This is a genomic window from Streptomyces sp. SJL17-4 (assembly GCF_036826855.1).
GTDB lineage: Bacteria > Actinomycetota > Actinomycetes > Streptomycetales > Streptomycetaceae > Streptomyces.
In genome coordinates this window covers 7,429,753-7,541,779 of the sequence record NZ_CP104578.1, presented here as the reverse complement: position 1 = coordinate 7,541,779, position 112,027 = coordinate 7,429,753, and the positions used below count along the sequence as shown (strand labels likewise).

At 72.9% G+C, this 112,027-nt stretch carries 109 protein-coding genes and 4 pseudogenes (1 of these 113 cut by a window edge); 56 read left to right on the top strand and 57 right to left on the bottom strand.

What is annotated here, in order from left to right:
- Positions 1–236: the start of an ATP-binding cassette domain-containing protein gene (locus N5875_RS34040; protein ID WP_318206416.1), read on the bottom strand. 751 nt of this gene lie to the left of the window's left edge; the window shows 236 of its 987 coding nt (coding positions 1–236); it begins with the start codon at positions 234–236; its stop codon lies beyond the left edge, outside the window.
- Positions 237–501: 265 nt separating this feature from the next.
- On the opposite strand from N5875_RS34040, the gene N5875_RS34035 reads away from it, so the two are divergent.
- Entirely contained in the window at positions 502–1,173 is a 672-nt protein-coding gene (locus N5875_RS34035) for a response regulator transcription factor (RefSeq protein ID WP_338499344.1), read from the top strand.
- A 27-nt stretch (positions 1,174–1,200) separates the two neighbouring features.
- Here N5875_RS34035 and N5875_RS34030 read toward each other — a convergent pair whose 3' ends face one another.
- Positions 1,201–2,157 (bottom strand): WYL domain-containing protein, encoded by a 957-nt coding sequence (locus N5875_RS34030; RefSeq protein ID WP_338498080.1) that lies wholly within the window; start codon positions 2,155–2,157, stop codon positions 1,201–1,203.
- Positions 2,158–2,219: 62 nt separating this feature from the next.
- On the opposite strand from N5875_RS34030, the gene N5875_RS34025 reads away from it, so the two are divergent.
- The 3 genes from N5875_RS34025 to N5875_RS34015 all read left to right on the top strand — a co-directional run bounded on the left by N5875_RS34025 (position 2,220) and on the right by N5875_RS34015 (position 4,729).
- Entirely contained in the window at positions 2,220–2,834 is a 615-nt protein-coding gene (locus N5875_RS34025) for a TIGR03086 family metal-binding protein (RefSeq protein WP_318206418.1), read from the top strand.
- A gap of 271 nt (positions 2,835–3,105) precedes the next feature.
- Positions 3,106–3,993, top strand: a complete 888-nt coding sequence (locus N5875_RS34020; RefSeq protein WP_338498078.1) for a PhzF family phenazine biosynthesis isomerase — start codon at positions 3,106–3,108, stop codon at positions 3,991–3,993.
- 208 nt (positions 3,994–4,201) lie between these two features.
- The gene (locus tag N5875_RS34015) at positions 4,202–4,729 is read left to right on the top strand and encodes a 2'-5' RNA ligase family protein (protein ID WP_318206420.1); all 528 of its coding nucleotides are present in this window, start codon (positions 4,202–4,204) and stop codon (positions 4,727–4,729) included.
- 78 nt (positions 4,730–4,807) lie between these two features.
- Here N5875_RS34015 and N5875_RS34010 read toward each other — a convergent pair whose 3' ends face one another.
- Positions 4,808–5,248: a hypothetical protein gene (locus N5875_RS34010; protein WP_030213065.1), complete on the bottom strand. Its 441-nt coding sequence runs from the start codon at positions 5,246–5,248 to the stop codon at positions 4,808–4,810.
- A 48-nt stretch (positions 5,249–5,296) separates the two neighbouring features.
- Positions 5,297–6,087 (bottom strand): annotated as a pseudogene (locus tag N5875_RS34005) (transposase); the annotation flags it as partial.
- A 178-nt stretch (positions 6,088–6,265) separates the two neighbouring features.
- Here N5875_RS34005 and N5875_RS34000 point away from each other — a divergent pair.
- Both N5875_RS34000 and N5875_RS33995 read left to right on the top strand, forming a co-directional pair.
- Positions 6,266–6,433: pseudogene (locus N5875_RS34000) on the top strand (pirin family protein); the annotation flags it as partial.
- 310 nt (positions 6,434–6,743) lie between these two features.
- Positions 6,744–8,111: an MFS transporter gene (locus tag N5875_RS33995; protein ID WP_318206421.1), complete on the top strand. Its 1,368-nt coding sequence runs from the start codon at positions 6,744–6,746 to the stop codon at positions 8,109–8,111.
- A gap of 88 nt (positions 8,112–8,199) precedes the next feature.
- Here the strand turns inward: N5875_RS33995 and N5875_RS33990 are convergent, their stop codons facing one another.
- The 6 genes from N5875_RS33990 to N5875_RS33965 form a co-directional block, all read right to left on the bottom strand.
- Positions 8,200–10,092, bottom strand: coding sequence for a GAF domain-containing protein (locus N5875_RS33990; RefSeq protein WP_318206422.1), 1,893 nt, complete (start codon positions 10,090–10,092; stop codon positions 8,200–8,202).
- Between the two features lie 77 nt (positions 10,093–10,169).
- The gene (locus N5875_RS33985; protein ID WP_338498070.1) at positions 10,170–11,012 is read right to left on the bottom strand and encodes a 3-hydroxybutyrate dehydrogenase; all 843 of its coding nucleotides are present in this window, start codon (positions 11,010–11,012) and stop codon (positions 10,170–10,172) included.
- A gap of 55 nt (positions 11,013–11,067) precedes the next feature.
- Positions 11,068–11,550, bottom strand: a complete 483-nt coding sequence (locus tag N5875_RS33980) for an NUDIX domain-containing protein (protein ID WP_318206424.1) — start codon at positions 11,548–11,550, stop codon at positions 11,068–11,070.
- A gap of 52 nt (positions 11,551–11,602) precedes the next feature.
- On the bottom strand, positions 11,603–13,507 hold the full coding sequence (gene lnt / locus N5875_RS33975) for an apolipoprotein N-acyltransferase (RefSeq protein WP_338499343.1): 1,905 nt from the start codon (positions 13,505–13,507) through the stop codon (positions 11,603–11,605).
- A 159-nt stretch (positions 13,508–13,666) separates the two neighbouring features.
- Complete coding sequence (locus N5875_RS33970; protein WP_338498068.1) at positions 13,667–14,239, bottom strand: hypothetical protein; 573 nt, start codon at positions 14,237–14,239, stop codon at positions 13,667–13,669.
- Between the two features lie 131 nt (positions 14,240–14,370).
- On the bottom strand, positions 14,371–15,162 hold the full coding sequence (locus N5875_RS33965; protein WP_338498066.1) for an aspartate/glutamate racemase family protein: 792 nt from the start codon (positions 15,160–15,162) through the stop codon (positions 14,371–14,373).
- Between the two features lie 58 nt (positions 15,163–15,220).
- Here N5875_RS33965 and N5875_RS33960 point away from each other — a divergent pair, with 58 nt between their 5' ends.
- From N5875_RS33960 to N5875_RS33940, 5 genes are all read left to right on the top strand, one after another.
- Positions 15,221–16,453 carry a glycosyltransferase gene (locus N5875_RS33960; protein WP_338498064.1) on the top strand — a complete coding sequence of 411 codons (1,233 nt, stop codon included), beginning with the start codon at positions 15,221–15,223 and terminating at the stop codon, positions 16,451–16,453.
- A 347-nt stretch (positions 16,454–16,800) separates the two neighbouring features.
- Positions 16,801–17,307 carry a DUF6643 family protein gene (locus tag N5875_RS33955; protein ID WP_318206428.1) on the top strand — a complete coding sequence of 169 codons (507 nt, stop codon included), beginning with the start codon at positions 16,801–16,803 and terminating at the stop codon, positions 17,305–17,307.
- Positions 17,308–17,362: 55 nt separating this feature from the next.
- The gene (locus tag N5875_RS33950; RefSeq protein WP_338498062.1) at positions 17,363–18,187 is read left to right on the top strand and encodes an MOSC N-terminal beta barrel domain-containing protein; all 825 of its coding nucleotides are present in this window, start codon (positions 17,363–17,365) and stop codon (positions 18,185–18,187) included.
- A gap of 110 nt (positions 18,188–18,297) precedes the next feature.
- Entirely contained in the window at positions 18,298–18,906 is a 609-nt protein-coding gene (locus N5875_RS33945; RefSeq protein WP_338498059.1) for a hypothetical protein, read from the top strand.
- A 235-nt stretch (positions 18,907–19,141) separates the two neighbouring features.
- A complete protein-coding gene (locus tag N5875_RS33940; protein ID WP_338498056.1) occupies positions 19,142–21,547 on the top strand; it encodes a right-handed parallel beta-helix repeat-containing protein in 2,406 nt (801 codons plus the stop codon).
- On the opposite strand, the gene N5875_RS33935 is transcribed toward N5875_RS33940, so the two are convergent.
- Complete coding sequence (locus N5875_RS33935; RefSeq protein ID WP_338498054.1) at positions 21,517–24,030, bottom strand: hypothetical protein; 2,514 nt, start codon at positions 24,028–24,030, stop codon at positions 21,517–21,519. The genes N5875_RS33940 and N5875_RS33935 overlap by 31 nt on opposite strands.
- A 134-nt stretch (positions 24,031–24,164) precedes the next feature.
- Between N5875_RS33935 and N5875_RS33930 the strand changes: the two genes are divergently transcribed.
- From N5875_RS33930 to N5875_RS33920, 3 genes are all read left to right on the top strand, one after another.
- Positions 24,165–24,992, top strand: a complete 828-nt coding sequence (locus N5875_RS33930) for a DeoR/GlpR family DNA-binding transcription regulator (RefSeq protein WP_338498052.1) — start codon at positions 24,165–24,167, stop codon at positions 24,990–24,992.
- Between the two features lie 22 nt (positions 24,993–25,014).
- Positions 25,015–25,461 (top strand): SRPBCC family protein, encoded by a 447-nt coding sequence (locus tag N5875_RS33925; RefSeq protein WP_338498051.1) that lies wholly within the window; start codon positions 25,015–25,017, stop codon positions 25,459–25,461.
- Between the two features lie 183 nt (positions 25,462–25,644).
- The gene (locus N5875_RS33920; RefSeq protein WP_338498049.1) at positions 25,645–26,145 is read left to right on the top strand and encodes an SRPBCC family protein; all 501 of its coding nucleotides are present in this window, start codon (positions 25,645–25,647) and stop codon (positions 26,143–26,145) included.
- Here the strand turns inward: N5875_RS33920 and N5875_RS33915 are convergent.
- The gene (locus tag N5875_RS33915) at positions 26,105–27,247 is read right to left on the bottom strand and encodes a PLP-dependent cysteine synthase family protein (RefSeq protein WP_318206436.1); all 1,143 of its coding nucleotides are present in this window, start codon (positions 27,245–27,247) and stop codon (positions 26,105–26,107) included. The two genes, N5875_RS33920 and N5875_RS33915, sit on opposite strands and share 41 nt — an antisense overlap.
- Positions 27,248–27,433: 186 nt before the next feature.
- Here N5875_RS33915 and N5875_RS33910 point away from each other — a divergent pair, with 186 nt between their 5' ends.
- A complete protein-coding gene (locus N5875_RS33910) occupies positions 27,434–27,760 on the top strand; it encodes a hypothetical protein (RefSeq protein ID WP_338498046.1) in 327 nt (108 codons plus the stop codon).
- A gap of 229 nt (positions 27,761–27,989) precedes the next feature.
- On the top strand, positions 27,990–28,634 hold the full coding sequence (locus N5875_RS33905; protein WP_318206438.1) for an ATP-binding protein: 645 nt from the start codon (positions 27,990–27,992) through the stop codon (positions 28,632–28,634).
- Between the two features lie 42 nt (positions 28,635–28,676).
- On the opposite strand, the gene N5875_RS33900 is transcribed toward N5875_RS33905, so the two are convergent.
- Genes N5875_RS33900 through N5875_RS33890 form a run of 3 tightly spaced genes read right to left on the bottom strand, consistent with a single transcriptional unit; the run spans position 28,677 to position 32,433 of the window.
- Positions 28,677–31,244 (bottom strand): ABC transporter permease, encoded by a 2,568-nt coding sequence (locus N5875_RS33900; protein ID WP_338498044.1) that lies wholly within the window; start codon positions 31,242–31,244, stop codon positions 28,677–28,679.
- A complete protein-coding gene (locus N5875_RS33895; protein WP_338498043.1) occupies positions 31,241–32,137 on the bottom strand; it encodes an ABC transporter ATP-binding protein in 897 nt (298 codons plus the stop codon). Before N5875_RS33895 ends, N5875_RS33900 begins: the two co-directional genes overlap by 4 nt.
- Positions 32,134–32,433 carry an SHOCT domain-containing protein gene (locus tag N5875_RS33890; RefSeq protein ID WP_338498041.1) on the bottom strand — a complete coding sequence of 100 codons (300 nt, stop codon included), beginning with the start codon at positions 32,431–32,433 and terminating at the stop codon, positions 32,134–32,136. The genes N5875_RS33895 and N5875_RS33890 overlap by 4 nt, the downstream gene beginning before the upstream one ends.
- A 200-nt stretch (positions 32,434–32,633) precedes the next feature.
- On the opposite strand from N5875_RS33890, the gene N5875_RS33885 reads away from it, so the two are divergent.
- Positions 32,634–33,218: a TetR/AcrR family transcriptional regulator gene (locus N5875_RS33885; RefSeq protein ID WP_338498040.1), complete on the top strand. Its 585-nt coding sequence runs from the start codon at positions 32,634–32,636 to the stop codon at positions 33,216–33,218.
- A gap of 40 nt (positions 33,219–33,258) precedes the next feature.
- Positions 33,259–33,861: a DUF4865 family protein gene (locus N5875_RS33880; protein WP_338498039.1), complete on the top strand. Its 603-nt coding sequence runs from the start codon at positions 33,259–33,261 to the stop codon at positions 33,859–33,861.
- Between the two features lie 115 nt (positions 33,862–33,976).
- Here N5875_RS33880 and N5875_RS33875 read toward each other — a convergent pair whose 3' ends face one another.
- Positions 33,977–34,747, bottom strand: coding sequence for a methyltransferase (locus tag N5875_RS33875; protein ID WP_338498037.1), 771 nt, complete (start codon positions 34,745–34,747; stop codon positions 33,977–33,979).
- Between the two features lie 70 nt (positions 34,748–34,817).
- Positions 34,818–35,126, bottom strand: a pseudogene (locus tag N5875_RS33870) (SUMF1/EgtB/PvdO family nonheme iron enzyme); the annotation flags it as partial.
- Positions 35,127–35,143: 17 nt separating this feature from the next.
- On the opposite strand from N5875_RS33870, the gene N5875_RS33865 reads away from it, so the two are divergent.
- Complete coding sequence (locus N5875_RS33865) at positions 35,144–35,617, top strand: SRPBCC family protein (RefSeq protein ID WP_318206445.1); 474 nt, start codon at positions 35,144–35,146, stop codon at positions 35,615–35,617.
- A gap of 24 nt (positions 35,618–35,641) precedes the next feature.
- Here the strand turns inward: N5875_RS33865 and N5875_RS33860 are convergent, their stop codons facing one another.
- The gene (locus N5875_RS33860; RefSeq protein WP_318206446.1) at positions 35,642–36,868 is read right to left on the bottom strand and encodes an ROK family protein; all 1,227 of its coding nucleotides are present in this window, start codon (positions 36,866–36,868) and stop codon (positions 35,642–35,644) included.
- A gap of 149 nt (positions 36,869–37,017) precedes the next feature.
- A complete protein-coding gene (locus N5875_RS33855; RefSeq protein ID WP_318206447.1) occupies positions 37,018–37,251 on the bottom strand; it encodes a hypothetical protein in 234 nt (77 codons plus the stop codon).
- A gap of 332 nt (positions 37,252–37,583) precedes the next feature.
- Between N5875_RS33855 and N5875_RS33850 the strand changes: the two genes are divergently transcribed.
- The gene (locus N5875_RS33850) at positions 37,584–38,813 is read left to right on the top strand and encodes an MFS transporter (RefSeq protein ID WP_338498033.1); all 1,230 of its coding nucleotides are present in this window, start codon (positions 37,584–37,586) and stop codon (positions 38,811–38,813) included.
- A 59-nt stretch (positions 38,814–38,872) separates the two neighbouring features.
- On the top strand, positions 38,873–39,646 hold the full coding sequence (locus N5875_RS33845; protein WP_338499342.1) for a maleylpyruvate isomerase family mycothiol-dependent enzyme: 774 nt from the start codon (positions 38,873–38,875) through the stop codon (positions 39,644–39,646).
- Positions 39,647–39,697: 51 nt separating this feature from the next.
- Here N5875_RS33845 and N5875_RS33840 read toward each other — a convergent pair whose 3' ends face one another.
- From N5875_RS33840 to N5875_RS33830, 3 genes are all read right to left on the bottom strand, one after another.
- The gene (locus N5875_RS33840; RefSeq protein WP_318206449.1) at positions 39,698–40,363 is read right to left on the bottom strand and encodes a response regulator transcription factor; all 666 of its coding nucleotides are present in this window, start codon (positions 40,361–40,363) and stop codon (positions 39,698–39,700) included.
- Entirely contained in the window at positions 40,360–41,733 is a 1,374-nt protein-coding gene (locus N5875_RS33835; protein WP_338498030.1) for a sensor histidine kinase, read from the bottom strand. The genes N5875_RS33840 and N5875_RS33835 overlap by 4 nt, the downstream gene beginning before the upstream one ends.
- Before the next feature lie 127 nt (positions 41,734–41,860).
- Positions 41,861–42,556: a TetR/AcrR family transcriptional regulator gene (locus N5875_RS33830; protein WP_338498028.1), complete on the bottom strand. Its 696-nt coding sequence runs from the start codon at positions 42,554–42,556 to the stop codon at positions 41,861–41,863.
- Between the two features lie 133 nt (positions 42,557–42,689).
- Between N5875_RS33830 and N5875_RS33825 the strand changes: the two genes are divergently transcribed.
- Complete coding sequence (locus tag N5875_RS33825; protein WP_338498025.1) at positions 42,690–43,199, top strand: nitroreductase/quinone reductase family protein; 510 nt, start codon at positions 42,690–42,692, stop codon at positions 43,197–43,199.
- 58 nt (positions 43,200–43,257) lie between these two features.
- On the opposite strand, the gene N5875_RS33820 is transcribed toward N5875_RS33825, so the two are convergent.
- Positions 43,258–44,661 (bottom strand): geranylgeranyl reductase family protein, encoded by a 1,404-nt coding sequence (locus N5875_RS33820; protein WP_338499341.1) that lies wholly within the window; start codon positions 44,659–44,661, stop codon positions 43,258–43,260.
- A 363-nt stretch (positions 44,662–45,024) separates the two neighbouring features.
- Here N5875_RS33820 and N5875_RS33815 point away from each other — a divergent pair, with 363 nt between their 5' ends.
- Together N5875_RS33815 and N5875_RS33810 are read left to right on the top strand one after the other, a co-directional pair.
- Positions 45,025–46,389 (top strand): dipeptidase, encoded by a 1,365-nt coding sequence (locus N5875_RS33815; RefSeq protein ID WP_338498023.1) that lies wholly within the window; start codon positions 45,025–45,027, stop codon positions 46,387–46,389.
- Between the two features lie 94 nt (positions 46,390–46,483).
- The gene (locus N5875_RS33810; protein ID WP_318207337.1) at positions 46,484–47,176 is read left to right on the top strand and encodes an MBL fold metallo-hydrolase; all 693 of its coding nucleotides are present in this window, start codon (positions 46,484–46,486) and stop codon (positions 47,174–47,176) included.
- 76 nt (positions 47,177–47,252) lie between these two features.
- On the opposite strand, the gene N5875_RS33805 is transcribed toward N5875_RS33810, so the two are convergent.
- Positions 47,253–48,287, bottom strand: a complete 1,035-nt coding sequence (locus N5875_RS33805; RefSeq protein WP_318206454.1) for an NUDIX domain-containing protein — start codon at positions 48,285–48,287, stop codon at positions 47,253–47,255.
- Positions 48,288–48,442: 155 nt separating this feature from the next.
- Here N5875_RS33805 and N5875_RS33800 point away from each other — a divergent pair, with 155 nt between their 5' ends.
- The gene (locus N5875_RS33800) at positions 48,443–48,625 is read left to right on the top strand and encodes a hypothetical protein (protein WP_318206455.1); all 183 of its coding nucleotides are present in this window, start codon (positions 48,443–48,445) and stop codon (positions 48,623–48,625) included.
- Positions 48,626–48,655: 30 nt separating this feature from the next.
- Here the strand turns inward: N5875_RS33800 and N5875_RS33795 are convergent, their stop codons facing one another.
- On the bottom strand, positions 48,656–49,603 hold the full coding sequence (locus tag N5875_RS33795; RefSeq protein WP_338498019.1) for an ROK family protein: 948 nt from the start codon (positions 49,601–49,603) through the stop codon (positions 48,656–48,658).
- A 193-nt stretch (positions 49,604–49,796) separates the two neighbouring features.
- Between N5875_RS33795 and N5875_RS33790 the strand changes: the two genes are divergently transcribed.
- Complete coding sequence (locus N5875_RS33790) at positions 49,797–50,831, top strand: LacI family DNA-binding transcriptional regulator (RefSeq protein WP_318206457.1); 1,035 nt, start codon at positions 49,797–49,799, stop codon at positions 50,829–50,831.
- A 180-nt stretch (positions 50,832–51,011) separates the two neighbouring features.
- Here N5875_RS33790 and N5875_RS33785 read toward each other — a convergent pair whose 3' ends face one another.
- The 5 genes from N5875_RS33785 to N5875_RS33765 form a co-directional block, all read right to left on the bottom strand.
- Complete coding sequence (locus N5875_RS33785; protein ID WP_338498017.1) at positions 51,012–52,301, bottom strand: aldolase/citrate lyase family protein; 1,290 nt, start codon at positions 52,299–52,301, stop codon at positions 51,012–51,014.
- Between the two features lie 171 nt (positions 52,302–52,472).
- Complete coding sequence (locus tag N5875_RS33780; RefSeq protein WP_318206459.1) at positions 52,473–53,435, bottom strand: electron transfer flavoprotein subunit alpha/FixB family protein; 963 nt, start codon at positions 53,433–53,435, stop codon at positions 52,473–52,475.
- Between the two features lie 86 nt (positions 53,436–53,521).
- Positions 53,522–54,316, bottom strand: coding sequence for an electron transfer flavoprotein subunit beta/FixA family protein (locus N5875_RS33775; protein WP_318206460.1), 795 nt, complete (start codon positions 54,314–54,316; stop codon positions 53,522–53,524).
- A gap of 199 nt (positions 54,317–54,515) precedes the next feature.
- On the bottom strand, positions 54,516–55,046 hold the full coding sequence (locus N5875_RS33770; protein WP_318206461.1) for a flavin reductase family protein: 531 nt from the start codon (positions 55,044–55,046) through the stop codon (positions 54,516–54,518).
- A gap of 197 nt (positions 55,047–55,243) precedes the next feature.
- Complete coding sequence (locus tag N5875_RS33765; RefSeq protein WP_318207338.1) at positions 55,244–55,543, bottom strand: thioredoxin family protein; 300 nt, start codon at positions 55,541–55,543, stop codon at positions 55,244–55,246.
- 309 nt (positions 55,544–55,852) lie between these two features.
- On the opposite strand from N5875_RS33765, the gene N5875_RS33760 reads away from it, so the two are divergent.
- A complete protein-coding gene (locus N5875_RS33760; protein ID WP_318206462.1) occupies positions 55,853–56,575 on the top strand; it encodes a lysophospholipid acyltransferase family protein in 723 nt (240 codons plus the stop codon).
- A gap of 36 nt (positions 56,576–56,611) precedes the next feature.
- On the opposite strand, the gene N5875_RS33755 is transcribed toward N5875_RS33760, so the two are convergent.
- From N5875_RS33755 to N5875_RS33730, 6 genes are all read right to left on the bottom strand, one after another.
- Positions 56,612–57,304 carry a phenylalanine--tRNA ligase beta subunit-related protein gene (locus tag N5875_RS33755; RefSeq protein ID WP_318206463.1) on the bottom strand — a complete coding sequence of 231 codons (693 nt, stop codon included), beginning with the start codon at positions 57,302–57,304 and terminating at the stop codon, positions 56,612–56,614.
- A gap of 26 nt (positions 57,305–57,330) precedes the next feature.
- Entirely contained in the window at positions 57,331–57,930 is a 600-nt protein-coding gene (locus N5875_RS33750; protein WP_318207339.1) for a transglutaminase family protein, read from the bottom strand.
- A gap of 78 nt (positions 57,931–58,008) precedes the next feature.
- Positions 58,009–59,094 (bottom strand): low specificity L-threonine aldolase, encoded by a 1,086-nt coding sequence (locus N5875_RS33745; protein WP_318207340.1) that lies wholly within the window; start codon positions 59,092–59,094, stop codon positions 58,009–58,011.
- Positions 59,091–59,852: an SDR family oxidoreductase gene (locus N5875_RS33740; protein WP_318206464.1), complete on the bottom strand. Its 762-nt coding sequence runs from the start codon at positions 59,850–59,852 to the stop codon at positions 59,091–59,093. Before N5875_RS33740 ends, N5875_RS33745 begins: the two co-directional genes overlap by 4 nt.
- A gap of 35 nt (positions 59,853–59,887) precedes the next feature.
- Complete coding sequence (locus N5875_RS33735) at positions 59,888–61,303, bottom strand: DUF6421 family protein (protein ID WP_338498012.1); 1,416 nt, start codon at positions 61,301–61,303, stop codon at positions 59,888–59,890.
- A 157-nt stretch (positions 61,304–61,460) separates the two neighbouring features.
- Positions 61,461–62,018: a GNAT family N-acetyltransferase gene (locus tag N5875_RS33730; RefSeq protein ID WP_318206466.1), complete on the bottom strand. Its 558-nt coding sequence runs from the start codon at positions 62,016–62,018 to the stop codon at positions 61,461–61,463.
- 170 nt (positions 62,019–62,188) lie between these two features.
- Here N5875_RS33730 and N5875_RS33725 point away from each other — a divergent pair, with 170 nt between their 5' ends.
- The 4 genes from N5875_RS33725 to N5875_RS33710 all read left to right on the top strand — a co-directional run bounded on the left by N5875_RS33725 (position 62,189) and on the right by N5875_RS33710 (position 65,471).
- Positions 62,189–62,815 (top strand): DUF5134 domain-containing protein, encoded by a 627-nt coding sequence (locus N5875_RS33725; protein ID WP_318206467.1) that lies wholly within the window; start codon positions 62,189–62,191, stop codon positions 62,813–62,815.
- Between the two features lie 119 nt (positions 62,816–62,934).
- Entirely contained in the window at positions 62,935–63,876 is a 942-nt protein-coding gene (locus N5875_RS33720) for a M56 family metallopeptidase (protein WP_318206468.1), read from the top strand.
- A gap of 89 nt (positions 63,877–63,965) precedes the next feature.
- On the top strand, positions 63,966–64,649 hold the full coding sequence (locus N5875_RS33715; protein WP_318206469.1) for a phosphatase PAP2 family protein: 684 nt from the start codon (positions 63,966–63,968) through the stop codon (positions 64,647–64,649).
- A gap of 129 nt (positions 64,650–64,778) precedes the next feature.
- The gene (locus N5875_RS33710) at positions 64,779–65,471 is read left to right on the top strand and encodes a helix-turn-helix domain-containing protein (protein WP_318206470.1); all 693 of its coding nucleotides are present in this window, start codon (positions 64,779–64,781) and stop codon (positions 65,469–65,471) included.
- Here N5875_RS33710 and N5875_RS33705 read toward each other — a convergent pair.
- Entirely contained in the window at positions 65,450–66,985 is a 1,536-nt protein-coding gene (locus N5875_RS33705; RefSeq protein ID WP_318206471.1) for a hypothetical protein, read from the bottom strand. The two genes, N5875_RS33710 and N5875_RS33705, sit on opposite strands and share 22 nt — an antisense overlap.
- Positions 66,986–67,161: 176 nt before the next feature.
- Here N5875_RS33705 and N5875_RS33700 point away from each other — a divergent pair, with 176 nt between their 5' ends.
- The gene (locus N5875_RS33700) at positions 67,162–67,809 is read left to right on the top strand and encodes a DUF305 domain-containing protein (RefSeq protein ID WP_338498007.1); all 648 of its coding nucleotides are present in this window, start codon (positions 67,162–67,164) and stop codon (positions 67,807–67,809) included.
- 69 nt (positions 67,810–67,878) lie between these two features.
- Here N5875_RS33700 and N5875_RS33695 read toward each other — a convergent pair whose 3' ends face one another.
- Positions 67,879–68,232, bottom strand: coding sequence for a helix-turn-helix domain-containing protein (locus N5875_RS33695; protein ID WP_318206473.1), 354 nt, complete (start codon positions 68,230–68,232; stop codon positions 67,879–67,881).
- A 124-nt stretch (positions 68,233–68,356) separates the two neighbouring features.
- Here N5875_RS33695 and N5875_RS33690 point away from each other — a divergent pair, with 124 nt between their 5' ends.
- Together N5875_RS33690 and N5875_RS33685 are read left to right on the top strand one after the other, a co-directional pair.
- The gene (locus N5875_RS33690; protein WP_318206474.1) at positions 68,357–69,442 is read left to right on the top strand and encodes an NADH:flavin oxidoreductase/NADH oxidase; all 1,086 of its coding nucleotides are present in this window, start codon (positions 68,357–68,359) and stop codon (positions 69,440–69,442) included.
- A 145-nt stretch (positions 69,443–69,587) separates the two neighbouring features.
- A complete protein-coding gene (locus N5875_RS33685; protein ID WP_338498005.1) occupies positions 69,588–70,670 on the top strand; it encodes an exo-alpha-sialidase in 1,083 nt (360 codons plus the stop codon).
- A 58-nt stretch (positions 70,671–70,728) separates the two neighbouring features.
- Here the strand turns inward: N5875_RS33685 and N5875_RS33680 are convergent, their stop codons facing one another.
- Positions 70,729–71,406, bottom strand: a complete 678-nt coding sequence (locus N5875_RS33680; protein ID WP_318206476.1) for a uracil-DNA glycosylase — start codon at positions 71,404–71,406, stop codon at positions 70,729–70,731.
- 128 nt (positions 71,407–71,534) lie between these two features.
- Between N5875_RS33680 and N5875_RS33675 the strand changes: the two genes are divergently transcribed.
- Both N5875_RS33675 and N5875_RS33670 read left to right on the top strand, forming a co-directional pair.
- Entirely contained in the window at positions 71,535–72,536 is a 1,002-nt protein-coding gene (locus N5875_RS33675) for a BadF/BadG/BcrA/BcrD ATPase family protein (RefSeq protein ID WP_338498003.1), read from the top strand.
- Between the two features lie 150 nt (positions 72,537–72,686).
- Entirely contained in the window at positions 72,687–73,610 is a 924-nt protein-coding gene (locus N5875_RS33670; protein ID WP_318206478.1) for a hypothetical protein, read from the top strand.
- A 104-nt stretch (positions 73,611–73,714) separates the two neighbouring features.
- On the opposite strand, the gene N5875_RS33665 is transcribed toward N5875_RS33670, so the two are convergent.
- Positions 73,715–74,770: a lactonase family protein gene (locus N5875_RS33665; protein ID WP_338498000.1), complete on the bottom strand. Its 1,056-nt coding sequence runs from the start codon at positions 74,768–74,770 to the stop codon at positions 73,715–73,717.
- Positions 74,771–74,884: 114 nt separating this feature from the next.
- A complete protein-coding gene (locus N5875_RS33660) occupies positions 74,885–76,390 on the bottom strand; it encodes an FUSC family protein (protein ID WP_338499340.1) in 1,506 nt (501 codons plus the stop codon).
- A 348-nt stretch (positions 76,391–76,738) separates the two neighbouring features.
- Here N5875_RS33660 and N5875_RS33655 point away from each other — a divergent pair, with 348 nt between their 5' ends.
- From N5875_RS33655 to N5875_RS33645, 3 genes are all read left to right on the top strand, one after another.
- Positions 76,739–77,323: a hypothetical protein gene (locus N5875_RS33655; RefSeq protein ID WP_318206480.1), complete on the top strand. Its 585-nt coding sequence runs from the start codon at positions 76,739–76,741 to the stop codon at positions 77,321–77,323.
- Between the two features lie 178 nt (positions 77,324–77,501).
- Positions 77,502–78,710, top strand: a complete 1,209-nt coding sequence (locus N5875_RS33650) for a glycosyltransferase (protein ID WP_338499339.1) — start codon at positions 77,502–77,504, stop codon at positions 78,708–78,710.
- 52 nt (positions 78,711–78,762) lie between these two features.
- Positions 78,763–79,356, top strand: a complete 594-nt coding sequence (locus N5875_RS33645; RefSeq protein ID WP_318206482.1) for a DinB family protein — start codon at positions 78,763–78,765, stop codon at positions 79,354–79,356.
- 8 nt (positions 79,357–79,364) lie between these two features.
- Here N5875_RS33645 and N5875_RS33640 read toward each other — a convergent pair whose 3' ends face one another.
- From N5875_RS33640 to N5875_RS33630, 3 genes are all read right to left on the bottom strand, one after another.
- Positions 79,365–79,736 (bottom strand): hypothetical protein, encoded by a 372-nt coding sequence (locus tag N5875_RS33640; RefSeq protein WP_338497998.1) that lies wholly within the window; start codon positions 79,734–79,736, stop codon positions 79,365–79,367.
- Positions 79,737–79,773: 37 nt separating this feature from the next.
- The gene (locus N5875_RS33635) at positions 79,774–80,739 is read right to left on the bottom strand and encodes a hypothetical protein (protein WP_338497996.1); all 966 of its coding nucleotides are present in this window, start codon (positions 80,737–80,739) and stop codon (positions 79,774–79,776) included.
- 99 nt (positions 80,740–80,838) lie between these two features.
- Positions 80,839–82,251, bottom strand: coding sequence for an FAD-dependent oxidoreductase (locus N5875_RS33630; RefSeq protein ID WP_338497993.1), 1,413 nt, complete (start codon positions 82,249–82,251; stop codon positions 80,839–80,841).
- Between the two features lie 249 nt (positions 82,252–82,500).
- Here N5875_RS33630 and N5875_RS33625 point away from each other — a divergent pair, with 249 nt between their 5' ends.
- On the top strand, positions 82,501–82,980 hold the full coding sequence (locus tag N5875_RS33625) for an Lrp/AsnC family transcriptional regulator (RefSeq protein ID WP_318206486.1): 480 nt from the start codon (positions 82,501–82,503) through the stop codon (positions 82,978–82,980).
- An 81-nt stretch (positions 82,981–83,061) separates the two neighbouring features.
- Complete coding sequence (locus tag N5875_RS33620; protein WP_318206487.1) at positions 83,062–83,457, top strand: helix-turn-helix transcriptional regulator; 396 nt, start codon at positions 83,062–83,064, stop codon at positions 83,455–83,457.
- An 83-nt stretch (positions 83,458–83,540) separates the two neighbouring features.
- Here the strand turns inward: N5875_RS33620 and N5875_RS33615 are convergent, their stop codons facing one another.
- Positions 83,541–85,601 carry a SpoIIE family protein phosphatase gene (locus N5875_RS33615; protein WP_338497988.1) on the bottom strand — a complete coding sequence of 687 codons (2,061 nt, stop codon included), beginning with the start codon at positions 85,599–85,601 and terminating at the stop codon, positions 83,541–83,543.
- Between the two features lie 142 nt (positions 85,602–85,743).
- On the bottom strand, positions 85,744–86,193 hold the full coding sequence (locus N5875_RS33610; RefSeq protein WP_338499338.1) for a DUF2000 domain-containing protein: 450 nt from the start codon (positions 86,191–86,193) through the stop codon (positions 85,744–85,746).
- An 88-nt stretch (positions 86,194–86,281) separates the two neighbouring features.
- On the opposite strand from N5875_RS33610, the gene N5875_RS33605 reads away from it, so the two are divergent.
- From N5875_RS33605 to N5875_RS33575, 7 genes are all read left to right on the top strand, one after another.
- Complete coding sequence (locus tag N5875_RS33605; RefSeq protein ID WP_338497987.1) at positions 86,282–87,097, top strand: AraC family transcriptional regulator; 816 nt, start codon at positions 86,282–86,284, stop codon at positions 87,095–87,097.
- 305 nt (positions 87,098–87,402) lie between these two features.
- Positions 87,403–89,070, top strand: a complete 1,668-nt coding sequence (locus N5875_RS33600; protein WP_338497985.1) for an FAD-dependent monooxygenase — start codon at positions 87,403–87,405, stop codon at positions 89,068–89,070.
- Positions 89,071–89,092: 22 nt separating this feature from the next.
- Positions 89,093–90,610: an NAD(P)/FAD-dependent oxidoreductase gene (locus tag N5875_RS33595; protein WP_338497982.1), complete on the top strand. Its 1,518-nt coding sequence runs from the start codon at positions 89,093–89,095 to the stop codon at positions 90,608–90,610.
- Positions 90,607–93,831: a ferritin-like domain-containing protein gene (locus N5875_RS33590; protein ID WP_338497979.1), complete on the top strand. Its 3,225-nt coding sequence runs from the start codon at positions 90,607–90,609 to the stop codon at positions 93,829–93,831. Before N5875_RS33595 ends, N5875_RS33590 begins: the two co-directional genes overlap by 4 nt.
- A 3-nt stretch (positions 93,832–93,834) precedes the next feature.
- A complete protein-coding gene (locus tag N5875_RS33585; RefSeq protein WP_338497976.1) occupies positions 93,835–95,499 on the top strand; it encodes an FAD-dependent monooxygenase in 1,665 nt (554 codons plus the stop codon).
- Entirely contained in the window at positions 95,496–96,752 is a 1,257-nt protein-coding gene (locus N5875_RS33580; protein ID WP_338497975.1) for a cytochrome P450, read from the top strand. The genes N5875_RS33585 and N5875_RS33580 overlap by 4 nt, the downstream gene beginning before the upstream one ends.
- Positions 96,753–96,830: 78 nt before the next feature.
- Positions 96,831–97,385, top strand: coding sequence for a carboxymuconolactone decarboxylase family protein (locus N5875_RS33575; protein ID WP_318206495.1), 555 nt, complete (start codon positions 96,831–96,833; stop codon positions 97,383–97,385).
- 148 nt (positions 97,386–97,533) lie between these two features.
- Here N5875_RS33575 and N5875_RS33570 read toward each other — a convergent pair whose 3' ends face one another.
- Entirely contained in the window at positions 97,534–97,917 is a 384-nt protein-coding gene (locus tag N5875_RS33570) for a VOC family protein (RefSeq protein WP_318206496.1), read from the bottom strand.
- Between the two features lie 125 nt (positions 97,918–98,042).
- On the opposite strand from N5875_RS33570, the gene N5875_RS33565 reads away from it, so the two are divergent.
- Positions 98,043–98,348 (top strand): hypothetical protein, encoded by a 306-nt coding sequence (locus N5875_RS33565; RefSeq protein ID WP_318206497.1) that lies wholly within the window; start codon positions 98,043–98,045, stop codon positions 98,346–98,348.
- Positions 98,349–98,460: 112 nt separating this feature from the next.
- A complete protein-coding gene (locus N5875_RS33560; RefSeq protein WP_318206498.1) occupies positions 98,461–99,312 on the top strand; it encodes an MBL fold metallo-hydrolase in 852 nt (283 codons plus the stop codon).
- Here N5875_RS33560 and N5875_RS33555 read toward each other — a convergent pair.
- The 4 genes from N5875_RS33555 to N5875_RS33540 form a co-directional block, all read right to left on the bottom strand.
- Positions 99,230–99,661: a metalloregulator ArsR/SmtB family transcription factor gene (locus N5875_RS33555; protein WP_318206499.1), complete on the bottom strand. Its 432-nt coding sequence runs from the start codon at positions 99,659–99,661 to the stop codon at positions 99,230–99,232. The genes N5875_RS33560 and N5875_RS33555 overlap by 83 nt on opposite strands.
- A 218-nt stretch (positions 99,662–99,879) precedes the next feature.
- A complete protein-coding gene (locus N5875_RS33550; RefSeq protein WP_318206500.1) occupies positions 99,880–100,266 on the bottom strand; it encodes an anti-sigma factor antagonist in 387 nt (128 codons plus the stop codon).
- Between the two features lie 28 nt (positions 100,267–100,294).
- Positions 100,295–100,651 carry a metalloregulator ArsR/SmtB family transcription factor gene (locus tag N5875_RS33545; RefSeq protein ID WP_318206501.1) on the bottom strand — a complete coding sequence of 119 codons (357 nt, stop codon included), beginning with the start codon at positions 100,649–100,651 and terminating at the stop codon, positions 100,295–100,297.
- A 203-nt stretch (positions 100,652–100,854) separates the two neighbouring features.
- Positions 100,855–101,505, bottom strand: coding sequence for an isochorismatase family protein (locus tag N5875_RS33540; RefSeq protein WP_318206502.1), 651 nt, complete (start codon positions 101,503–101,505; stop codon positions 100,855–100,857).
- A gap of 201 nt (positions 101,506–101,706) precedes the next feature.
- Between N5875_RS33540 and N5875_RS33535 the strand changes: the two genes are divergently transcribed.
- From N5875_RS33535 to N5875_RS33525, 3 genes are all read left to right on the top strand, one after another.
- Positions 101,707–102,411 carry a VanZ family protein gene (locus tag N5875_RS33535; RefSeq protein ID WP_338497970.1) on the top strand — a complete coding sequence of 235 codons (705 nt, stop codon included), beginning with the start codon at positions 101,707–101,709 and terminating at the stop codon, positions 102,409–102,411.
- A gap of 80 nt (positions 102,412–102,491) precedes the next feature.
- A complete protein-coding gene (locus tag N5875_RS33530) occupies positions 102,492–103,187 on the top strand; it encodes a response regulator transcription factor (protein WP_318206504.1) in 696 nt (231 codons plus the stop codon).
- A complete protein-coding gene (locus N5875_RS33525; RefSeq protein WP_338497968.1) occupies positions 103,180–104,262 on the top strand; it encodes a HAMP domain-containing sensor histidine kinase in 1,083 nt (360 codons plus the stop codon). The genes N5875_RS33530 and N5875_RS33525 overlap by 8 nt, the downstream gene beginning before the upstream one ends.
- An 814-nt stretch (positions 104,263–105,076) precedes the next feature.
- Here the strand turns inward: N5875_RS33525 and N5875_RS33520 are convergent.
- From N5875_RS33520 to N5875_RS33510, 3 genes and pseudogenes are all read right to left on the bottom strand, one after another.
- Complete coding sequence (locus tag N5875_RS33520) at positions 105,077–105,532, bottom strand: STAS domain-containing protein (RefSeq protein WP_338497966.1); 456 nt, start codon at positions 105,530–105,532, stop codon at positions 105,077–105,079.
- Positions 105,533–105,708: 176 nt separating this feature from the next.
- Positions 105,709–105,843, bottom strand: a complete 135-nt coding sequence (locus tag N5875_RS33515; protein ID WP_338499337.1) for a 2Fe-2S iron-sulfur cluster binding domain-containing protein — start codon at positions 105,841–105,843, stop codon at positions 105,709–105,711.
- 155 nt (positions 105,844–105,998) lie between these two features.
- Positions 105,999–106,055: pseudogene (locus tag N5875_RS33510) on the bottom strand (hypothetical protein); the annotation flags it as partial.
- A 262-nt stretch (positions 106,056–106,317) separates the two neighbouring features.
- Here N5875_RS33510 and N5875_RS33505 point away from each other — a divergent pair.
- Positions 106,318–106,941, top strand: a complete 624-nt coding sequence (locus N5875_RS33505) for a GNAT family N-acetyltransferase (RefSeq protein WP_338497964.1) — start codon at positions 106,318–106,320, stop codon at positions 106,939–106,941.
- Complete coding sequence (locus N5875_RS33500; protein ID WP_338497962.1) at positions 106,938–107,918, top strand: PaaX family transcriptional regulator C-terminal domain-containing protein; 981 nt, start codon at positions 106,938–106,940, stop codon at positions 107,916–107,918. The genes N5875_RS33505 and N5875_RS33500 overlap by 4 nt, the downstream gene beginning before the upstream one ends.
- Here the strand turns inward: N5875_RS33500 and N5875_RS33495 are convergent.
- On the bottom strand, positions 107,902–109,146 hold the full coding sequence (locus N5875_RS33495) for a sialidase family protein (RefSeq protein ID WP_338499336.1): 1,245 nt from the start codon (positions 109,144–109,146) through the stop codon (positions 107,902–107,904). The genes N5875_RS33500 and N5875_RS33495 overlap by 17 nt on opposite strands.
- Before the next feature lie 257 nt (positions 109,147–109,403).
- Between N5875_RS33495 and N5875_RS33490 the strand changes: the two genes are divergently transcribed.
- The gene (locus tag N5875_RS33490; RefSeq protein WP_318206510.1) at positions 109,404–109,781 is read left to right on the top strand and encodes a hypothetical protein; all 378 of its coding nucleotides are present in this window, start codon (positions 109,404–109,406) and stop codon (positions 109,779–109,781) included.
- A gap of 83 nt (positions 109,782–109,864) precedes the next feature.
- Here N5875_RS33490 and N5875_RS33485 read toward each other — a convergent pair whose 3' ends face one another.
- Positions 109,865–111,277: an aminopeptidase P family protein gene (locus tag N5875_RS33485; RefSeq protein WP_318206511.1), complete on the bottom strand. Its 1,413-nt coding sequence runs from the start codon at positions 111,275–111,277 to the stop codon at positions 109,865–109,867.
- 127 nt (positions 111,278–111,404) lie between these two features.
- Positions 111,405–111,983 carry a hypothetical protein gene (locus N5875_RS33480; RefSeq protein WP_338497958.1) on the bottom strand — a complete coding sequence of 193 codons (579 nt, stop codon included), beginning with the start codon at positions 111,981–111,983 and terminating at the stop codon, positions 111,405–111,407.
- Positions 111,984–112,027: the final 44 nt, after the last annotated feature.

The window sequence follows — 112,027 nt, the reverse complement described above, 5'->3', positions numbered from 1 at the left end:
AGCATCGCCCCGACCGCGCACAGTGGCCGGCGCAGGGCCGCGTAGGGCCGGCCGGCGATCAGGGCCCGCCCGCGCGTGGGGTGGTCCAGGCCCAGGATCATGCGCATCGTGGTGGACTTCCCGGCCCCGTTGGGACCGAGGAACCCGGTCACGAGGCCGGCCCGGACGTCGAGTGTGAGATCGTCCACGGCGTGGGTGGCGCCGTAGCGTTTGGTGAGTCCTCGGAGGGTGATCACGGAGTTCCTTCGCTGTCGGTGGCCGAGCGCGGGAGTCGACGGCGGGCACGCACCGACCGACCCGCGGTGGGCCTCGCCCCAGGCAGCGGTCGCGCCGCGTTCCCGTACGGAAGCGACGCTAGAAGGACCCGCCGTCCGGGCCCATCGGTCGAAGGTCAGCAGCCTCTTGCCTTCCGTCAGGGGTGTGGCCCGCCCTGGGGCGGGTCCGTGGAGCTCGCCGTTCGCACGGCGGTGCGCCGGCCGTAGGCTCAAGCGCGTGGACGAGATGACAACCGACAGCCGACCGGTCCGGGTCCTGGTGGCCGACGACGAGGCGATGGTCCGGGCCGGGGTGCGGGCCATCCTGGCCCGCGACCCGCACGTCGACGTGGTCGCCGAGGCAGGCGACGGGGACGAGGCCATCGCCCTCGCCCGCCGGCACCGGCCGGACGTCGTCCTGTTGGACATCCAGATGCCCGGCATGGACGGGCTGACGGCGGTGACGCGGCTCCACCGCGAGCTGCCGGGTGTCGGTGTGATCATGCTGACGACGTTCGGTCAGGACGAGTACGTCACCCGTGCCCTGGAGGAGGGCGCCGACGGCTTCCTGCTGAAGGCTGACGACCCGCGAGAACTCCTCAACGGCGTAAGAGCAGTGGGAGCCGGCGGAGCGTACCTGTCCCCACGGGTCGCGGGCCGCGTCATCGCAGGGCTGCGCGCACACCGCGCGGCCCATCCCCACCGGCCACTGGACCGGCTCACCCAACGGGAGCGCGACGTGCTGGCCGGACTCGGGGCCGGGCTGTCGAACGCGGAGATCGCGAACCGCCTGCACCTGGTCGAGGGGACGGTGAAGGCACATGTCAGCGCTGTGCTCGGGAAGTTGGGTGCGCGAAACCGCGTGGAGGCGGCCATCTCCGCGTACCAGGCCGGCCTGGTCCCGGCGCGCTCCCGCTGACCATAGGGTCAGCGCGCTCCCTCTTGCTCAGAAAGAGCCCTGCGGTCCGTACACACCGGCCAGCTCAACCGCCAGACGTGCGAGTCGCTCCCTTGCCTCCGGCGGGTCCAGCACCTCGATGCGTGCCCCCAGCCCGGCCAGCTGTGTCGCGATGACCTCCGGCGTCGGCCCGTCGACCCGTATCTCCGTCCACCCGTCGGGGAACGTCGGACCGAGGTGCAGGCGCCCGTCGAACAGTCGCTCCAGGATCGCCATGGCACCCGGCTCGGCCCGGGCCCGAACCGTTGCCGCGTACAGCCGCTCCTCAAAGCGCGCGGCGAACGAACGCCAGGCCGTCGGAAGGTCGAAGCCGGGCGGCCGTACGACGGGCTCGCCGGTTGCCTCGGCCGAGGCGACCCGGCTGAGCCGGAAGGTTCGCAAGCCCCGCTCCGTCCCGGCGACGAGGTAGTCGTGACCGGCCTTCGCGACGAGCCCGAGCGGATGGACGGTTCGCACGCCGACCGGCTTGCCGGGCCCGGCGTACCCGAGACGCACCTGGATCCCGTCCACCACGGCCCGCCGGAGCGCGTCGAGGTGCGGCCCGGTGGCCGTGGCGTCGGCGCGCGACCAGGCCGTGCCGTCGGCAAGGCCGGCCCGCGACGCGGCCTCGGCGCCCGAACGCAGGGGGGCGGGCAGCGCACGTACCAACTTGCGCAGTGCCGTGCGCAGTTCGGGCGTGGTGGCCGCAGGGCCCGCGAGCAGGAACAGTGCCCGGATCTCCTCGGCGGTCAGCCCGGTGAGGTCCGTACGGGCGCCGCCGACCAGCGACCAGCCGCCGCCGCGGCCCCGCTGCGAGTAGACGGGGATCCCCGCGGTGGACAGGGCCTCCAGGTCGCGGCGTGCGGTCCGTGGCGACACTTCGAGTTCGGCGGCGACCTCGGCCACGGTCACACGGGTGCGCGTTTGGAGGAACAGCAAAGTTGCCACCAGGCGATCGGCTCTCATGCCGGCCATTCTCTTCCGGAAAGTGGCCAGGAGATGACCTGTTCGGCTTCCAGGATGAGGTCATGACGCACACGGAGAACACCCCACGGTCCACTGTCGCCCCTGACGCCACCGACGACCCTCGCCAGGGCCTGCTGAAGGCGATCGCGCTGGCCGGACGTACCGTCATCGCAGTCCGGCCCGAGCAGTTCGACGGGCCCACGCCCTGCACCGAATTCACCGTCCGGATGCTGGCCGGGCACCTCGTCGCCGTCCTCCGCCGGATCGCCCTCGCCGGGCGCGGCGGCGACGTGATGAGTCTCCCCGCGGTCGCCGACGACCTCGCGGACACCGAATGGCAAGAGACGTGGGACGCCGCGGTGCGTGAGGTCGAGGCGGCGTGGGCGGATCCCGAGATCCTGGGCCGGACACTGACGCTGCCGTTCGGTCGCGTTCCGGGTGCTGCCGCCGCAGCCGTCTGGACCTCGGAATTCACCGTGCACACCTGGGACATGGCCACCGCGACCGGCCAACTCCCGGAGTGGGACCCCGAGCTCGTGGCGATCTCGTACGACGCCATGAGGCGCGGGCTGCCCACCGGGCCGCGTGATGGTACGCCGTTCGGGGCCGCGGTGGACGTCGACGCGGACGCGCCGGCCATCGACCGCCTCGTGGCGTGGTGCGGACGCAAGCCGTAATCAGCATCCGTAAGAGGGAGGGCGGCCCCGTGGCTGGGGTCGCCCTCCCCGCACGTCCGGGCCGGACTGCGCCACCGCCCGGCGGCCGACGGCGACGCTGCGCTCCTTCTCTCGGACCACGAAGGCCCCGCCGCTGTTGAGCGGCGGGGCAAGTGGAGCTACTGACGACCCTGTCGGTGGTGCACCCCAATAGGTCGTGTCCGGACACGGAGCTCCGAGACGGGCCCCGCATCCGAGGAACCGCCTCGGGTCTCGGTGCCGTTCTCCCAGCATGAACTCCGTACGGGAAACCCCCGACGTCCTGCGTTACACCGCCTTCTCCGACGATCCCGAGGGAGGCAATCCCGCCGGAATCGTTCTCGATGCCACGGGCCTCAGCGGCGAGGAGATGCTGGCGATCGCCGCCGAAGTCGGCTACAGCGAGAGCGCGTTCCTGACGGCGCCGCCCGAGGGGGCGGACTCCGGCGCGTCGGAGTCCGGGCGCGCGTACACGATCCGCTACTTCAGCCCCAAGGCGGAGGTGCCCTTCTGCGGTCACGCCACCGTCGCGACGGCCGTGGCCCTCGGCGAGCGCGTCGGCCCCGGCGACCTGGTGTTCACCACGCAGGCCGGGACCGTGCCGGTCACCGTGACGCGCGAGGGCGGGGTGCTGCGGGCCACGCTCACGAGCGTCGAGCCGCACATCGAGGAGATCGCGGCCGATGACCTGGCAGAGGCACTCGCCGCGCTCGACTGGCCGGCCGACGACCTCGATCCCGCCCTGCCTCCCCGCATCGCCTTCGCGGGCGCCCGCCATCTGGTCATCGCCGCCGCGAGCCGAGAGCGCCTGGCCCGCCTGGCGTACGACTTCGCCCGGCTGGAGGCCCTGATGCACCGGCTCGACCTGACGACGCTGCAGCTGGTCTGGCGCGCCTCTGCGGACGTCTTCCACGTCCGCGCCCCGTTCCCGGTGGGCGGTGTGGTCGAGGACCCGGCGACCGGGGCGGCGGCCGCCGCCTTCGGCGCGTACGCCCGTGAGCTCGGACTCGTGCCCGAGGCGACGGTTCTCACCCTCCACCAGGGGGAGGACATGGGACGCCCCGGCGTCCTGACGGTGGAACTGCGGGCGGGCGACCGGCGGATCAGGGTCGGCGGCGCAGGGACCCGCATCCCGGCCTGATCCCATCGCTACCGGTCCACGGCTCGTTCCACGCGCAGCAGCCGCCAGGGACGAGGCGCTCCGCATGTGAACGGTCCAGAGGCACGAAGGGCCGCCGGACGAAGCCGAGAGGGAGGGATCCGTGGGGAGTGGGGAGTGGGACGGGTGACAGCGCCCTCGCCCCCAGTGCAAGGGGCGCAGTGGCGGTCTGGCCTGCGATGATGAGGGCGTGCCAGAGCCAGGGACCACGGCCGTCGTCATTGCCTTGCCCGATGCCGCCCCGCTCCTCGATGCGGCGTGGCGTATCGACCCTGCGCTCGTGCGTCGTGGGGTGCCGGCGCACGTCTCGCTCCTCTATCCGTTCGTGCCGGAGTCGGCGCTGACAGATCAGGACGAGCAGGGCGTGCGTTCCCTGGCCGCGAGTTTTCCGGCCGCTGATCTGCGCTTGGAGGAGGTCGTGACGGCGTCCGGCTTCGTCGCCGTCACCGTTCCGGGACTCCAACCGATCGTCGATGCGTTCCGCGGCCAGTGGCCCGGGTTGCGCCCGTACAGGGGCCGCTTCGGGGCGCGGCCCGCCGCCCATGTCACGGTCGCTATGGGTGCGGACGACCCGGCAGCTGCAGCCCGTGTCCGCGCTGCGATCGACAGCCTGCTGCCGCTGGACACCCGTGCGGCGGCGGTCCAGCTGGTGGGGCTGACGGAGGAAGGCTGGCAGCCGCGCTTCACCGTGCCGCTCGGCGTCCCGGTCGGGCCGTAGATACCGCCCAACCCGGCCGACGCCGGGGCAGGCGCCGCGTCCGCTGCCCCGGCAAGATCCGCTGAGGGTGATCCCCGATCAGCGGCGGCCGGTGGCCAGGACGACGAGGAACTGGCCGCCGCCCGCCTGGATGTCGGCGGTCACCGGCAGTCCGGGTAGCAGGCGGGAGAACCGGTCCACCAACCAGTCCGCCGCCTCTTGGGCGTCCTTCCTGGTCGGACAACGGCCCACCGTCTCGCGGCCTCCCTTGCGCTCCAGCCTGTCGGCGACGGCCATCAGCGGCGCGGGTTCGACTACGTACAGGCGCTCCGGCCAGGCGATGACGACCTTGACCGCACCCTTGCGGCTGTTGCACCCGCGGTGTGCGAGGCGCTCGGCGACTTTGGCCTTCCGGTCGGCGGTCCGGCTGTCGACACTGGGCCCCCGCTGGTCGTTCACCGACTCGTCGGGGTCGACCGGCTCGTCACACACCCAGCACCGCCAGCCGTCGCGCTCGGCCACATCATCAAGAAGACTCATCCAAGCAAACTAGCCTGCCCGGCCGCCACCCGCGCACCAGGGCCCCGGCAATGGAAGCCAGATCTGGTTCTGTGCGGTGTCGTGCAGGGGCAGGTTGCGCAGGCCGGTGGCCCGCGTCGCCCGGATGCGGTCCTCGGCCCGGAAGCGCTGGCCGTACTGCAGCTCCAGTGCCACCATCGGCATGTCGGTGGAGTTGGTGGCGAAGCAGGTCATCCGTAGCCGGTCGGCGTCGGTGATCCGCAACTGGGCACCGGGGTGGGGCCGTTCCTTCCGCACGATCAGCCGCGTTCCCTCCGGCCGCACTTGAGGCAGTCGTCGGCGATCTCGGCGCCCCAGGCCTCGTCCCGGATCTCGCCACCGGGCTCGACCGCTGCCGTCCAGGCCGGGGCCGGGACCTGGAGTACGGCCTGGTGAATCTGCTCGGTGATGGTCATGCCGACCGAGTACGACAGCCACCGACCCCGCTTCGCGAGCCAGGCGACGCACGTGCGTTCCGCCTCCAGAGTCGGTACGAATCAGCGTCCGGCGTCCGCGACGGTATCTCTTCGGCAGTTGAGCCAGGGCGAGTGGGGCCGTGGTGATGTGATCCGCGGTGTTGCTGCCCGCGTTGCCCGGCCTGAGCAGCCCGGCCACCGGATCACCGCTGCCGCCGCTTCCGTGATCGACGAACCCATCAGCGGATGGTTTCCGAAGGTCTTCTTCCAGGTCGCGGTGGCGTCCTGCTCATCGGAGTGGGCCAGCACGAGTACTCCGTCCAGGTCCACGGTCACCTGCCCGGCGGCGTCCGGGGCCGGGTTCTTGGCCATGTTCCAGACGCGCTCGCGGGCTTCGGCCCGCGCGGGCGTCAAGACCGAGGATCAGGACGGGTCTTTCTGTGTGCCCGCGTAGGCGAAGGGAGGCGGGCTTATGCGGGCGCCGCCCGAAGGGTGTGGGGCCATCACGGCCAGCGAGAGGAGTCCGTGACAGCCTCCCTTCTTGGGCAATGCGGCCTGGTGTGTGTCGGCGGGATGGATGTCTGTGTTGTGGTGGAACTTCGTGGGCCGCACGGACGAGGAGATCCGCGAGGCGCGCGAGGCCTGGACGACGGGCGACCGCTTCGGCGAGGTGAAGGGCTACGACGGCGACCCGCTACCCGCCCCGGAGGTCCCGACGACCCACCTGAAGGCCCGAGGTCGAATGCGCTGACCTGGGGTTCTATCTGGAACGCCGCGCTGGCGTCGGGATCAACACGGGTGCTGACATGGGATTTCAGTCAGCACGAAACCAGCACGGGAGTCAGCACCGTGGCGTCAAATCCGGCCCGATCAGCGCAACGCGGACAGGCATTCGTTCGGCCGGTTCCCGGGGCTCGGCGAGGCCACGGAGCAGGGCCATGGCGGCCGGGCGCATGCGACGGCGCGGAACTATGGTGTCCCACCACATACGCCCCTGACCTGCGGCTTCCTACGGTATGGCGACACGAAAACGTCCCCGTACCTGCCTGGAAGTGGTGCACATGGCCGCCGCAACACCCTCCCCGACGCCACCCGGTTCCCTCAAGCGGATCGTCGCCGCCAGTCTCATCGGCACCACCATCGAGTGGTACGACTTCTTCCTGTACGGGTCCGCCGCCGCGCTCGTGTTCAACAAGCTGTTCTTTCCCGAGTCCGATCCGCTCGTCGGGACCCTGCTGTCCTTCCTGACGTATGCGGTCGGGTTCGCCGCCCGGCCCCTCGGGGCGCTGGTGTTCGGGCACTACGGCGACCGGCTCGGGCGGAAGAAGCTGCTGGTGCTCAGCCTGCTGCTGATGGGTGGGGCCACCTTCGCCATCGGGTTGCTGCCCACCCACGCGACCGTCGGCTCCGTCGCCCCGGTGCTGCTGACCGTGCTGCGGCTGGTGCAGGGATTCGCGCTCGGTGGTGAGTGGGGCGGGGCCGTCCTGCTGGTGTCCGAGCACGGGGACGCCAAGCGGCGCGGGTTCTGGGCCTCGTGGCCGCAGACCGGCGCGCCGGCCGGTCAGCTGCTCGCGACCGGTGTGCTGTCCGCGCTGACCGCGCTGCTCTCCGACGCCGCCTTCGCCTCGTGGGGCTGGCGCATCCCCTTCCTGCTCTCCGGTGTGCTCGTGATCGTCGGCCTCTGGATCCGGCTCTCCGTCGACGAGTCGCCCGTCTTCAAGGCGGCCCTTGCCGCCGCCGAGGAGCGCAAGGCCGTCGCCGGTCAGGTGGAGAAGATGCCGCTGGTCGCGGTCCTCCGGCACCACTGGCGGGACGTGCTGATCGCGATGGGTGCCCGGATGGCGGAGAACATCTCCTACTACGTGATCACCGCGTTCATCCTGGTCTACGCGACCACCGAGGTCGGGCTCTCCAAGCAGACCGCGCTGAACGCCGTTCTCATCGGCTCCGCCGTCCACTTCGCGGTGATCCCGCTCTGGGGCGCGCTCTCCGACCGCCTCGGCCGCCGTCCCGTGTACCTGATCGGCGCGATCGGTGTCGGCGCGTGGATGTTCCCGTTCTTCACGCTCATCGACCGGGGCACCTTCGGCTCCCTGCTGCTCGCCGTGACCGTCGGCCTGGTCCTGCACGGGGCGATGTACGCGCCGCAGGCCGCCTTCTTCTCCGAGATGTTCGCGACCCGGATGCGGTACTCCGGTGCCTCCATCGGCGCCCAGTTCTCCTCCGTGGCCGCCGGCGCGCCCGCCCCGCTCATCGCGACCGCCCTCCTCGCCGACTACGGCGACTCGACTCCGATCGCCCTGTACGTGATCGCCGCCGCGCTGCTCACCGTGGTCGCCATCGCCTGCGCCAAGGAGACCCGCGACCGTGACCTCGGGGAGATCGAGGAGCGGACCGCCGCCGATGCCAAGGTCGGCGCCGACGCCTGAGTCCCGTTCCAGGAGCCGATCCAGGCCGCCCGTGAACGGCCCGGTGCCCCGCTCGTGACGAGCGGGGCACCGGGCCGTTCTCACGTGCTCACGTAGTCGCGACCGCGTCCGCGAGCGCGTGCAGGCGCAGCGCCAGCTGGATCTCCAGTGCGCGGGCCGGGGACTGCCAGTCCGGGCCGAGGAGGCGGCCCACCCGTTCCAGGCGCTGGGCCACCGTGTTGACGTGGACGTGGAGTTCGTCCTTGGTCCGGGCCGGGCTCATGCCGCTCGCGAAGTAGGCGTCCATGGTGCGGATCAGATCCGTGCCCCGGCGCCGGTCGTACGCGACGACCTGGCCCACCGTCCGGTCGACGAAGCCGTCGATGTCCCGGCTGTCGGCGAGCAGCAGGCCGAGGAAGCCGAGGTCCTCGGCCGCGGCGCCCTGGCCCGAGCGGTGCAGGAGCCGAAGCGCGTCGAGGCAGCGGCGGGCCTCCTCGTACGCGACGCCCACCTGGTCCGGATGGTCCAGGGGCGCCCGTACGGGAGCGGAGGCGCCGACGGTGACCGGCTCGCGCAGGGTGCCGCCGAGGCTGCGCGCGGTCTGCCGTGCGAGGTCGGCGGCGCTCTCGCCGGGGCCGAGAGGAAGCAGCAGGACCGTTCCGCCGTCGCGGGCCGAGGCGAGTCCTTGGCGGGTGGCGGCCAGGTGGGTGGCCGCCGACCAGAGGCGCTGGCGGTCGGCGCTCTCGCGGCCGCCGGCATCCGGATCGGCCGTGCCGCCGGCCCGGTCGATCCGCGCGGCGAGCACCACGTGCGGGGCTTCGCTGTCGGTACGGAGCCGGGCGGCGCGCTCCCGGAGCAGCCGCCGGTCGCGGTCGGGGGCGTCGAGCAGGTCGTCGAGGAGTTCGCCGCGTACGCGCTGCTCCGCCTCACCCGCCGAGCGTCGGGCGAGCAGGAGGAGGGAGGTGACGAGCGCCGCGCGCTCCAGGGTGCGCTGGTCGACCGGGTCGAGGTCCGGCTGACCGTGCAGCACGAGGGCGCCCAGGGTCTCGCCGCCGGCGGAGACGGCGGCGACCCAGTCATCGCCCTCGCGGACGGCGTGGCCCCCGGCCCGGCGGGCGGTTCCGGCGCCCTCCTCGGTGAACTCGACGGTGCCGCCGAGGACCTCGGAGACGGCGTGGGCCACGTCATGGACGCCGCCGCCGTGCAGGACGAGCTCGGAGAGCCGGTCGTGGACCTCCGAGGCGCGCTCGATGACGCCGCTGTGCTCACGGATGATGTCGTTGGCGCGCTCCAGCTCGGCGAGGGCCGAGCGGGTCTCCGCGAGGAGGTTGGCCGTGTCGATGGCGACGGCCGCGTGCGCGGCGAAGGAGCCGAGCAGCGCGACCTGTTCGCGTTCGAAGACCCTGGCCCGTCGATCGGCGGCGAAGAGGACGCCGATGACCTGGCTGCCGAGGCTGAGCGGGACGCCCAGGATGGCGACGAGGCCCTCGTCCCGTACGGCCGTGTCGATGGTCCGGGTGTGCTGGAAGCGCGCGTCGTCGAAGTAGTCGTCGGTGACGTACGGGCGGGCCGTCTGGGCGACGAGGCCGCCGAGCCCTTCTCCCATGCCCAGTCTGAGCTGCTGGAAGCGGGCGGAGACCGAGCCCTCGGTGACCCGCATGTACGTGTCTCCGGCGGCCGGGTCGTTGAGGCTCAGATAGGCGCACTCGGTGCCGAGGAGCGAGCGGGCGCGCTGGACGATGGCGCGCAGCACGGCGTCGAGGTCGCGCAGTCCCGCGAGGTCGTGGGCGGTGGCGAAGAGCGCGGACAGCTCCGCCTCGCGGCGCCGCCGTCCCTCGAGCTCGGCCCGGACCCGCAGGGCGAGCTGCTTGGCCTCTTCGAGTTCGGCCAGCGCCTCGGGGCCCGCGCCGCTCGCACGGGCGAGCAGCACGGGCCGGTCGTAGGCCTCCGTCGCGGCTCCCCTGGCGAGGAGTTCGAGATAGGAGACGGATTCGTGGGACATGGACACAGGGATACCTGCCGAACGTGTGGTCGCACCACCCCTGTGGACAACCTTCCCGGGAGCGACAGGGGTGTCTGTCAGTGGGCGGTCCAGCCGCCGTCGAGCGTGAGGGACGTGCCGGTGATGAACGAGGCCTGGGGAGCGCAGAGGTAGAGCACGGCCTCGGCGACCTCGTCCGGCTCGATGAGCCGCTTGAGCGCCGAGTCCTTCAGCAGGACCTCGGAGAGGACCCGCTGCGGGGGGATCCCGTGGGCGGCGGCCTGGTCGGCGATCTGCCGTTCGACGAGCGGGGTGCGCACATAGCCGGGGTTGACGCAGTTGGAGGTGACCCCGTGCGGGGCGCCTTCGAGGGCGGCGGTCTTGGAGAGGCCCTCCAGACCGTGTTTGGCGGCCACATACGCGGACTTGAACGCGGAGGCCCGCAGCCCGTGGACGGAGGAGATGTTGACGATCCGGCCCCAGCCCTGGGCGTACATGTGCGGCAGGGCGCCCCGGATCAGACGGAAGGGCGCTTCCAGCATGACCGTGAGCACGGTGTGGAAGACGTCCGGCGGGAACTCCTGGATGGGGCGGACGAGCTGGAGTCCGGCGTTGTTGACGAGGATGTCGGCGCCGTCGGCGGCCGCCTCGGCGGCGTCCAGGTCGGTGAGGTCGAGGAGCTGGGGTTCGAGGCTCCCGGGGAGCTCGGCGGCCTCCTCGGCGAGGGCCTCCAGGCCCTCGGCCACCCGGTCGACGGCTCTCACCCGGGCCCCCGAGGCGGCGAGCCGCAGCGCGCAGGCACGCCCGATGCCGCCGGCCGCGCCGGTGACGAGCGCGGTGCGGCCGGTGAGGTCGAGGACGACGGCACGGGGCCGGGGTGCGGCGGCGGGCGAATCGGGGTCCGCTACGGCACCGAGGGGGGCGGTGATGGGGGCGCTCATGCTCCGCACCCTATGAAGCGTCCACTCCCCCACCGATGTGTGTCGGGCCCACAGTTCAGCTGGTTGCTGTGGTGCGGAACCATGTGGGTTCGTCGGCCAGCGCCTTCTCGATCCGAAGCAGCGAGAAGCGCTTCATCTCCGGCAGGTCGTTCACGTCGAACCAGCCGACCTCGGTGGACTCGTCGTCGTTGACCCGCGCCTCCCCGCCGATCGCACGGCAGCGGAAGGAGACGTCCAGGAACTGGCACTGGTCGCCGTTGGGGTAGACGACGGGCTTACGAAGGGTCTCGACGAGCACGATCCGCTCGACCTCGCAGTGCACGGCCGTCTCCTCGAAGACCTCGCGCACCGCGCAGTCGGCGGGCTGCTCCCCCGGCTCGATGATGCCCCCGATGACGGCCCAGCGTCCGTTGTCCGCGCGTCGGCCGAGCAGCACCCTGCCCCGGTCGTCGAAGACGACGGCGCTCACTCCGGGCAGGAAGAGGAGCTGGTGGCCGGCGGTCTCGCGCAGGGTTCGGATGAAGTCAGGGGTAACCATGCGTCGACCCTAGATCATCCGCGGATCGGGCCACTCGGGTGCCGGTCGCGCTTCACTCCGCCCCGGTGCGCCTGGCCCGTACCGAGCGGAACGCCGACCAGCCCAGACCGGCGGCCGCGAGCGCCACGAGGAGGGCCTCCGGCAGGGTGCCCATCCGGGTCGCCGGGGTCAGGGAGGAACGCAGGGGCACCTTCTCGACCAGGACGTCCGGGGTGAACATCTTCGTCTCCGCGACGATCTCGCCGTCGGGGCGGATGACCGCGCTGACCCCGCTGGTGACGGGCACGACCACCGACCGGCTGTGCTCGACGGCCCGCACCCGCGACATCGCGAGCTGCTGGTAGGTCATCTCGCTGCGGCCGAAGGTGGCGTTGTTGCTGGGGACGCTGATCAGCTGGGCGCCATGGGTGACGGTGTCGCGCACGGCCCAGTCGAAGGCCGCCTCGTAACAGGTGGCGAGGCCGACCTTCGTACCGGCCAGGTCGAAGACCCCGACCTTCGTACCGGCGCCGAAGTCGCGGCTCACCCGGTCGACGTTGCTGTTGAAGACACGGACGAGGGACCGCATCGGGATGTACTCGCCGAAGGGCTGGACGTGCCGCTTGTCGTAGGTGGCGACGGGACCGCGGTCGGGTTCCCACTCGATGAGGGTGTTGCGGAGCTTGCCGGTCTCGGGGGCGACGACCGCGCCGATCACGGTCGGCACGCCGATGGCGCGGACGGCGCCGTCGATGACCTCGGCCGCGTCGGCGTTCGCGTACGGGTCGATGTCCGAGGAGTTCTCGGGCCACAGCACGAAGTCGGGCTGCGGCGCGCGGCCGGCCTTGACGTCCTCGGCGAGCTCGCGGGTGCGGGCGACGTGGTTGTCGAGGACGGCCCGGCGCTGGGCGTTGAAGTCGAGGCCGAGGCGGGGCACGTTGCCCTGGACGGCGGCGACGGTCGCGGTGCCGTCCTCGGCCGAGTCGTCGACGAGCGGCAGCGCCGCGAGCGCCCCGGTGACCGGGAGGAACACGGCGAGCGCGGCGGCCACGAGCGGGCCGCGCGGGAGGGTACGCGGGCGGGCGCCGGCGGCCACGTCGCCCTTCGTGCCGGTGCGGACGTCGACGCCCGCTTCGCCCTTCGTGCCGGTACGGGCGTCGGGCCCACTGCCCGACCCGGGGGTACGGGACGCGGGCTCGCTGCCCGACCCGGGGGTACGGGACGCGGGCTCGCTGCCCGACCCGGGGGTACGGGACGCGGGCTCGCTGCCCGACCCGGGGGTACGGGACGCGGGCTCGCTGCCCGACCCGGGGGTACGGGACGCGGGCTCGCTGCCCGACCCGGGGGTACGGGACGCGGGCTCGCTGCCCGTACCGGCGTCGGTGTCGGCGGCCTCGTCGCGGACCGTGCCGGGCGCCGTCCCCGCGGCCCGGCGGGCCTGGATCTGGCGGTACGTCTCGTACAGGCCGAAGCCGCAGAGGGCGACGGCGAAGCCGAGCACCGGCGTGCCGCCCACGGCGGCCAGCGGGAGGAAGATCCCGTCCGCCTGACCGAAGGCGATCTTTCCCCAGGGGAAGCCGCCGAAGGGCACGCGCGCGCGTGCCGCCTCCGCGAGGATCCACACACCGGCGGCGAAGAACGGCCACCACGGGAGCCGGGAGACCGCGGCGATGCCGACGCCGGCGAGGGCCACGAACAGCGCTTCGAGGGCGGCCAGGGCGAGCCAGGGCCCCGGGCCGACCTCCTCGCCGGTCCAGACGAGGAGCGGCAGCAGGAAGCCGAGCCCGGCGAGGTATCCGAGGCCGAACCCGGCGCGGAGCCGACGGCCCCGCAGGCTCCAGCCGAGCAGGGCGAAGGCCGACAGAGCGAGCCACCACAGGGGGCGCGGCGGGAAGCTCAGATAGAGCAGGAGGCCGGACAGCAGAGCCGCCCCGGGCCGTACGAACCGCCGCAGCCGGGAAGCCGGCGTGGGGACGATGTCGGCTGCGGACGCGTCGACGGGGGTGATGGTGGCGCTCACCCTGCGGAGTCTACGGGTCGTTCCTGTCGACGACGGAGGGCGGGAGGGCCCGGGTGTGGGGCCCGATGAGCAGCCGCCAGGCGCGCGGTCACGCCCGGTTTCGCCGCTGCCCGAGGGTCACACGGGCCGCCCGGTCGGCGCGGGCGGCGTGGGCGGGGCCGTGTCGCGGAGGCGGTCGCGGATGACGCGTACCGCGGACTCGGCGTCGTCGACGGTGACGGTGAACGTCCGTCCGTCGCCGAGGCGCAGGATCAGTCCCTCGCCCCGCCGGACGACGACGGCCGTGCCCTTCTCGGGGCGCCAGCGGTAGCCCCAGCCGCCCCAGTGGCGCGGGGTGACGCTCGGTTCGAAGTCGGCGCCGACGACATGGGAGAGGAGGATGCGGCGTCGCGGTACGCCGATGTGGCCGCAACGCACCTCCATGGCCCTGTCGTCGACCTTCACGGCCACATGGACGAAGGCGAGGGTGCCGAAGAGGACGAGCAGTCCGGCCGCGACGCAGCCGATCACGGCCATCAGGAGGGGCGCGATGCCCGAGGTCCAGGCGGACTGGACGGCGAGGGCGATGCCGAGGGCCAGGCAGGCGGCACCGCCGACCGCCGCCACCCACTGGAAGCGGTTGGTGGCGCGGCCGGTCCAGACGGCGGGCGTCCGCTCGTCGGCGTACTGATTCGAGGCATGGTCCCTCATATCGGGAAGAGTACCCAGGATCGCCCGAAACAGCGCGACGGAAGGAGGTCGTCCGCACACGCTCCGTGAGCGGCCCGGCGGAGGGCGACGGCCGGGGTTCGCCCACCCGGCGAGCGGGTGATCTCTCCCACTCAGTGGGCGGGGGCGGCCGCCGCGAGGAGTCGGCCTTCGGCGTAGCCGAGGGCGGTGGCGGGGAGCTGGCCGGGGCGTCCGCTGAGCAGGACGGCGAGGCTTCCGGTGAGGTCCGCGTCGGGGGCGGGTTCGGCGCCGACGCGGCGCAGCGCCTGCGCGGCGACGGCGTCGGCGGAGCCGTGGAAGACGAGCGGGGGCAGTCCGGCGCGGCCACGGGCTTCGAGGGCGGCGAGGATGCGCTCCTCGACCAGTTCGTAGTGGGTGCAGCCGAGGACGACGGTGTGGACGTCGCGGGGGGTGAGCGCGGCGGCTGCGGCGACCGCGCGGTCCACGGCGTCGGGGTCGGCGTGCTCCACGGCGTCGGCGAGTCCGGGGCAGGGCACCTCGGTGACCTCGGCGCCGTCGGCGAAGTCGCGGATGAGTCCGCGCTGGTAGGCGCTGCCGGTGGTGGCCGGGGTGGCCCAGATGGCGATCTTGCCGCCACCGGCGGCGGGCTTGATCGCGGGCACGGTGCCGATGACGGCGATGTCCGGTTCGAGGGCGGCGCGGATGGCGGGCAGGGCGTGCACGGTGGCGGTGTTGCAGGCCACGATCAGCGCCTGCGGGCGGTGCTCGGCCGCGGCGAGGGCGACGGCGAGGGCGCGCTCCGTGAGGTCCTCGGGGGTACGCGGTCCCCAGGGCATCCCGTCGGGGTCGTTCGAGAGGAGAAGGTCGGCGTCCGGCCGGAGCCGCCGCACCGCGGCCGCTGCCGGGAGGAGGCCGATTCCGGAGTCCATGAGCGCGATCTTCACCCGGTCACCCTAGCCGATGAGCGTTCTGGGGCCCGCAATCTGGGGCAGACTGAGGCGAATGAGCACCCTTGCCTGGTTCGCGCTCGTCTCCCTGGCCGTCTGGGTCTGGCTGTTGCTCGGCCAGGGCTTCTTCTGGCGCACGGACCAGCGGCTGCCGTCGGCCTCTGGGGATCCGGAGCGACGCACGCGCGTGGAGCCGGATCGGTGGCCTCGGGTGGCCGTCGTCGTGCCGGCGCGGGACGAGGCCGAGGTGCTGCCGCTGAGCCTGCCGTCGCTGCTCGCGCAGGACTATCCGGGCGTCGCCGAGGTGATCCTGGTGGACGACGGGAGTACGGACGGCACGGGGCGGCTCGCCGTGGAGCTCGCCGCTCGCTGCGGTGGGCTGCCGTTGACCGTGGTGTCACCGGGTGAGCCGGAGCCGGGCTGGACCGGGAAGCTGTGGGCGCTGCGGCACGGCATGGGACTGGCACGCACGCGTGGACCCGGATTTCTGCTCCTGACGGACGCGGACATCGCCCATGAGCCGGACAGCCTGCGTCTCCTGGTGTCGGCGGCGGAGGCCAACGGTCTTGACCTGGTGTCACAGATGGCGCGGCTCCGGGTGGAGAGCCTCTGGGAGCGCCTGGTCGTGCCGGCGTTCGTCTACTTCTTCGCGCAGCTGTATCCCTTCCGCTGGATCAACCGGCCGCGTCCGCTGGCGACGGCCGCCGCGGGTGGCTGTGTACTGCTGAGGACGGAGACGGCGGTGGCCGCGGACGTGCCGGAGGTGATCCGGCAGGCGGTGATCGACGATGTGTCCCTGGCACGGGCCGTACGGCGGGCGGGTGGCCGGATCTGGCTGGGGCTCGCGGAGCGGGTCGACAGCGTGCGCCCCTATCCGGGGCTCGGCGATCTGTGGCGGATGGTCGCCCGCAGCGCGTACGCGCAGCTGCGGCACAGTCCCCTGCTGCTCCTGGGGACGGTGGCCGGACTCGTGCTCGTCTACCTGGTGCCGCCGGCGGCCCTGTTGGCGGGTGCGGTGCGCGGGGACGGGGTGGCGGCCTGGGCGGGTGGTGCGGCGTGGGCGGTGATGGCGGGGACGTACGTGCCGATGCTCCGTTACTACGGGCAGCCGCTGTGGCTCGCTCCGCTGCTGCCCTTCACCGCGTTCCTCTATCTCCTGATGACGGTGGACTCGGCGGTCCGGCACCACCGGGGTGTCGGTGCGGCGTGGAAGGGCCGGACGTACGCACGGGCACGTGACCATGACGTCGCCTCGGGCGAGCGCGGCGCGCCCGCGCCACCCTCTTAACGGAAAGAGTTTTCCCGACACGGGGAGTAGTGCCGTCAATTCGGCGTGTACACATCGCCCCGGAGATCCGTGGATTGACGCTTAAGCATGCCCATGATCACTCCCCGCACGCCTTCCCGGCACCTTTTCTTTATGTGTTCTTCATGCCCGGGGGCGGCCGACCGCTCCAGGGCCCCCGACCCGCCGGTAACCCCCTCCGAACTCGGCTTTTACATGATCTTGGCGCGTTCCGTCGCCCGTTTTTGGCACGTTCGCTCGGATTGGGGATCCACTTCTTCACGAAGCCCGTCAAACAACCCTCTAATCAGGCTCCCCAACCAGCACATCGTGGGCTTAACTTATGTGCCATGACCTCCCCCCGCTCCACCTATGGAGGCGGTTACCACACCGCGCCGTCCTTCCCGGACACCCCGATCTACGACTCCCTGGTCGCGGAGCGGGGCACGCCTCAGATCGCCCCGATCCGAGTGCCCGCCGCCTACGACACCGGCAGCAGCTTCCCGGCCACCGGCAGCAGCTTCCCCTCCAGCGGTTCCTACCTGCCGGCGCTCCCCGCGGCACTGCCCGCCCTCCCGGCGGCGCCCAGCCCGCAGCCCTCGTACGGCAACGGCTACGGATACCCGCAGCCCGCGCCGCAGATGGCCCCCGTACCCCTGCAGCACGCACCCGCCCCGTACATCCCGCAGCAGCAGGTGGCCCCGCGCGGCGGCTACCAGGGCGGCCAGTACGCGCAGCCGCCCCGTCCCGCCCCCGCGGGGTACGAGGCGATGCGTCCGGCGGCACCCCGGCCCGCCCCCGCCCCGATGCAGTACGACGACCCGTACAACCGTCCCTACCAGGGCGGAGGCTACTGACCGGCTTTCACCCTCCGGACGACGTCGGGTCCGGAGCGGCTGGCAGGATGACCGCATGCCGACTCCTTTGCTCCGCTCCGTCCACGTCCATCCGGTGAAGGCCATGCGTGCGCTGGCCCCCGCGGAGGCCGAGGTCCAGCCCTGGGGGCTGGCCGGGGACCGGCGCTGGGCCGTCGTCGACGCGGCGGACAAGGTCGTGACCCAACGCCGTCACCCCCGGATGGCGTTGGCCACGGCGGAGCCGCTGCCGGGCGGCGGCGTCACGCTGTCCGCGTCCGGCCACCCGCCGCTGACCGTCGAGGTGCCGCCCCCCTCGTCCACGGTCACCGTGGACATCTTCGACAAGCCCGTGGAGGCGGTGCCGGCCGGCCCCGAGGCGGCCGGCTGGCTCTCGGCTTATCTGGAGGGCGAGTTCCGGCTCGTCCACATGGACGCGCCCGAGCACCGGCGTCCGGTCGACCCCGACTACGCGCTGCCCGGGGAGACGGTGAGCTTCGCGGACGGCTATCCGCTGCTCGTCACCACCACCTCCTCGCTGGACGCCCTCAATTCCCTGATCGCGCAGGGGGACCACGCCCATGAAGGCCCGCTTCCGATGAACCGGTTCCGGCCGAACCTCGTGATCGAGGGCACCTCGCCCTGGGCGGAGGACGGCTGGACGCGCCTCGCCGTCGGAGAGGTCACCTTCCGGGTCGCCCGGCCGTGCGGGCGCTGTGTCGTCACCACGACGAACCAGTTCACCGCCGAGCGCGGCAAGGAGCCGCTGTGGACCCTCGCCCGGCACCGCAGGAGCGACGGCCGGGTCATCTTCGGCCAGAACCTCGTCCCCGAGCACACCGGCACCGTCCGGGTCGGCGACGAGGTGAAGATCCTGGACTGAGCCCCGCCCGCGCCAAGGGACCCCGTCACACGTCACCGGCCCGACAGGCGGGGAACCCGCCCCCGGGGCACACTCGTTGAAGGAGCTGTGGACAACGAGGGGGTTCCGACGTGCGCGCTGCCATCGGACTCTGGCGCTGGCGGCACAATTCCCTGCGCCGGACCACGGATCTCGTCGAGGCCTGGGTCGCCTTCGTGTCGGTCGCGCTGCTCTGTCTCGTGGTGCCCCTGACCGGCCTGGCGGCCGGCACCTCCGCCCACGGCTCGCTCCAGCGCGCGGTCCGCACCCAGCAGGAGCAGCGCCTGCCGACCACGGCCCGGGTCGTCGGGCCCGCCGACCGGCCCGCGGGCGGCCCCCGGACCGCCGAGGCGGCCGGCGAGGAACGGCTGCGCCGCTCCGTCGTGGCCGAGTGGACGGCACCCGACGGCTCGGCCCGTACGGGAACGGTGACGACGGCCCGGCGGACCTCCGCCCCGGGTGCCACCTTCCCCCTCTGGACCGACCGTCACGGAGACCCCGTGGCCCCGCCGATGCGCGCGGACACCGCCCGCGCCCATGCGATCGTCGCCGGTCTGACCGTCGCTCTGCTCGCGGGTCTCATGGTGGAGATCGTCCGACGCCTCGCCGTACGCCGCCTGCTGCTGACGCGGTACGCACGCCTCGACCGCGCGTGGGCGGCGACCGGCCCGGACTGGGGCCGCACCGGAACCGGCAGCTGAATCCGCGGGTCGAACCGGGGGCGGGATCCGGCGTCCGGCAGGGCCGGTGCGCGACCGAGCCCGACCGACCTCGACCATCGGCGACCGTCCCCTGACCGGGCGTGACATGAGCCCGGCGCCCACCCCGCCGCGGGTACGCGTGCGGGTCCACGACCCGTCAACCCCGTGCCCCCGCGCGCGCTACGGTGGGGCATCGGATCAGCGGCGAGGCATGAGGCGGGGGCAGGACACACCCATGGCACAGGGCACGGTCCAGGTGACGCACACCGGCACATCGAGGTGGCGGCGCCGCACGGGTGAGTACCCCTCGCTCGCCGCCGCACTCGAGGCGGCCGGGGACGGGGACGTGCTCACCGTCGCTCCCGGCACCTACCGGGAGAACCTCGTAGTGCGGCGGGCCGTCACCCTGCGCGGCCCCGAGGGCGCGATCGGCTCGGTGCGGATCGCGCCGCCGGACGGGGTGCCGCTGACGCTGCGCGCCTCCGTCACCGTGCAGGACCTCCACATCGAAGGGCAGGACGTCGCCGCGCCGGCGCTCCTCATCGAGGACGGCACCCCCGAGCTCCTCGATCTGCGCATCATGACCCGCTCCGCGGCCGGGATAGAGGTGCGGGGCGCGGCCCGGCCGACGGTCCGCCGCTGCACCGTCGACAATCCCGCCGGGGTCGGCATCGCCGTGGTCGACGGCGCGGGCGGGGTGTTCGAGGAGTGCGAGGTGGTCTCCGCCGGGCAGGCGGGCGTCTCGGTGCGGGGCGGGGCGCATCCGCGGCTCGAGCGCTGCCGGGTGCACCACGCCTCCGGCGCCGGGATCGCCGTGACCGGTGAGGGCAGCGGACTCGAAGGCGTCGGCTGCGAGGTGTACGAGATCAAGGGCGCGGGGCTCCAGATCGCGGCCCGTGCCACCGCCCATCTCACCGACTCCTCGGTGCACCGCACCTCGGGCGACGGCATCACGCTCGACACCGACGCGGTGCTGACGCTCTCCGACTGCGACATCCACGACGTCCCGGAGAACGCCGTCGACCTCCGCTCGCGCTCGGTCCTCACGCTGACCCGGTCGACCGTCCGCCGCTTCGGCCGCAACGGCCTCTCGGTATGGGACCCGGGGACCCGGGTGGACGCCAACCAGTGCGAGATCCACGACAGTACGGGCGACTACCCGGCGGTGTGGGTGAGCGACGGGGCGACCGCCGTGCTCGACGCCTGCCGGGTGCACGACGTACCGGACGCGCTGTTCGTCCTCGACCGGGGTTCGCGGGTTGACGTGGTGGACAGCGATCTGTCGCAGGTGCGGAACACGGCGGTGTCGGTGAGCGACGGGGCGACGGCCCAGCTCGACGACTGCCGGATCCGGGAGGCGTCGACGGGCGCCTGGTTCCGGGACCACGGCAGCGGCGGCACCCTCGGCGGCTGCACGATCGACTCCGTACAGACCGGGGTCATCGTCACCAAGGGCGCCGACCCCACGATCGACCGGTGCACGGTCACCTCGCCCGCCGAGGCCGGCTTCTACGTGTCGGCGGAGGGCCGCGGCTCCTTCACCGGCTGCCGGGTCACGGGCAGCGGCGGGTACGGGTTCCACGTCACCGACGGCTGCCGGACCACCCTGCGCAAGTGCCGTACGGAGCGGTGCGCGCGCGGTGGTTACGAGTTCCCGGAGGAGGGCGCGAGCGCCGAGGACTGCACCAGTGACGAGAGCGCGGTCCGGTCCTCCGTGCCCGACGGCGGGACGGTGCTGACGGCCACTCAGTCCGGGGGGCTGCTCGGGACGGTGCCTTCGCCGCGTGTCCCGGCCGCCGTACCGGTCCCGGACGTTCCGGCGGTGGACACCCGCTCCTCGCAGGACGTGCTCGGCGAGCTGGACGCCCTGGTGGGTCTGGAGAGCGTCAAGCTGGAGGTCCGGACCCTCACCAACATGATCGAGGTGGGGCGCAGACGGCAGGAGGCGGGGCTCAAGGCGGCCTCGGTCCGCCGCCATCTGGTGTTCACGGGCAACCCGGGCACGGGAAAGACGACGGTGGCCCGGCTGTACGGCGAGATCCTCGCCTCGCTCGGGGTCCTGGAGCGCGGGCATCTGGTGGAGGTCTCCCGGGTGGACCTGGTCGGCGAGCACATCGGCTCGACGGCGATCCGTACCCAGGAGGCCTTCGACCGGGCGCGCGGCGGGGTGCTGTTCGTCGACGAGGCGTACGCCCTGTCGCCGGAGGACTCGGGCCGGGACTTCGGCCGTGAGGCGATCGACACGCTGGTGAAGCTGATGGAGGACCACCGGGACGCGGTGGTGGTGATCGTCGCGGGCTATACGGCGGAGATGGAGCGCTTCCTCACCGTCAACCCCGGTGTGGCGAGCCGTTTCTCCCGGACCATCACCTTCGGCGACTACGACCCGGACGAGCTGCTGCGGATCGTGGGTCAGCAGGCGGACGAGCACGAGTACCGGCTCGCCCCGGGCACCGACGCGGCGCTGCTCGGGTACTTCACGAAGCTGCCCAAGGGCCCGGCCTTCGGCAACGGGCGTACGGCGCGACAGACGTTCGAGTCGATGGTGGAGCGGCACGCGGGCCGGGTCGCCGAGCTCCCCGAGGCGAGCACGGACGACCTGACGCTGCTCTATCCGGAGGATCTGCCCGAACTCCCCTGATCCGCCGTCGAGTTCGGCTCACGCTGGTGGGGTACGGCGGGTGGGAGCCGGTCCAGGAGGGCGCCGCGCCGGTGGGCGAACGCCGGGTCGGCCTGGTAGTCGGAGTGCCCCAGGATCGGTTCGGGCAGCGGATGGGCGCGGGTGCGGCCGTAGGCGACCGGGTCGAGCAGGACCGCCGCGTCGACGGCTGGCCTGCCGTCCTCGGCGGGAACCCGGACGGGTCCGCCGATGGGGTCGGTGGCGCGGTACAGATTGGTCCAGCAATGGACCGTACGGTTCAGCGCGCGCAGCGCCTCCGGGCCGAAGTAGGCCGGGAACCAGCGCCCGTAGAGCCGCTCCAGCGGTGAGCCGTACGTGAGGAGCGCGACCCGGCCCCGGGTGGCGGACGGCAACTGCCAGACCGCGGCCGCGGCGAGCACGCTGCCCTGCGAGTGGCCCGAGATGACGAGCCGGCCACCGGTGCTCCGGGTCCAGGAGCTCATCCGCCACGTCAGGTCGGGGACCGCCCGCTCGGCGTAGCAGGGCGGGGCGAACGGGTGGGCGGCGCGCGGCCAGAAGGTGCCGACGTCCCAGAGGATGCCGATGGTGCGTCGGGCGGATGCGTCCCGGTAGGCGCGCCGTCCCCAGGTGACGAAGAGCAGGAAGCCGAAGCCGATCATCCAGGAGCCGATGGACTGGGTGGCGGTGGCCAGGGAGGCGATCGCCGGGTGGGCTCCGTCGAAGGCCCGGCCCGGGACGTTTCCGCTGGCCCAGGCTCCGGCGACGGAGCCCGCCCCGAGGAGCAGGGTGGCTCCGGAGACGACGCCGACGAGGACGGGCGCGGAGTCGGTGAGCGACGCCCGGGCCCGGCCGGCCGCGATCTGGCCGGTGCGGACGGGGTCGCGTTCGTCGGCGGCGTCGTAGTCGGCCTCGACCCGGGCGCGCAGGCGGCGTCCGGCGAGCACGGTCCGTACGGCGAGGAGAACGGCGGGCACGAGCAGCAGCAGGAGCAGCACGGGGATGACGGACGCCTGCCAGCTGAGCAGCACGGGCGGGACGATCCGGGGGCCGGCGTCGCCCATGCCGGGGGTGGCGGGTCCGTCGAGCCAGTCGGCGACCCGCTGGGCGACACCACCGGACATCACTCCGGCGAGGGCGCAGGCGAGCATGGCGACGGCGGGTCCGCCGAGTCCGCACAGGACGGTACGGGCGTCCCTGCCGGGGCGCTGGAGGAGCACGGCGACGGCGCCGAGGGCGACGACGAGGCCGCCCTGGGCGAGGGTGAGTCCGCCGAAGGCGACACTGCCGGGCAGGGCTCCGCCGGAGGTCCAGCCGGGGCGGGACCAGCCCGCGTACAGGGCGGTGAGCGCAAGCAGCGCGAGCGAGACGCCGGGCAGCCAGGAGACCAGGGCGCGTTCGACCCGCAGGTCGAGGCGGCGCTCACTGCGGCCTCGACGGCACACCACCCAGAGGACGAGCACCGCGAGGGCGGCGACGGCGGCCTGGAGGGCCCGGCCGAGGACGGCGCCGCCGCCCGGGGTGGTGACGTCGTGCCGGGCGGTGGCCGTGGCGAGGGCGGCGGCGACGGTGAGGAATCCGGCGGCGGCGTGCGCGGCCCTGAGGCGTGCGACGAGCCGGCGCCCGTACCAGAACCCGGGGCGGCCGAGGGCGGGCCGCAGTCCGACGGGCCCGGGACCGTCGTCCCCCCGGTCGGCGCTCTCCGTGTCGGCGGACCCCTGTGTGTCGGTGGATCCCTCCGTCGCGGGGGCCGCCGCCGTGGGGGCCGCCGCCGTGGGGGCCGCCGCCGTGGGGGCCGCCGCTGTGGTGGCCGCCGCTGTGGTGGCCCGTGGTTCCGCCACGGGGTCGTCGTACCCGGTGGGCGGGCGCTGGGCCTCGTAGGCGCTCCACGTCCGGTTCGACAGGTACCAGAGGAGGCACACGAGCAGGGTCGGCACCAGGGCGGCGAGGGCGAGGCGGCGGCCGGGCGCCGACCACCAGCCGCCCCTCGCCTCGGAGAGGAAGCCGAGCCAGGAGTACGCGTCGGTGCACGCGGTGCTCGCGGCGCACTGCCACGCCGTCAGGTCGAGCGCGACCTCGCAGGCCGCGGCGGTGAGCAACACGGTGAGGGTGAGGGCGACCAGCCGGACGAGGACACCGTACAACCGGACGAGTCCCGGCCGACCCTGGGCGGGCGGGCGCATCCAGTGCGCGAGATTGGCGACCATGAAGGGCAGGAGCAGCAGCCACAGGGCGCGGGCGCCGTCGCCCGAGGTCAGATTGGACCAGACGTACGCCTCCGGGACCGGACGGGCCGCGTACCGCTCCGGGTGCTCCTCGGCGTCGAGGTCCTCGGCGCGCCGGTGCATCGCGGCGGTCCGGTCGCCCGTGATCCGTACCGTCCTCGGGTCGTCGAGCATGTCCTGGGGGGTGGCTCCGCCGACTCCGTGGACAAGGAGTTCGAGCGCCGCGCCCCCGCTCTCCGGAGCGGGTGTGGCAGGGGACACTGAGGGGACTTCCTCTCAGGGTGGGAAGATGCGACGTCGGCACCAGGATCGCGGACAGTGGTGCGCCCGCGCACCGTTCCTCACCGAATCCGACACCCATCCCCTTGTCTCCTGCGGAAGGACCGGCCCCGGCGGTGACTGACAACCAGAACCTCCTCGCGGAGCAGCGGCGTGCCCTGATCCTCGACGAGGTCCGGCGGCGCGGCGGTGTACGGGTCAACGAGCTGACCCGGCGCCTCAGCGTCTCGGACATGACGATCCGTCGCGACCTGGACGCGCTGGCCCGGCAGGGCATGCTCGCGAAGGTGCACGGCGGGGCCGTTCCGGTGGTCGAGGCGAGTACCCACGAGCCGGGCTTCGAGGCCAAGTCGGTGCTCGAACCGAGCGCCAAGGACGAGATCGCCCGGACGGCGGCGGCGATGGTCGCGCCGGGCAGCGCGATCGCCCTGTCCGGCGGAACGACGACGTACGCCCTGGCCCGGCATCTGCTCGACGTGCCGGACCTGACCGTGGTGACGAACTCGGTCCGGGTCGCGGACGTGTTCCACGAGGCCCAACTGGCGGGCACGGGTGGGGAGTCGCGGCGCGGGGCGGCCACGGTGGTCCTCACGGGCGGGGTGCGCACGCCGTCCGACGCCCTGGTGGGGCCGGTGGCGGACCGGGCGGTCCGCTCGCTCCACTTCGACCTGCTGTTCCTCGGGGTGCACGGCATCTCGGTGGAGGCGGGTCTGTCCACGCCGAACCTGGCGGAGGCCGAGACGAACGGATGCCTGATGCGGTCGGCGCGCCGGGTCGTGGTGGTCGCCGACCACACCAAGTGGGGGACGGTGGGCCTGAGTTCGTTCGCCGGGCTGGACGAGGTGGACACCTGGGTGACGGACCGGGGCCTGCCCGAGGACGTACGGGCCGAGGTGGCGGAGCACCTGCCGGGGCTCGTGGTGGCGGGCGAGGAGCAGGCGTGAGCCTCCTTCCCGGGGACCGGGCGTGACCCTCTTCCGGGTCGAGCGGACCGTGTCGCCGGCTCCGGACGAGGTGTGGCGGCGGCTCACGGACTGGCCGGCGCACGGCCGCCAGGTGCCGCTGACCCGCACGCGCGTGCTGACACCGGGGCCGAACCGGGCCGGGACCCGGTTCACGGCCCGTACGGGTATCGGCCGGCTGTCCTTCGACGACCCGATGGAAGTCGTCCGCTGGGAACCGCCGGGGTCGGGGGCAGGCCGGGCGGGTGTCTGCCGTCTGGAGAAGTCCGGGCGGGTGGTACGGGGCTGGGCGCTCGTCGAGGTGACAGAGATGCCGGGCGGCGGGAGCCGGGTGGTGTGGACGGAGGAACTGTCCGTACGGGGCGTACCGCGGGCCTTCGACCCGGTGCTCGGGTGGGCGGGCCGGGCCCTGTTCGGCCGGGCGGTGGACGGCCTCCTGCGGGACCGATGACCTCGCGCCCCGCCGGGCCCGCCCCCCGTTGTGGGCAATCGTTCCTCCCCCAAGGACTTCGTCCAGGGGGACCCCCAGGGCGGTGGGGGGTCATGCAGGGGCGGTGGGGGCTCGGGCCCTGTGCTGTTGACAGCGCGTCAGCTATGGTGCTGCATCCGCTCGCGCCCCACCCCGGGAGGGTTCATGGCACGCCGACTGAGGCCGGTGGAGCTCGACTTCACCGCGTCTGCACCCGTCCGTCTGGTCTTCACGGCGACGCTCGCCGCACCGCCCCCGACCGTCTACCGGTCCCTCGCCGTGGAGGTGGGGAGCCTGCCCGCCTGGTTCACCGCGGTCGCCTCGGCCGTCCCGTCGAGCGACGGGACGGGGCGGACGGTACGCCTCCGGGGCGGGATCGTCTTCGAGGAGACGATCCTCGCCTCCGAGCCCGACGCCCGGTACGCCTACCGGGTCGACTCGACCAACGCCCCCGGCATGGCGGCGCTCGCGGAGGAGTGGGCCCTCTCCCCCTCCGGGAAGGGCACCCGGCTGCGGTGGACGATGGCCGCCGACGGCGCCGCGCCGTTCCGGCTGGCCATGCGCCTCGCCGGACCGGGCGTGGGGCTGTCCTTCCGGGACGCCGCACGCCGCCTCGACCGGCGGCTCACTCCGGCCAGGCCCCCGTCGCCAGGAACCGTTCGATAGCGGCGCTGTACGGGCCGATGTCCAGGCCCTGGGAGGCCAGCCAGTCGTCGGAGTAGTACTTGTCCAGGTAGCGCTCGCCCCCGTCGCAGATCAGGGTGACGACACTGCCGGTGCGCTCGTGGGCGACCATCTCGGCGATGATCTTGAAGGCGCTCCACAGGCCGGTGCCGGTGGAGCCGCCCGCCTTCCGGCCGATCGCCGTCTCCAGGGCGCGGACGGCGGCGACGCTCGCCGCGTCGGGCACCTTCATCATGCGGTCGACGGCCCCGGGCACGAAGCTCGGCTCCATCCGGGGACGGCCGATGCCCTCGATCCGCGAGCCGCAGTCGGCGGTGGCGTGCGGGTCGTGGTGCGTCCAGCCGTCGAAGAAACAGGAGTTCTCGGGGTCGGCGACACAGATCCGGGTGTCGTGCTGCATGTAGTGGACGTAGCGGGCGATGGTCGCCGAGGTGCCGCCGGTGCCCGCGGTGGCCACGATCCAGGCGGGCTCCGGGTAGCGCTCCAACTTCAGCTGCTGGTACATCGATTCGGCGATGTTGTTGTTGCCGCGCCAGTCGGTGGCCCGCTCCGCGTAGGTGAACTGGTCCATGTAGTGACCGCCGGTGCGCTCGGCGAGCGCGGCGGACTCCTCGTACATCGTGCGCGAGTCGTCGACGAAGTGGCACTGCCCGCCGTGGAACTCGATCAGCCGGCACTTCTCGGGGCTGGTCGTGCGGGGCATCACGGCGATGAAGGGGACGCCGATGAGCTTCGCGAAGTACGCCTCGGAGACGGCCGTCGAGCCGCTGGAGGCCTCGATGACGGGCTTGCCGGGCCGGATCCAGCCGTTGCACAGGCCGTACAGGAAGAGGGAGCGGGCAAGGCGGTGCTTGAGGCTGCCGGTGGGGTGGGTGGACTCGTCCTTGAGGTAGAGGTCGATGCCCCACTTCTCGGGGAGCGGGAAGCGCAGCAGGTGGGTGTCGGCCGAGCGGTTGGCATCGGCCTGGACCTTGCGGACGGCCTCCTTGAGCCAGGACCGGTACGCCGGATCGGTGCGGTCGACGTCGACGGTCACCGCCGCGGTGGTGACACCGCTCTCCACACTGTTCTCGGTGGTGCTCATCCGCGCCTCTCCTCAATCACTTCCCAGTACTCCCCCGCTGCCGACAATACCCCTCCCACCTGGGCAAACGTTTCCTTTGAGTCTCCATAGGGATGACTTGCGGACGCCGTACGGAAGGGCCTCTGGTGCGGGCCGCCGGGGCCCGGCACACTGGAGGCGGCAACCGGGTGAAAGGGGCGGATCGGCATGTCGGAACCCGAGTTCAGCGCCAGGGGCGTACGGATCGCCCGCTGGCCGCGTTCACTGACACGCGCCGGCGAGGTGCGGATCGAGGACGGGCGGCTCGCCCTCCTCACGAGTTACGGCAGCGAGATCGACAGCGCGCCCGTGACGGCGGTCCGGGCGGGGCGCCCGTGGTTCGCGAAGCCCGACGAGGCGGTGGCCACCGTGAACGGCACGCGCTATCGGCTGACCCTGGACAAGGGCGGCGCCACCGAGGGCCACGGCCCCGGCGCGGCGGAGGAGTCGGGCCGGTTCCTGGCGGCGCTGAAGCGGGCGGCGGGACGACGCTGAGGCGGGGGCGGCCGGCCGACGCCGATGAGGGCGGCAGGGCGGCGCCGAGGCGACGCCGGGGCTGCCACGGGTCGCCGTGAGTTGCGGGACGCTCACCACTGGTTCACGCTGGAACCACCTCACCGAGGGTTGACCAGTGGTGACAGTGTGCTCAGTTCACCACTCTGCTGTACAGCATGTGAGATCCGAATCTTCGTCTTCTTCCGGACTACTTCGGGGAGTCGCAGCCGTGATCAGCGAGCCGAGCAGGTATTACGCGGTGGAGCTTCAGGCCCTGCCGTCGCGGATCGGACAGGTCCGCAGGATTGTTTCCGCGCATCTCCGTCATTGGCAGCTCGACGCCTTGGTCGACCATGCCGTGCTCGGTGTCACCGAGCTTCTGACGAACGTCCACCGGCACGCCCAGCCGGACAAGCGGTGCACCGTGGAGATCGAGCTGCTGCTCGACCGCCTCACGGTCTCCGTCCGGGACCACGACCCCCGCATACCGCAGGCGGTCGCCTGCCCGGACCCGCTCGACCCGCTCGACGCGTACGACAGAGGCGACGGGTACGACGGGCTGGCGACGTCCGGCCGGGGCCTCACCATCGTCGGTGCGGTCAGCGAGAGTTGGGGTGTCCGCCCGTGCGGGGCCGACGGCAAGGTGGTGTGGTTCACGCTCGCCGCGCCGCGCCCGTGCGTCCCGGTCGCGACCCGCGCCTACGCCGTGTACGGCTCGACGACCGAGGGCCCGCTCGTGGGGTACGCGCCGTTCCCCGGCGTTCCGCTCAGCGCCCCGGCCGACCCGGCCCTCACCCCGGCCCTCGAACCCGTCCTCGCACCGGCCCCCGCCGGGGCCGCGGCCCGCCGGGTGCCGGCGGGCCGCGCGGGTTGACGGCGGGCTGACGGAGCGGCCCGGAGGGGCCACCCCCGCCGCTCATTCCGTGGCGATCGCCCGGAGGATCTCCAGGCGGGCCGCCCTGCGCGCCGGGCGCAGGGCCGCCACGGCCCCGGCGACCAGTCCCACCAGCGCCACCGTCGCGAGCTGCACCGCCGGTACGGCGAAGGCGAACGCGCTGTCGCCCGAGCCCTCCGAGGCGCGGACCAGCACCCAGCCGAGGAAGCCGCCGAGGACGAGTCCGCCGAGCGTGCCGAACGCCGCCACCAGGACCGACTCCCAGCGGACCATGGCCCGCAGCTGGGCCCGGGTCTGGCCGACAGCCCGCAACAGGCCCAGCTCACGCGTCCGTTCGTGGACGGACAGGGTCAGCGTGTTCGTGATGCCGAGCAGCGCGATCAGGACGGCGAGGGCGAGGAGCGCGTACACGAGGGTGAGCATCATGTCGATGCCACCCGCCGAGGACGCCGCGTACTCCTCCCGGGTCTGCACCTCGGGCTGCCCGTAGCGGTCCGCGACCTCGCTCACGGCCGCCCTGCCCTGTTCGGTGCCGACCCCGTCCGCGAACGAGACGGCGACCAGGGTGTCGGAGTCCTGGGTGCGGTGCGGGGCCCAGGCCTCGCGGGTGACGAGGTAGTCGCCGGCAAGGTCGGAGCGCTCGTAGACCGCCCGGACGGTGAAGGTGTGCCGGGTCCCGTCCGTGAACGTGAGCTCGGTCGTCCGCCCGGGGGCGAGGCCCGAGGAGGCCGCCTCGTCGGCGGCGACGGCGAGCCCGTCCGTACCGAGGCCGGTGAGGGAGCCCCGTACCTCGCCCAGGTCGAGGGCCCGGGAGAGCGCGGCCGGATCGGTGACGGTCAGGGCGCGGCCACGGCCGTCCACCTCGGCCACCCCGCGGCCCAGGCCCACGGCGGTGTCGACCTCGGGCAGTGCGCCGACGGCCGGTGCGAGGTGCGGGCTGAGCCCCGCGCCGCCGGCGCCGAACGTGGCGCCGCTGATGGCCACGTCGCCGGCGAAGGAGCGGTCGACCGTGCGGTCCATGGTCGCCTTGAGGGAGGCGCCGAAGACCGTGAAGAGGGCGACCACCGCGACGCCGATCATCAGGGCGGTCGCGGTCGCGGCCGTACGTCCCGGGCTGCGCAGCGCGTTGCGGCGCGCGAGGCCGCGGTTGGCGCCGCGCAGGGGGCGGCCGAGGACCCGTACGGCGACCGAGGCGGCGACCGGACCGAGGACCACGAAGGCGGCGACGGCGAGCGCCGCGCCGGTCGCGGCGAGCCACAGCGAAGGGGTGCCGAGCACACCCGCGAGGACCGTGCCGACCGCGACGGCGAGCAGGGCCGTACCGGTCACCACGCGCGCGCGTGACGTGCCCGAGGCGTCCACCTGCGTCTCGCGGAGCGCCGCGAGCGGGGCTGTGCGCCCGGCCCGTACGGCGGGCAGGAGCGCCGAGCCCGCGCAGACCGCGAGCCCGACGGCGAGTGGCAGCACGAGGGAGGTGCCGGCCACGACCAGGTCACCCTCGGGGAAGGGGAAGCCGATGGCCGGGAAGAGGGCCTGGAGTCCGGCCGCCACACCGATCCCGGCGAGCAGTCCGGCGAGGGAGGCGAGCAGACCGACGGCCAGCGCCTCGGCGAGGGTGGCGGTGACGACCTGGCGCCGGGCGGCGCCGATGGCGCGGAGCAGGGCGTTCTCGCGGGTCCGCTGGGCGACGAGCACGGCGAACGTGTTGTGGATGCTGAAGACGGAGACGAGCACCGCGACCCCGCTGAACACCAGCAGGAAGGTCGTGAAGAGGCTGAGGAAGCGGCCGGAGATCGCCTCGGTGTTCTCCTCGGCGGCGCGCTGCCCGGTGATCGCCTCGACGTCGTCGGGGAGGGCGGGGGCGAGCGCGGCGACCAGTTCCTCCTGGGAGACGCCGGGCCCGGCCCGTACGGCGATGCTCGTCGCCTCGCCGGGGCGTGCCGTCAGATACCGCTCGGCGTCGGCGCGGGTCAGACCGGCCCAGGTGACCTGGCCCATGCCGTCCGCGCCGCCGAAGGTGGCGAGACCGACGACGGTGACGCGCACCGGGTCGGGGGTGCGCAGCACCGTGGTGTCGCCCAGGGCGAGACCGGCGGCCTTCGCGGCACCGCGGTTGACGACGGCCTCGCCGGGGGCGCTCGGGGCACGGCCTTCCGCGAGCTTGTACGGGTTGAGGGCCGGGTCGTCGATCCAGTTCCCGGCGAGGGTGGGCGGGCCGTTGCCGCCGACGGGGGTGCCGTCGGCGGCAAGGAGCTGGCCGGCGCCCTCGATGCGGGGCGCCGCGGCGGCGGCCCCGGGCACGCGCGCGAGGCGCTCGGCGAGGTCCGCGTCGACGGGGCCGCGGGTGCCCTGGGCGTCGCCCTGGGCCGTCACCGCGACGGCGCTGCGGACGACGGCGTCGGTGCCCCGGCTCGCGCCGGTGAACATCGAGTCGAAACTCGCGCGCAGGGTGTCGCCCATGACGAGGGTGCCGGTGAGGAAGGCGACGCCGAGGAGGACGGCGACGAAGGTGCCGAGGAATCGGCGGCGGTGGGCGCCGAGGGAGGAACGGGCGAGGCGGAGGGAGGCGGGGCCGGAGGGGGTTCTCATGAGGACACGCCCTTGGTGGTGAGCGCGGTCGGGTGCCCGTCGGTGGGGTGGCTGTCGGTCGGGTCGCCGTCGGTCGGGTCACCGTCCGACGGGTCGTCGGCGGTCGTGCGGGTACCGGTACCGGTCGTCGTCTCGAACGCCTTCATGCGGTCGAGGACGCGGTCGGCCGTGGGTGCCGTCATCCGGTCGACGAGCCGGCCGTCCGCGAGGAAGATCACCTCGTCGGCGTGGGCGGCGGCGACCGGGTCGTGGGTGACCATGACGACCGTACGGCCGGTCTCCCGCACCGTACGGCCGAGCAGGCGCAGGACCTCCTCGCCGGAGCGCGAGTCGAGGTTGCCGGTCGGTTCGTCGGCGAAGACGACGTCCGGGTCCCCGGCGAACGCGCGGGCGACGGCCACGCGCTGCTGCTGTCCGCCGGAGAGCTCGCTCGGCCGGTGGTGGAGGCGGTCGCGGAGACCGACCGTGTCGACGATCCGGTCGAAGCGCTCCCGGTCCACGGTGTGGCCCGCGAGGTCCAGCGGAAGGGTGATGTTCTCGGCGACGGTGAGGGTCGGCAGCAGGTTGAAGGCCTGGAAGACGAAGCCGATCCGGTCGCGTCGCAGCAGCGTCAGACGACGGTCGTCGAGCGTGGCGAGGTCGGTGTCGCCGAGGAGGGCGGCGCCGGAGGTGAGGGTGTCGAGCCCGGCGGCGCAGTGCATCAGGGTGGACTTGCCGGAGCCCGAGGGGCCCATGACGGCGGTGAAACGGCCGACGGGGAAGTCGACGCTCACCCCGTCGAGGGCCCTGACCTCCGTGTCGCCGCGCCCGTAGACCTTGACGGCGTCGACGACACGGACGGCGGCGGGGGTGACACCGGGGGCCGGCCGGAGGCGCTTCTCGGTGGCGGTCATGCCCGGCGGCCCTTGGAGTCGGTACGGCGGCCGAACTGCTCTTCGAGGACGGTCAGCCGACGCCAGTACTCGTCCTCGTCGATCTCGCCGGCGGCGAAGCGGTGGCCGAGCAGGGCGATGGGCGAGTTGTCGTCCGGCCCGTCGGTCCGGCCGGGGCCGCCGTCGCGCCACGGGCCGCGTCCGCGGCGCCATCCGGCGCGGCGGGCGACCGTGACGATGCCGACGATCGCCGCCGCCCAGACGAGGGGGAAGAGAAGGACCCACGGGCCGGGGCCCGCGTGGGCGAGTGTGTTCATGAGGGTTCAGCTCCTCGGTGCGCCGTGATCGGTGCGCTGTGATCGGTGCGCTGTGATCGGTGCGCTGTGGTGGTCTTTTCCGATGGATCGAGACTCTCTCCGGGCGGGGGTCGGGCGCGTCGTACGGGCAGCGGCATCGCGCGTACGACGACGGGAGTACGCGGCGGCTCCGGTCCTCCTTCCGTTCTGTACCTACTGGTATGTACAGTGCGGTCATGAGCACCTCCGAGCGACTGATCGAGGCGACCCGCGAGCTCCTGTGGGAGAGGGGGTACGTGGGAACCAGCCCCAAGGCCGTGCAGCAGGCGGCGGGGGCGGGGCAGGGCAGCATGTACCACCACTTCGCGGGCAAGCCCGATCTGGCGCTCGCCGCGATCCGGCGGACCGCCGAGGAGCTGGAGGCCGCCGCCGAGGCCGTCCTGGGCGGCGAGGGCACGGCGTACTCCCGTGTCGAGGCCTATCTGCTGCGCGAGCGGGACGTCCTGCGGGGCTGTCCGGTGGGGCGGCTGACGATGGATCCCGAGGTCGTGGCCGATCCCGTGCTGCGCGCGCCGGTCGACGAGGTGCTCGGGCGGCTTCGGGCCCGGATCGCCGCCGTCGTCCAGGAGGGCCTGGACAGCGGCGAGTTGAGCGCCTCCCTCGACGCCGAGGACATCGCGGCGACGGTCCTGGCGACCGTGCAGGGCGGATACGTGCTGGCACGTGCGACAGGGGCGCGGGAGCCCTTCGACAGTGCCGTACGAGGGCTGTTGGGCCTGCTCGCCCCTCGCACTGCCGCCGACTGAACAGATACAGATCTTTCCCGAGGGGCGAACGGAGCCTTCTGTGCACGTCATGCAGTACGAGATCACCTTGCCCGCCGACTACGACATGGGGATCATTCGCGAGCGGGTGGCGACGAGGGGCCATCTGCTCGACGACTTCCCCGGGCTCGGCCTGAAGGCGTACCTGGTGCGGGAGCGCGGGGACGCGTCGCCGGTCAACCAGTACGCGCCGTTCTACCTGTGGGACACCCCCGAGGGCATGAACTCCTTCCTCTGGGGCCCGGGTTTCCAGGGCATCGTGAACGACTTCGGCCGGCCCGTGGTGCAGCACTGGACGGGCCTGTCGTACGAGGAAGGGCCCGCGTCCGGCTCGGTGCCGGGCACCGCGACGCGTCGCAGGACCCCGCTCGGAGAAGGGATCCCGCCCGGCGAGGCCGTGGCGGACGCCGTGGCCCGGCACACGCGCGCGGCACGGCGGGAGGGGGTGGTGGCCTCCGCCCTGGCGGTCGATCCGCGCCACTGGGAGCTGCTCACGTTCACCGTGTGGGCCGACACGGAACCGCCCGCCGGCGCGGAAGGGCCCGCCGACGAGGGCGAGCGCTTCCGGGTACTGCATCTGTCCGCGCCGGGGCGGGGGCGGTTGGGGGCGGGGCGGCAATGGTGAGCCTGGGCCCGGCGGCCCCGGCTCGGTCGGCCTGGGCATGGTGGTACCGGCTCGGTCGGCCTGGGCCCGTGGCCCCGGCTCGGTCTGACTGGGCCCGGGGCCCGGCTCCGATGGGTCAGGCCACGGCGACGAGCGTCAGGTAGGCCATGCCGAGGACGCGCCGGTAGCCGTTCAGCCATGTCGAGCGCTGCCGGTCGACGCGCTCCCGGGTCTCCGCGGCGAGCGGGTGGCCGGGGTGGGCGGCGAGCCAGAGCTCGGTGTCGTACCGGTATCCCGACTCGAACTCCTCCCACTCCTCCCCGGTCGCCGTCTCGATCCACGCGGGCCGGAACCCCGCCTCGATCGCGAGGTCGACGAGGGTGCCGAGGGAGGTGTGGTCCCCCTCGTTCGCGCCGGGCCACATCCCGGCCAGTTCCTCGTCCGTGGGAGTGCGCTCCCAGAAGCACTCCCCGAGCACCACATGGCCCCCGGCCCTGACGAGACGGCGGAGTTCACTCAGCGCGGCGGAGAGGTCGTGCGGCTGCTCGGGGTCACAGAGGGCCTGGCTCGACCCGTGGCAGAGGACCACGTCGACGGGCCCCCGGTCGGTACCGAACGCCGACTCCTCGACGAAGACGGCACGGTCGGCGAGACCACGGGCCTCGGCCAGGGCCCGGCCACGGGCCAGGTCCTCGCCGTCGATGTCGATCCCCACGCCCTTGGCCGCCGGCGCGGCCTCCACGACGCGGAGCAGCAACTCGCCCCAGCCGCATCCGATGTCGAGCACATCGGCGGGCTCGATGGCGGCGAGCCGCTCGACCATACGGGTGGCACGGGCCTCGGAGAGCGGGCTGTGGAAGGTGAGGCTGCCGAGACGCGGAGGAAGACCGGATTCAGAACTGATCATGAAGGGGACCGTACGCCGTTCGACAGCCTCGACCGGGGGTCATCCGCGAACGGGGGGTGACCGAACGAGCGACCGGTGTGGTGGTGCCGATGCCGCGGTCCACGCGGTCGGCCAAGCCGCGCCGGTACTCGTCTCCCCACAGGAACTCCCGGCCGTCGTCGCCTCGGGCGGCGCGCTCCCGCTCGTCCTCCGTGGGGAGCCGCACCTCGATGCCGCCGAGCCGCTCCCCCACCCAGCGGCAGGGGGCAGTCGCCGCCTGCCAGGTGACCCCGGTGACCGGGTGGTGCGCCGGACCCTGGGGAACCGCCCGGCCGGTGACCGCCGCGAAGGGGGTCCACCGGCCGATCGTGACCGGGGTCCGGGCGATCCGGTGGGACAGGGCCTAGCGTGGGACACGTGTACACCACGCGCGTTTCCCGCCATGTCGACGCCCCGCCCTCGGCGGTCTACCGGGCCCTGCTCGACCCGGAGGCCGTCGCCCGCTGGCGAGTGCCGTACGGAATGACCTGCGAGGTCCACGAGTTCGACGCCCGCGAGGGGGGAAACTTCCGGGTCTCGCTCACCTACGACACGGCCGACGGCACCGGCAAGTCGGGGGCCCGCACGGACACGTACCACGGGCGCTTCGTCGAGCTGCTCCCGGACGAACGCGTCGTCGAGATCACCGAGTTCGAGACATCGGACCCGCGGCTTCAGGGCCCCATGACCCTCACCACGACCCTGATCGCGCTGGAGGGCGGCACGGACGTCGTCGTCGTTCACGAAGGAGTGCCCGACGGCGTGCCCGCCGCCGACAACGAGGCCGGTACGCGGATGGCCCTGGAGCGCTTGGCCGCGCTGGCCGAGGGGCGGCCCGACCCGCAGGCGTGACGCCGCCCGGAGCGGGGCGCGCGGTCAGACCGGCTCTCGGCCCAGCGCCGCGAGCGGGTCGTCCAGGACCGGCTGCCACGCCAGCTCGGCCGCGCCGACGAGGCTGTTGTGGTCCAGGGTGCAGGGGAGGATCGGCACTCCGCCGCTGCGGCCCCAGAGGCTGCGGTCGGCGACGACCGCGCGGAGGCGCTCCGGGTCCGCGTCGAGCAGCTCACGGTGGAGGCCGCCGAGGATGATCCGGTCCGGGTTGAGGATGTTCACCAGGCCCGCGAGGCCGAGGCCCAGACGGTCGATCAGCTCCCCCACCGCGACCCGTACGCCCAGGTCGTCGGGGCTCGTGCGCAGCAGGTCGCGGGCCTGCTGGAGCAGGGACAGCTCGGGGCCGGGGGCGCGGCCGGCGGCCGTGAGGAAGGCCAGCGGGTCGGTCTCCACGTCCAGGCAGCCGCGGCTGCCGCAGTGACAGGCGCGGCCCTCCGGGTTCACCGTGAGGTGGCCGACCTCCAGGGCGAGGCCGGCGCTGCCGGTGTGCAGGCGACCGTCGAGGACGAGCGCGCCGCCGACCCCTCGGTGGCCGGTGGCCACGCAGAGCAGGTCGCGGGCGCCGCGGCCCGCGCCGTGGCGGTGCTCGGCCAGGGCGGCGAGGTTCACGTCGTTGCCGGTGAAGGCGGGGCCTTCGATGCCGGCGGCCCGTACCCGCTCGGCGAAGATCTCCCGGACCTGTGCCCCGGCGGGCCAGGCGAGGTGCAGCGGGTTCAGCGCGGTGCCCTCGGGCTCGGCCACGGCCGAGGGGGCGGCGAGCCCCGCGCCGACGCAGCGGCGACCGCTCTCCCTGAGCAGGTCGACTCCGGCCTCGACGACCTCGCCGAGGACCTGGGCCGGGTCGGCGGAGACGGTCACGCAGCCGGGAACGGTGGCCACGATGGTGCCGCCGAGGCCGACGAGCGCGGCGCGGAAACCGTCGGCGTGGACCTGGGCGGCGAGGGCGACGGGTCCCTTCTCGTCGACGGCGAGGCGGTGGGAGGGGCGGCCCTGGGACCCTGCGGCGGCGCCGGGGTTCGAGTCCACGCGGATGAGGCCGAGAGCCTCCAGCTCGGCGGCGACCGCGCCGGCGGTGGCCCTGGTGACGCCCAGTTCGGCGGTGAGGACGGCCCTGGTCGGCGCCCTGCCGGTGTGCACCAGTTCCAGCGCGGGGCCGAGCGCGCTGCGCCCCCTGTCCAGCCGTGTCCGGGTCGTCGTCGCCTTGCCGTTCATGGGGTGGAGTCTCCCATGATCGGGGGATGGGATGTCCCCTTGGGCTCCCCCTTGGGCTCCCCCTGGGCTTCCCCCTGGGCTTCTCCCTTTGCGGGCCGGCCTCGGGCGAGGGCTGCGTCCTCGCCCGAGGCCGGGGGGGTGGCGTCAGGTCAGTGGGCGCCGAGGAACGCGCCCTCCGGGCCCTTCTCCCAGCCCTTCTCCGAACACGAGCCGGTGAAGATCGTTCCGTACACGGACGGGACGCCGGCCGCCGCGCAGTGCGAGCTGAAGCCCGCGCCCCCGGCGGAGAAGTACCCCGCCCCGAATCCGTCGTTGGCGAGCGCGCCACCGGCGCCGCCCAGCAGAATGCCCACGGCCAGGACAGACGCGGCGAGAGAACGCATAGCTACTCCTCGAGATCTCGGAAATGACGCGCCAGAAGGTGCTCGTCTGCCGGTCAAACGCCTCGGGTACAGGCGAGACACGGCGTCTCACTCCAATGCCGGGCAGTCGGATCCCGGGGTCGCACAGGCGCAGAAACGATGCTCTCCAGCCGCCCATTGGGGATCACTCGCACCGCGGTGACCTGGCCTTTGTCGCCCGGACAGCGGGCACGGCGGTGGGCATCACGTATCGGGGCGGAAGCCATGGGGGTATCAGGGCCGGTCCGGAGAAGGCTTCGGATTCGCCCGTCGCTCGCTTGATTGCGGCCGGGGGATCCCCCTATCCTGAGTTTGTGCCGCTACTAAACAAAGTACGGACGGCCGTTCCGGGGGGCTCCGGCGGAGACACCGCCACCCACCCCCTGTCCCGCCTCCGCGTCGCCCTGACCCTCTTCTTCGCTCTCGACGGTTTCCTGTTCGCCGGCTGGGTCGTCCGGATCCCCGCCGTCAAGCAGCAGACCGGCGCCTCGGCCGGTGACCTCGGCCTCGCCCTTCTCGGGGTGTCCGCCGGCGCCGTCATCACCATGACGCTGACCGGGCGGCTCTGCCGTCGTCACGGCTCCCACGTCGTCACCGTCGCCACCGCCGTACTCCTGTCGCTGTCGGTCGCGCTGCCGGCGCTCACCCGGTCCCCGCTCGCCCTCGGTCTCGTCCTCCTCGTGTTCGGCGCGGCGTACGGCGGGATCAACGTCGCCATGAACAGCGCCGCCGTGGATCTCGTGACCGCGCTCCGGCGCCCGGTGATGCCCAGCTTCCACGCCGCGTTCAGCCTCGGCGGCATGATCGGGGCCGGCCTCGGTGGACTGCTCGCCGGGGGCCTGTCCCCGACCGCCCATCTGCTGGGGCTGACCGGCGTCGGTCTGGTGCTCACCGCCGTCGCCGGGCCCGTACTCCTGCGCCACCCCTCCCCCGCCCCACCGCCCGAATCCCTGCCGCCCGCGGCCGGTGCGGAGGGCGGGCGGTCCGGCGGGTCACGGCGCATCGTGCTCGTCTTCGGTGTGATCGCGCTGTGCACGGCGTACGGCGAGGGGGCACTCGCCGACTGGGGCGCCCTCCACCTGGAGCAGGACCTCGGCGCGCACCCGGGGGTGGCCGCCGCCGGGTACTCCGTCTTCGCGCTGACCATGACCGCCGGGCGTCTCTCCGGCACCGCCCTGCTCGAACGCCTCGGCCAGACACGGACCTTGGTCCTGGGCGGCGCCACCGCCGCGGCCGGAATGCTGCTCGGCGCGCTCGCGCCGAGCATCTGGGCCACCCTGCTCGGCTTCGCGATCACCGGACTCGGGCTCGCCAACATCTTCCCCGTCGCCGTGGCCCGCGCCGGTGCCGTCGCCGGTCCCGGCGGGGTGGCGACCGCGTCCACGCTCGGCTACGGGGGCATGCTGCTCGGCCCGCCGTCCATCGGGTTCCTCGCCGACTGGTTCTCCCTGCCGGTGGCGCTCACGACCGTCGCCGTCCTCGCCGCCGGCGCGGCCGTCATGGGCTACTGGGCGCGGAACGCCGGAGCCTCTCGGGTGAGTTGACTCCCCGGCGCACCCATGGCTGCGAGAATGCGCCCATGGACGCGTCGAACGGGGGAACGTTGAAGGTCGAGGAGTACATCGACACGCTGGCGGCCGCCGGCCGGGCCCTGGCGGTGGCGGCGGCCGAGGCGGGGCCGGACGCGGAGGTGCCGACCTGTCCCGGATGGCGGGTGCGGGACCTTCTCCGGCACACCTCGATGGTGCACCGCTGGGCCACGGATCTCGTGGCCCACGCGCACACCACGTACCAGCCGGACGGCGGCGAGACCTCGCTCGACGGTGACGAGCTGCTCGCCCATTTCCGCGAGGGGCACGCGGGTCTCGTCGCAGCACTGCGGGCGGCGCCGGAGTCCCTGGAGTGCTGGACCTTCCTGCCCGCGCCCTCGCCGCTCGCCTTCTGGGCACGGCGGCAGGCGCACGAGACCACCGTCCATCGCGCGGACGCCGAGTCGGCGCTCGCGGCGGGGCCGGGTCCGGTGGAGCCGACGGTCGCCGTCGACGGCATCGACGAGCTGCTGTTCCGGTTCCACGGCCGGGACCGCAGCCGGGTGCGGACGGCCGAGCCTCGGACGCTGCGGGTGCGCGCGACCGACACGGGCGACGTGTGGACCGTACGGCTCTCGGCGACGGAACCACCCCGCACCGAGCGGGGCACCGCCAACCGCACCGAGCGGGGTGCCGCCACGGGTCCGGCGGACGCCGAACTCGTCGGGGCCGCCGACCGGCTCTACCTCGTCCTGTGGAACCGGCTGCCCGTCGACGCCGTGACGCTCACCGGTGACGAGGAGCTCGCGCGGGTGTGGCGCGAGACCTCCGGGATCACCTGGTCCTGAACCCGGGACCACCTGGTCCGGACTGGGACTCTCCGGGCAGCCCGCTGGGTCTCAGCCGAGCCAGCCGGGGCGGACGAGACCCGACTCGTAGGCGAGGACGACGAGTTGGGCGCGGTCCCGGGCGCCCAGCTTCACCATGGCGCGGCTCACGTGCGTCTTGGCGGTGAGGGGGCTGACGACCAGTCTGCGGGCGATCTCCTCGTTCGACAGGCCGATGCCCACCAGGGCCATCACCTCCCGTTCCCGCTCGGTCAGGGCGCCGAGGGCCGCCGTCGCCCCCGGGGCCTTCGAGCGGGCCGCGAACTCCTCGATCAGGCGGCGGGTCACGCCCGGGGAGAGCAGTGCGTCCCCGTGGACGACGGCCCGCACGGCCCGCAGCAGTTCTTCCGGCTCGGTGTCCTTGACCAGGAAGCCGGAGGCGCCGGCACGGATCGCCTCGAAGACGTACTCGTCGAGTTCGAAGGTGGTCAGCATGACGACCCGGATCTCGCCGAGGTCCGGGTCGTCCGTGATGCGGCGGGTGGCCTCGAGACCGTCGAGGCCCGGCATCCGGATGTCCATGAGGACGACGTCGGGGCGCAGGGCACGCACCCCCTTCACGGCCTCGTCGCCGTCGGCGGCCTCCCCCGCGACCTCGATGTCCGGCTGGGCGTCGAGCAGCGCGCGGAACCCCGCCCGGACCAGCGACTGGTCGTCGGCGAGCAGCACTCGGATCACGGGATCTCCTGCGGTGGCGGGGGCTCTTCGTGGGGGAACGGGAGTACGGCGTGGACGCGGAAGCCGCCGTCCGGGCGTGCGCCCGCCTCGATGGTGCCACCGAGGGCCGCGGCGCGCTCCCGCATGCCGGCGAGTCCGTTGCCGCTGCCTCCCGCCTCGGTGCCGGTGGCGGGGCCGTCGTCGTCGACCGTCAGGTCCAGGTGCCCGGAGGCGTACCCGATCCGCACCCGGGCCGTACGCGAACCGGAGTGGCGCACCACGTTGGTGAGTGCCTCCTGCACGATCCGGAAGGCGGCGAGGTCGGCGCCGGGCGGCAGGTCGGTACGCCGGCCAGTCCGCGCGACGGTGACGGTGAGGCCCGCGGCGCCGGCCTGCTCGACGAGTTCGCGGAGGCGGCCGAGTCCGGGGGCGGGCGCGCGGGGCGCGTCGCCGCGGGTACGGAGGGTGTCGAGGACCTGCCGCACCTCGCCGAGCGCCTCCTTGCTGGCCGCCTTGATGGTGGTCAGAGCGGTGCGGGCCTGCTCCGGGTCGGAGTCCAGGAGGGCGAGGCCGACCCCGGCCTGCACGTTGATCACGGAGATCGAGTGGGCGAGCACGTCGTGGAGTTCCCGGGCGATACGGAGCCGTTCCTCGTCGGCGCGGCGCTGCTCGGCGGCGGCCCGGTCGGCCCGCAGTTGCGCCCGCTGCTCGCGCCGTACCCGGACCGTCTCGGAGGCGGCCAGCACGGCGACGGCGAACGCGGCCGCGGGAAGCTCCTGCCCCCACGGGGCGGGCCCGTCGCCCGCCGGGGGCAGCCAGCGGTAGAGCCAGTGCGAGAGCAGCAGATGACCTGCCCACAGCAGGCCGAGGGCCCAGGCGGCGGCGGTCCGGTGCCCGTGGACGACGGCCGCGAAACAGGCGACGGCGACCATGACGAACACCGGGCCGTACGGGTAGCCGGCCAGGAGATAGCCGAAGGTGACGGCCGCGACGCCGAACACCACCGGTACCGGCCACCGGTGACGGAACAGCAGGGGCGCCGCGCCGAGGAGCAGCAGGGCGCGCCCGAGCGCGTCGAGCGCCTCCCGGTCGGGCTGGTTCCGCGCGGCGAACCCGGTCCCCGCCATGACGACCACGGCGATCAGGAGCGTGGAACGCCAGGGCAGGCCGCTGCCGCCGTCCCCGCGCTGCCACCGGCCCCACTCGCGGCCGGCCGCCCGGTCCGGGTGCTCATGCGCGTGGAGCTCATGCCGCCGGAGCCCATGCGCGCGACGCTCGTGCGGCCGGTGCTGATGCGGCCGGTGCTCATGCGGCCGGCGCTCCCCCGGCTCGCGTGTCGGCCTCGCGCCGTCGTGCCCGTGCTCGCGCCCGCGCCTCCGTTCCTGATCCATGCCCGCCACGCTAACCGTGAGGGGCCCGTGGAGACGTCAGCCCGACGGGGTGGCCCCCCGTACTCCCGGCGGAGTAGGCGGCGGCCCGTCCGTACGAGGCGCGGGCGCCGAGGCCCGTGGCGCGATCTCAGCCGCGCGGCAGCAGGCCCACGTCCTGGCCGAGGCGGCGGGCGGCCGCCGTGAAGAACGTGTCGCGGTCCTCGACGATGTTGTGGAAGTGGCCGAACACCTCGAAGGAGATCAGTCCGAAGAGCTGCGACCAGGCGGCCACGAGCGTGACCGCGAGGGCCGGAGGGAGGTCCGGGGCGATGTCGGCGGCCAGCCGGGCGGCCTCGGGACGGAGCCCTTCCGGGAGCGGGCGGGGGGCGACGCCCTCGCCGGCGTGCGCGCTGCGCGCCGTCTCGATCAGGACGAGACCGACGCGGGAGGCGGGGACGATCGTGTCCTGGGGCGCGCTGTAGCCGGGGACCGGGGAGCCGTAGATCAGGGCGTACTCGTGCGGGTGGGCGACGGCCCAGGCGCGGGCGGCCCGGCAGACGGCGGTCCACCGCTCCAGGGGCCGCTCCCCCGCGGTCTCGGCGGCGGCCTTCTCCGCGGCGGCGCCGATCGCGTCGTACGCGTCGACGATCAGGGCGGTGAGCAGCTCGTCGCGGCTCGGGAAGTAGCGGTAGAGCGCGGAGGAGACCATGCCCAGCTCACGGGCGACGGCCCGCAGGGACAACTTGGCGGCGCCTTCGGCGGCCAACTGCGTGCGGGCCTCGTCCTTGATGGCGGCGGTGATCTCGATACGGGCGCGGGCGCGGGCTCCTCGAACGGTCGTCATGGAGAGCAGTGTAACCAGTTTCAGAGCACCGATACGAAATGAGAGCAGTGCTCTTGATTGTGAGCGGTGATTCCTGCACACTCGAATCAAGCGAGAGCAGTGCTCACACTTTGATCCCCCGCAGGAGGAACCCATGTCCGCACGGCCCACCGACTCCAGCCCCGCCGGCTCCAGCCCCGCCGCCCACGTCATGCAGCCCGGCTGGTTCACCGTGAACGTCCTCAACCGCACCGTCGCCTGGGCGACCCGTCGCGGCTACAGCGTCTGGGGCTCCCGCGTCCTCGCCGTCCGCGGCCGCAAGAGCGGCGAATGGCGCCGTACTCCCGTCAACCTCCTCACGGTGGACGGCGACCGCTACCTCGTGGCCCCCCGCGGCCACGTCCAGTGGACCCACAACATGCGGGTCGCCGGTGGCGGGCAGCTGATCCTCGGCAAGCACGTGCAGGACTTCACCGTCGTCGAGGTGTCCGACAACGACAAGCCCGCGCTGCTGCGCGCCTACCTCAAGCGCGGGAAGGCCGAGGTCGGTGTCTTCTTCGGCGGCGTCGGCCCCGACTCCTCCGACGAGGAGCTGCGTGCCATCGCGCCGAAGCACCCCGTCTTCCGCGTCACGCCGACGGGCCCCACCACTCCCGCCGCGTGAAACCGGCCGGAGCGGCGGAGCCCGTCCGCCTCTCTCACTTCATGTGCGCCAACAGGCGTCAGACCACTTCCGGGGCCTCGGGTGTCTCCGGCTTCGCGGAGGCCTCGACCTTCACGTCGGCCTGCACATCCGCCTGCCCGTCCGCCTTCACGTTCGCCTGCGTCGCATCGGGCTTCCCGCCCGCGTTCTCATCGGCCTCGGGTGCCGACCGCTCGCCCTTGCCGACGCCCCGGCCCGCCGGGCCGACACCCGACGAGGTGTCCATGCGCTTGTCGAGGATCTCGAGGGCCCGGCGGGCCATGCCGTTCGAGCGGACCATGCCGCCGAGCGTCGCCGAACCCCGGGTGATGTCGGCGAACGCGTTCCAGGCGGGTCGCAGCCCCGTGAGCGTCGCATGCAGCAGCCCTGGCCGCCGCTCGAAGACGGCGAGCATCCGCCGGCCGACGGCCATCTCGACACCGAGCCCGGCCTTGATGGCGAAGGCGTAATTCAGGGCCTGACGCCGGGCGTCGACCGCGTCGTTCGCCTCGGCGACCCGCACCGCCCACTCGCCGGCCAGCCGGCCCGAACGGAGCGCGTACGAGATGCCCTCACGCGTCCACGGCTCCAGGAGCCCGGCCGCGTCACCGCAGACGAGGACCCGGCCGCGGGAGAGCGGCGAGTCGTCGGTGCGGCAGCGTGTCAGATGACCGGAGGAGATCGTGGGCTCGAAGCCGGACAGGCCGAGCCGGGCGACGAAGTCCTCCATGTACCGCTTGGTGGCGGCGCCCTCGCCGCGCGCCGAGATGACGCCGACCGTCAGGGTGTCGCCCTTGGGGAAGACCCACCCGTAACTGCCGGGCATCGGGCCCCAGTCGATGAGGACGCGGCCCTTCCAGTCCTCGGCCACGGACGGCGGTACGGGAATCTCCGCCTCCAGGCCCAGGTCGACCTGGCCGAGCTTCACCCCGACATGCGCGCCTATCCGGCTGGCACTGCCGTCGGCGCCGACGACCGCGCGTGCGAGCACCGTCTCGCCGTCGGCGAGGACCACGGCGACGGTCCGCCGGTCCGGCACCGCCGGGCCGTGCTGCTCCACGCGGGTCACCGTGACCCCGGTCCGCAGCTCGGCGCCCGCCTTCTGGGCGTGCTCGACGAGCTGGGCGTCGAACTCCGGACGGTTGATGAGCCCGAAGAGCATCTTCCGCGAGCGGCGGGTACGGGCGAAGCGGCCGTCCAGGGAGAAGGTGACGGCGTGCACCCGGTCCTGGAGGGGCAGTTCGAAGCCAGGCGGCAGACAGTCGCGGGAGGGGCCGATGATGCCGCCGCCGCAGGTCTTGTACCGGGGCAGCTCGGACTTCTCCAGGAGCAGCACCCGTCGCCCGGCCACCGCCGCCGCGTAGGCCGCGGACGCGCCGCCGGGGCCCGCGCCGACGACCACGACGTCCCAGACCTCGGTGTTCTCGTCGTCCGCACCGTCCAGGGCGGTCCCAACGTCCACGGCGTCCACGGCGTCCACGGCGTCCAGCGACGCCTCCTCGGCCGGCGCTCCGTCATGCGGTGCATGCGACGTCTCAGCGTCCGTGACCTCGTCCGACACCGCGTCCGTGATGCCCTCAGGAGCCGCGCCTTCGGGCGCGGTGTTCTCCGGACCGGCGTTCTCCGCTTGCTCGCTGCTCACGATGTCCTTCTGCTCCTGATCCGACCGGTGGTCTGCTCCTGACGCATCCTACGGCGCGGTAGCCAGAGGCCCGCGCCGTAGGATCGACGGTGCGTTCGCCGTACCACGACATACGCCGAACGCCGTCCTTACGTCGTAAACGTCGCACCCATCAGGAGCGTGCCCATGACCTCGAATCCGATCGCCGAGACCGTCCGGTCCCTGATGCCCCGTGCCAAGGCCGAGCTCACGGAGCTGGTGGCCTTCGAGTCGGTGGCGGACGAGGCCGTGGCGCCCCGCAGCGAGTGCGAGGGCGCCGCGAACTGGGTCGCGGACTCGCTGCGCGCCGAGGGCTTCCAGGACGTGGCCCTGCTCGACACCCCGGACGGCTCGCAGGCCGTGTACGGCATCCTGCCCGGCCCGGTCGGCGCGCCGACCGTCCTTCTGTACGCGCACTACGACGTGCAGCCGAAGCTGGACGAGGCCGCCTGGCTCACCCCGCCGTTCGAGCTGACGGAGCGGAACGGTCGCTGGTACGGGCGTGGCACGGCCGACTGCAAGGGCGGCTTCATCCTGCACCTGCTCGCGCTGCGCGCCCTGAAGGCGAACGGCGGCATTCCCGTGACGGTCAAGGTGATCGTCGAGGGTTCGGAGGAGCAGGGGACCGGCGGTCTCGAGCGGTACGCGGAGCAGCACCCCGAGCTGCTCGTCTCCGACGCGATCGTGATCGGCGACGCGGGCAACTTCCGGGTGGGTCTGCCGACCGTGACCGCGACCCTGCGCGGCATGACGATGATCCGGGTGGGGATCGACACCCTGGAGGGCAATCTGCACTCCGGTCAGTTCGGCGGCGCGGCGCCGGACGCGCTGGCCGCGCTCATTCGCGTACTGGACTCGCTGCGCGGCCCGGACGGTTCGACCGTCATCGACGGGCTGCCGGGCGAGCAGGTGTGGGAGGGGCTGCAGTACCCGGAGGATGACTTCCGCCAGGACGCCAAGGTCCTCTCCGGGGTGTCGCTGCCGGGCGCCGGTACGGTCGCCGACCGGATCTGGGCGCGTCCCGCCGTCACCGTCGTCGGCATCGACTGCCACCCGGTGGCCGGGGCGACCCCGTCGATCCCGTCCTCGGCCCGTGCCCAGATCAGCCTGCGGGTGCCGCCGGGCCTGGACTCGGCCGAGGTGACGAAGCTGCTCTTCGCGCACATCGAGGCGCACACGCCGTGGAACGCCCGGGTCTCGCTCGAACAGGTCGGTCAGGGCCAGCCGTTCCAGGCGGACACGTCGAGCCCGGCGTACGCCTCGATGGCCGAGGCGATGCGGATCGCGTACCCCGGCCAGGAGATGCAGACGGCGGGGATGGGCGGCTCGATCCCGCTGTGCAACACGCTTGCCTCGCTGTACCCGGAGTCGGAGATCCTGCTGATCGGTCTGAGCGAGCCGGAGGCGCAGATCCACGCGCCCAACGAGTCCGTCTCGCCGGACGAGCTGGAGCGACTGTCGGTCGCCGAGGCGCACTTCCTGCTCAACTACGCCCGCTCGAAGCAGAACTGACGGATGGACACATTCAGCGTTCGGCGAAGCTCGCCGAGAGCGTAGAAGCATACGGCGGACCTGCGCAGATGCGTAGGTTCGCCGTATGGCACCCATCGAACTCACCAGGATCACCCCGCGACTGCACCTCCTCGACTACTCCATCGGCCAGGCCTACCTCTGGCAGGACGAGGAGGAGCTGACCTTGATCGACGCCGGCTGGGCCGGCCTGGCGGACGAGACGGCGGAGGCCATACGGTCCGCCGGCCTGGACCCGGACCGGCTGCGCCGCATCGTGCTGACCCACTGCCACCGGGACCACGTGGGCGCGGCGCAGGAGCTGGCGGACCGGCACGGGGCCGAGATCCTCGCGCACGGGCTCGACGCGCCGGTGATCCGGGGCGAGGCGCCGGTGCCGGAGCCGCACCTCCTGGACTGGGAACTCCCGCTGTTCGAGCACGGGGTGACCTCGCCGGAGGCGCCGCCGACCCGGGTCGACCGGGAGGTCGAGGACGGCGAGGTGCTCGACTTCGGCGACGGCGCGGTGGTGGTGCACGCCCCCGGCCACACGCCCGGCTCGATCGCCGTCCATCTCCCGCGTCACGGCGTGCTGTTCACCGGGGACACGGTGGCGTCGGTGCCGGACGTGATGTTCGGTGTGTTCCATGTCGACCGCGCTCTCGCCCTGGACTCGATGCGGCTGCTCGCGAAACTGGGCCCGTCGGTGCTGTGCTGCGGTCACGGCGCGCCGGTGACCTCGGACACGGCGGCCCGGCTGAGGGCGGCGGCAGCGACGGCAACGGCCTGACGAAGGCCGTCGGCGCCGGCCTCCGTCCCCGGCCGTCAGCCCACCGGGTTCCTGGCCCCGGCCGTCAGCCGTCCCGTCAGCCCACCGGGTCCCCGGCCTCCAGGTTGAGCACCGTGCCGCGTTCGCGGGCGCGCAGGGCCCAGCGGAGGCGGCGGTAGCGGACGGGGGGCAGGAGGTCGGCGGCCTCCTCCTCGGTGACGAAGCGCCAGTCGCGGAGCTCGGCGCCGGGGAGGTGGAGGCGGGCCGTGTCCGCGGGGCCCAGCGTGCCGCCGTCGAAGAGGAGGCGGAGTCCGCCGTAGCCAGGGGGCTCGGGGCGTTCCCAGTCGACGAGCAGGAGGCGGGGCACGGCGTCGAGTTCGAGGCCTATCTCCTCGGCCACCTCGCGCAGTCCGGCGCGGGCCGGGGGTTCGCCCGCCTCGACGACGCCGCCGGGGAACTCCCAGCCCGGCTTGTAGGTCGGGTCGACCAGGAGGAAACGGTCCTGCTCGTCGAAGAGCAGGACTCCGGCGGCGACGGTCTCACCGGTCGGTTCGGGGGTCTGGACGATGCCACAGGGGGCAGCGCGGCCCACCCGGACCGCGTCGGCCACGGACCGGGCGACCTCGGCCACGGTGAGCGCCGAGGTGTCGACCACGTACGCGTCGTCGGCGAGCCAGTCGAGCGCGGCCCGGTACGGCGCGAGATGGCCGTGGCACCACTCCCGGACGCGGGCGTCGATGTCGGGGTCGTCGTACTCGGACCTGTTGTCGATCCGCTGCCGCAGGATCGTTTCCTCCGGGGCGAGCAGCACATGGCGGACGTCGATGCGACGGGCGGCGAGCCCGCCGAAGATCTCGTCCCGGTACTCCTGGCGCAGCAGGGTCATGGGGACGACCAGGACGCCGCCGAGCTCGGCGAGCAGGGCGGCCGCGGTGTCGACCACCAGGCGCCGCCAGATCGGCAGGTCCTGGTAGTCCTCGACCTCGGCGAGCCGTTTGGCCGGAAGGAGGGTGCGCAGGCCCCCGCCGGTGACCTCGGGGTCGTACAGCGTGCTGTTCGGGATCAGATCGACCAGCTCGCGCGCGGTGCTGGACTTCCCCGCGCCGAACGCACCGTTGACCCAGACGATCACGATTCCCCCTCTTCGACAGCCCCCTGTGGATTGCCCCCAACACCCTGCCACGGAAACCACGAACACATGTCCTGGCATATGCGTCCGCTTGGGCATGTGCGTGACACTTCCGCGCGGGGGTCGTTGAGAACGGCAAGCACGAGGGGGTGCGGAGAATGAGTCGTAGGGTTCTTGAACGTTTTCCGGCCGGCGGTCCGCGGGGCAGCTGGCCGGCGGAGGAGTTCGCCGGGGCGCGACGTGACGAGGGGGTGCCGGCGCGGGTCGTCATGGACCTGGCGTCCGACACCTTCCTGGTGATCGTCGAACAACGGACGGCGGAGCGGGTACGCGAGGAGTGAGCCGGGGGTCCGGCCCGCCGGGCGGCCGCGTCAGGACACCGCCGCCGCCGCGGCGCCGAGGAGGCCCGCGTCGGTGCCCGTGAGGGCCGGGACCACGGTCAGGTTCCGGACGAAGTCGAGCGTGGCGTACGTGGCGAGGCCGCGGCGCAGCGGGGCGAAGAGGACCTCCCCGGCGCCCGCCACCCCGCCGCCGACGACCGCGATGTCGATCTCGACCAGGGTCGCCGTCGCGGCGATGCCCGCCGCGAGGGCCTGGGCCGCCCGCTCGAACGAGGCGACGGCGACCGGGTCCCCCGCGCGCGCCGCGGCGGCCACGGCTGCCGCGGAGGCGTCGCCGCCGGGCCCGGGGCGCCAGCCGTTCTCCAGGGCGCGGCGGGCGATGTGCGGGCCGCTGGCGATGCGTTCGACGCAGCCACGTCCGCCGCAGGCGCAGGGCTCGCCGTCCATGTCCACCACCATGTGGCCGATGTGACCGGCGTTGCCGGTGGGGCCGGGGTGGAGCCTGCCACCGAGGACGAGGCCGCCGCCGACGCCCGTGGAGACCACGAGGCAGAGGGCGTTGTCGTGGCCACGGGCGGCGCCGAGCCAGTGCTCGGCCGCCGTCATGGCGACGCCGTCGCCGACCAGGGTGACGGGCCGTCCGCCCGCCGCCTTGTGGACCCGTTCGACGAGCGGGAAGTCGCGCCAGCCCGGCACGTTGACCGGGCTGACCGTCCCCCGGTACGCGTCGACCGGGCCCGCGCTGCCGATGCCGACGGCCCCGGCGGCCTCCCACAGGGGCGAGCCCGCGAGGTCGGCGAGCACGTCCCCGACCGCGCCCATCACCGTCTCGCCGTCCTCACGCGCGGGCGTGGGCCGCTGAGAGCGGACACGAATGCGCCCCTCGGAGTCGACCAGGGCACCGGCGATCTTGGTGCCCCCGATGTCGAGAGCGACGACGAGTCCGTCGAGGGGGCCCGTGGCGGGATCGGTCTGCATGGGCGCGGGGACTCCAGTCGGCGACGTGGGGCGGAACGGTGTCTATGGTGTCCCGTTCCGTACAGTCTCCCCTCCCATGACAACGTTGTCCAGGCCCTATGATTCGGCCAAGGAGTCGATCAGACACCGCCGTACGACCGGCCGCACCGCTCTTGGCCGGTCGACCCGCCCTTCGACGGAGGAACCGCGCACCGTGGCCGACATCGCCCGCCGCACCGAGCACCGCTACGGCAACCGGCCCACGATGAAGGACGTCGCCGCGCGCGCGGGCGTCGGCCTGAAGACGGTGTCCCGGGTCGTGAACGGCGAGCCCGGGGTCACCCCGGACACCGAGCGACGGGTCCAGGAGGCCATCGAGGTCCTCGGCTTCCGCCGCAACGACAGCGCGCGGGTGCTGCGCAAGGGCAGGACGGCGACCGTCGGCCTCGTACTGGAGGATCTCGCCGACCCGTTCTACGGGCCGCTCAGCCGGGCGGTCGAGGAGGTCGCGCGGGCGCACGGGGCCCTGCTCATCAACGGTTCGAGCGCCGAGGACCCGGCCCGGGAGCAGGAGTTGGCGCTCGCCCTCTGCGCGCGCCGGGTCGACGGTCTGATCGTCATCCCCGCCGGTGACGACCACCGGTATCTGGAGCCGGAGATCAGGGCGGGCGTCGCCACCGTCTTCGTCGACCGCCCCGCCGGGCTGATCGACGTCGACGCCGTGCTGTCCGACAGCTTCGGCGGGGCGCGTGACGGTGTGGCCCATCTGATCGCCCACGGACACCGGCGGATCGGCTTCATCGGTGACCGGCCCCGTATCCACACCGCGTCCGAGCGGCTGCGCGGCTACCGCGCGGCGATGGAGGACGCGGGCCTGGCGGTCGACGACGCCTGGGTCTCGCTGGGCTCCACGGAGCCTGAGCGGGTGAGGACGGCCGTACGGGAGATGCTGGACGCGCCGGAGCCCGTGACGGCGCTGTTCGCCGGGAACAACCGGGTGATGGTCACGGTGGTCCGTGCCCTCGCGGGGCGCCCTCGGCCGGTGGCCCTGGTCGGATTCGACGACATGGAGCTGGCCGACCTGCTCGGCATCACGGTCATCGCCCAGGACGCGGCCGCGCTCGGCCGGACGGCGGCGGAGCGTCTCTTCCGGCGTCTGGACGGGGTCGACGACGCGCCGGAGCAGGTGGTGCTCGGCACGACGCTCCTGGCGCGCGGCTCGGGCGAGATCCCGCCGCCGGCCGTCTGAGCGACGGCCCGAGCGCCACCCTCCGACCAGCCGCCCTCCGACCAGCCGCCGCCCGGACAACGGCCGTCCGGGCAACGGCCGTCCGGGCAACGGCCGTCCGGGCAGCGACTGTCCAAGCGGCGGTCGTCCGGGCAGCGCACTCGGGGGGCCACCGACGCGGCGGCCCCGGCGGTGGTGACGCTACTCGGCGGAGGCCGTGAGGTCGCCGCGGCGCGGGGCCGCGAAGCGGTCGAGGGCGGCCCGGTTCATGCCGGTGAGCGCGTCGACCTCGGCGGTGTCGAGGGCGCCGCAGTCGATGCCGCGCAGCAGGTACGAGCTCAGCGCCTTGGCCGTCGCCGGCTCGTCCATGACGTCGCCGCCGGCGTGGTTGGCGTACGCGGAGAGGCGCTTGGCGGCGGCCTCGAAGCCCTCGCGGTAGAAGGAGAAGACGGCGGCGTACCGGGTGGGGATGTGACCCGGGTGCATGTCCCAGCCCTGGTAGTACGCGCGGGCGAGGGCGCGGCGGGTGAGGCCGTAGTGGAGGCGCCAGGCCTCGTGGACGTGCTCGGTGGAGCCGACCGGGAGGACGTTGGTGGAGCCGTCGGAGACCCGTACGCCCGTGCCCGCCGCGGCGACCTGCATGATCGCCTTGGCGTGGTCGGCGGCCGGGTGGTCGCTGGCCTGGTAGGCGGCGGAGACGCCGAGGCAGGCGCTGTAGTCGAAGGTGCCGTAGTGCAGTCCGGTGGCACGGCCCTCGGCAGCGCCGATCATGCGGGCGACGGCGGCGGTGCCGTCGGTGGCGAGGATGGACTGGCTGGTCTCGATCTGGATCTCGAAGCCGAGGCGGCCGGCGTCGAGGCCGTGGGCCTTCTCGAAGGCCTCCAGGAGGCGGACGAAGGCGGAGACCTGCTCGGGGTAGGTGACCTTGGGGAGGGTGAGGACGAGCCCGTCGGGGAGGCCGCCGTTCTCCAGGAGGCCGGTGAGGAAGACGTCCGTGGTGCGGATGCCCCGGTCGCGGACCGCGGACTCCATGCACTTCATCCGGATGCCCATGTACGGGGCGGCCGTGCCGTTCCGGTAGGCGTCCGAGATCAGCCGGGCGGCGCGGGCGGCGTCCTGATCCTCGTCCTCGCCGGCGTACCCGTCCTCGAAGTCGACCCGGAGGTCCTCGATGGGCTCGCGCTCCAGCTTGGCGACCACGCGGCCGTAGACGTCCTCGGCGAGGTCGTCGGAGAGGCCGAGGACGGACGCGAAGGAAGCCGCGTCGGGGGCGTGCTCGTCGAGGGCGGCGAGGGCCTGGTCACCCCAGGAGCGGATCGTTCCGGCCTCGAAGACGTTGCCGGGGACGTAGACGGTGTGGACGGGCTGGCGGGTGCCGGGGTCTCCCGGGTAGCGGCGGTCCAGCTCGGCGTCCACCGCTGCGAGGGAGGCGCTGATGCCCTCGCTGACCGCGCCCGCGAGGCTCGTCGACACCTTCTCCTGCTGACCCATCCCACATCCTCCTATTTTCCGCTTCACGGAATCAACAATCCGTATGGCGAAGTTAGTAGTCCGTCGGGACCTGAGTCAATGGTTGTCCGAAACGACAGGGGGCCGCGCGGTGATCATCACCGCGCGGCCCCCGGACCGTACAGAAGCGCAGGTCACGCCTGCGCCGCGAGATCAGCCCTTGCGGGACTTGACCTCTTCGGTCAGCTGCGGGACGACATCGAAGAGGTCGCCCACGACGCCGTAGTCGACCAGGTCGAAGATCGGCGCCTCGGCGTCCTTGTTGATCGCGACGATCGTCTTCGAGGTCTGCATGCCCGCGCGGTGCTGGATCGCGCCGGAGATGCCGGAGGCGATGTACAGCTGCGGCGAGACCGACTTGCCGGTCTGGCCGACCTGGTTGGAGTGCGGGTACCAGCCGGCGTCGACGGCGGCACGCGAGGCGCCGACGGCGGCACCGAGCGAGTCGGCGAGCGCCTCGATGATCCCGAAGTTCTCGGCACCGTTGACGCCACGGCCACCGGAGACCACGATCGCGGCCTCGGTCAGCTCCGGGCGGCCGGTCGACTCGCGCGGGGTACGGGCGGTCACCTTGGTGCCGGTGGCCAGCGCGCCGAAGGAGACCGCGAGGGCCTCGACGGCGCCGGCGGCCGGGGCGGCCTCGACGGGAGCCGAGTTCGGCTTGACCGTGATGACCGGGGTGCCCTTGGAGACACGGGACTTGGTGGTGAAGGAGGCGGCGAACGCGGACTGCGTCGCGACCGGGCCCTCGTCACCGGCCTCCAGGTCCACGGCGTCCGTGATGATGCCGGAGCCGATGCGGACCGCGAGGCGGGCCGCGATCTCCTTGCCCTCGGCGGAGGACGGGACGAGCACGGCGGCCGGGGACACGGACTCGTACGCGGCCTGGAGCGCGTCGACCTTGGGGACGACGAGGTACTCGGTGAACTCGGGGGCGTCGGCCGTGAGGACCTTCACCGCACCGTGCTCGGCCAGGACGGCCGCGGTGTCGGCGGCGCCGTTGCCCAGCGCGACGGCGACCGGCTCGCCGATGCGGCGGGCGAGGGTCAGCAGCTCCAGGGTGGGCTTGCGGACGGCTCCGTCGACGTGGTCGACGTAGACGAGAATCTCAGCCATGGGACTTCAATCTCCTGCGAACGAAAGGGGCGGTCTGAGGGGCTCGCGCGAGTCCCGGACGATCTCCGGGCTCGCGAGACTGCCTCTTAGATGAACTTCTGGCTCGCGAGGAACTCGGCGAGCTGCTTGCCGCCCTCGCCCTCGTCCTTGACGATCGTGCCGGCGGTGCGCGCCGGACGCTCGGCGGCGGAGTCGACCGCGGTCCAGGCACCGGCGAGGCCGACCTCGTCCGCGTCGATGTCCAGGTCGTCCAGCTCCAGGGACTCCACCGGCTTCTTCTTGGCGGCCATGATGCCCTTGAAGGAGGGGTAGCGCGCCTCGCCCGACTGGTCGGTCACGGAGACGACCGCCGGCAGGGAGGCCTCCAGCTGCTCGGAGGCGGTGTCGCCGTCACGGCGGCCGGTCACGATGCCGTTGGGGCCACCCTCGATCTTCACCTCGGAGAGCAGCGTGACCTGCGGGACGCCCAGGCGCTCGGCGAGGATCGCCGGGAGGACACCCATGGTGCCGTCGGTGGAGGCCATACCGGCGATGACGACGTCGTAGCCGGTCTTCTCGATCGCCTTGGCGAGCACCAGCGAGGTGCCCATGACGTCGGTGCCGTGGAGGTCGTCGTCCTCGACGTGGACGGCCTTGTCGGCGCCCATGGAGAGCGCCTTGCGCAGCGCGTCCTTGGCGTCCTCGGGGCCGACCGTCAGCACGGTGACCTCGGCGTCGTCCGCCTCTTCGGCGATCTGCAGTGCCTGCTCGACGGCGTACTCGTCGAGCTCCGACAGCAGGCCGTCGACGTCGTCGCGGTCGACCGTCAGGTCGTCCGCGAACTTACGGTCTCCGGTCGCGTCGGGCACGTACTTCACACAGACAACGATCCTCAAGCTCACGCCGGCTCTCCTACTGCATCGTCATAACTGGGCTGCCTTGTTGCTCGCAGCATAGGCGCCTGAAGGGCGGGTTTCCGGTCGGGGCGCCGGACGCCCCGACCGAAATATTACTCGCCAGTACACCCAGTCCGTTACCAGTAAGCAAGCGCTCAGCGATGTGATCTGCCCAACGCGCGCAGAGCGCCGCGCACGGGAACTCTCAGTCGCGCAGCGCGTTGAAGCGGCCGTGGTGGTACAGGAGCGGCCGACCCGCCCCGTCCGGGTCCCCGGCGACCGCCTGCGCGATCACGATCCGGTGGTCACCGGCGGGCACCCGGGCGACCACGCGGCAGACCAGCCAGGCGAGTACGCCGTCGAGCACCGGCACGCCCTCGGGTCCCGCGCTCCAGCGGGTCCCCTCGCCGAAGCGGTCGGCGCCGCTGCGGGCGAAGGTGGCGGCGAGCTCCTGCTGGTGCTCGCCGAGTATGTGGACGCCGATGTGCTCGGCCTCGGCCAGCACGGGCCAGCTGGAGGAGCTCGTGCCCACCCCGAAGGAGATCAGCGGAGGGTCGGCGGCGACGGAGTTGAGCGAGGTCGCGGTGAAGCCGACGGGGCGCTCCCCGTGCGCGGTGACGACCGCGACGCCGGCCGCATGCCGGCGGAAGACGGAACGGAGCAGATCCGGGGAGGCCTGTCGGGGTGCGCCGATGGCGGGAACGGTGCCGGGTCGGAGGTCGGGCGTGACCGTCATGGAGTTGTCCTTCTGCGAGGGCGGCATGAGAGAGGTCCGGGGGTGGTCAGACACCCGGACAGCGCGCGCTCGCGTTGCGGGCCAGGTCCACATGGGTCCGGCCGTAGAGAAGGAGTTCTTGGGGCACCCCGCCAGAGTGGCGATCGTTGCCGCGTGCAGTCAAGTGCGTACCGGGATGTGGGAGAAGTGTCACCGCGTCAGACCGCCCGCCCCAGGGCGGCGATGACGTCGGCCTTGCGCGGCTGTCCCGCGGCCCGGCGGACGACGCGGCCGGTGCGGTCGAGGACGAGGACGGTGGGGGTCCTGGCGATGCCGAGCGCGCGTACGAGATCGAGCCGTTCCTCGGCGTCGACCTCCACGTGCCCGACGCCCGGGACCATCGCGGCGACTTCGGCGAGGGTGCGCCGGGTGGCCCGGCAGGGCTGACAGAACGCGGTGGAGAACTGGACCAGGGTGGCCCGCTCCCCCAGGGGGACGCCGAGCACCTCGGGTCCCAGCGTGTCGGTTCCCTCGGGTCCCGGCGTGTCGGTTCCCTCGGGTCCCGGCGTGTCGGTTCCTTCGGTTCCGGGTATCTCGGTCACCCCTGTTCCCTTCTCTGTCGTCCGTCTCACCTGGTGCAGCGTCGCACGAGAGGGTTCGATTCCCGCCACGACCACCACGAGTGACGAGAATCTCCCTGTACGAAGCCGCCTGGACTGGTCACGGCGGCCCACATGGGGCACGATCTGCCCAAAGCCGAAAACCTACGGCTGCGTAACTTCGCCGGGAGAACCCTCCCCAGGCACAGAAGAAGGGGTTCCTCTCAGATGGCAGAACTCGTGTATCGGCCGGTCGTCGGCGCCGCTCTGACCATGTTCAAGGCGCTCGACCTGAAGATCGACACGCAGGGTTCGGAGCACATCCCGCGCACGGGTGGCGCGGTGCTCGTCTCCAATCACATCAGCTATCTGGACTTCATCTTCACGGGCCTGGCCGCGCTCCCGCAGAAGCGCCTCGTGCGCTTCATGGCGAAGGACTCGGTCTTCCGGCACAAGATCTCGGGGCCGCTGATGCGCGGCATGAAGCACATCCCGGTGGACCGTTCGGCGGGCGAGCACGCCTACAAGCACGCGCTGGAGTCGCTGCGGGCGGGCGAGATCATCGGCGTCTTCCCCGAGGCGACCATCTCCCAGTCGTTCACGCTCAAGGGCTTCAAGACGGGTGCGGCGCGGCTCGCCCAGGAGGCCGGGGTGCCGCTGATCCCGATGGCGCTCTGGGGTACGCAGCGGGTCTGGACCAAGGGCCGGCCGCGCAACTTCAGGCGCAGCCACATCCCGGTGACGATCCGCGTCGGCGAGCCCGTGGAGGCTCCCTCCGACCAGTACGCGGGCGCCATCACGCGACGGCTGCGCGAGCGCGTCCAGGAGCTCCTGGAGGCCGCGCAGCGCGCCTACCCGGTGCGCCCCAAGGACGCGAACGACACGTGGTGGGTGCCCGCGCACCTCGGGGGCACGGCTCCGACGCCGGCCGAGGTCAAGGACGCCGGCTGACGGCAGGGCGAGACCGAACGGCGCCCCGCTGAATCGTCACTCCGGATCGCGGACCGTGATCCGGGCCCCAGGGCTGAGCTTCTCCAGCGACTCCGCCAGCTCGGCGCCCGCCGCGAGGAGCTCGTCCCGGGTCATCGGGGCGAGCGATTCGAGCAGGAAGAGCGCGTCGACGGTGTCGTCGTCGATGCGGGTACGGGGGCCCTGGCGCCAGTTCCAGCGGCGGCAGGTCACGCCCTCCTCGTCGCACCAGACGATCTCCCCGGGCTCGGGGTGCTCCACCGTCTCCGCACCGCCCGCCATGGTGACGAAGGGCTCGTCGCCGGTGGCGCGGACCAGGCGCATGGCGCCCCGGATCCTGCCCAGGTCCTCGCCGCCGACGGGGATGAGGTGGGCGACGCTGACCGCGTTGTAGGCGTCGACGAGCCGGTTGATGCGGGGCAGCCCGCCGTCCGCGAGCGCCCGCTTGGCGAGCGCCTCCGCGGAGTTGCGGGTGCGGGAGGGCTTGGCGCCGAACGCGGTGTACGCGGCGCGCCAGGCGGCGATGTGCGGGTCCTGGTCCGGGGTCCGGCCGTCGAGCCGCTCGGCGAGCCGGCGCGCGGCATCGTCGAGGAGGCCCGAGCCGACCTCGTCGCTGGGTCCGTTGACCAGGCCGTGGGCCTCGATCACCAGAGCGGTGAAGCCGGGTACGAGGGTGCGCACCTCGTCGGAGACGGTGAGCGTGAGGGTCATGGTCCGCCGTTCGCTGATGTCCGGGGTCAGAGCTCGGTGGGGAGCGTCCGCCAGAGGTACGGCCGGTCGGGGGCGGCGCGCAGCGCGTCCAGAACAGCCGGATGCGGTTCAGTGTAGAGCACCGGATAATCCACTTCATTGCACTCTGGCCGTACGGCCCAGGCCAGCCGCTCCTCCCGCAGGGAGAACTGGGCGTCGATTCCGGGCTTGTTCCCGCGCACGTCCTGGCGGGCCCAGGACCGCTCCCCGGGCAGCAGCACGGCGACGAGACCGTGGATCACCGGGTTCGAGCCGTCGTCGTCGGCGAGCCGCTGGTAGCAGAGAGCGGCCGGGATGTCGCGGGCCCGCAGGAGCGCGGCGTACGCGATCGACTTGGCGTAGCAGATGCCGGTGCGCTGCTCCAGGACGTCGGAGGCGCGCCAGGTGACGCGGGGGTCGTCGGCGTCGGCGGAGTGCGGAATGGTGTCGCGTACGTACCGGTAGGCCGCTTCGGCGTATGCGTATGCATCGGGGTGCTCATCGGCGAGATGACGGACGGCGGCCCGGACCACCGGGTGTTCGTGGTCGACCGCCTCGCTCGCGGCCAGATAAGCGGCGACGTCAGGGCTCTGCTGGATGAGTTCTATGGGTTCCATGCGCGTGGAGCGTACGGAAGCGGCCGAACGGGAGTCAATGACTTTCCGTCCGGCCGCATATTCATGCACTCAGGGCTGGCGCGCCAGCTCTTCCTTCAGGGCCTGGAGGAAGGCGTCCACGTCGTCCTCCGTGGTGTCGAAGGCGCACATCCAGCGCACGTCGCCGGCCGACTCGTCCCAGAAGTAGAAGCGGAACCGCTCCTGGAGCCGCCGGGTGACCTCGTGCGGCAGACGGGCGAAGACCGCGTTGGCCTGCACCGGATAGAGGATCTCCACCCCGTCGAGCTCGCGCACGCCGACCGCGAGGCGCTGGGCCATCGCGTTGGCGTGGCGGGCGTTGCGCAGCCACAGGTCCTTCGCGAGGAGGGCCTCCAGCTGCACCGACACGAAGCGCATCTTCGAGGCGAGCTGCATGGACAGCTTGCGCAGGTGCTTCATGTGGCTGACCGCGTCGGGGTTGAGGACGACGATCGCCTCGCCGAAGAGCATGCCGTTCTTCGTGCCGCCGTACGAGATGACGTCGACGCCCACGGCGTTGGTGAACGCGCGCATCGGTACGTCGAGCGAGGCGGCGGCGTTGGCTATCCGGGCCCCGTCGAGGTGCACCTTCATGCCCTTGGCGTGGGAGTGCTCGACGATCGCGCGGATCTCGTCCACCGTGTAGACGGTGCCCAGCTCGGTGTTCTGGGTGATCGAGACGACCTGCGGCATCGCCCGGTGCTCGTCCTCCCAGCCCCAGGCCTGCCGGTCGATCAGCTCGGGGGTGAGCTTGCCGTCCGGGGTCGGCACGGTGAGCAGCTTGAGGCCGCCCATCCGCTCCGGCGCCCCGCCCTCGTCCACGTTGATGTGCGCGGACTCGGCGCAGATGACGGCGCCCCAGCGGTCGGTGAGCGCCTGGAGGGCGGTCACGTTCGCCCCGGTGCCGTTGAAGACCGGGAAGGCCTCGGCGGTGGGGCCGAAGTGGCCGTGCATGATCCGCTGGAGGTGCTCGGTGTACTGGTCCTCGCCGTAGGCGACCTGGTGGCCGTCGTTGGCGAGGGCGAGGGCCGCGAGGACCTCGGGGTGGGCGCCGGCGTAGTTGTCGCTGGCGAAGCCCCGGACCGACGGGTCGTGGTGACGACGTGCGTCGGTCCTGGGGCCGAGGGCCGCGGTCACGGCTTGGGGGTCAGCCACAGACGCTGTCCATTCACTTCCTGGGCGGGCCTGCTCCACAGACCGGCGATCTCGTCGGCCAGGACGGTGACGTCGGTGAAGCCCGCGAACTTCGCGTTGGGTCGCTCGGCGCGCATGGCGTCGTGCACCAATGCCTTGATCACCAGGATCGCAGCCGCCGCCTGCGGGCCGTCGTCGCCCCCCAGCTTGCGGAACGAGTCGGCCATGGCGAGGGTCCAGGCCTCGGCGGCCGCCTTGCCCGCGTTGTACGCGGCGTTGTTGGCGAGCGGCTTGTGCGCGCCGACCTGGCTGATCAGGGCGTAGCGGCCGCGGCCGCCGGACCGCAGCAGCCCGTCGTGGAACGCGAGCGAGGTGTTCTGGACCGTGCGGATGAGGAGCTTCTCCAGGAAGTCCCAGTCCGCGAGGTCCGTCTCCGTGAAGGAGGAGCTGCCGCGCCAGCCGCCGACGAGGTGGACCAGGCCGTCGATCCGGCCGAACTCCTTCTCGGTCTTGGCGGCCCAGTCGCGCGTGGCGTCCAGGTCGAGCAGGTCGACGGTGTCACCGACGACCTTGGCGCCGCCGTGGGCGTAGCGGGCGGCGTCGACGGCCTCCGCGAGGCGCGCCGGGTCGGCGTCGGAGCCGACGACGGTCGCGCCCGCCTCGGCGAGGCGCATCAGCGCCGCACGGCCGGCCGGGCCGGCCGCACCGGCGACCGCGATGACGGCGCCGTCGAGCGGCCCGCCGTTTCCGTTGGCGGTCATGGGCGACGCCTCCTCCGTGTCGTCGGTACGAGCGCTCACGCGGCAGCCTGCTCGGTCCGCTCGGCCCGCGAGACCCCGTCGGCGGTGATCCCCTTGGTGTCGGCGATCACGCCCTTCAGCTTCTTGGCGAGGGCCTCAAAGAACATGCTGAGCGGAAACTCGTCCGGAAGCACGTCGTCGACGAGCTTGCGGGGCGGGAGGGAGAGGTCGAGGGCGTCGGGACCCTTGGCCCACTTCGAGCCCGGGTGCGGGGCGAGGTAGGTGGAGACGAGCTCGTACGCCTTGAACCAGTGGACCAGCTTGGGGCGGTCGATGCCGTCGCGGTAGAGCTTCTCGATGTCGGCGCAGAGCTGGTTGGTGACCTCGGGGGCCCGCTGCCAGTCGATCTTGAGGGTGTTGTCCGTCCAGCGCACCACGTCGTTCTTGTGGAGGTACGCGAAGAGGAGCTGGCCGCCGAGACCGTCGTAGTTGCGGTTGCGGTCGCCGGAGAGCGGGAAGCGGAACATCCGGTCGAAGAGGACCGCGTACTGCACGTCACGGCCGTGGGTGTTGCCCTCGGCCTCCAGCTTCACGGCCTCCTTGAAGGCGGTGAGGTCGCAGCGGAGCTCCTCGAGGCCGTACATCCAGAAGGGCTGACGCTGCTTGATCATGAAGGGGTCGAAGGGCAGGTCGCCGTGGCTGTGGGTGCGGTCGTGGACCATGTCCCAGAGCACGAAGGCCTTCTCGCAGCGCTCCTGGTCGTCGATCATCGCGGCGATGTCGGCGGGCAGCTCGATGCCGAGGGTGTCGACGGCGGCCTCGGTGACCTTGCGGAAGCGGGCGGCCTCGCGGTCGCAGAAGATCCCGCCCCAGGTGAAGCGCTCGGGGGCCTCGCGGACGGCGATGGTCTCCGGGAAGAGGACGGCCGAGTTGGTGTCGTACCCGGCGGTGAAGTCCTCGAAGGTGATCCCGCAGAACAGCGGGTTGTCGTAGCGGGTGCGCTCGAGCTCGGCGAGCCACTCCGGCCACACCATGCGCAGCACGACGGCTTCGAGGTTGCGGTCGAGGTTGCCGTTCTGCGTGTACATCGGGAACAGCACCAGGTGCTGGAGCCCGTCCACGCGGTCGGCGGCCGGCTGGAAGGCGAGCAGCGAGTCCAGGAAGTCCGGGACGGTGAAGCCGCTCTCGACCCACTTGCGCAGGTCGGAGACGAGGGCGCGGTGGTAGGCGCCGTCGTGCGGGACGAGCGGGGAGAGCTGCTCGACCGCGGCGGTGACCCGGTCGACGGTCAGCTCGGCCACGGCCTTGGCCGGCGCGTCCTCGCGCTCGAAGTCGATGGAGCCGTCCGCGCTCTGCCAGGCGCGGATCTCCTCCACGGCATTCTTGAGCTCGGGCCAGGCGGGGTGGTCGATCACCCGGGCGGCGGTGGATATCCCCCCACCAGTCACGTCCTGCACAAGAATTTCCGTCATGCCTCTTCCTTCACAGGAGAACCTCGCGTCAAGACACCGTAACCATGGACGGTTCTCGGCCACAAGAGGGGGCAGGAGAAATTATCCTGTGCGACCCCCCTGATCACAGAAGTTTTTCCTGTCAGTCAGGGGGGAGGCCACCCTTCCGCCGTGTTCGTCAGCTCAGCGGCTTCACCAGGAGCTCGAACTCCAGGTCGTCGCGCTGAGGCAGCCCGAAGCGCTCGTCGCCGTACGGGAAGGGGGTCATCCGCCCGGTACGCCGGTAGCCGCGGCGCTCGTACCAGGCGATGAGCTCCTCCCGTACGGAGATCACCGTCATGTGCATCTCGCGGACGTCCCACAGCTCGCGCACCCGGCGCTCGGCCTCCGCGATGATCTGCTTGCCCAGACCCGCGCCCTGGAGTTCGGGGCGGACCGCGAACATCCCGAAGTAGGCGGCCTCGGCCTCGTCTCGGTGCTCCAGCTGGCAGCAGGCGACGATCTCGCCGTCGCGCTCGACGACCAGGAGCCGGCTGCCGGGCGTGGTGATGACGGCGGCCACGCCGTCGGGGTCGGTGCGCTGCCCCTGGAGGATGTCCGCCTCGGTGGTCCAGCCGCCCCGGCTGGCGTCGCCCCGGTAGGCCGACTCGACGAGCGGGACGAGGGCCGGGACGTCGTCCAGGACCGCCTCGCGGTAGCTGATCCGGCCGGTCTCGTGCGACGTGGCGGTGTCCATGTGAACGGGGCTCCCCTCGGGCGCTGACGATCGCCGTACGCGATCGTCCCGAGCCTAACGCCCGCACCTTTCACTCCCCTCGTACGCCTGTACGCGCCCGTGCGCCCGCGTGCGCCCGACCGGACGCGGGCATTCTCCGGGGAAGGGCGGCGTCGAGGGGGAGGTGTGCCGTGCACGGTCCGGCCCTGTCCGGGTGGTTGGCGGTCGTGCTCTGCGCGGTGACGGGCGTGTACTGCCTCCTGCGGATGCGCGCGTGCGCCGGGGAGGAGCGACGGGCCGCGGGCGGCGAGGCGGTGATGGGCTTCGGGATGGCGTCGATGGCGCTGCCCGCGGCGGTGCTCACGCCGCCGGAGTGGGGCTGGGCGGTGTACGCGGCGGTGTTCGGCGGCGCGGCGCTGCACGGCCTCACGGGGGTCCGGCGCGGCGGACACCACCTGCACCACGTCGTCGGCTCGCTCGCCATGGTCTACATGGCGGTCGCGATGGCGGCACCCGGCGCGGGGGCGCACGCGGGGCACACGGCGGGCACGCCGGGCGGCATACCCGTACTCACGGGCGGACTGCTCCTCTATTACATGGTGTACGTGCTGCACGCGGGCGCGAGACTCGTGCCGGTCGCGCTACCGGCGACGGGCGGCACGGGCCGGGGCCGACTGTCCACGACGACGGGGACGGCGACGGGCGCCACGGGACCGGTCCGGGGGCCGCGGCCGGTCTGGGCGACGCGGCCGGAGCTGGCGCTCGCCTGCCGGCTGTCGATGGCTCTCGCGATGCTGGCCATGCTGGTGACGTTGTGAGTTCCGCCCGGCGCCCGACCGGGCTGTGAGGGGCGGCCCGGCCCAACCAAACCGTGGCGTACGTCACTTGCCGTCCGGGGGCATACCCCCGACCAGTACCGCGCTCATAGGCTGGCGTCATGTGGGTCTCCCTCGCGCTGTTCGTGCTCGGCGTCCTGACCGCCCTCGCGGCCCCCCGGCTGCTGTCGCGGGCGGACTGGGTCGAGCGAGAACCCGTGGTGGCCCTCTGGGTGTGGCAGTGCGTGGTCGGCGCCGTGCTGTTGAGCTTCGCGCTCTCCATGACGTTCAGCGCGTCGACCGCCTGGCAGGCCGTCCGGGGGCAGATCTTCGCGCCCGCGCCACGCGCGGTGATCGACGCGTACGAGCTCGGCACGACCGGGCCCTGGTCCGCGGTCCTCGCGGTGGCCCTGGCGGCCGGCGGGGTGTGGTCCGGGGCGATGCTGGGTCGGGAGTTCAGCCAGGCCCGGTCGCGGCGCAGACAGCGCCGCTGCGACCTGCTCGTCCGCGCCCCCCTGCTCCCCGGGGAACAGCCGGGCGGCGAGCGCCTCGTGGTCCTGGAGGGCGAGCGGGCGAGCGCCTGGTGGCTGGCGGGTGGCACACCCCAGCTGGTCATCACCACGGCGGCGCTGCGGCGGTTGAAGGGACGTCAGCTGGACGCGGTCCTGGCGCACGAGCAGGGGCACGCGCGCGCCCGGCACGACTGGCTGCTGCACTCCTCGGCGGCGCTGGCCGCCGGATTCCCGGGGATCCCTGTCTTCGCGGCCTTCCGCGAGGAGATGCACCGGCTGGTGGAGCTGGCCGCCGACGACGTGGCCTCGCGCCGGTTCGGACGGCTGACGATCGCGCTCGCGCTGGTCGAACTGAACGAGGACCGGGGCGTGTTCGGGCCCGGCCAGGCGCCGTACGGCGATCTGCCGCGCCGGGTGAACCGGCTGCTGACCGCGGCCCCCCGGCTCACCGCCGGCCGCCGCCTTCGACTCACCGCGGCCGCTTCCCTGGTGCCGGTGGTCCCGGTGCTCGTGGCCTTCGTCCCGGCGCTCAGCGCGCTGGGACAGGGGTGACGGCCGGCCCACCGGTCCGAGCGGGCGCGACGGCGCGCGCGAGGAGGGGGAGAGATCGGCCGGAGCCGATCGTCGGGCAGGATCGAGGCATGCGTTCCTCCGCTGTGATCTCCGGAGTTCTGGCCGTCCTCCTGCTCGCCCTCGTGGCCGTGGGATGGGACCCCCTGCTCTCCTTCGACCGGTCCGTGACCGAGGCGCTCCACCGTGACGCGGTGTCCGACCCCGGGCTCACCCAGGCGAACCGTGTCCTCAGCGACTGGGTGTGGGACCCGTGGACGATGCGCGCGCTGACCGCCGCGACGGTGGTGCTGCTGTGGTGGGGACGAGAGCGTCGCCTCGCCCTGTGGGTGGCCGCGACGAGTCTGCTGGCCGTGGCGCTCCAGCAGGGCATCAAGACGCTGGTGGGGCGGGAGCGGCCGGAGTGGAGCGATCCGGTCGACTCGGCGCGGTTCGCCGCCTTCCCGTCCGGGCACGCCATGACGGCCATGGTCACCTGCGGGCTGCTGCTCTGGGTCCTCGCGCTGCGCTGGCGCGAGGAGTGGCGCGGCTGGGGCGCCCTGGCGGTCGCGGCGGCGGTCTCGGTGCTCGGGGTGGGGTGGACGCGGGTCTATCTGGGCGTGCACTGGCCCTCGGACGTCCTCGGGGGCTGGCTGCTCGGCTGGTGCTGTGTGGCCGCTGCGGTCCTGGCGTACCGCTGGAGCGAGCCGCGCGCCCCCGGGGCCGGCCTCGGAGACGGCGACAGCGCGGGGAGCAGAATGGGAGGAACAGGATGAGGCCGCCTGTTCTGGACGATCCCCCGTGTCGCCCAGAACAGACGGCATCCCCCGCGGTATGCCACACGGGCATGCCGACGGGATGCGCCGAGTATATTGGCTGGCAGCCAGTCAACGCAGGAGTCCAGCATGTCCCCGCGTAGCCCATCGGTCAATGAAGAGCTCCGGCGCAGGTCCCGGGAGCGCATTCTGCAGGCCACGGTGGAGCTGGTCGACACCCATGGCTACGAGGCGACGACGCTCGCGGACATCGCGGAGCGGGCTGGTTCGGCGCGGGGGCTGATCTCGTACTACTTCCCCGGCAAGCGGCAGCTTCTGCAGGCCGCGGTGCACCGGCTGATGCATCTCACGCTGGAAGAGGCGCTGGAGCGCGAGCCGCGCACGGAGGACGGGCGCGAGCGCATGGCGCGCGCGATCGACGCGATCCTGGGACTCGCCGCCGAGCGTCCCACCCTGATGCGGACCCATATGGCGGGCATTCTGCAGGCCGAGGGGTTCGTGCAGTGCGAGGAGCAGCAGCGCCTCGCGTTCCTGCTGCGGGACACGGTGACGCGGTACGGCTCCGAGGACGTGGACACCGACTATCCGCTGCTGCGCGCCCTGTTGATGGGCGCGGTGGTGGCGGTGCTGCTGCCGGGGGCGCAGATGCCGCTGACGCGGCTGCGGTCGGAGCTGTTCCACCGCTACGGCCTGGACTGGGAGGCGGGCGCGCCGCCGGGCGGGGGTCCGCCCGACGGCGCGCCGGTGGTCAGGCCGTCAGCCGGCTGTCATGATCCGACGGCCGGCGCTCACGACTCCGGTCAGTCGTCGAAGTCGAAGTAGTCCGGCTGGGTCTGGACGTTGAGCTCGTCCATCCGGATCCGCTTCGCGGGGTCGGTACGGCGGTCGGAGAGCTTCAGGACGTCGAAGCCCTTGGCGATGTCGTTCGAGTAGATGTAGCCGTTGTAGTAGTACGCGGACCACGAGCCACCGGTGGAGATGGTGGTGGCGGACAGCGGGCCGCGCTCGAAGTAGGCGATCTCCTTGGGGCTGCGGGAGTCGGTGAAGTCCCAGACGGAGACGCCGCCCTGGTACCAGGCCTGGACCATGAGGTCCTTGCCCTTGACCGGGATCAGCGAGCCGTTGTGGGCGACGCAGTTCTCGGTGGCGGCCTGGTGGCGCGGGATCTTGAAGTAGCTGCGGAAGACGAGCTTGCTCTTCTTGCCCTTGCCGACGATGTCGTAGATGCCGTTGGCGCCGCGGTTCGGGCCGACCTCGGCGTTGCAGGTGGCCGCGCCGCCGCCACCGAGCTCATCGGTGAAGACGACCTTGTTCGCCTTCAGGTTGAAGGTGGCGGAGTGCCAGAACGCGAAGTTGACGTTGTCCTGGACCTGGTCGATCACCCGCGGGTGCTCGGGGTCCTCGATGTCGAAGAGGATGCCGTCACCCATGCAGGCGCCGGCCGCGAGGTCCTTCTCCGGCAGCACGGTGATGTCGTGGCAGCCCGTGGTCTTGGAGACGCCCGGGTTGGTCGGGCCGCCCGGGTTGCCGCCGCCGTCCGGGCCCTCGCCCGGGAAGAGGACCGGGAAGCCGATGAGCGCGGCCTTCTCGGGTGCCTTGCGGGGCACCTTGATGACCGAGATGCCGTCGTGCGGGGGCTGGCAGTCCGGGAACGCGGCGTTGGGCGAGTACGAGGAGACGTAGACGTACACGTCCCGCTTCTTGGGAACCAGCGTGTGGGTGTGCGAACCGCACGCGGTCTCGACGGCGGCGACGTACTTCGGGTTCCGGACGTCGCTGATGTCGAAGATCTTCATGCCCTCCCAGGATTCCTTGACCGAGGCGGGCTGCGAGGTGCTGGCGCAGGAGTCGTCGCTCCGGGAGGAGTCCGTCGAGAGGAACAGCAGGTCCCCGGAGACGGAGATGTCGTTCTGGGAGCCCGGGCAGAGGACCTGGGCGACGGTCTTCGGGGACTTCGGGTCGCTGATGTCGAAGATCCGGAAGCCGTCGTAGTTGCCGGCGAAGGCGTACTTGCCCTGGAAGGCGAGGTCCGAGTTGGTGCCCTTGAGGGCGTCCTTGGGGATGTTGGCGAGGTGCTCGATGTTCGAGCTGTGGACGATCTCGTCCACGCCGGGTATCTCACCGCTCTGTATCGCGGAACGCGCCTCGGCCGCCTGCTCCGAGGAGACCTTGCCCTGAGCCGGAGCGTCGCCCGGGTCGGGCGTCGCGGTGGCGGGGCCCGCCATGAGCAGTGTGGCCATCAGTCCGGCCGCGGCGGATGCCACGCCCAGGCGTCTGAGCCTGGCACGCGGTTCGCGCGTGACTGACGTGGAACGCGGGGTACGCAACGAAGTCACTCCGTCCTCCCTGGTATCCGTTCAGCGTTGAACGGGTGTTGGACTCCGGCAGTATCTTCCTTGCCGTGCACATCTCAACAGATGGCAACACAGACGTAATGAAGGTTTTTGATCGGTAGCCCCGAGAAAAGTGCTAGGAACGGTCACTGTCCCCGCAAGAACATCTGGAGGTCGCGTTGTTGATCCGCCGCCAGCGTGCCGTCGTCGCCGTGGCCCTGTCCGCCGTCGCCGTACTCGCCCTGACCGCCTGTGAGTCGGGGCCCGACAAGGGAACGCCGGAGGCGAAGGGCTCGACCGGGACGGTGGTCGCGCCGGGCAAGCCCGGGGAACCGGCCAGGCGGATATCCCCCGAGGAGGCCGCCGAGCTGCTTCCGGACGAGAGCCCGAACGGCGCGGACTTCACCTACGCGCAGATGATGATCGTGCACCACCGGCAGGCCCTGACCATGACGGCGCTGGTCCCACAGCGGGCGGGTTCCCCCCAGGTCAAGAAGGTGGCCGAGCGGATCGCGGCGGCACAGCAGCCGGAGATCGGCGCGATGGAAGGTTGGCTGAAAAACAACGGTGGCCCGCGCGAACAGGCGGGCCACGACCATCACTCGATGCCGGGCATGGCGACCGCGGGACAGCTGGAGAACCTCAGGAACGCGAAGGGGAAGGCCTTCGACGAGCTCTTCCTGAAGCTGATGATCACGCACCACGAGGGGGCGGTGACGATGGCGGCCGAGGTGCTGAGCGAGGGCAACAACGTCCTCGTGGAGGAGATGGCGAACGACGTGATCGCCCAGCAGACGGCCGAGATCGGGAGGATGCGGAGGCTGTAGGGGGCACAGCGGGACGCCTGCCCCCGAGGGCCCCGCCGCGGCCCCCTCGCCGACGCCCCTCACCGGCGCCTAGGCCGTCGCGTCCTCGCGGTCGGCCTGGGCGCCGGCCGCCGACAGGACCGTGGCGAGCAGGCCCGGGAAGAGGGCTTCGAGGTCGTCCTCGCGCAGGGCGTTGAGCTTGGCCGTACCGCGGTACGTCTGCCGGATGACTCCACCCTCGCGCAGCACCCGGAAGTGGTGCGTCGTCGTGGACTTGGTGACCGGGAGGTCGAAGTACGAGCAGCTCAGTTCGGCGCGCTCGCGCGCCATGTCCCGCACGATCCGGAGCCGCACCGGGTCCGCGAGCGCGTGCAGCACCGCCTCCAGTCGGATCTGGTCGCGCGCGGGGTGTTCGAGTGCGCGAGGGCTGGCGGTGGTCGTCATGGCGGCGGCTCCACTTCATCCGGGACAGGAGCCATTGTACGAGAACCCTCGTAGTTTGACAGATGCCGTACTACGATGGTTACCGTACTAGCGTCCTTCGAGGCATCCCGAAACGGAGTCCGTCATGAGCGTCGCCCTGTTCGAGCCCTACACCCTGCGGTCGCTGACCGTCCCCAACCGGGTATGGATGGCCCCCATGTGCCAGTACTCGGCGGAGATGACCGGCCCGAACGCGGGTGTCGCCACGGACTGGCACTTCGCCCACTACGCCTCCCGGGCCACCGGCGGCACCGGGCTGATCCTGGTCGAGGCGACCGCCGTCGCCGCCGAGGGCCGGATCAGCCCGGCCGACCTCGGCCTCTGGAACGACACCCAGACCGAGGCCCTCCGCCGGATCGCCACCTTCCTCAAGGACCACGGCACCGTGCCCGGCATCCAGATCGGGCACGCCGGACGCAAGGCCTCGACCAAGCGCCCCTGGGAGGGCCGCGGGCCCGTCCCCGAGGGCGGTCCCGGCTGGCAGCCCGTCGCGCCGAGCCCCGTCGAGTTCGCCGAGGGCTACCCGGTGCCGACCGAGCTGACCGTCGACAGGATCCGGGAGATCACCGGGCAGTTCGCGGACGCGGCCCGCCGCGCGCTGGACGCCGGCTTCCAGGTCATCGAGGTGCACGGCGCCCACGGCTATCTGATCGGCGAGTTCCTCTCCCCGCACAGCAACCACCGCACCGACGCGTACGGCGGTTCCTTCGAGAACCGGACCCGGCTCGCCCTGGAGGTCGTCGACGCCGTGCGGTCCGTGTGGCCCGAGGAGCTGCCCGTCTTCTTCCGCATCTCGGCCACCGACTGGCTGGAGGAGCAGGGCTGGACGGTCGACGAGACCGTACGGTTCGCCGCGCTCCTCCGCGAGCACGGCGTCGACCTCCTCGACGTCTCCAGCGGCGGCAACGGCGGACCGGCCGAGATCCCGGTGGGCCCCGGCTACCAGGTGCCCTTCGCCGCCCGCGTCAAGGCCGAGACCGGGCTGCCGGTGGCCGCCGTCGGCCTGATCACCGAGAGCGACCAGGCCGAGAAGATCGTCGCCAACGGCGAGGCGGACGCGGTCCTCCTCGGCCGCGAGCTGCTGCGCGACGCCTCCTGGGCCCGCCGCGCCGCCCGCGACCTGGGCGCCTCGACGCACGCGGCGCCGCCGCAGTACGCCTGGGCGATCTGAGCAACCCGAAGGGTGACCGCCGGCCCCTGGACCGCCTTCGTACGGCAGGGGCGCGGGAGCCCCCGGGAGTGTCCGGCAGCCGTTGTCAGTGGCCGGGTGCAGACTGGCCCGTATCCGCGACAACGGCGTCCTGGAGGTGGCATCCATGCCCGACGTACTCCTCACCGTAGGCACCCGCAAGGGGCTCTTCATCGGCCGCAGGCACGACGGCCGATGGGAGTTCGACGATCCGGCCTTCCCCGCGCAGGCGGTCTACTCGGTCGCCATCGACACCCGATGGCCGACGCCGCGGCTGCTCGTGGGCGGGGACAGCGCCCACTGGGGGCCGTCCGTCTTCCACTCCGACGACCTCGGCAGGACCTGGACCGAACCGGCGCGGCCCGCCGTGAAGTTCCCCGAGGACACCGGCGCCTCCCTGGAGCGCGTCTGGCAGCTCCACCCGGCACCGGAGCACTCCCCCGGCGTCGTGTACGCGGGGACGGAGCCGGCCGCGCTGTTCCGGTCGGCGGACGGCGGCGAGTCCTTCGAGCTCGTCCGCCCGCTGTGGGAGCACCCGACCCGCTCCCAGTGGGTGCCGGGCGGCGGCGGGGAAGCCGTCCACACCGTGCTGACCGACCGGCGCGACCCGTCGGCCGTCACCGTCGCCGTTTCCACCGCCGGGGTGTTCCGCTCACGGGACGGCGGAGCCGCCTGGGAGCCCTCCAACAAGGGCGTGTCGGCGGTGTTCCTGCCGGACCCCCACCCGGTCTTCGGGCAGTGCGTCCACAAGATCGCCCAGGACGCGGGCGATCTCGACCGGCTCTACCTGCAGAACCACTGGGGCGTCTTCCGCAGCGACGACGCGGGCGCCAGCTGGACGGACATCGGCGCCGGACTGCCGTCCGACTTCGGCTTCGCAGTCGCCGCGCACCCGCACCGCCCGGACACCGCCTATGTCTTCCCCATCACCGCGGACTCCGACCGGGTCCCGGCCGGCCGCCGGTGCCGGGTCTACCGCACGACCGACGCCGGAGCCACCTGGGAACCGCTGAGCCGCGGCCTGCCCGAGGGCGACCACTACGGCACGGTGCTCCGGGACGCGCTGTGCACGGACGACGCGGACCCGGCGGGCGTGTACTTCGGCAACCGCAACGGCGAGGTGTACGCGAGCGCCGACGACGGCGACAGCTGGCAACTCCTCGCCGAACACCTGCCGGACGTGCTCTGCGTGCGGGCGGCCGCGATCTGAGCCGGGGCGATCCGGCGCTTCCGTGGCCTCCTCCGCGCGAAGGAGGCCGACGGTCCGGTCAGGGCAGGCGCCAGTCCACCGGCTGGGCGCCCTGCTCCAGGAGGAGTTGGTTGGCACGGCTGAAGGGACGGGAGCCGAAGAAGCCGCGGTCCGCCGACATCGGGGACGGGTGCGCGGACTCGACCGCGGGCAGATTGCCGAGGAGCGGGCGGGCGTTGCGCGCATCGCGGCCCCACAGGATCGACACCAGGGGCTTGCCCCGGGCGGCCAGCGCGCGGATCGCCTGCTCGGTCACCTCCTCCCAGCCCTTGCCGCGGTGGGCGGCGGGCTTGCGCGGGGCCGTGGTCAGCGCCCTGTTGAGGAGGAGGACGCCCTGACGGGTCCAGGGGGTCAGATCGCCGTTCGACGGCCGGGGCATCCCGAGGTCGGTGTGCAGCTCCCGGAAGATGTTCTCCAGGCTGCCCGGCAGCTGACGGACCTCGGGCGCGACCGCGAAGCTCAGCCCGATCGCCATTCCCGGTGTCGGATAGGGGTCCTGACCCACGATCAGCACCCGCACGTCGTCGAAGGGCTGCTGGAACGCCCGCAGTACGTGCTGTCCGGCCGGCAGATAGGTGCGGCCCGCGGCGATCTCCGCCCGCAGGAAGTCACCCATCTCCGCCACGCGGCCTGCCACGGGGCTCAGAGCCTCCGCCCAGCCGGGCTCCACCAGTTCCTTCAAAGGTCGCGCTGTCACGGTCCGTCACTCTACCGGCCTACAGTGACACCCCGGTTCGAGCGCCTTCACCGGCCACCCCCTAGACTCCGCCCACTCCCCCGCCCCACTCGTCGCGAGGACGGTGCACCGTGACCCCAGTCGGCTCCGTGACTTCCGTGAACGATCCGGGCGCCTCTCTGGTCGTCGGTGTCGACTCCGGGGGGTCGGGGCTCCGGATCGCGCTGGCCGAGGCGGCGAGCGGCGCCGTGCTCGACACCCGCTCCTCGCACGAACCGGTGCGCACCGGCCCCGGCGGCATCTCCGCACGGCACTTCCTGGACCAGGTCCTGCCGGCCGTGCGCGCCCTGGCGGAGCCTCACGGCGCCCGGCCGGTCGTCGCCGTGGCCGTGGGCGCGGCCGGGATGGCGACCCTCGGGGACGAACTGCGAGCCGAGCTGCCGGGCGCCTTCGCCGACGCGTGGGGCGTACGGCGGCTCGCGCTGGCGGCCGACGCCGTCACCGCGTACGCCGGTGCGCTCGGGCAGCGGCCGGGAGCCGTCGTCGCGGGCGGTACGGGCATGATCGCGCTCGGCACGGACCTGACGTCCTGGCGGCGGGCCGACGGCTGGGGGCACCTCCTCGGCGACTGCGGCAGCGGCGCCTGGATCGGCCGGGCCGGCCTGGAGGCGGCCATGCGCGCGTACGACGGGCGGAGCGGCGGTTCGACGGCGCTGCTGGCCCGGGCGGAGAAGCTGTTCGGTCCGGCGGCGGGCCTGCCGGGCGCGCTCTACCCCCGTACCGACCGGCCCGCGGTGCTCGCCTCCTTCGCCCCCGAGGTGGGACGGTGCGCCGCCGAGGACCCGGTGGCTGCGGACATCCTGACGCGGGCGGCCCGGCACATCGCCGAGGCCGCCGAGGCGGCGTGCCCGGCCGGGCCGGGGGCGCTGGTGGCGCTGACGGGCGGACTGTTCAAGATGGGCGACCCCCTGCTCGTACCGCTGCGCGCGGAGTTGGAGGAGCACCTCCCGCAGGCCCGGACCGTAGCCCCCGCCGGGGATCCCCTGGCCGGGGCCGTGGCGCTCTCGGCGGCGCTCGCCACCGGCACGCTGCGACTGCCGGAGGACCCCGCACTGCTGCGCCTGTCCGGCGAGGGCGCCGCCGAACGCTGACATCCGCCCAGGTGGGAGCCGGTGCGTCGTCCCCTGACGACGGCGGAGACCGCATTCCGGACGGGCCACGGGGGGACATAGAGGGGCAGAAGGCGCATGATCGTACCTCAGCCGACGCCGCCCCGGGCGAAACCAGTAGCATGCGGCGCCATGAGCTCCCCCACTGGGCCTGCTTCCGGCCTGCCTGTACGAATGCCTCGACCCCGTCAGTCCGGGCGGCACCGTCGCCCCGAACCCGCGGCGGCGCCCGAGGGCGCTCCCGCACTGGTTCTCGCTGTGCCCGGCGCGCCGTCCGCCGCCATACGCTCGCTGGCCGAAGAGGTCGTGAGCATCGCCCGCTCCGAGCTGCCCGGCCTCGACGCCCTGATCGGCTTCGTCGAGGGCGACGACAGCGAGTACCCCTCGCTCGCGACCGTGCTGACGGTCGCCGCCACGCTGCGCACCGAGCGGTACGAGCTGGCCCTGGCCGCCGGCCGCGAGGTCAGCGCTCCCACGGGCCCGGCCTCGGTCGTCGTACCGCTGCTCGCGGGTCCGGACAGCGCGCAGACGCGTCACATCCGGCAGGCCGTGATGGACGCCGGCAACACCGCCGAGCTCACCGACGTCCTCGGCCCGCACCCGCTGCTCGCCGAGGCGCTGCACGTGCGTCTCTCCGAGGCGGGTCTGGCCCGCGCCGACCGTGCCCGGCTCTTCACGGTCGCGACGGCCGCCGACGGCATCATCCTCGCCACGGTCGGCGGCGAGGAGGCCGTGCAGGCCGCGGGAATCACCGGCATGCTGCTGGCCGCGCGCCTCGCCGTGCCGGTGATCGCCGCCGCGCTCGACCAGGAGGGTTCGATCGCCTCCGTCGCCGAGCAGCTGCGCGGTTCCGGTTCGGAGCAGCTCGCGCTGGCGCCGTACCTGATCGGCCCGGAGCTGGCCGACGGCCTGCTCGACGAGGCCTCGAAGGAGGCCGGCTGCGCCTCCGCCGAGCCGCTGGGGGCCTACCCGGCGATCGGCAAGCTCGTGCTCTCGCAGTACACGGCCGCCCTCGGCATCCCGCCGCAGCAGCCGCAGGGCGCGCCCTCGCTCTGAGGCCCGCCACCCCGCCCGTACGTCGAAGGGCCCGCACCGGAAGTCCGGTGCGGGCCCTTCGGCGTGTCGACGTACGGCCAAGGCGCCCCCGAGGGGGCCCGGCCTCAGCCGAAGACGACGCAGGAGGCGGCAGGGGCCTCGATGGAGCCCACGCGCGCGGGGATGCCGGTCTCGGGGTCGAGGCCGAACCAGGTGACGTCGCCGGAGCGCTCGTTGGCGGCGTACAGGTACCGCCCGGACGGGCCGAGGGTCAGGTCGCGGGGCCAGGTGCCGCCGCAGGGCACGGTGGCGACCAGGGCGGCCTTGGCCCCGTCGGGGTCGAGGGCGAGCACGGCGAGGGTGTCGTCCCCGCGCACGGCGACCCAGAGGAAGCGCCCGTCAGGGGCGACGACGACTTCGGAGGGGTAGCTGGGGCCGGGAGTGCCCTCGGGGACGACGGGGGTCTCGCCGAGCGGTTCGAGGACTCCGGCGGCGGCGTCCCAGCGGCAGACGGTGAGGGTGGGCTCCAGCTCGTTCAGGACGTACGCGTGCGTGCCGGCCGGGTGGAAGGCGAGATGGCGCGGTCCGGTGCCGGGGCGCAGCGCGGTCTCGCCGTGGAGGGTGAGGGCGCCGGTGGCGGGGTCCAGGGCGCAGATCCGTACGGAGTCGGTGCCGAGGTCCACGCTGACGATCCAGCGGCCGCTGGGGTCGGGAAGCACCTGGTGGGCGTGCGGGCCGGCCTGGCGGGAGGCGACGGGGCCGCTGCCCTCGTGCCGCAGGACGGTCGCGGCGGGGCGGGCGGTGCCGTCCTCGGCCAGGGGCAGGGCGGTGACGCTGCCGGAGGTGTAGTTGGCGGTGACGAGGTGCCCGGCGGCGAGGGCCAGGTGGGTGGGTGACGCGCCACGGACGGGGACGGGCGCGCCGAGGAGCCGGGGTACGGGCCCGCTGACGTCGAAGGCGGCGACGGCCCCCGCCTCGGTCTCGGACACGGCGTGGAGCACGGGGCCCGCGAGGGCGAGGAAGGAGGGGTCGGCGAGGGCGTCGCTGCCGCCGGTGACGGTCAGCGCGCCCGTCTGCGCGTCCACCTCGGCGGCGAGGACGCCGCGCCCGCCCGCCGAGGTGAAGGAGCCGATGTACGCCCGTACCGCGCTCCGGTCCCGAACCGTCCCTGTGTCGCCCACGGCGCCTCCCCTGTCCCCGCGGCGGATCGCGGTCGACCGGCCTGCGTCCGGCCGACGGTAGCAGGCGGTCTAGACCAAAGGGGGGTGGACCGCCCATCCACGCGGAGGGCTCCGTCAGGAGCGGACCATCCAAGCTCCGGGAGGAGTCCGCAGCGGAGCGTCCAGCTCCGTGAGGACGCGAGCGAGTCCCCTCGCGTGAAGGAGCGCCGGCGCGCCGATGTGCGTGTCTCCCTCGGTCCTGGGGTGGGCGTCCGGCTCCACCGCAGCCCCTCCACCAGCCCCTCCACCCGAGGTCAGTGCGTCCACGGATGCCTCGACCCGCCAACAGGCCGCGGCCAGACGAGCGTCATGGCCGGCATCCGGGTCGGCGGCCACATCCACAAGCCCGCGCACCTCTCGGGCCGCTTCGTCGAGCAGCACCAGGACTCGGCGTGCTCGCTCCTTCCGCGCCTTGAACGGATTCAACGGATGCACGAGCGGAGCGAGAGCGAGTCGCACACGCCCGAGCAGCGCCTCCAGTTCTGCGGCGTGGGGCGTGGGGTCGGCCGCCGCGTCGCCGGCGAGACGCCGGACGGACGCCGACGTGGCCGCCTGCACGCACAGGAGCGCGCGCTGGATCCACGTGTCGTTGGTCGTGTGGGTCCGCACGGGGAGGATCAGGGTGACGGCAAGAGCCGCGCACACAGCTCCGACGGCGGTCTCCGTCACGCGCAGGAGGAGCAGCGCCCCGTCCAGCACCCCCAGCAGCCCGTAGAGGAGGCTGGCCATCACGGTGACGGCGAGGATCATCCAGCTGTACGAGACGGCGGCGGTGTAGAAGATCCCGAAGACGCACGCGGCGACCAGCAGGGCGGTGACGAGGGGCGCGCCGCCCAGCGGGATGGCGATGAGGAACCCGCCGGCGATGCCGGTGACGGTGCCGAGGACGCGGCGGAAGCCCCGTACGAGCGTCTCGCCGCGCGAGGCGGTGTTGACGAAGATCCACCAGACGGTGCCGACGGCCCAGTACCAGCGCTCCTCGGACAGGAACTGTCCGAGGACGAGGGCCGCTCCCGAGGCCACGCAGACCTGGATCGCCTGGCGCGTGGTCGACCGGGCGAGTCCCGTGCCGGGCAACGCCGCGGGCACGGCCGGCGGCGGAACCCGGCGCTCGATCGGCCACAGCACGAAGCGCACGGTCGCGGCAGCACCCAGGGCGAGGCCGGTGGCGGCGTACAGCTCGGGGAGCTGGGCGGGGAGGGCGTGCAGGAACTGGGTGACGAAGAACTGCATGAAGGCGAAGATCCCGAGCGCGTGGCCGCGCGGGCCCCAGCGGCGGGCGTACACGCCGGCGAAGGCGACGAGCAGCCAGGTCGCGTCGCGGAGCTGTGGCGCGTCGTGCAGCAGGGTCGCGACGGCGAGTACGGGGAAGCCGACCGCGGGCAGCAGTGCGGTGGTGACGGCCTGCCGGCGCACCGTGGGGTCGCCGACCGTGAAGAGCGCGAGCAGCGCGGCGAGGCCGGCGGTGATCGAGGCGACGAGGGACAGGCCGCACAGCTCGGCCAGGGCGACCGCGAGCGCGACGCCGAGGACGGCACGCAGCGAGACCCTGAGCCGGACCCGCCCCGGATCCGGAGCCATGAAGTACTTCCGCACGGCGGCCAAGCCCGCCCCCCTTGATCTGATCCTCACCGCGCGCGAGGCTCCCCTGGGGTGGTGGGGGCTCGGACACGACGAAAGCACCGCGGGCCGGTCCGGCCTCGTCGCCGGACGGCGCTGCGCGGCGCCGAAGGTGTGTGATGGCTACAAGGATAGACCGAAGGGGGTACGTCGGCTCAACCGATGGACGATGTGGTGGGCCATTGGCCCACCCACCTGACCGACCCTCCGGCCAGGGTCGGCCAATGGCTCACACCCGGCCCGCCGGGGTCGCGGCACTCCGCTCGTATGCGGGTGGTGTGGAAACGGGTTCTGCCGCATGATCACGCCATGACGAGTCCTGCCACCTTCCGGGACGAGACCAACTGGTCCGGGGGCTACTACGAGCTGGCGATGGAGGTCGGGTCGACTGATGATGCCCGGCTTCAAGCCGTCCTGAGCGCCCTGTGGGCCGCCGCAGACGTGCACGGGTGCTTCGGGCGGGCAGACCGCGAACCTGAGGACCAGGATCCTGTGCCTTGCACGGTTGCCTCACTGACCGAGTTCGGCCACCTCCGCGGTCAGGTCCGCCTGCCGACGGGCCAACTGGTCGTGTGTGGTTCTGTGGCGATCCGCGGGGGTGACGAAAGCAGCGACTGGCTGGACTTTTACGTTCCCACCGGTGCACTGGAGCAGGCGGGCCTCGCCTACCAGGACGGAAGGCCGTTCTTCGGATCCGATGTGATGGACGAATGGCTGGCCGCCATCGGGACCAAGACCTTCGAGAGCGCCTCCTTCAGCCTGGGGATCATCGGCTTCGAGGTTTCCGGCTGCACCGACGCCTCGACGCCGGCGGGGGACCTGCCGCGGACGCGGGACATGGGGTACCTGCTTCCGCAAGGCGGCGTCCTGCGCCATGGCGCCGCGAACACCTGAGACGTCCTCTCATGTGCCTTCGCCCCCACCGTGGCAGGCGGACGACTCGCGCAGCTGTCAGTGCCGTCGAGGGGGGTCTCCGACGGCACGCGCCACGAACACCCGGGCACGGCCCCCGGCAGGTCCTCTGTGGCTCTGTGCCCGGGTGGGCCACACTGGCGGCGTGCGAATCGTGATGATGACGGCCGGGTCGCGGGGCGACGTCGCGCCGTACACGGGTCTGGGCGCCGGTCTCGTACGGGCTGGGCATGAGGTGACGTTGGCGGCGCACGCGGTGTTCGAGCCGTTGGTGGCCGGTTCGGGGGTGCGCTTCCATCCGCTGCCGGTGGATCCCCGTGCCGAGCTGCACTCCGAGCGGGGCCGACGGCTGCATGACGCGAAGACCGGTGCGGGAAAGCTCGTACGGCTGGTGTCCATGGCCCGGGAGGCGGCCGACGAGCTGACGGCGGCCCTGGTGGACGTGTCGAGGGAGGCCGACGTCCTGCTGGTGGGCGGGGCGCTGGGGCCGCTCGGGTACGCCATCGCCGACGGCCTGTCACTGCCCGCCCTGGGACTGCATCTCCAACCGCTGCATCCCACCGGGGAGTTCCCCGCACCGATGCTGGGGACGCGGCCGCTGGGCACGGTGGGGAACCGGCTGAGCGGACGGGCCGTCACCACCTCGGTGGAGCTGGTGTTCGCCGGCTCCGTCCGGTCGCTGCGGCGGCACGGGCTGACGACGGTGGGCCGATCCCGGGGCCGCCGGGCGCGGCCGGTGCTCCACGGCTACAGCGAGCTCATCGTCCCGCGCCCCCGGGACTGGCCCGCCGAACTGGAGGTGGCCGGGTACTGGTGGCCGCACGAGACCGGTCAACTCCCGCGGGAGCTGGAGGACTTCCTCGCCGCCGGGCCCCGCCCGGTCTTCGTCGGCCTGGGCAGCGCCACCGTCCCCGACCCCGAGCGGGTGAGCCGCGAGATCGTCGCCGCACTGCGCGCCGTGGGCGTGCGGGGCGTCATCCAGCGGGGCTGGGCCGGGCTGGACGCCGAGAGCGAGGACATCCTGACGGTCGACGAGGTGCCGCACTCGCTGCTGTTTCCTCGGACGGCCGCCGTCGTGCACCACGCGGGAGCGGGTACGACCGGTGCCGTCCTGCGGGCCGGGGTGCCCACCGTCCCGGTGCCGGTCCAGTTCGACGCCGCCTTCTGGGCGTCCCGGCTGACCGCGCTGGGTACCGCCCCCGGGGTGGTGCCACTGCGCCGCTTCACCTCCGCCGCCCTGGCCGCCGCCCTGCGCCGGGCGGTGTCGGACGACTCCCACCGTGCGCGTGCCCGCGCGCTGGCCGACCGGCTGGCCGCAGAGGACGGCATCGCGCCGGTACTCGCCGCGCTCGACCGGCTGACACTCTGACCGAGCGGAAACCACGGGACGGCTGTCGGTAGGTGGTGCGAGACTCGGCCCCATGAAGCCCAACGATCCCAAAGAAGACCTGCATCGCTACCTCAAAGCGGCCCGCGAAGCCATCCTCTGGAAGCTGGACGGATTGTCCGAGTACGACGTCCGCCGCCCCCTGACGCGGACCGGCACCAACCTCCTCGGCCTCGTCAAGCACCTCGCCAGCGTCGAACTCGCGTACTTCGGGCCGACCTTCGGCCGTCCGCACGACGAGGCCCTCCCCTGGCACGAGGAGGGCTCCGAGCCCAACGCGGACATGTGGGCGCCGGCCCACGAGTCGCGCACGGACATCATCGGCCTCTACCACCGCGCCTGGGCGCACGCGGACGCGACGATCGAGGCGCTGCCGCTCGATGCGATGGGCCGCGTCGCGTGGTGGCGCGACAACAGCGACGTGACACTTCAGCGGATCATGCTGCACATGACCGCCGAGACGAACCGTCACGCCGGCCACGCCGACATCGTGCGCGAGCTGATCGACGGCAAGGCCGGCATGCGGGAGGCCAGCAGCAACATGGACGGTGGCGACGAGGCCTGGTACCAGGAGTACTGGAACAGGCTGGAGGCGTCCGCCAAGGAGGCCGAGACCAAGCCGAGCTGAGCGGTTCGTCACCTCTCCCGGTACTTCTCGTCCGCCACGAGCACCGATGTGAGGTGGACTGGCAGGCCGTCCTCGTCCCGCGGTACCTCCTGGGAGGTGTCCCGGGTGAAGGCCAGGGTGAAATCGGGGAGGTTGGGGGCTCGCGGGTCGTCGTTGTCGACGTGCCAGCCCTTGTGGGCGGCATGGGCAAGGATCTCGTCGGCGGGGGTGCGGAAGACGTCGAGGCCGTCCAGCAGGGCCTGGACGTCGGGGTCCTCGTCCTCGTCCGGCCCCCAGACGGTGACGGCGGTGACCTTGTGGTCGCGTTCGAGGGCCACCTGGATCCCGATGCCGTCGTACTCGATGGACACCAGGTCGAAATCGCGTACGGTCGCGATCATTCTGACGCGGCTCTCGCCTTCTCGGTCAAGGGGCCTGTCACTTGACCGAACGCCGTCCTGCCCGTTCCAGGTCCTGAACGGCACGGGCGGCGCGCTCGGCGGCGCGGCGGGCTTCCCGCAGGGCCTGCTCCGCTGTCGTCACCGCCCTGCCGGCCGTCGTGGAGGCTGTCCTCGCCTCCTGTCCGGCCTGCCGGCCGTCGTGCAGTTCGCGCTCAAGGCGCCGGACCCGCTCGGCCGCCTCTTCGGCCTTCTCCACCGCGGCCTGCCGCGCGTCGCGGGCCTCGGCGAGCTCCCGCTCGCGTCGGCCGACTTCGCCGTCGGCTTCCTCCACCGCCTGACGGGCCCGTTCGAGCTCGTGCAGTCGGGTGCGTTCGAGTTCGCGCCGTCGCCGCGCGTCCTCGCCACGGGCCGGCTTCTTCTTCGGCGACGCCGGCTGTTCGGTCGTCACGGCTGACCCGGCTGCTTCCGCTGCTTCAGTGGCGGCTTCGGCGGCCGGGGGCCGGCGGGCGGGCACCGCTTCCGGCGCGACCGCGGGGAATCCGACCGCGGCTTCGGGCGCCTTGACGAGCCGGCCCCTCGACCACAGCTCCGCGACGTCCTGGTCGGCGAGAACCCCGTGCAGGGTCTGCTCGATCTCGCGCAACACCGTGTCGCTCACGGACAGACCGGCTTCTCCCGCCAGCGCGGCGGCCGTACGGGCGAGTGCGGTGATGAGCTGCTGCCGCTGACTGCTCGCCGCCCGCAGCTGCTCGGCGTCGAGCGTCCGGTGGGCCTCCCTCAGGGTCTCCCCCAGGGTCAGGAACTGCTGAGTCTCCCGCTGTCGCTCCCGGGCCAGCCGGTTCGCGGCCCATGCGGCGAGCGACGGTCGCCGCAGCGCGGCGATGGCCTTCTCCGCCTTCGTGTCCTTCGCCCTGCGCGCCCGGGCGACGTACGCGTCCCGCGCGTGCACGAACTCGGCCGGCCTCAGCCTGTACAGCTCCTCGGCGACTTCCTCGACATCCACGCCGCCCACTCTGCGCCGACCGCGCTCGGGGGCCGGGATCCCGCTCGGCGCCTCCGCCGGATGCCCGGTCCGATCACCCGCTCGGGCTCGCGCTACGGCTCACTCCTCCGCCAGCGCGCGCGTGGCCGGGCCCTGGAGGACGCTGCCGTCGGCTGCGAAGCGGGAGCCGTGACAGGGGCACTCCCAGGTCTCCTCGGCCTCGTTGAAGCCCAGTTCGCAGCCCATGTGGGTGCAGCGTCGCGCCGTCCGGAAACCCGCCACGTAGTGGCGCGCCACCGTGGACTGTTGCCGTACGACCCCGGGTACCTCACGTACCGGCAGATGGCGGCGCGGGTCGACGAGTTCCGTCCAGGCCGGGCGCGGGGCGCCCGTCACGTGCGCTGCCAGCAGGCGGCCCGCGGCGACACCGTTGCTGAAGCCCCATCCGCCGAAGCCGGTGGCGAGGTAGACGTGCTGGGTGTCCGGGTGTTCGTGGCCCACGCAGGGCATCCCGTCCGGCGTGTGGACGTCCTGGGCCGCCCATCGGTGGATCTCCGGCACCTCGGCGAAGCCCGGCAGGTGCTCGCGCGCCCAGCCCTCCAGGCTGTCGTAGCGCTCGCGCACGCCCCCGCTCCCCGGCTCGAACGCCTCACCCGCCACGGTCAGCAACCGCCGTCCCTCTCCCAGCGGAGCCGCACGCACCGACCGGGCGCCGTCGTCGACTGCCAGGTACATGCCGTACGGGGCATGGCGTGCGTCCACGGACGCGGCGACGACGAGCTCGCGGCGCACCGACAGGCGCACCAGGAGGCTGCTGTGGCAGCGGAGCGGGAAGTGGGTGGCGAGGACGACGTCCCGGGCGTGGACCGTGGCTCCCCCCTCCACCGCGAGACGGCATTCGGCGCCGTCGTGGAGTTCGGTGACGCGCGTGCCCTCGTACAGGCGACCGCCCCGCGCGACGAAGTCGTCCGCCAGGCCGAGCAGGAACCGGCGCGGGTGGAACTGCACCTGGTCCTCCACCCGCACGGCGGCCACGACCGGGGACGGAAGCCCCGTGTCCGTCACCGCCGTCGCCCGCAGGCCCGCCTCCTCGGCGGCATCCGCCTCCTCGCGGATCTCCGCCGCTCTCCCCTCGTCGACGGTGTACGTGAACGCCGGCCGACGTTCGATCTCCGCGTCGACACCCAGTTCCGCGCAGTCCCGCACCACCTGACGCAGGGCGTCCTCCTGGGCGTCGGCGTACAGGGCGGCGGCCTCCGCACCCCGGCGGCGGCGCAGCCGTGCGTAGCAGAGGCCGTGCAGGGAGGTCAGTTCGCCGGCGGCGTGTCCGGTCGCTCCCGTCGCGATCCGGTCGGCCTCCAGGAGGACCACGTCGGCCCCCGCGCGGGCCAGCTCCCGTGCGGTGCACACTCCGGCGACGCCGGCTCCGACGACGACCACGTCGGCGGAGAGATCACTGTCCAGGGGCGGGTGCCCGGCGCCGGGCGGCGGCGCCGAGGCCATCCAGTACGAGTTCCCGGATCCGCGTCGCATGATCGCTCCTCTCCGCGGGTGCCCGGCGGGCGGCACGCGGCACTCCTCCTCGGGCGCCTACCCGGAGCCTCCGGCCACAGTCGCCCTTCGGCCATCGGCCGACGCCCGGAGGGACCCTGGGGGAGCGGATTCCACACCGGAGTGAAACGATTCCGAACCCGGGGCCCCGTACCCAGGGACCTCGAACCCAGGGCCTCCGAGCCCAGGGTCCCCGTAGCGCACCGAAGGAACAGAGGAGGCCCGCGGAGTATGGCCGTGGACGAGCTCGACACCCGGATCCTGCGGCTGCTCATCGAGCAGCCGCGGACGAGCGTGCGCGAGTACGCGCGGATCCTGGGGGTGGCGCGGGGCACCGTACAGGCCAGGATCGACCGCCTGGAGCGCGACGGGGTGATCACCGCGACCGGTCCCGTCCTCTCTCCCGCCGCCCTGGGCCACCCGGTGCTCGCCTTCGTCCATGTCGAGGTGACCCAGGGGCACCTCGACGAGGTCGGTGACGCGCTCGCGGCCGTGCCCGAGATCGTGGAGGCCTTCTCCATCACCGGTGGCGGCGATCTGCTCACCCGGGTGGTCGCCCGCGACGCCGGGCACCTGGAGGACGTCATCCAGCGGCTCATCCAGCTGCCCGGGGTGGTCCGTACCCGTACCGAGATCGCCCTGCGGGAGCGGGTGGCTCACCGGCTGCTGCCGCTGGTCGAGGCGGTCGGACGACGGTCGAACTCCGCCTGATTCACGATTTTTGTCGCCTATGCAAGGCATAACATGCATTTCCCCTTGCATATGAGAGCCTCAGGCGCATAACTTCCGCCCATGCAGTCCTACACCATCGGGCAGGCAGCACGCCTGCTGGGCGTGAGTCCCGACACCGCACGCCGCTGGGCCGACAGCGGCAGGTTCGTCACCCATCGCGACGAGAACGGCCGGCGCCTCATCGACGGCCGCGACCTCGCCGCCTTCTCCGTCGAGGTCGCGCAGAGCGACCAGGGGGACGACGACGTGGCGTACACGTCGGCGCGCAACGCGTTCCCCGGCATCGTCACGGCCGTCAAGCTCGGCGACATCGCCGCCCAGGTGGAGATCCAGGCGGGACCGCACCGGCTCGTCTCGCTCCTCACCCGCGAGGCCGTGGAGGAGCTGGGCCTCGAGGTCGGCATGCAGGCCACCGCCCGCGTGAAGTCGACGAGCGTGCACATCGACCGGGTCTGATCCCGCCCCGTCCGTCGCCCCACCCGTCGGCCGACCGCCCGGCGGGCCCGTGAGGGACAGCGGGCACGGTCGGGCACGCGGATTCAGCGGGTCATACGGGCGAGCAGCATCGCCACATCGTCCTGCGCGGGCCCCGCGAGCAGCTTCTCCAGAACCTCGTCGCACAGCTCGTCCAGGGGGCGGTCGAGGTGCCGCAGCGCCCTGGCGAGCTGCCGCATCCCCTCGTCCAGGTCGCGGTCGCGGGCTTCGATGAGGCCGTCCGTGTAGAGGACGAGCAGGGCGCCCGCGGGCAGGGTGACCTCCTCGGTGCCGAAGTCGTGGGCGCCCGTGCCCAGCGGGGTTCCCGGCGGCCCGTCGAGGAAGGTGATCGTCCCGTCCGGGGTGGCCACGGCCGGCGGTGGATGGCCGGCGCGCGCGATGACCCAGCCGCGGGTGGCCGGGTCGTGGACGGCGTACACGCAGGTCGCCATCGTGTCCTCGCCGATGTCGGCGACGACGGCGTCGAGGGAGCTCAGCATCTCGGCCGGCGGGATGTCATGGCGGGCCAGGGTCCGTACCGCCGTGCGCAGTTGGCCCATCACCGCGGCCGCGTGGATGCCGTGCCCCATGACGTCGCCGATGACGAGGCCCGTCCTGCCGCCGGGCACGGTGATGACGTCGAACCAGTCGCCGCCGACGTCATGGGCGCTCGCGGGCAGGTAGCGGCCGGTGAGTTCGAGCCCGGTGACAGCGGGCAGCGCGCTGTTGGTGAGGCTGCGCTGAAGGGTGAGGGCGGCCTCCCGCTGGGTGGTGTAGAGGCGCGCGTTGTCGATGTTGAGGGCGGCCCGCGCCACGACCTCGTCGATGAGGACGCAGTCCTGCTCGTCGAAGGGCTCCCGGGTACGCAGCCGGGTCACCGTGACCGATCCGAGCACCTGGCCGCGGGCCACCATGGGGACGAGCCGTGCCGAGCCGATGCGGGTGGCGAAGTAGGTGCGGAGCGCCTCGGTGCGCGGGTCGGTGAAGAGTTCCGGGATGTCGGACGTGAAGAGGTTCGTGGGACGGCCGCGGGCGACGACCTCCTCGTACACGGAGTCCAGCGGAATCTGGAAGGTCTGTCCCGGGACGAGCAGGGACGTGGGGGCCGTGGGGTCCGGGAAGCGGGCCGCGAGTCGACGGAGCACCCCGCGCGTGGAGGCGACCGGGTCGTCCGGTTCGAGGACGGACTCCAGCATCTGCACGTCCGCCGAGTCGGCCAGCTGGGGCACGAGGAAACGTACCGCCTCCTCGGCCGTCTGCTGCAGGTCCAGGGTCGTGCCGATCCGCGCCCCGGCCTCGGCGAGCAGGGCGAAACGGTGGCGGGCCCGTTCGACCTCCGTGTGTGCCTCCTGGCTCTCGGTGATGTCCACGAGGGACGCGATGAGCCCCAGGGACCGCCGGTCGGTGCGGTCGATGAGCGGGGCGTACGAGCAGGACCAGATGTGGTCGCGGTCGGGGTCGGCGGGGGTACGGCCGACCCGGCGGGCGTCGACGACGGCGTTGCCGCTCTCCAACACCTGGCGCATCAGGGATTCGAGCGAGGCGGCGTTGACACCGGGCACCACCTCGGTGAGGCGGCGGCCCACGTGCTCGGCGGCCGACACCCCGTTCATCCGGGCCAGGGCGTCGTTGATCCTGAGGAACCGCAGGTCGGGGCCGAGCAGGGCGAGACCGATCGGTGACTGGGTGAAGAGGCTCTCCATCGCCGCGAGGTTCTCCCGCATGCGCAGGACCTCGGAGGTCTCCACCGCGATGAGCATCGCGCCCGGCCGGCCTTCCGGGTCGGCGGCCGGCACGATCCACATCTCCATGGCGACCGTGTGCCCGTCGCGGTGCCGGACGGGGAGGGTGCCGACCATGGTCTCGCCGGCCTGGACGCGACGGGTGAGCCGTTCGGCGAGTTCACGGTTGGCGTCGGGGACGAGGAGGGGGGTGGCGAGCCGCCCGATCACGTGCTCCTGGCGGTGGCCGAGCAGATCCTGCGCGGCGAGCGACCACTCGACGATGCGGCCCTCGGCGTCCTCACGCCACAGAGCGATCGGGAGCAGCTCGCGGAGCACACCCGCGTCCCCGACGGCCGCCCGGGGCGGCTGCGGAACCCTGCTCGACGACTCGTGAGTCTCCAACGCATCGACCTACGCATCGGCCCGGCCCCGGGGGGCGCATTCCCTATCGAATCACCCTAGCCGAGTACCTGGGGGCGGGCGCTGCGCAATGCGGCCGATCGATGCGGAAGGGACCGGGGCATTTCCCGGCGCTCCAGGGCCGTCAGGGATGCATCCGGGCACCCTTGAGTACCTTGTCGACCGCGTTGCGCGGCCCGTACACGGCGAGGCCCGCCAGGTCCAGCCCGCCGGTCCCCACGGCCCGTACGGCCGCGCGGTTGTCGCGGTCGTTGCCGGTGGAGAACAGTTCGGTCGTGAACACCGCCCGCGGGAGCGCGCGGGAGAGTGCGCGGGCGTGCGCCGTCGTCAGCGTCTCCTTCGGCCCCTCGAAGACGAGCACGGGCTGTCGGAACATCGGCAGGTACGGGGTGCCGTCGGCGTCCGCGTACGGCTCGCCGATCACCTCGGGCAGCTCCGAGCCGAGGCCGCTGACCAGGAACGCGGTGACGTTCAGGCGCTGCCAGGTCTCCAGGTCCTCGCGGAGGAGTACAGCGATCTTGGTGTCGAAGCGGACGGGCGGCACGGTGTCGCCGGTCGTCATGGCCGCCGTCATGGTGGCCGTGGTCGTCATGGTCGTCATCGTCGTCGTCATGGTCCGAGACTGCCGATCGGGCCTCCATGCCGTCTTGTACATTCCTTGCATGGTGGCCGGTCAGCAGGTTTCGGCATGGCGCCCGCGCGTGCCGGGAGTCGTGGAGGTCTTCCACGCCCACTTCACCGCGCACGCCTACCCGATGCACGTCCACGACGTGTGGACCCTGCTCATCGTCGACGACGGGGCCGTCCGCTACGACCTCGACCGGCGTGAGCACGGCACCCCGGGCGACACGGTGTCCCTGCTCCCGCCGCAGGTGCCGCACAACGGCTCGCCCGCGACCCCGCACGGCTTCCGCAAGCGGGTCCTCTATCTGGACCTGACCCAGTTGGACGAGAGCTTCATCGGCGCGGCGGTGGACGGGCCCGATCTCGTCGATCCGCTGCTGCGCCGTCGCGTCGGTCAGCTGCACACGGCACTCGCGGACCGGGGCGGCGAACTGGAGGCACAGAGCCGGCTCGCGCTCATCCGTGAACGGCTCCGCACCCGTCTGCGGCCCCAGGCGGTCACCCGCGCGCGACCCGCCGATCCCGGAGTGGCCCACCGCCTCCGCGAACTCCTCGACGCCCGGCTGCTCGAAGGGGTGACCCTGGACGAGGCCGCGCGGCTCCTGCACGCCCATCCCGCCCATCTGGTACGGGCGTTCAGCGGCGCGTTCGGCATCGCCCCGCACCAATACCTGACGGCCCGGCGGCTCGACCGGGCCCGGCGGCTGCTCCTGGACGGGCAGGCGCCCGGGGAGGTGGCGGCCGCGACCGGCTTCTACGACCAGTCCCATCTGAACCGCTCCTTCAAGCGGCTCGTGGGCACGACCCCGGGGCGCTTCGCCCGGAGGCGCGAGGAACCGGCGCCCGTGTCGTGAACTGGCCACGCTCCGTGGCGTGAGCGAGCCGCGAAGGCGCTCGGCGGGACGTCGAGTCGGGAGCGGAATGGGTGCCACCTGGGGAAAACTCCGCTTCCGAGCGTAATGATCCGGCCAAAGCCGGTGACTCTCCGTGCAACAGAAGGCCGAATTCCGCCGCGGTCACGCAAACGGACCAGATGATGCACAGGTAGTCATCTCCCCTGGTCGCCATGATCCCCGCGCCCTGCCGCACGCCCTGTTGAAGGTGATCTTCCGCCCGCACGCTGAATGCCAGGACATTGAGCGGAGGGCGGGTGACACGGGTGGAGACAGGCAGCGGCACGGACGGGGCCCGGGACGGGGACGTGGACGTGTGTGTGGTGGGGGCGGGACCGGTCGGGCTCACGCTCGCGATCGGTCTGCGCCGGCTCGCGCTGCGGGTCCGGATCGTCGACAAGGCACCCGCGACCAAGCACGAGGCCCGCGCCCTGGTGCTCTGGGCACGGGCCCGGGAGGCACTGGACGCCCTGGGGGTCGGTGAGACGCTCGCGCGGCACGGCGTCGAGCTGGGCATGGTGACGATCCACGCCCGCGGCCGTGAGCTCGGCGAGCTCGTCACCGGCTGGGCCCGCTCGGCCCACGCCCGGCCGCTCAACATCGAGCAGCACGACATCGAGCGGCTCCTCAGCGAGGAACTGGCCGGGCTCGGCACCCGCGTCGAGTGGAACACCGAGGTGACGGACGTCAAGGTCCACGACGACCGGGCGGAGTTCACCCTGCGGCACGAGGACGGCACCGTCGAGTCGGCCGCCGCCCCCTGGATCGTCGGCTGCGAGGGCACCGCCAGCGTGGTCAGGGACCGCCTGGGCATCCCGTTCGAGGGCCGGCGCCGCACCGGGCTCCAGGTCGTCCAGGGCAACGCCCACCCCACCTGGGCGCTCGGCGAGGAGCCGGGCAGGGGGCACATCTTCCTGGCCCCGCACCGTTCCCTGCTCGTGTTCCCGCTGCCCGGCGGGGGCTACCGCTTCTTCTGCTTCCGGGACGACCCCGATCCCTCGCTGTCCGCCGCCCCCACCCTCGGCGAACTGCGGGACCTGGTCGCGGAGACTGCCGGGATGCCGGACCTGCGTCTCCGGCCCCCCGAGGTCCCCTGGCTGAACCGGGCCCGCTTCAGCGACCGGGTCGCCGCCACGCTCCGCTGCGGGCGCGGGCTGCTCGCCGGGGACGCGGCGCACGCCTGGGCGCCGGTCGGCGGGCACGGCATGAACGTCGGCATCCTCGGCGCCCACAACCTCGCGTGGAAGCTCGCCGCCGTCCACCACGGGCAGGCGGGCGAGGACCTCCTCGACACGTACAGCGACGAGCAACGACTCCTTGCGGTGCGGTACATCCGCGAGATGCGGTTCAACTTCATGGAGCTGCCGCTGCCACCGCTGGGCTTCCGGGCGTTCACGGCGACGGTGCCGGCCGCCCTGGCCCGGCGCGGCTTCCAGCGCCGGCTCGACCTGCGGCTGAGCGACCTGGGCCGGAACCACACGGACAGTGCGCTGTCCTCGCACCGCCCCGCCCGGCACCGCCGTTCGGGCCCGCGCGCGGGCGAGCGCATGCCGGACATCACGGTCACCACCTGCCCGACGGACCCCACCAGTCCTGCCGCGACCCGGCTGCACACGCTGCTCCGGTACGAGCGGTGGACCCTGGTCCTGCACGCCGCCCGCGCCCACCCGGACGTGCTCGACGAACTCCGCGACGCGTGCGCGCGGTTCCCCGCCCCGCTCCGGATACTGCCCGTGACCCCGTGGGACGGAGCCGAGGCCGGCCGCCTCGGGCACCCCGACGACCTGCGTCTGGTGCGGCCCGACGGATACGTGGGCCTGGTCGCCCCGCTCGCCCGTACCGCCCTGCTCCGCGACTACCTGGCCGCTGTCGCCGCCGACGGCCCCGGGGCCGTACGGGAGTCCCGGCCGACCCGTCCACGCCGTGCGCACTGAACCGATCGGGAGTCGGACCGTCATGCAGACCACCACCGTCACGCAGTCCCGTCATGTGCCACGCGCACGGCGGCGGACCCGCGCCAACAGCACGGTCAGTGTCGTGGGCGCCGGGATGGCCGGCCTGGTCGCCGCCTACGAGCTGGAGCGCCTCGGGTTCCGGGTCGAGGTCATCGAGGGCAGCCACCGGCTCGGCGGGCGCGTCCACACGCACCGCTTCGGCGCGGCCGAGGGCTCCCCCTTCGTGGAGCTCGGTGCCATGCGCATCCCCACCGCCCACCACCGGACCATGCACTACGTCGAGCACCTGGGTCTCGCCGATCAGGTGCGGCCGTTCACCACCCTGCTGTCCGAGGAGAACGCCTTTCTGGCGACGAGTACCGGTCACGTACGGCTCCGGGACGCGCCGCGGGCCCTGATCGCGGATGTCCGCGCCTCGCTGCCGGGCGCCCCGTACCGCGAGGAGACCGTCGTGTTCGGCGCGTGGCTGGCGGCGGTCGTCGACGCCGTCGCACCTCCGGCGCTGCGCGCCGGGCTCCGCGCCGACCTGGCACGCAACCTCCTGGATCTGGTGGAGGACGTCGACCTGTCGCCGCATCTCCTCGGCCACGCGAAGGACCGGATCGACGTGCACGGTCTGTTCGCGGCGCACCCCGGCATCCGGGCGGGCTGCGGCGACCGGCTGAACAGCTTCCTGGACGACATCCTCACCGAGACCAGTCCCGAACTGGTCCGGCTCGCCTGCGGGATGGACCAGCTCGCGCAGCGGCTCGCCGCCCGGATCCGGGGACCCATCTGGCTGGGCCAGCCCGTGTCCGGCTTCGAGGTGGCTCCCGACCATGTCCTCGTACGCCTCGGGGGCGGGCCGGCGGCGGTCCGGCGCTGCGACTACGTGCTGTGCACGGTGCCGTTCTCCGTGCTGCGGGGTCTGACGCTCACCGGGTTCGACGAGGACAAGCTCGCGGTCGTGCGGGAGGTGGACTACTGCCCGGCGACGAAGGTCGCCGTCCACTGCCGTGAGCCGTTCTGGGAGCGGGAGGGCATCCGGGGTGGCGCCTCGTTCAGCGGGGGCCGGATCCGGCAGACGTACTACCCGCCGTCCGAGGCCGACGGGACCACGGATCCCGCGCAGGGTGCGGCGCTGCTCGCCAGCTACACGATCGGCGAGGACGCCGAGCATCTCGGCACCATGCCGCCCGCGCTGCGGCACCGGACGGTGGTCGAGGAACTGGGGCGGATGCACCCCCAGTTGCTGCGCCGGGGCATGGTGCGGGGTGTCGCGAGTCTCGCCTGGGGCGGACATCCGTGGACGGCCGGCGGGTGCACGATCCGCTGGGGGCAGGACGCGGCCGCCTGCGAGGAACAGCGCCGGCGGGCGGTGCGCCCCCAGCACCGGATGTTCTTCGCCGGGGAGCACTGCGCGAGCGAGCCGGCGTGGATCGAGGGTGCGGTGGAGTCGGCCCTCGAGGCCGTGACGCTGATCGCCCGGCACGCGCCGGGCCGGGGCGTCGTGGAGCCGGCCGGACTGGAGGCGGCATGAGCGTGTTCGACCTGCCCCGGCTGTACTTCGGCGGGACGGCGCTGACCCGGCTGCCGACGGGTCCGCGCTGCGGCTTGGTGGACCTGGCCCGCAACACCGCCCTGAGGGGCACGGACTCCGGGGACACGGGTGCCGGACAGCGGCCCGCGGTCGGCCCGTTCGGCGTCGAGGAGCGCGCCGAGGCGTACCACGCGCACCTGGCCGGACGCGGGGCACGCGGGGGCCACTTCTCCGGGAACGGCCACTTCCTCATGGATGCCCGGGTGACCGGGGTGCAGCGGACGGACGGCGGCGTCGTGGACACGGCGGACCCGGTGGTCGGGCGGGCCGTCGACCTGTGGGGGCACTACAACCCCTACCTGGGCACGACGGTGAACCGGGCCAGGGTCTTCGACGTCGACCCGGCGTCCGCGTGGACGGCGACGCTGATGGGCGGCCAGTTCGCCTTCGGGCGGGACGGGCGCTCGCACGACGCGGGCTATCTGTGCGTCGGCGAGGTGACCGGTTTCATGCCGCCGCGGTGGCACGGCTTCGCGCCGGTGCGCCGCACCCTCCATCAGTTCGCGATCGCGGCGGGGGAAGGGCTCGACTGGCCGAACGGGTCGGCGGACTCCCCCGCCGTGCGCGCCCTCAAGGCCGCCGCCGAGGCACGGGACGGCGGCGGCATCCTCGTCCAGTTCGCCCTCGAACAGCCCGTCGCGGAAGGAGACGTGGGGCCGGAGGACGCTCCGGGGCAGTGGCGGCTGCGGGGCACGGTCGCGCCCTGGCATCCGGACGAGCCGCGCACCCACCCGGCGGGCCGGCTTCTCGTCCCGCACGGGAGCCATGCGGATGAGGCACCGGAGCCGTGCACCGTACGGGTCTCCCCGTCGGGAGTCTCCTTCAACTGGCCTTTCGAGAAGCAGACCGCCGACTCCTCCTCCCCCGGCCAGGCCCCGCGTCGCGGGGACGCCCTTGAGCTGAGGACGGCTCGGTCCGACCTGCCGGTCGCTCTCCTGCCCGGGGGTGCGCCCGAGGGCGGTGCGGTGGTGACCGTACCGGCGGCCTCGCCGGAGGCCGTGCGGCACGCGGAGGCGGAGGGGCTCGTCCTGGTACGGCCGGGCGGAAGCGGCCGAAGCACGCGCGCGGTGCTGCTGCGGGAGCGCGAGGAGGTCGTCCTGACCGACGAGGCATGTCTGATCCTGGAGCACCCGGACCCCGAGCGGGGCGACGAGCACGCCGTCGAGGTCCCGGTGCGGACGTTTCTGCGGGGCCGCGCGGCGCCCCTCGACACGGTCGTCGTCCGCCAGTACCCCAACCCCCGTGCCCTGCCGCTGGACCCGGTGGCCTCGGGGCCGTACGCCCGCTGCGGGGATGTGGAGATCGTACGGCTCCGCCCGGGCAGGTCGTCCGGCGAGAAGCCCACGACGGACACCCCGGTTCCGGCGGAGGGTGCGAGTTGCCGCCTCGCCACGGACGGGCGGGGGCGTGGCTGGTTCACGGTCTCCGGCGCGCGCCCCGGCACGGCACGGCTGCTCCTCGCGGCGGACCCCGGGGAACGACCACCGACCGATCCGGCGGCGCCAGGATCGGCCGAGGCCTGCTACGACCACGACAACGCCCTGGACTTCTGGCCGTGGGCCGGCACGGCGGCGGTCCGGGTACTGCCCGACGACTGGCCGCTGGACGCCGTGCTCCAGCAGGACGTGACCTTCGAGCTGCTGCACCGCGAGGTCTTCGCGTACTACGAGCAGCTGTTCCCGTTCATGCGCGACGAGGTGTTCAGCCTCGCGGACCGCTGCAAGGTCGAGACGTACGCGAAGCTCATCTGGCAGATGTGCGATCCGGCGAACAAGGACAGGACGTACTACATGCCGCCGACCCGCGATCTGTCCCTGCCGAAGGCGCGGCTGCTGCTCAAGTACCTGCGGGCGCGGAGCACGGCGGCGGCGGTGCCGCCGGCGGCGGCCGTCCCTTCGCCGATCCGCGCCCATCCGCAGATCACCACGCGGGCGCAGCTGCGGTCGGCGCTGTGGCAGGCGGTGGCGGTGGAGCTCGCCAGTTCGCTCCAGTACCTGTACGCGGGCTACTCGGTCCCCACCCACGGCACCGGGTTCGAGTACGTGCGCAGTGGGGTGTGGACACCGCGTCAGCTCCGGCTCGCCTGCGGCGACGGCGGGGAGACCCTGGCCAAGGGCGTGCGGGACAGTCTCTTCGACGTGGCCCGGGAGGAGATGATGCACTTCCTGGTCGTCAACAACATCCTGATGGCGATGGGTGAGCCCTTCCACGTCCCGGAGATCGACTTCGGTACGCCGGGCCGGTTGCCGCTGCCGCTCGACTTCGCCCTGGAGCCGCTGCACCTGGGAAGTCTCCAGCGGTTCATCGCCATCGAGCGGCCCGAGCGGCTCGTGGGCGGCACGGGAGCGATGGACGGGCCCAGCCCGTTCGGTTCGCCGAGCGAGTTGTACGCGGGCATCCGGGAGGGTCTGACGCGCGTCCCCGACCTCTTCATGGTCGACCGGGGGCGGGGCGGGGGCGAGCACCACCTCTTCATCGGCGGGGCGGTCAACGCCGTTCATCCGGACTACCAGTTGGAGGTGGACGATCTTTCGAGCGCGCTGTTCGCCGTGGACTTCGTCACCGAGCAGGGCGAGGGCGGTGTCCTGGACACCGGGAAGGAGGGCTCGGAGTCCCATCACGACACCTTCGTGCGGCTCGCGGAGCTGCTGATGACCGAGCGCGCCGACGGTCCGCACGGGGAGGGGACGCCGTGGCAGCTCGCGTACCCCTCGCTGCGCAATCCGACGCTCGACCCCGGGCACCCCGGGCGGGCGGTGGTGAGCGATCCGCACGCACGGCAGGTGATGCGTCTGTTCAACCGCTGCTACTTCATGATGCTCCAGCTGATCGTCCAGCACTTCGGGGAGAGCCCGGACGCGAGTCTGCGCCGCTCGAAGCTGATGAACGCAGCCATCGACGTGATGACGGGGATGATGCGTCCGCTCGCCGAGCAACTGATGCCGCTGGAGTCGGGGTGGCGGGGGCGGACGGCCGGCCCCTCCTTCGAGCTGGAGGAACCGCCGGCGTACATCGCGCGCCCCGATGTGGCGCGGCGGGGGTTCGCGATGCGGTTCCGGCACCTCGCCGCGATGGCCCGGGAGTGCGAGGGCGTGCCGGACCGGGTGCCGGAACTGATGGCCTGGTACGCGGAGCGCTTCGAGCACGAGGGGAGCAACTGAGTCGTGGAGACTGATGTGTTGATCGTCGGCGGAGGGCCCGTCGGGCTCGCGCTCGCGCTCGATCTGGCCCACCGGGGCGTGGACTTCGTGCTCACGGAGGCGGGGAACGGGCAGGTCACCCACCCCAAGGTGTCGACCGTCGGCCCCCGGGCGATGGAGGCGTTCCGCCGCTGGGGGGTCGCGGACGCGATCCGGAGTGCGGGCTGGCCGGCCGGCCACACGCTGGACATCGCCTGGGTGACCGCCGTCGGAGGCCATGAGCTGCACCGGCTGAGCCTCGGCACGGCCGGGGAGCGGCCCACTCCCCCGTTCACGCCGGAACCCGAGGCGATCTGCCCGCAGCACTGGCTCGCGCCGCTGCTCACCGCCCGGCTCGGAGTCCACCCCGAGGGGCCGGTGCGGCTCGGCACCCGGCTGCTGGGGTTCACCCGGCTCCCGGACCGGGTGAGCGCCGGGCTCGTGGACGGGGCGGGGGTACGGACGACGGTGCACGCCCGGTTCCTGGTGGGCTGCGACGGGGCCTCGTCCCTGGTGCGGAAGGCGTGCGGGATCGACGCGCCCGAGCGGCACCGGACCCGCGTCCTGCGCAACATCCTCTTCCGGGCCCCCGGCCTCGGCGACCTCCTCGGCGCGAGCACGGCCCTGGTGTACTTCGTGACCGAACCGGGCGGTCTGCGCTACCCGTTGAGGTCGATCGACGGACGGGACCTGTACCGGCTGACGTGTCCGGCCGGTCCCGCCGACGCGGTGAAGTCCGTCCGGCGGGCCGTGGCCCCGGACGTACCGGTCGAGGTGGTGTCGGACTCCACCTGGCACCTGACCCACCGGGTGGCGTCGCGGTACCGCGCCGGACGCGTCCTGCTCGCGGGGGACGCGGCGCACACGCTGTCGCCCTCGGGCGGGTTCGGGCTCGCGACGGGCGTCGGTGACGCGGCGGACCTGGGCTGGAAGCTGGCCGCGGAGCTCGCGGGGTGGGCCGGGCCCGATCTGCTCGACTCGTACGAGAGCGAGCGGCGGCCGGTGGCGCTGCACAGCCTGGAGGAGAGTCACCGCAATCTGCGGCGGACCCTCGACCGGCGCCTCTCCGCGGCGCTGTGCGACGCGACGGCCGAGGGGGAGCGGGCGCGGGCCGCGCTCGGCCGGGAGATCGCGGAGTCCGATCCGGTGCGTGAATTCGACGCGCCCGATACCCACTTCGCGTACCGGTACGCGTCGCCGGTGATCGCCGACGAGAAGGGTGCGGCGGAGGAGAGAGGTGCGGCGGACGAGAAGGTGGGGGCGGGGGTGGAGGAAACGGTTCCTGGCACCTCGCCGTCGGGCGCCGACCCCTGGTGGAACCGTACGGCCGTGCCCGGCGCCCGAGCTCCGCACGTGTGGCTGGGGCCCGGCCGTTCGACGCTGGACCTGTTCGGTCCTGAGTTCGTCCTCCTCTCGCTCGGCCGGGGTGCCCCGGAGGGCCTGGTCCGCGCCTTCGCGGACCGCCGGGTCCCCCTGAAGGTGGTCCGCTGTGACGACGGGGAGGTGGCGAGGCGGTACGGGCGGCCGCTCGTCCTCGTACGTCCCGACGGTCATGTGGCCTGGCGAGGGGCCGCCGCACCGGCCGCCCCGGGCCGGCTGGCCGATCTGGTGCGGGGTGCGGGGACGACCGGGACCGGGGCGGGCGGATGAACAGGCACCGGGCGTCGACGGGCGGCCTGGAGCCGTTCGACCCGGCGCGGCTCGATCTGGCCGACCCCTACCCCGTCTATCGGCAGTACCGCGAGTCGGACCCGGTGCACGCCGTACGCCCGTCACGCGCCGACAGCCGGACGGGGCCGACGACCTGGTACCTCTTCGGCCACGCGGAGGTGACTCGGATCCTCACCGACCGGGGTTTCGGCCGGGCGTGCCCGTCGACGGGCAGCGCCGTGCCGATCCCCGAGGAGTACGTGATGCTCCGCCGGATCGTGGAGAACTGGCTGGTCTTCCTGGACCCGCCCCGGCACGCACGGCTCCGCGCCCACGTGGCTCCGCCGCTCGCCGCCCCCGCCGTAAGGGCCCTGCGGCCGCGCGTACGGGCGATAGCGGAGGATCTCGTACGGCCGCTGGCGCGGCGGCCCGAGGTGGAGCTGGTCGAGGGCTTCGCCGCGCCGTTCCCGCTGCTCGTCGTGGCGGGACTGCTCGGGGTGGAGGCCGGGCGGTGGCCGTGGTTCCGGGCGGAGGCGCTGGCGCTCCAGCAGGCGGGCGGGACCAGGGGCGACCGTTCACCGGCCGCGCTCGCGCGGGCCGACCGGGCGGCGGCGGAGCTGGACACGTACTTCCGCGCGGAGCTGGCGGCGCGGCGTGCGGAGGACCGGGGCGACCTGCTCTCCGCGCTCGCGGCGGCCGCGGTCGAGGATCCGTCCCTGGGGACGACGGCTCTGACGTCGACCTGCGTGCATCTGCTCACGGCCGGGCACGAGACGACGACCGGGCTGATAGGAAAGGCGGTGCTCGCGCTGCTCGCGCGGCCGGAAGTCTCGGCGGAACTGCGCGCGGACCCGGGCCTGTTGCCGAACGCGGTGGACGAGTTCCTGCGCCACGACCCACCCGTCCAGATGATCACGCGATGGGCGCACCGGGACACCGCGCTCGCCGGCCGGTCGGTCCGCCGGGGCGACCGCGTCCAGCTGGTCCTGGGCTCGGCCCTCCGGGATCCGGCGCGCTTCCCGGACCCGGAGACGCTGGACATTCACCGGGACAGCGGCCGGCACTGCGCGTTCGGCCTCGGCATCCACTACTGCGTGGGCGCGGCGCTCGCGCGCGCGGAGGCGGAGATCGGACTCGGGATGCTGCTCGACCGGCTGCCGGCGCTGCGGCCCGGCGCGCGTCCACGGGTCGAGGTGGAGTACGCGCCGGACTGGGTGTTCCACGGCCCGTCACGCCTGGCGCTGTCGGGCTGACGGGACGGATTCGTGTCGCCGGGAACGTCTCCGCCCCACTCCTCGTTATACCCCCCACGGGTATAACGAGGAGGCGTGATGACCACGAGAAGACTGACCGCGCTCACCCCCGAGCAGGCACCGGGCCGGGCGGGCGAACTGCTGACCGACATCGTCCAACGACATGGTTCCGTCGGCGAGATGGTGTCGACGATGGCGCACTCACCTGCCCTGCTCGACGGCTATCTGAACCTCTCCCGGGCGATGAAGCGGGTGAAGATCCCACGCGCCCTGAGCGAGAAGCTGTCCCTCGCCGTCCAGGAGTGGATCGGCTGCGGCACGTGCGCCGAGGCGCACCGCGCGGCGGGTCGCGCGGCGGGCCTGAGTGAGACGGACATCGAACTGGCCCGCCAGGGCACGTCCACCGACCCCCGCGAGGCCGCCCTGATCGGCCTGGCGCTACGGGTCCTGGCCGAACCGGGGTCCCTGTCGGACGAGGACGTCGCCGAGGTACGGACGCACGGCTGGAGCGACCGGGTGATCGCGGAGGTGGTCGGCGTGGTCACGCTCAACCTGCTGACGGGTGCCTTCAATCTGCTGGCGGGCATCCAGCCGGACCGCGGGGCCCCGGAGCCGGCCGGCCTCTCGCACTGATCACGTAGGTCCCCGGCCCGGGCGTCTGGGCGACCCCGGGGGTCCGGACGTCGGCCTCGGGGATCAGGACGTCGGCCCCCGGGGCCCAGGAAGTCGGCCTCGGGGCCCAGGAAGTCATCCCCGTGGCCCAGGGAGTCGTCCCCGTGGCTCAGGAAGGTGTCGCCGCGCGATCGGAGTCGCTGCGGAGGACGCAGAATTCATTGCCTTCGGGGTCGGCGAGGACCGCCCAGCCCGTGCCGTCGGGCTTTCGGTGGTCACCGGCCAGGGTGGCTCCGAGGGCCAGGAGGCGCTCGACCTCCTCCTCGCGCGAGGTCGTCGGGCGCAGGCACAGATGGAGGCGGTTCTTGAGGGTCTTCGGCTCCGGTACCTGGTTGAAGTACAGCACCGGGCCGTCCTTCAGCATCACCTGGGTCTCCGGGTCACCCGGTCCGCTCTCCGGGTCCAGCGGACACCCGGTCACCTCACTCCAGAACCGAGCCAGCCCATAGGCATCCGAACAGTCGACCGCAACGTTCTGCACCACCGAATACATGCTGCTCAGCCTGCCTGACGTCCGGTCCGCACGCCACCGAGATCGCGGCCGGGGAGGCGGGGCCGGACCTGTTCTGACCGTTCGCCCGGCAGCGGCCCTCGGCTACGATGGACGATCATTCGGTCATGAGACCCGAAGTGCAGACTTTCGTTGCCGACGGACCGCTTCCCGACTGGGACGCGAGCGAGGAAGAGATCGACCGGCGCGCCCGCCTGCTGACAGCGATCTCGCGCCCTGTCACGCCCGAAGAGGCCGCCGCCCTGGCCACCTGCTTCGGCCCGGACGACTGCTACGGCGTCGCCTGGACGCTCGTGCACCTGATCGAGACGGCTCCCGGCCCAGTGCCACAGCTGAAGGATCCCGGTCCGGAAGCGGGCGACTGGGCCGATGTTCTCCGGGCGCGCTGGGGAGGCGAACAACCCACGGCTTGACGGCTTGGGGCTTGAGGAAGCCGAGCGCCGCGAGTTCCGCGTTTGACGGCAGCGCGGCACGGGGCTGGACTGGATGCACGGACGCGGCGACTCCGTTCTAGGGAGAGCAGCGATGACAACCATGGACACGTTCAACCTTCTGCAACCGTACGAGATCGCCGAGGAGACCTTCGTCATCCCGTGGGCCCTTGAGGCCCCGCCGGTCGGCCACTTCCCGATGAATTCGATGGTGATCCGGGGAGCCGAACCGATCCTCGTCGACACCGGAGCCCCCGCGGTGCGCTCCCAGTGGTTGGAGGCAGCCTGGTCCGTCGTGGATCCCCTCGACGTACGGTGGATCTTCCTCACCCACGACGACCGCGACCACGCCGGCAATCTCCTGGCGGTCCTCGCGGATTGCCCGAACGCGACCCTGCTGACGACATGGTTCTCCATCGGCCGCATGGCCGAGGAGTGGGAGACCCCCATCAACCGGTGCCGCTTCATGACCGACGGCGACACGATCGACGCGGGCGACCGCACCCTGGTCGCCAAGCGACCGCCCCTGTTCGACAACCCCACGACCCGCGCCCTCTTCGACCCGAAGACCAGTGTCCTGTGGGCCGTCGACACCTTCGCCACGAACGTGCCGACCCCCATGCCCGAAACGGCGGCGCTGTCGCCGGACGAGTTCCGCGACGGCCAGCTCTTCGGCGGACGGCTGGTCTCCCCCTGGGTCGCCCTGCTGGACGCCCAGAAGTTCGGGAGGGTCGTCAGCGACTTCCAGCACCTGAACGCCGAGGTCATCGCCGGCTGCCACTGCCCGATCCTCCGCGGCCCCCAGATCTCCGAGGCCTACGACCTCCTCCGGCAGCTCCCCGACATCCCACCGTGGACGGATTTCACCCAGGCCGACCTCGACCAGTGGATGGCGGCCGCCGAGAGCTCGGTTCCGCCGGAGCAGCCGCGGCCGTCGGGGACGTGAGCGAGGGGGCCTTCTCCCGGGGTACCGCGGCCCGGAGGTCGGCCAGCAGTTCCGCCTGGCCCGCGAGGACGCCGGAGAGGATCGTGCGGGCGATCCGCAGCAGTTCGGCCACCTGAGGACTCGTCAGCGCGTAGTACACGGCCGTGCCTTCGCGCCGGGCGACGACCATGTTCGCCCGGCGCAGTACCGCCAACTGCTGGGAGAGGTACGCCGGTTCGACCCCAGTGTCGCGGAGCATCTCGGCGACACCGTGCTCGCGGTCGCTCAGCAGCTCCAGAACGCGGATGCGGACAGGGTGTCCCAGTGTCTTGAAGAAGTCGGCCTTCAATTGGTAGAGCGGCGTACTCATCACACCCACCCCGCGCGTCGCATCGACCCGGCACTGTGCAGCATGTCCCCCATCCTCGCGCCTGCGAGGGCGGAAACGCACCTGGGACGGGTCCGGGGCGGATCATGGCCGGAACCTGCCAGGACGGTCCGGCACTTGGGCGGTACGCGGACCGTACTCGGGCGGTACGTGAGCGGTGAGTGAGCGGGTACGTGAGCGGTACCGGCGCCACCGAGCGATCAGGTGGTCGGCCAGGCGTCGCTGCGCCACGCCCGCTGTTCCGCGCCCGCGTCGCGGTGCGCGGCGAGCGCCGCGGCGAGGTCGCGGTGGATCGGGACCTGAGGCCCTTCACCCACCGGGACGAGGGAGCCGTCGGCGGGGATCGCGGCCAGTTCGAGGGCGCGGCCCGCGGCCCGCAGCCGGAGGGCCGCCTCCGCGACGGCGAGCTGCCCGCCGACCGACCAGCCCCGCAGCCGGGTCAGGTCGAGGACGACCGGTCCCGTGCCGCGCGCGACCGCCCATCCCACGGCCCCGGTGAACCGCCCCACGGCGTCGGCTCCGAGGAACCCGGCCAGGGACAGTACGCCCAGGTCCTGCTGGACGGTGTAACGCCATTCGATGGTCATGTGCGTCGTCATCCTTCTCGTACGGCGATCACTGCGGAAGCACGGGTTGCGGAAGCACGGGCTGCGGAAGCACGGGAGGGAGGCAGGACTGCGGGCCGGCGGTGATCTCGGTGAGGATCCGCCGCGCGGCCTGCATCAACTGGGTCACGTCCCCGCCCGCGAGCGTGTACACGACGGTGGATCCCTCGCGGGTGGCGGTCACGATCCCGAAGCGGCGCAACACGGCGAGCTGCTGCGAGAGGGCCGCCGGCTCGATCTCGATCCGCGCGAGCAGCTCCCGTACGGGCAACGGGCCGCTCTGGAGCAGCTCCAGGACCCGGATCCGTACGGGATGGCCCAGCATGCGGAAGAACTCGGCCTTGGCCTGGTACAGCGGGACCGGCACGGTCTGTCCTCCGGGGGCGCGGGGCGCGGGACGGGTCGCCGCGCCCGGCGGCTACCCACGGGCACGGCCGGACCAGGATGTATCGAATTGCAGAAATTTGCAATTTCCGTATGTCACCTTCTGAGACGGCTCGCCGCGCGTCAGGGGGACGGGTCCCGGACAGAAGGAAGCACCATGAAGATCGGCATCCTCGACGGCGCGGCTCAGCCGGCGGCAGGGGCCGTGAACGTGACCTCCGAGGCTCGTACGGTGACCTCCGCGTCGCTCCCCAAGGCGTAGGCGGCGACCCGGGAGACCGTCGCGGCCGGGACGACCCCGCTGATTCCCGGCGCCGCCGGAACGTCCTGGGTGGCGTGGGCATCGTGCGGTACGACGACTCGGTAGCCGCGTGCCAGGGCCGTACGAGCCGTCGCCTGCACGCACATCTCGGACATCACGCCGCAGACGGCGACCGCCCGCACGCCCGCGTCGCTGAGCACGCGGCCCAGCGGGGTCTCCGCGAAGCCGTCGTCGTGCGGCTTGCGGATGACGAGCTCCCGGGGCCCGGGCTCGACGGGGTGGTGGAGCTCCCAGCCCGGCGTGTGGGGTTCGTCCTCCGCGCCGGGCGGGCCGTCGTTCTGGAGGTGCACGACGAAGGCACCGTCCCGCCGGGCCCGCGCGAGGAGATCCGTCGTACGGTCGACGAGCCGCGCGGCCGCCGGCACGGCCCCGTCACCGGTGACGAAGGCCGACTGCACGTCCACGACGATCAGCGCGTCCACGGGCAGGGGGGTCGGGGTGGTCCCGATGGGCTCGGGGTTCGGGGTGGTCGGGATGGTCCCGACGGGCTGGGCGGTCTCGGCGTGCCGGCTCATCCGGCCATGATCGCGCCCACGCGACCTTGCTGCCAGGGGATTTCGGATCCTCCCACCGGCGGCTCCGACCGGCGGCCCCCACCGTCGGCTCGCGCCGCTCCCGCGTGCCCAGGAATCCGTGTATCGCGGGTGTTCCGTGTATCGCGGGTGTATCGAAAATCGCATACGCCCCGGCAACCGCCCTCCCTCTTCAATGGGGGCATGACACACAGCGCACCCCTGCCCACACCGCACCGCCGCACGCGAAGGATCGTCTCCATCGGCCTGGCGGTCCTCGGTCTGGCGAGCGCGCTGTTCGTCATACGGGGGCCGCTGATGATGTCCGCTCCACGGTGCATGGCCGGACGGTGGCACGGCTGCTTCGACACCTTCAACGGTGTGGTGCTCATGACTCTGGTCGCTGTGCCGTTGTCGTTGCTCGTGGTGTGGGCCCTGGCGCGCCGGCGGCGGGCCGCCGGTGTCACGTCGGCATGGCGGAAGTCGCTGGCCGAGGTGGGCATGGTCCACGGGACGGTGCCGTTCCTGTGGTTGACCCTGATGCCGGGCGCCGCGCCCGGCGTCGCCCCCGCCCGGGTGAGCCTGGTGCCGCTGCGGGACCTGGTCACGATGGGGACGCTCGGGATCATCGGCAACCTGCTGGTCTTCGCCTCGCTGGGCTTCTTCGCCCCGATGCGGTTCGCGGCGGCGGCGTCCGTGCTCCGGATCCTGGCGCTCGGCGCGGGCTGCTCGGTCCTCGTCGAGACCGCCCAGTACGTCTTCCAGCTCGACCGGGTGTCCTCCGTGGACGACGTCCTGGTCAACGCCACCGGCGCCGCGCTGGCCGCACTGGCCTCGCGCCGCTGGTGGCGCACCACGGCGGGAAAGCCGTCGGACCGGCCCCGCCCCGCGATGGCACCGGCGGCCTGAGGCGTGTCGCCGGTGCGCCCCCGCCCTCGCCCCCGCCCTCGCACACGTCGGCGACGCGTTCCCCTGCTTAGGCTTCACCCATGCGCGTACTGATCGTGGAGGACGAGCCCTACCTGGCCGAAGCCGTCCGTGACGGTCTGCGGCTCGAGGCGATCGCCGCCGACATCGCCGGCGACGGCGACTCCGCCCTGGAACTGCTCAGCGTCCACTCCTACGACCTCGCGGTCCTCGACCGCGACATCCCCGGCCCCTCCGGCGACGAGGTCGCCCGGCGCATCATCGCCTCCGGGAGCGGCATCCCGATCCTCATGCTCACCGCCGCCGACCGGATCGACGACAAGGCCTCCGGGTTCGAGCTCGGCGCCGACGACTACCTCACCAAACCGTTCGAGCTGCGGGAGCTCGTCCTGCGGCTGAGGGCGCTCGACCGCAGACGCGCGTACGCCCGGCCCCCGGTCCGTGAGCTCGCGGGCCTGCGGGTCGACCCCTTCCGGCGGGAGGTCTTCCGCGACGGTCGTTACGTCGCGCTCACCCGCAAACAGTTCGCCGTCCTCGAAGTCCTCGTCGCCGCCGAGGGCGGGGTCGTCAGCGCCGAGGAGCTGCTCGAACGGGCCTGGGACGAGAACGTCGACCCCCTCACCAACGCCGTACGCATCACCGTCTCCGCGCTGCGCAAGCGGCTCGGCGAACCATGGATCATCGCCACCGTGCCGGGTGTCGGCTACCGCATCGAGACCGCACCCGACACCACCCGCCCCGGCAGTACGCATGGATAGGCGCCCGGGGCTCAGCGCCCGGCTGAAACTCACCCTCAGCTACGCCGGATTCCTCGCCGTCGCCGGGGCTCTCCTGCTGGCCGTGGTGTGGGGGTACCTGCTGCGCTACGTACCCGACAACCCGCAGGGCCTCCTCGGGGTCTCGCCCAACCGCTACCTCCTCGTCCGCACCTTCCTCCCCGCGGCGGCGTGGGCAATGGCCTTCCTCCTCGTGTTCGGCCTCGTCGGGGGGTGGCTCCTCGCCGGCCGGATGCTCGCACCGCTGACCCAGATCAGGGACGCGGCACGGAGGGCCGGGGAGGGGTCGCTGTCCCACCGGATCCGGATGAAGGGCCGCCAGGACGAGTTCCGCGAACTCTCCGACGCGTTCGACTCGATGCTCCAGAGACTCGAGTCGCACGTCGCCGAGCAGCGGAGGTTCGCCGCGAACGCCTCCCACGAACTGCGCACCCCACTGGCGATCTCGCGAGCGCTCCTCGACGTCGCCCGCGAGGACCCCACCCGGGACCGGGACGAACTCGTCGAACGCCTGCAGGCCGTCAACACGCGGGCGATCGACCTCACCGAGGCCCTCCTGCTGCTCAGCCGCGGCGACACCGGCACCTTCACCCGCGAGAGCGTCGACCTCTCCCTCCTCGCCGAGGAGGCCGCCGAAACGCTGCTCCCCCTCGCCGAACAGCGCCGGATCACGCTCGACGTCACCGGCGGCGCTGCCAGGACCAGCGGCTCCGCGGAGCTCCTGCTGCGGATGGTGACGAACCTCGTCCAGAACGCCGTCGTCCACAACGTCCCCACCGGTGGCACCGTGACGGTCCGCACAGGGGCGGAGGGCGCCATGAGCGTACTGCGGGTCGAGAACACGGGCCGTCGGCTCCCGCCGGACCTGGTACCGACCCTCACCGAACCCTTCCGACGGGGAACGGAACGCGTCCGCACCGACGACGAACACCCCGGCGTCGGCCTCGGCCTTGCCATCGTGCAGAGCGTCGTCCGCGCGCACGACGGTTCCCTCCACCTCACCCCCCGCCCGGCCGGCGGCCTGCTCGTCATGGTCCGGCTTCCCGGCGCGCCCTAAGGCCTGTCTTTTCGGATCACATGCCGTCGGTACCGGTCGCGTCCGTGTACACCGGACTGCGGGCAGAGCTGCGCTCCGTGCTTTGACCGTAAGGCCGCGTCCGGGCGCTGTTTCTCACCACAACCTCCTGACCAGGAGGCTCACGTATGTGTAGGTAGTCGATCCGGCGCAGACGAAATCATTTGACGGCGTCGGGAGGATGCCTGGCATGGGTACAGACATAAGCGGCTTCATCGAGTATCAGGTGCCGCAGGACGATCAGGAGCCGACCTGGTACAGCGCGCACGGCCTCAGCTCCCTCAACGTCTGCCAGGACCACCTCCGGTGTGGTCCGAGGCCGACTGATCGGCCGGGGCACCCCGTAAGCGGGCCACGACCTCGGGGAACGCGGGTGCGTCGCCGGCCTGGCCGGGCGTGAGGACGAACGCCAGTGGCCGACAGCGGCTGTCCGCGGCAAGGTGGATCTTGGTGGTCAGGCCGCCGGGCGGTGAAGACCTTCTCCCAGGTGCCGTCGGCGGCCCACTTCCGCAGGCGGTTGTGGGCGCCCTGCCACGACCCGAAGCGCTCGGGCAGGCCCTTCCAAGGCGTCCCGGTGCGGTACTTGAACGCGATGCCGTCGATCACCTGCCGGTGATCACGCCACCGCCCACCCCGCTTCGGTGTCCGGTCCGGCAGCAACGGCTCGATCCTCGCCCACTGAGTATCAGTCAACGAGACGCATCAAGCAACGATCAGATGATCCGAAGGAAACGGCCTGGACCTCGTCCGCCGGACGGGGGCCGATCACAGGCAGGAGAGCAGCCGTGATCGCCGCCTACGAGACGGGTCTTGTCACGCCCAGCTCGACCGGGCAAGGGGCCGCCGGATCCCGCTGAAGGGCCGTCATCACCGGCAGTGCGTCCGCCGGGCCCTCCTCCCAGGCGACCGGAAGTGCCCCCGTCGGATCGGCGTCCGGGCACAGGACGTCGCCGAGTGCGGTCAGGCGGATGAGGCGGAGGATCCACGGCTGGTCGCAGACGAGCCTCCAGCGCGCCCCCCGCTGACGGGTGCGTCCGGCGCAGTGGGCGAGGAGGCCGAGCCCCGTGGCATCGCAGAAGGTGAGGCGCCGGATGTCCACGGTCAGGGCGTCGGACTCCCGCACGAGGGCGTCCAGCTCGGGCCGCAGGTGCCGGACGAGGACGAGGTCGAGTTCACCCCGGAGGGCGGCGACGGTGACGCCGCCGGTCGAGCGGACGATCATGTAGGGGTCATGACGGGGAATCAGCTGCATCGGGCGCTCCACAGGGTGGCTCCATGTGTCGCTTCGAGCGTGGCCGTCCCCCTTCCGGGAGGGACGTTTCGCCTCGGCCGCTGTCACCTGAATCGGTGAATGTTCTCGCCATTTTCCCTCGCACGGACGACCGATGTGCGTACGTACGCCCACTCCCGTCGCTCTCCTGTCCCCCCTCACACGTCCAGCTCCACGTCCGTCAGGGGATAGGCGGCGCACGCGTGCGCGTACCCCGAGTCCGGATCGGAGAGCCGGAGCCGGGCCTCCTCCGCGTGGTGGACCTCGCCCTGGAGGACGCGGACCCGGCACAGGCCGCACTCGCCGGAGCGGCAGGCGGCTCGGGGCGGATGCCGGCGTCCTCAAGGGCGTACGGGTAGAAGGCCTGGGCCCGCACACGTACACGGTGGAAGGTGCCCTGGGGGCCGGTGGTCGAGAGGGTGTCACCGGTGGCGAGGGTGTCGAGCAGGTGGTTGCTGATCCGCCCGCCGGGCACACGGCGCACGGTCAGGTCGTAGCGGCTCAGGTCGGCCGGGCCGGAGGAGAGCGCGTACGGCCGGTTCGTCCCCGTCCGCGAACACTCCCACGTACTGCCCGGCGAGGAAGGGCGGCAGGTCGGCGCCGCCGGGGCGGCGGAGCCCGAAGGTGCGGGTGCTCGGCGTCTCGTCGACGACGCGGTCGACCCCGGGCCGAATCTATCGACCCGAAAACGTTCGTATCGAGAATGAACGTACTACTGTCGATAGAATCGACGCGAAGGACGCCCGCTCGAAGGAAGGGGAGGACCGATGGACACTCGGCCGGTGGTACACAGGGGCGTGCCCGAGGGCAGTGAGGCCAGGGTCGCCGCGCTGTACTGGGAGGCGTTCGGGCGCAAGCTCGGCGCCGCGCTCAACCCGCCCGACAAGGCCCGCGCCTTCATCGCGGCCCACCTCCACGTCGACCGGGGCGTCGCCGCGCTCGTCGACGGCGAGGTGGCGGGCGTCGCCGGGTACCAGCTCGACGGGCGCGGGCTCACCGGCGGCGGGCCGTGGGACGTGCTGGCGGCGTACGGGGCGGTGCGCGGGCTGCCCCGCCTTGCCCTGCTCGCGCTCCTGGAGCGCCGGCCCGGCGACCGTGAACTGGTGATGGACGGCATCGCGGTCGCCCCCGAGCACCGGGGCACGGGCATCGGCGGCCTCCTCCTGCGCGAGGTCGCGGCCGTGGCCGCCGAAGCCGGCTGCCGCCGCATCCGGCTGGACGTCATCGACGTCAACCCACGCGCCCGTGCACTGTACGAACGGCACGGCTTCGTCGCCGTGCACACCGAGAAGACCCCCTACCTCCGCGGCCTGATGGGCTTCGGGGCCGCCACGACGATGCACCGGCCGGTCACGGCGGCCGACTTCCCGCACGCCCAGGAGGCCCGATGAAACGCGACACCACCACGACGGGGGCGGGGAACGCGGCGGCCGCCGATGAACCCGAACGCGCCGGACTCACCGAACCCACGGAACCCACCGATGACTCCGCGTGGACCCCTCTCCCCACCCGTACGCTCGTCCACGCCCTCGTCCGTACCGACGGCACCGTCGACGCCGGGGAGCTCTACACCGTCGCCGGGCTCCTCTCCATGACCGACCAGCAGGTCCGGCTCTGCGTCAAGCGCCTCGTCGCGGAGGGCCGTTTCACCCACGAGGGACGGGGCCGCAAGGCCGTCCTCCGCGCGGTCGCCGACCCCACCGGCGCGATCGCCCCCGACGCCGCCCATGCCGACTACGCCTACCGCCAGGACCAGGGGCTCGCCCCCTGGGACGGCAGGTGGCACCTCTTCGCCTTCGCCGTCCCGGAGTCGTCGCGGGCCGCCCGCGACGCGCTCCGCGACACGCTGCTCCACCTCGGCGCCGCGCCGCTCCAAGGGGGCCTGTACGCCGCCGCCAACCCGATCGGACCGCTCGTCGAGGCCCAGGCCCACCACCTCGGCGTCCCCGGCCAGGTCACCTACCTCACCAGCACCGACCTGCGGGTCGGGGACGTCACCGAACCACGGGCGCTGGCCGCCGCGCTCTGGCCGCTCGACGAGATCGCCGCCCGGCACGACCGGCTTGCCGCCTTCGCCCGAGGCTGCCTGGACCGGCTGGGGAACCCGGAAGGCGCGGAGCGCACCGAGAGCCTCACGGCCGTCGAGCGGCTGACGCTCGCCGTCCGGCTCGCCGCCGCCTTCACGCACGCCATGGGGCCGGACCCCCTGCTGCCGCCCGAACTGCTCCCCGCGCCCTGGCCGGGGGCCCGGGCCCGCGAGCGCTTCGCCACCGCGTGGACCGCCCTGACGCACCACCCGGGGCGGGAGTCCGACCAGCCACTCCCCCGCCTCTTCGCCCTGTACGAGGACCTCACGGCATTCGCGTGAACCGTGCCTCTCCGGCGGGTTGGCGGGAGCCGCGCCGGGCGGTGAGCGGGCGGTCCGGCTCACGCCCTCGGACGGTGACCCGGTCCGCCGGACTCGTCACGGCCGCCAGCGGGATACGGCGGAACTCCACCGTCTCGTACGCACTCCTGGTCCCGGTCTCGTGGAGGAGGCCGATCGTCGCCTCGTCCAGCTGGACGAGGTCGGAGTACGCCGCCTTGTTCCGGGACACGGTCAGCCGCTTCGTGAAGGTGCGACCGCCGTCCTCGCTGCTCCACAGGGCGGGCTCGGCTCGGGCGGTCGGGGCCGACGGGGCCGAGAACAGCAGGGCGCCGCCCGGCCCGCCGGCGTACAGCACACTGCCCTGCACCACGGGGACGCGGTCCAGGTCGGGTTGGGGCGCGAAGGGGCGCACGAGGTGTTCCCCGCCACGGCTCGCCACGGCGTCGGCGCGGTTGCCCGGGCTGGTGCCGAACTGGTCGCGCGCGCTGAAGTACAGCCTGCCGTCGGGCAGTTCGGCCACGGTCGACTCGTTGGCGTTGACGAAGCCGTCGTATGTGTCGTCCACGAGACCGAGGTGCCAGGACCGGCCGCCGTCGTCGCTGTAGACGGCGTGCGCCCCGTAATACCTGGGCTCGCGGCCGGTGTCGCCCGAGCCTTCGGGGGGTGCGGTCGAGTGGTTGGCGGGCACGACGAGACGACCGGCGTACGGAGCGCGGGTCAGCGCGACGGCATGGCCGGGACCCGTGGCGTACCAGCGCCAGTCGGAACGCTTGACGGTCGCGGTGATCTCGCGCGGCGTCGAGAACGTCCACCCGTCGTCGGTGCTGCGCTGGACGAACACCCGTCGGCTCCGCGCGGCCGGCACCTCACCGCCCAGGATCTGCGTCTCGGTGGCCTCACCGCCGTTGTACGAGCTCAGCAGGACCACGTCGCCGGAGCGCGGGTCGACGACGGGTGCGGGGTTGCCGCGGGTGTCGCCGTGTCCTGCGGCGGCGACGCGCGTCGGCCCCCAGGTGCATCCGCCGTCCTCCGACCGCCGCACCACGAGGTCGATGTCGCCGCTGTCCCCGGCGCCGCCGACCCGCCCCTCGGCGAAGGCGAGCAGGGTGCCGGCCGGGGTCCGTACGACGGCCGGGATGCGGTAGGACGCGTACCCGCCGACGCCCGAGGTGTACGGGACGGAAACCTCGCACCGGGCCCCGCCGACGCCACCGGCCGCCCGGACCACGGGGTCCGCCGCCCGCTCCCGCGCGACGGCCGACCCGCTGGGGGCCCACCCGGCGGAGCTCAGCGCTCCGACGGCCACGACCAGACTCGCCACAGCCCCTACGGTCACTCGTCTCACGGGGTTCCTCCGGTGCCGCTCACGCCCCGCGCCGCCGCCCACCCGGACGGGAGCGCGGGGCGAACTACGGGCGCCGACTGTAGCCCCGCCGACGCACAATCCCTTGGACCGCACCGCCGAGCCCGTGATCCACTCCCCTCATGAGCTTGTCGGTGGATGTCTTCCTGGTCGGCGCGAACGGTGAGAGGCAGGTGCAGGACGTTCCGGAGGGATGCAACGACGCCGCGGGCTTCGAGAGCTGGCGCACGCGCGTGTGGGGCTCGCCCGTGGTGCGGTCGCTGGGGGCTCGGTTCTTCCCGGTCCTGGCCGAGGGCGACCTGTTCGTCGAACCGGAGAATGTCCCCGCGTTCCAGAGCGAGTGCCGGCTGCTGCGCGAGAACCTGGAGACGATCGTCGCGGGAACGGAACCCGTACGGACCGTGGAGGAACACCGGCACACGATCACCGTGCGGCTGGCCATCGTCGAGGACGCCGCCGTGCGGGCACGGGCCGTGGGAGGCGGAGTCGTCATCTGGTGACAGCCCACAGCCCCTGCGACGGCGCCGCCCGAGCCCCTGCGCGCTCTCGCACGGGGAGCTCGGGCGGCGCCGTCCGGGTCGGGCTAGCCCGCGAAGCGGGACATCCAGGATTCGACCTCGGCCGAGGAGCGCGGGAGGCCCGCCGACAGGTTCTCGTGACCGTCGTCGGTGACGAGCAGATCGTCCTCGATCCGGACGCCGATGCCCCGCCACTCCTCCGGCACGGTCAGGTCGTCGGGCTGGAAGTACAGGCCGGGCTCGACGGTGAGCACCATGCCCGGTTCGAGGACGCCGCCGACGTACTCCCCCGTGCGGGCCTGCGCGCAGTCGTGGACGTCCAGGCCGAGCATGTGCCCGGTGCCGGCCATGGTGAAGCGGCGCTGGAGACCGAGGGCGTACGCACGGTCGACCGGGCCCTCGATGAAGCCCCACTCGACCAGCCGTGCCGTCAGGTGACGCTGGGACGCCTCGTGGAAGTCGCGGTACGGGGCACCCGGCTTGACCGCGGCCATGCCCGCCTCCTGCGCCTCGTACACCGCGTCGTACACCTGGCGCTGGACCGGGGTGAAGGTGCCGCTGATCGGGAGCGTGCGGGTGACGTCGGCGGTGTACAGGGAGCGGGTCTCCACGCCGGCGTCGAGCAGCAGCAGGTCGCCGGGCCGGACCGGACCGTCGTTGTCCGTCCAGTGCATGATCGTGGCGTGCTCACCGGCGGCGCAGATGGAGCCGTAGCCCACGGAGTTGCCCTCAAGGCGCGCCCGGCGGAAGAACGTTCCCTCGATCCACCGCTCGGAGGAGGCGACGGCCCGCGACAGCTCGCCGACGCAGTCGGTGAAGCCGCGGACGGTGGAGTCGACCGCCTTGCGCATCTCGCCGATCTCCCACGCGTCCTTGACGAGCCGGAGTTCGGAGAGCGCCTCCTCCAGTTCGTCGTCGCGGTCCTCGTCCGTGGCGACCGCGGCCTCCAGGGCCGGGTCGATGCCCCGGACGATCCGGGTGGGGACGCCGGTGGCGGCGGCCAGGTCGTCGGCGGCCTTGCGGACGTCGCGGCAGGGCAGCCCGAGGACGACCTCGGCCTCCGCGAGGGAGCGGCGCCGGCCCATCCACAGCTCGGCCGTGTAGCCGATCCAGAACTCGTCGTTGTCGCGGCTGTCGCGCGGCAGCTGGTAGCAGTAGGCGTCGTGGCCGCCGTCCGCGCGGGGTTCGAGCACCAGCGCGCCGTCACGTGCCTGGTCGCCCGTCATGTGCACGTATCCCGTGTACGGGCGGAAGGGGTACATGTCGTCGTTGGAGCGGGTCTTGAGGTTGCCGGAGGGGATCACGAGGCGCTCGCCGGGGAAGCGCGCGGAGAGCGCGGCGCGGCGGCGGGCCGCGTACGGGGCCTGCTCGTCGGGCTGGAGCCCGTGCCGCTCGGTGTCCGCCCACCCCGACCTCATCAGGGCGGACAGCTCCTCGGAGACGCCTTCGTAGAGGCCGTTCTTGCGACCCTTCGCCACGTCCTGCACCTTCTTCCGGATGAGTTCATCGACCGCCGTGGGCCGGCGACTTCCGGAAGGTACTCCGCGACGCGTGCGCCGGTTGCCGAAGACCGCCAGTGGCACGGATCGGCCAGCCTCGCGACGGCTAGCGGGGCGTCCAGTCGGCGGCCGGCCAGGCGTACTCGGAGAAACCGTCCGGCAGCTTGCCGCAGGGGGCGTACGCGCTGAGGGCGAACGTGCCCGTCGGCTCGTACCAGTCGACGTCCACCTTGTCGCCGGTCCCCGGGTGTTCGAAGCGGAAGCCCAGGTCGGAGATGTTCTCGCTGACCAGCTTCCAGCCGTCCCGCTCCAGGCGGAGGCGGGTGCGCGCCTGCGCGGCGCGGGCCGTCGCGACCGGCACGTCCGTGACGCGCCACGAGAGCTCGAAGCTGCGCACGTCGAGGCGGCCGCTGTCGATGTGCGCGAACCCCCTGAGGCCGCGGTACGAGCAGAGGCGCGTCTCCACCCGTGACCCCACGCCGTCGGCTCCGGCGGGCAGAACGGCCTCGTCGTACACCCGCTGACCCTCCGCCTTGAGGCGCGCGGCGACCGCGTCGGGGTCGGTCGCGGGGTACGGCGTTCCGTTCCAGACGTAGGAACCGGCGGCGACCAGGCCGACGGCGATCAGGCCGTAGAGAAAGCGCCGCACCAGGCGGCCCTGACGGCTTCGGGCGACAGCACTCATGATCGGGAGCGTAGGACGGCTCCCGGGTGGCGCGCGTGGGCGCT

Bases quoted from the DNA above. Each gene is read 5' to 3' on its own strand.
- N5875_RS33690 (WP_318206474.1), top strand. From the start codon at position 68,357: ATGAGCGTCGCCCTGTTCGAGCCCTACACCCTGCGGTCGCTGACCGTC.
- N5875_RS33985 (WP_338498070.1), bottom strand. From the start codon at position 11,012: ATGAGCGCCCCCATCACCGCCCCCCTCGGTGCCGTAGCGGACCCCGAT.
- N5875_RS33610 (WP_338499338.1), bottom strand. From the start codon at position 86,193: ATGACGGCGGCCATGACGACCGGCGACACCGTGCCGCCCGTCCGCTTC.
- N5875_RS33640 (WP_338497998.1), bottom strand. From the start codon at position 79,736: ATGATCGCGACCGTACGCGATTTCGACCTGGTGTCCATCGAGTACGAC.
- N5875_RS34035 (WP_338499344.1), top strand. From the start codon at position 502: ATGACAACCGACAGCCGACCGGTCCGGGTCCTGGTGGCCGACGACGAG.
- N5875_RS33650 (WP_338499339.1), top strand. From the start codon at position 77,502: ATGACGGCCGGGTCGCGGGGCGACGTCGCGCCGTACACGGGTCTGGGC.
- N5875_RS33815 (WP_338498023.1), top strand. From the start codon at position 45,025: ATGACCTCGAATCCGATCGCCGAGACCGTCCGGTCCCTGATGCCCCGT.
- N5875_RS33910 (WP_338498046.1), top strand. From the start codon at position 27,434: ATGTCGGAACCCGAGTTCAGCGCCAGGGGCGTACGGATCGCCCGCTGG.
- N5875_RS33780 (WP_318206459.1), bottom strand. From the start codon at position 53,435: ATGGCTGAGATTCTCGTCTACGTCGACCACGTCGACGGAGCCGTCCGC.
- N5875_RS33490 (WP_318206510.1), top strand. From the start codon at position 109,404: ATGAGCTTGTCGGTGGATGTCTTCCTGGTCGGCGCGAACGGTGAGAGG.
- N5875_RS33980 (WP_318206424.1), bottom strand. From the start codon at position 11,550: ATGGTTACCCCTGACTTCATCCGAACCCTGCGCGAGACCGCCGGCCAC.
- N5875_RS33785 (WP_338498017.1), bottom strand. From the start codon at position 52,301: ATGGGTCAGCAGGAGAAGGTGTCGACGAGCCTCGCGGGCGCGGTCAGC.
- N5875_RS33580 (WP_338497975.1), top strand. From the start codon at position 95,496: ATGAACAGGCACCGGGCGTCGACGGGCGGCCTGGAGCCGTTCGACCCG.
- N5875_RS33735 (WP_338498012.1), bottom strand. From the start codon at position 61,303: ATGACGGAAATTCTTGTGCAGGACGTGACTGGTGGGGGGATATCCACC.
- N5875_RS34030 (WP_338498080.1), bottom strand. From the start codon at position 2,157: ATGAGAGCCGATCGCCTGGTGGCAACTTTGCTGTTCCTCCAAACGCGC.
- N5875_RS33920 (WP_338498049.1), top strand. From the start codon at position 25,645: ATGGCACGCCGACTGAGGCCGGTGGAGCTCGACTTCACCGCGTCTGCA.
- N5875_RS33530 (WP_318206504.1), top strand. From the start codon at position 102,492: ATGCGCGTACTGATCGTGGAGGACGAGCCCTACCTGGCCGAAGCCGTC.
- N5875_RS33710 (WP_318206470.1), top strand. From the start codon at position 64,779: ATGTCCCCGCGTAGCCCATCGGTCAATGAAGAGCTCCGGCGCAGGTCC.
- N5875_RS33860 (WP_318206446.1), bottom strand. From the start codon at position 36,868: ATGAACGGCAAGGCGACGACGACCCGGACACGGCTGGACAGGGGGCGC.
- N5875_RS33740 (WP_318206464.1), bottom strand. From the start codon at position 59,852: ATGACCGCCAACGGAAACGGCGGGCCGCTCGACGGCGCCGTCATCGCG.
- N5875_RS33855 (WP_318206447.1), bottom strand. From the start codon at position 37,251: ATGCGTTCTCTCGCCGCGTCTGTCCTGGCCGTGGGCATTCTGCTGGGC.
- N5875_RS33670 (WP_318206478.1), top strand. From the start codon at position 72,687: ATGAGCTCCCCCACTGGGCCTGCTTCCGGCCTGCCTGTACGAATGCCT.
- N5875_RS33995 (WP_318206421.1), top strand. From the start codon at position 6,744: ATGGCCGCCGCAACACCCTCCCCGACGCCACCCGGTTCCCTCAAGCGG.
- N5875_RS33830 (WP_338498028.1), bottom strand. From the start codon at position 42,556: ATGACGACCGTTCGAGGAGCCCGCGCCCGCGCCCGTATCGAGATCACC.
- N5875_RS33540 (WP_318206502.1), bottom strand. From the start codon at position 101,505: ATGAGCCGGCACGCCGAGACCGCCCAGCCCGTCGGGACCATCCCGACC.
- N5875_RS33800 (WP_318206455.1), top strand. From the start codon at position 48,443: ATGAGTCGTAGGGTTCTTGAACGTTTTCCGGCCGGCGGTCCGCGGGGC.
- N5875_RS33520 (WP_338497966.1), bottom strand. From the start codon at position 105,532: ATGCAGCTGATTCCCCGTCATGACCCCTACATGATCGTCCGCTCGACC.
- N5875_RS33695 (WP_318206473.1), bottom strand. From the start codon at position 68,232: ATGACGACCACCGCCAGCCCTCGCGCACTCGAACACCCCGCGCGCGAC.
- N5875_RS33535 (WP_338497970.1), top strand. From the start codon at position 101,707: ATGACACACAGCGCACCCCTGCCCACACCGCACCGCCGCACGCGAAGG.
- N5875_RS33915 (WP_318206436.1), bottom strand. From the start codon at position 27,247: ATGAGCACCACCGAGAACAGTGTGGAGAGCGGTGTCACCACCGCGGCG.
- N5875_RS33500 (WP_338497962.1), top strand. From the start codon at position 106,938: ATGAAACGCGACACCACCACGACGGGGGCGGGGAACGCGGCGGCCGCC.
- N5875_RS33630 (WP_338497993.1), bottom strand. From the start codon at position 82,251: ATGCGACGCGGATCCGGGAACTCGTACTGGATGGCCTCGGCGCCGCCG.
- N5875_RS33770 (WP_318206461.1), bottom strand. From the start codon at position 55,046: ATGACGGTCACGCCCGACCTCCGACCCGGCACCGTTCCCGCCATCGGC.
- N5875_RS33570 (WP_318206496.1), bottom strand. From the start codon at position 97,917: ATGTATTCGGTGGTGCAGAACGTTGCGGTCGACTGTTCGGATGCCTAT.
- N5875_RS33900 (WP_338498044.1), bottom strand. From the start codon at position 31,244: ATGAGAACCCCCTCCGGCCCCGCCTCCCTCCGCCTCGCCCGTTCCTCC.
- N5875_RS33550 (WP_318206500.1), bottom strand. From the start codon at position 100,266: ATGACCATCGAATGGCGTTACACCGTCCAGCAGGACCTGGGCGTACTG.
- N5875_RS33595 (WP_338497982.1), top strand. From the start codon at position 89,093: ATGCAGACCACCACCGTCACGCAGTCCCGTCATGTGCCACGCGCACGG.
- N5875_RS34025 (WP_318206418.1), top strand. From the start codon at position 2,220: ATGACGCACACGGAGAACACCCCACGGTCCACTGTCGCCCCTGACGCC.
- N5875_RS33955 (WP_318206428.1), top strand. From the start codon at position 16,801: ATGACCTCCCCCCGCTCCACCTATGGAGGCGGTTACCACACCGCGCCG.
- N5875_RS33645 (WP_318206482.1), top strand. From the start codon at position 78,763: ATGAAGCCCAACGATCCCAAAGAAGACCTGCATCGCTACCTCAAAGCG.
- N5875_RS33720 (WP_318206468.1), top strand. From the start codon at position 62,935: ATGTGGGTCTCCCTCGCGCTGTTCGTGCTCGGCGTCCTGACCGCCCTC.
- N5875_RS33875 (WP_338498037.1), bottom strand. From the start codon at position 34,747: ATGATCAGTTCTGAATCCGGTCTTCCTCCGCGTCTCGGCAGCCTCACC.
- N5875_RS33525 (WP_338497968.1), top strand. From the start codon at position 103,180: ATGGATAGGCGCCCGGGGCTCAGCGCCCGGCTGAAACTCACCCTCAGC.
- N5875_RS33730 (WP_318206466.1), bottom strand. From the start codon at position 62,018: ATGGACACCGCCACGTCGCACGAGACCGGCCGGATCAGCTACCGCGAG.
- N5875_RS33560 (WP_318206498.1), top strand. From the start codon at position 98,461: ATGACAACCATGGACACGTTCAACCTTCTGCAACCGTACGAGATCGCC.
- N5875_RS33970 (WP_338498068.1), bottom strand. From the start codon at position 14,239: ATGAGGGACCATGCCTCGAATCAGTACGCCGACGAGCGGACGCCCGCC.
- N5875_RS33625 (WP_318206486.1), top strand. From the start codon at position 82,501: ATGGCCGTGGACGAGCTCGACACCCGGATCCTGCGGCTGCTCATCGAG.
- N5875_RS33755 (WP_318206463.1), bottom strand. From the start codon at position 57,304: ATGACCCTCACGCTCACCGTCTCCGACGAGGTGCGCACCCTCGTACCC.
- N5875_RS33825 (WP_338498025.1), top strand. From the start codon at position 42,690: ATGTCCGCACGGCCCACCGACTCCAGCCCCGCCGGCTCCAGCCCCGCC.
- N5875_RS33835 (WP_338498030.1), bottom strand. From the start codon at position 41,733: ATGGATCAGGAACGGAGGCGCGGGCGCGAGCACGGGCACGACGGCGCG.
- N5875_RS33895 (WP_338498043.1), bottom strand. From the start codon at position 32,137: ATGACCGCCACCGAGAAGCGCCTCCGGCCGGCCCCCGGTGTCACCCCC.
- N5875_RS33960 (WP_338498064.1), top strand. From the start codon at position 15,221: ATGAGCACCCTTGCCTGGTTCGCGCTCGTCTCCCTGGCCGTCTGGGTC.
- N5875_RS33480 (WP_338497958.1), bottom strand. From the start codon at position 111,983: ATGAGTGCTGTCGCCCGAAGCCGTCAGGGCCGCCTGGTGCGGCGCTTT.
- N5875_RS33505 (WP_338497964.1), top strand. From the start codon at position 106,318: ATGGACACTCGGCCGGTGGTACACAGGGGCGTGCCCGAGGGCAGTGAG.
- N5875_RS33655 (WP_318206480.1), top strand. From the start codon at position 76,739: ATGACGAGTCCTGCCACCTTCCGGGACGAGACCAACTGGTCCGGGGGC.
- N5875_RS33605 (WP_338497987.1), top strand. From the start codon at position 86,282: ATGGTGGCCGGTCAGCAGGTTTCGGCATGGCGCCCGCGCGTGCCGGGA.
- N5875_RS33715 (WP_318206469.1), top strand. From the start codon at position 63,966: ATGCGTTCCTCCGCTGTGATCTCCGGAGTTCTGGCCGTCCTCCTGCTC.
- N5875_RS33950 (WP_338498062.1), top strand. From the start codon at position 17,363: ATGCCGACTCCTTTGCTCCGCTCCGTCCACGTCCATCCGGTGAAGGCC.
- N5875_RS33620 (WP_318206487.1), top strand. From the start codon at position 83,062: ATGCAGTCCTACACCATCGGGCAGGCAGCACGCCTGCTGGGCGTGAGT.
- N5875_RS33760 (WP_318206462.1), top strand. From the start codon at position 55,853: ATGGCAGAACTCGTGTATCGGCCGGTCGTCGGCGCCGCTCTGACCATG.
- N5875_RS33990 (WP_318206422.1), bottom strand. From the start codon at position 10,092: ATGTCCCACGAATCCGTCTCCTATCTCGAACTCCTCGCCAGGGGAGCC.
- N5875_RS33795 (WP_338498019.1), bottom strand. From the start codon at position 49,603: ATGCAGACCGATCCCGCCACGGGCCCCCTCGACGGACTCGTCGTCGCT.
- N5875_RS33555 (WP_318206499.1), bottom strand. From the start codon at position 99,661: ATGAGTACGCCGCTCTACCAATTGAAGGCCGACTTCTTCAAGACACTG.
- N5875_RS33685 (WP_338498005.1), top strand. From the start codon at position 69,588: ATGCCCGACGTACTCCTCACCGTAGGCACCCGCAAGGGGCTCTTCATC.
- N5875_RS33940 (WP_338498056.1), top strand. From the start codon at position 19,142: ATGGCACAGGGCACGGTCCAGGTGACGCACACCGGCACATCGAGGTGG.
- N5875_RS33575 (WP_318206495.1), top strand. From the start codon at position 96,831: ATGACCACGAGAAGACTGACCGCGCTCACCCCCGAGCAGGCACCGGGC.
- N5875_RS33565 (WP_318206497.1), top strand. From the start codon at position 98,043: ATGAGACCCGAAGTGCAGACTTTCGTTGCCGACGGACCGCTTCCCGAC.
- N5875_RS33590 (WP_338497979.1), top strand. From the start codon at position 90,607: ATGAGCGTGTTCGACCTGCCCCGGCTGTACTTCGGCGGGACGGCGCTG.
- N5875_RS34020 (WP_338498078.1), top strand. From the start codon at position 3,106: ATGAACTCCGTACGGGAAACCCCCGACGTCCTGCGTTACACCGCCTTC.
- N5875_RS33660 (WP_338499340.1), bottom strand. From the start codon at position 76,390: ATGGCTCCGGATCCGGGGCGGGTCCGGCTCAGGGTCTCGCTGCGTGCC.
- N5875_RS34010 (WP_030213065.1), bottom strand. From the start codon at position 5,248: ATGAGTCTTCTTGATGATGTGGCCGAGCGCGACGGCTGGCGGTGCTGG.
- N5875_RS33885 (WP_338498040.1), top strand. From the start codon at position 32,634: ATGTACAGTGCGGTCATGAGCACCTCCGAGCGACTGATCGAGGCGACC.
- N5875_RS33890 (WP_338498041.1), bottom strand. From the start codon at position 32,433: ATGAACACACTCGCCCACGCGGGCCCCGGCCCGTGGGTCCTTCTCTTC.